Here is a 105377-nt window from a genome sequence, read left to right on the forward strand (position 1 = left end):
GTAAGGGGAGATAGATGTCGGATTCGATGAAGTACGGGTTCGGTGAGATGACCGCGCTCGCCGGGGAGATCCGCGGCGATGCGGGCAGGATCGGCCAGGCCCAGGACGACCTGCAGGGCTTCGTCAACGGGCTCGTCTCGACGTGGGAGAGCTCCGCGCAGCAGGCGTACCAGGCCGAGCAGGTCAAGTGGGACCAGGCCCAGCGTGACCTGATGACCACCCTCGAGCAGATCGCGAAGACGGTGGAGCAGGGCGCGAACGACATGCAGCAGACCGAAGCGCGCAACGCCGCGCAGTGGAACGGCTGACACACGCTCGATCGAACGGCGCGGTGGGAACGGAGACGTTCCCACCGCGCCGTTCGTGTTCGCAGCCCTCGACGTGCAGTTTTGCCGGTGGTTCCCCTCGCCGGGTAGCATGTTCGGTTGGCGCATCTCGCGTCGGCGATCGATCGTGCCCGGCAGGCCCGGGCCGATCCCGTCGACGATGTGCTTCCGGGTCCCAACTGGCCGCTGGAAGCCGCGGTGAGACCCGTTCCGAGTGCGCAGGCCAGCAGCAGAACAATCGACGAGGAAGTTCACGTGTCTACGTACAGCCCCAAGGCCGGTGACGTGACCCGCCAGTGGTACGTCATCGACGCCACCGACGTGGTGCTCGGTCGCCTCGCCGTCCAGGCAGCGAACCTGCTTCGCGGCAAGCACAAGCCCACCTTCGCACCGCACGTCGACGGCGGCGACTTCGTCGTCATCGTCAACGCGGACAAGATCGCTCTGAGCGGCAACAAGCGCGAGGACAAGTACATCTACAGCCACTCGGGTCACCCGGGCGGACTGAAGTCGAGGTCGGTCGGCGAGGTTCTCGAGAAGAACCCCGATCGTCTCGTGGAGAAGGCCGTGAAGGGCATGCTCCCCAAGAACAAGCTCGGCAACGCGATTGCCGGCAAGCTCAAGGTCTACGCAGGCCCGAATCATCCCCACGCCGCGCAGCAGCCGGTGCCGTTCGAGATCAAGCAGGTGGCCCAGTGACCGCGCCGGAGGAGCAGAACGTGAACCCCGAAGAGATCAACGAGGGTGTCGAGATCGCCGCTGACGAGTACGTCGCGGTCGAGGAGCCCGAGATCGCCGACGAGATCGAGGCCGCAGCCGCGGCCCCGCTGACCTTCGATCGCCCGGTTCAGGCCGTCGGCCGTCGTAAGGAAGCGATCGTTCGTGTCCGGCTCGTGCCGGGCTCGGGCAACTTCGTCCTCAACGGCCGGAGCCTTGAGAACTACTTCCCGAACAAGGTTCACCAGCAGATCGTCAAGGCTCCGCTGGTGACGGTCGAGCGGGAGAACTCGTTCGACATCGTCGGCCTCCTCGGTGGCGGCGGCCCGTCCGGCCAGGCCGGCGCCCTGCGTCTCGCCATCGCGCGTGCGCTGACCGAGATCACGCCCGAGGATCGTCCCGCGCTCAAGCGCGCCGGCTTCCTCACGCGTGACGCTCGCGCCGTCGAGCGCAAGAAGTACGGACTGAAGAAGGCGCGCAAGGCGTCGCAGTACTCGAAGCGCTGACGTTTCGGCGGCCGCCGTCCCGCCCGATCCCACCGTTGCACCGATACCGGCCCCGAGTGGCCGCTACCGTCTGAACCACGGGATCGTGCGGGGTGGCTCGGCCGTGCCGTACTGCACACGCAGACGCACTTCACGAGAGCAGGCGTTCACGATCGTCGAACGCCTGCTCTCGCCGTATCGTGTCGACGCACCTGTCGGGGGTGCGAAAGGGGTCTGACCCACTATGGATCGGTTGTTCGGTACCGACGGCGTTCGGGGCACGGCGAACTCCGTGCTCACGGTGGAACTCGCGATGCAGGTCGCGCAGGCAGCGGCCGTCGTGCTCGGCGGTGGTTCGCGATCGGGCACGACGACGACCGCCGTCGTGGGCCGGGATCCGCGCATCAGCGGTGAGGTCCTCGAGTCCGCGGTCGTCGCGGGGCTGACGTCCTTCGGCGTCGACGTCGTCCGCGTGGGTGTCCTTCCGACCCCGGCCGTCGCGCATCTGACGGCGAAACACGGCGCGGCGCTCGGCGTGATGATCTCCGCGTCGCACAATCCCATGCCGGACAACGGCATCAAGATCTTCGGGACCGGCGGACGCAAACTTCCCGACGCGGTCGAGGACGAGATCGAGGCACAGATGCCGCTCGTCGAACTCGCCGCACGCCCGAGCGGAGCACAGCTCGGCCGGATCCGCAGCGACGACACCGCGCTGGGCACCTACCTCGACCATCTCGCCGTCGCCGCGCCCACCCGGCTGGACGGCCTTCGCGTCGTCGTCGACTGCGCGAACGGCGCGGCGGCCGAGGCGGCCCCGCACGCGTACCGCGCCGCGGGCGCCCATGTGATCGCGATCAATGCGGAGCCCTCGGGCCTGAACATCAACGACGACTGCGGTTCGACGCATCTCGACGTCCTGCGCGCCGCCGTCACCGAGCACGGCGCCGACCTCGGTATCGCCCACGACGGTGACGCGGACCGCTGCCTCGCCGTCGACGCGGCCGGGAACGTCGTCGACGGGGACGCGATCATGGCGATCCTCGCGATCGCGATGCGCGACGCGGGCGAACTCACGGGCGACACCCTCGTCACGACCGTCATGAGCAATCTCGGACTGCACATCGCGATGCGCGACGCGGGAATCGAGACCGTCTCGACGTCGGTGGGCGACCGCTACGTCCTCGAGGCCCTCGCCGACGGCGGGTTCGCTCTCGGCGGCGAGCAGTCCGGTCACATCGTGCTCCCCGGCTTCGCGACGACGGGCGACGGCACGCTCACGGCGTTGCGGCTGATGGGGACCATGGCGACCACGGGGCGCTCGCTCACGGAGCTCGCGTCCGTCGTGACGGTGTTGCCGCAGGTGCTGCTCAACGTCGCAGTCGACGACAAGTCGACCGTCGCGTGCAATCCCGATGTCGTCGCCGCCGTCGCGGCGGCCGAAGCCGAACTCGGCGACACCGGCCGGGTGCTGTTGCGACCGTCCGGAACCGAGGAACTCGTGCGGGTCATGGTCGAGGCACCCGGCGTTCCCGCCGCCGAGCGCGTGGCGCGCGAACTCGCCGAGGTCGTCGCCGCTGCACGTCCCGTCGCCCGCGACGTCCGGTGATTCTCTAAGGTTCACGGGGAACCGTCCGCGCGGGCGGTGCGTCGAACGGGGTGACGCACCGCGGCCCGCGGCGCATCGAGCGGGAATCAGGGGTGGGGGAGTCATGGGTAGTGGGGGAGAGCCGGACGTCGAGATCGACGCGTCCGCGGTGATCGGAATCGCACGACGCTTCGCGTCGTCGGCGTCTGCGCTGGGCGAAGCCGCGGCCGCGACGCGCGACCTGCGGTTCGGTGCTGCGTCGCTCGGCCCGGATCACGCGAGCGAGGCGCGCGCCCTCGCGGTGGGTCTCGCACGAGTCGCGGACGTCCTCACCGAACGCGCCGGTGACGTCGACGTCGTCGCCGCGGCGACCGAAGCGACGGCGGCAGCGTACGTCTCGGCCGACGACGCCGCGTCGACGCGGTTCGGGAACCTCACGTGAACCCCGACGTCGAGCGACTCGTCCGTGACACCGCGCTCGACGCGGCCTTCCGGAGCAGGCTCACCGCCGCGAGCGAGAGCTCCGATCCGCGCCTCGGCGATCTGCTCGACGCGGCACACGCCGCAGTCGCCGCCCGGGAGCGCCGTGACGACCTCTTCGACCGTCGTGACCTCGCCGAACCCGTCTCCCGCGTCCTCGACGACGGCGCCGTCGGGCTCGACTTCTTCGCGCTGTTCCTGCCCAGCGCCCGTGCTCTCGGGTACGCGGGCGACGACGAGACCGTCGACGGATACCGGCGGCTCTACGACCGCGAGCACGCATTCGACCTCGACGCACTCGTCGACGACGTGCGGCGGCTCGAACACGGGCTGACCCGCGCGCGAGACGAACTGATCGTCCAACGCGACGAGACCGGTCGGCTCCGCTCGGCATGGCCCGATGCGCTCGGGACCGCCGTGAGCGTGCGTGCCGCCGCCGCCGCCACGGAGTTCGAGGATGCTGTGACGACTGCGGAGGACGCGCTCGCCATCGTCCACGATGCCGTCGCCACCGTCCGGAAGGCCGTCGCGCACAAGGCCTTCACGGTGTGCGCTCAGTTCACGCCGCTCGTGGGCGGCCGCACCGCTGCGGAGGTCGGTGACCTCACCGCACTGGCCGCCACCGAACAGGGCGGTTCGGCGGCTCGCGCAGCGCGTGTCTGGCTCGACACACACCTGCTTCCCGAGTACCGGGAGCGTCGCGACGCCGTCGTCGCAGCGTGCGAGAGGTGTGACGCGGACGTCCGTGAGGCGATGCGGATCGCCGCCGATGCGCTGACCGGGATCGAGCCCGCCCCGCGCTGGCGGCCGGACGGATTCGCCGTGCCGCAGCCTTCGGCTCCGGTGGAGTACGTCACGTTCGCGCACGGGGAATCGCCCGTGGGCGCGGCCGGAGTGTCGCGTGGCGACACGGCCGTGCCGCAGGCAGGTGCAGCGCCGCCGATGTCCGCAGCGTCGACGTCTGCAGCGTCTCCGATGGTCGCCGCACCGCAGGATGTGGCAGCGCCGCAGGCACCGCAGGCAGGTGCTCCGGTGCCTCCGGCCTTCTCGTCGACTCCGCTGACCTCGGACGCCGCACCGCCGCCGATCCTCGGTGCCCGGCCGGACGCGACCGCGCCGGGAGTGGGCGGCGACGGTCTGGCCCGGTTGATTCCGGTGCTCGGATCGGTCGCGGCAGAACTCGTGGGGCAGGTCGGCGCTGTCGTCGGAGGCGTGATCGAACGGGTCGCGGCGGAGCACCTGGACGGCGGGGACACAGACGGCGGGGACACAGACGACGGGGACACAGACGACGGGGACACAGACGACGGGGACGACAGGGCCGCAGTCGATGTGGCCGGTGACGATGCGGAGGTCGGTTCGGACAGCCCGACCGTGCGCATCGGCGACGAGGACTGGACTGTCGAGACCGGAGGCGACGATGGTGCGTTGACCCTCGGCCGCGACGGCGTCTCGGTCGAGTTCTCGCTGCACCTGGGCGACGACGGCATGCCCGAGATCGACCGCACCGACGGCGTGTCCGGCGACTCCGAGTCCTCGGAAACCACGTCCCACGACGCCGAATCCGCCGAACCCGAATCTCACGAGCCGGACCCAGGACAGCCCGAGCCCACGGCCGAGCCGGTGGTCGCGGGCCCGGGCCGTTCGACGACCCCGGCGCCCGCCCGGGGAGAGCCGCTACAGAGCGACGCCCCGCAACGAAGCGATGTGCCGGCAGGCGACGGCCATGGGCCGCGCGGTGCTCACCTCGCCGAAGCGGGTCCGTTGTGACGACGCAGGACGCGGCCGCACGCCTGTCCGCGATGCGCGAGCGCATGGACCGCGACGCCGAGCGGCTGCTCGCCGGGCTCGCGTCGGCGCGGGACCGGCACCCGGACGATCACACTCCTGATCGCCACACCGCGGCCGATCACACGGCCGCCGATCACACCGCTGTCGACAACGGTGCGGACGACGGCAGCGACGACGCGTACTACGTGCGGAGCAGCTGGCTCGTCTGACGCAGCGCGGTGGCGGGGGAGGTCTGCGGGTCGTCGGCCGGGTGGGTGAGTGTCCCCGGGATCTCGGCGTCGGGGTCGGTGAACGCGTCGTACGTCCCGTCGCCGGTGAGTGCGGACAGCAGGAAGCCGGTGAGCAGGGCGCGGGTGACGTGTTGCGTGCCGCGGTCGGATCCGGTGGCGCCGAGCGCCTTGTAGAGATAGCGGCCCTCGCCGAGGCCGTCGCGGTGGGCGTCCGGGACGATCCGCAGCAGGGCGGTGTCGCCGGCCGCCTCGTAGAGCGATCGCGCGTCGCTGTCGACCGATGTGGCGTCCTGCCCGTCGCCGACGACGAGGAGAGGCGCCGAGACGCGGCCCGCGACGGACTCGGCACGCGGCGAGGTGGGTGCCGGGTACAGCGCGGCGACGGCGGCGACGTCGCGGTTCGCGGCGGCGAGCACCGCGGCGCTCGCGCCCATGCCGTGCCCCGCGAACGCGAGTTTGTCGGGGTGGACGCTGATGTTGCCGGGTCCGAGGCGCACTCCGACGCAGATGTCGAGGGTCGCAGCGAGATCGACGGCGAAGCCGCGGTGCGACGGTACGGGGCCGCGGGCGGTGTCGGGGGCGGCCGCAACGATGCCCCAGGACGCGAGGTGCTCGAGCGTCTTGCGGTAGCCGGCCGATCCGGTCAGCCAGCCGTGACCGAAAGCGACGGCGGGAAGGCCGAACCCGGACTCGGGAGTGAACACCACACCGGGCTGGCCCGCGAGAGCGAGGTCACCGCGCAGGACGCGATGAGGTCCGCGTTTGGTGAGCGAGCGCACGAGCTTCTTCGGATTCTCCGCCACGTCCGAGACGTTAGTCGATACGGAGAGTGATGTACGGCGACCGGGCGCGGAGCGAGTCCGGCTCGCTCCCGTCGGTCGAACAAGTACGCTGGTGAACCATGTGCGGAATTGTGGGGTACGTCGGCCATCGGCAGGCGCTGCCCGTCGTCGTCGAGGCGCTGCGCCGTATGGAGTACCGCGGCTACGACTCGGCCGGTGTGGCAGTTCTCGACGGCTCCGGAGGAGTCGCGATCGAGAAGAAGGCCGGCCGCCTCGCGAACCTCGAGGCCGAGCTCGACGACACCGGTCGCGAGCGTTTCACCGGCGTCTCGGGAATCGGCCACACGCGGTGGGCGACCCACGGCCGCCCCACGGATCGCAACGCGCACCCGCACGTCGACGGAACCGGCAAGGTCTCGGTCGTCCACAACGGCATCATCGAGAACTTCGCGCCGCTGCGCAGCGAGCTCGAGCACGCCGGTGTCGAGTTCGCGAGCGACACGGACACCGAGGTCGCGGTGCATCTCGTCTCCCGTGAGTACGAGACGGGCGAGAACGCCGGACGGTTCGTGGAGAGTGCGCTCGCGGTGTTGCGACGCCTCGAGGGCGCGTTCACGCTCGTCTTCACCCACGCCGATCACCCGAACACGATCGTCGCCGCCCGCCGGTCCACGCCGCTCGTCGTCGGTGTCGGTGAGGGCGAGATGTTCCTCGGCTCCGACGTCGCCGCCTTCATCGAGCACACGCGGGACGCGGTCGAACTGGGCCAGGACCAGGTCGTCGTCATCACGCCCGAGAGCTACTCGATCCTGAACTTCGACGGCACCGAGGCGTCGGGCCGTCCGTTCCGCATCGACTGGGATCTCGCCGCCGCCGAGAAGGGCGGCCACGACTACTTCATGCTCAAGGAGATCGAGGAGCAGCCGGCCGCGGTCGGCGACACGCTCCTCGGGCACTTCCACGACGGCAAGATCGTGCTCGACGAGCAGCGGCTGTCGGATCAGGAACTGCGCGACGTCGACAAGGTCTTCGTCGTGGCGTGCGGCAGTGCCTACCACTCGGGCCTGCTCGCGAAGTATGCGATCGAGCACTGGACTCGCCTCCCCGTCGAGGTCGAGCTCGCGAGCGAGTTCCGCTACCGCGACCCGGTGCTCGACCGGTCGACACTGGTCGTCGCGATCTCGCAGTCGGGGGAGACCGCCGACACGCTCGAGGCAGTCCGGCACGCGAAGGACCAGAAGGCGCGCGTGCTCGCGGTCTGCAACACCAACGGCGCGCAGATCCCGCGTGAAGCGGACGCCGTCCTCTACACGCGCGCCGGTCCGGAGATCGGCGTCGCGTCGACGAAAGCGTTCCTCGCTCAGGTCACCGCGAACTACCTGGTCGGTCTCGCCCTCGCGCAGGCTCGCGGCACGAAGTACCCCGACGAGGTCGCCCGTGAGTACGACGAGCTCGAAGCGATGCCCAAGCTCGTCGCGCGGGTCCTCGAGACGGTCGAGCCCGTTCGCGCCCTCGCGCGTGAGCTGGCCGCTTCGCCGACGGTACTGTTCCTCGGTCGCCACGTCGGCTACCCGGTGGCGCTCGAAGGTGCGCTCAAGCTCAAGGAACTCGCGTACATGCACGCGGAGGGATTCGCGGCGGGCGAGCTCAAGCACGGCCCGATCGCGCTGATCGAGGACGGGCTGCCGGTCATCGTCGTCATGCCGTCGCCGAAGGGGCGCGCGGTGCTGCACTCGAAGCTGCTGAGCAACATCCGGGAGATCCAGGCACGCGGTGCGCGCACCGTCGTCATCGCGGAGGAGGGCGACGACGCCGTGCGGCCGTTCGCCGATCACCTCATCGAGATCCCGGCTGCTCCGACGCTGCTGCAGCCGCTGCTCTCGACGGTGCCGCTGCAGGTCTTCGCGGCCGAGGTCGCGCAGGCGCGCGGCTACGACGTCGACAAGCCCCGCAACCTCGCGAAGTCCGTCACCGTCGAGTAGTACACCGTCGAGTAGCCGTACCTGTATCGGCCGTCACTGCACGATCACCGTCCCGGTCATCTCGGGATGGATCGTGCAGTGATAGTCGTACGTTCCGGGTTCGGTGAACGTCACCTCGTACGTGCCGGTCGGCTGCAGCGGGCTGTTCAGCACATCCGCCGCGTCGCCGAGGCCCACGACGTCGTGCGGCGTGCCGCGGTCGTCGAACGTCCATGTGACGGTGTCGCCGACCGAGACGGTGATCGTCTGCGGCGTGTACGCCATGTCGCGCACGATCACTTCGAGCGGATCGGGCTGCCCGGAGGCGGCCGAGTCGTCGCCCCCTCCGCCGCATCCAGCGAGTGCGCCGGCCACGAGCAGGACCGCCGCCAGCGCGCCGCCGCGCCGGGTTCCGAGTGCGAATCGTGTCATGCCCCGACCGTACGGGGCGGTTCCGGCGACGTGCGGCCAACGTCCTCGCCGTGTGGCGCTCGTCGCGTAACGTCCGAAGCGGAGTCGAAGCTCGGCGAGAGGCGGGTGGATGCGCGGGTACTACACGGCGGCGGAGGTGCGCGACGCCGAGGCGCCGCAGCTCGCCGTGCTTCCCGAGGGGACGCTCATGCGCCGTGCGGCGTACGGCGTCGCGCGGGTCGTGGCCGACGAATTGCGCTCGCGCACGGGCGGAGTCGTGGGCAGGTCGGTGGGGCTGCTCGTCGGGACGGGGGACAACGGCGGTGACGCGTTGTGGGCCGGCGCGTTGCTGCGTCGCCGCGGCGTCGTCGTCACCGCCTGCCCCGTCGATCCGGAACGGATGCACGCGGCGGGAGCGGCGGCACTGCGCCGTGCGGGAGGGCGCATCGCCTCCGGCGCGCTGCCCGACGACGTCGACCTCGTGATCGACGGGATCCTCGGGATCTCGGGCAAGGGCGGGCTGCGCCGTCCCGCGGCGGCACTCGTCGAGCAGGTGAGCGCCCCGATCGTCGCGGTGGACCTGCCGAGTGGCGTCGACTGCGACACGGGCGCCGTCGACGGAGCCGCGGTCCGCGCGGACGTCACGGTCACCTTCGGGTTGCTGCGCCGCGTGCACGCGCTCGCCGCGGCGATGTGCGGGCGCGTCGAACTCGTCCCGATCGGCATCGAGAGCGGCGACGCCGGGCTCGTCCAGCTCGACGCGGCGGACGTCGGGCAGATGTGGCCTGTCCCGGGCGCGCACGACGACAAGTACACCCAGGGGGTCGTCGGTGTGGTCGCCGGCAGCCCCGGATATCCGGGCGCCGGGATCCTCTGCACGAGCGGTGCCGTCGCTGCAACGTCGGGCATGGTCCGGTACGCAGGGCCGGACACCGCGGCGATCGTCGGGCATCGCCCCGAGATCGTCGCGGCGCCCGACATCGCGTCGACCGGCCGCGTCCAGGCATGGGTGATCGGACCGGGAATCGGTACCGACGACGACGCACTGGAGCGGGTGCGCGCCGTCCTCGCGACCGATCTGCCCGTCGTCGTCGACGCCGACGGGCTGACGCTGCTGGCCCGCGAACCCGACCTCGTGCGAGCGCGGTCGGCGCCGACCCTGCTCACGCCGCACGATCGCGAGTTCGCGCGGCTCACCGGCGCCGAGCCGGGAGCCGATCGCGTCGGCGCCGTCGCCGGCCTCGCCCGTGCGTGGAGCGCGACCGTCCTGCTCAAGGGCCGCGCGACGATCGTCTCGGACGGTGTCGGCGCGGCCTTCGTCAACGACGCGGGCGGGTCGTGGCCGTCGACGGCGGGCTCCGGCGACGTGCTGTCGGGGATCGTCGGCGCGCTCGCGGCGTCCGGTCTGGCGTTGCCGTGGGCCGCCGCGCTCGCCGCCCGTGCGCACGCGCTCGCGGCGAATCTCGCGGCGCGGGGCGGCGCGGCCGGCGCGAGCGGCGGATTCGGCACCGCGCCGATCGGTGCGTCGATGCTGCTCGACGCGGTGTCCGACGCCGTACGCGTGCTGAGGGTGCGCTAGCGCACACCCACGCCCCTGCCGGGCACGCCGCGGTGGCACTATCGAGTCATGACGTCGACAGACCCGGTGAGCGCGCTCGGCACGAACGGTGCCGGGCCCGGCCCGTCGCGCGCGCAACTCGAGTACGTCGTCGATCTGGACGCGATCGCCCACAACACCGGTGTGCTCCGCGAGCACGCGGGGAGCGCGGGCATCATGGCCGTCGTCAAGGCCGACGCGTACAACCACGGTGCGGCGGCGGTGTCGCGTGCCGTGCTCGCGTCGGGGGCGAGCGAGCTCGGCGTGACGACGATCGGTGAGGCGCTCGCCCTGCGGAACGCGGGGATCACGGCGCCGATCCTGGCGTGGCTGCATCAGCTCGACGCCGACTACGACGCCGCGATCGTCGGTGACGTCGAGATCGGCGTCTCCTCGCCACGGCATCTCGCGCGCGTGGTCGCCGCGGCACGCCGGGTCGGACGGCCCGCGGCGGTGACGCTGAAGATCGACACGGGACTCAACCGCAACGGCGTCGCGCCGGACGAGTGGGAGGCGACCGTGATCGCCGCCGCACGCGCGTCGGCGGAGGGTGCGATCGAGGTCCGCGGCGCGTTCACTCATCTCTCGCATGCCGACGAACCGGGTCACCCGACGATCGACCTGCAGAAGACCGCCTTCGACGCCGCCCTCGACGGGCTGCGCCGCGCGGGACTGAAACCCGCTCGCGTCCACATGGCGAATTCGGCGGCCACGCTGACGCGTCCCGACCTGCGCTACGACATGGTCCGCCCCGGAATCTCGGTGTACGGGTTCTCGCCGGTCCCGCAGCTCGGCACGTTCGGGCTGCGTCCCGCGATGACCGTTCGTGCGCAGGTGATCCTCGTCAAGCGGGTTCGGGCCGGTGAGGGCGTCTCGTACGGCCATCTGTGGACGGCCGAGCGCGACACCACCGTCGCGTTGATCCCGATGGGCTACGCCGACGGGCTGCCGCGCACGCTCAGCGGACGGTTCGAGGTGCAACTCGGTGGTCGGCGGCGTCGCGCGATCGGGCGGGTGTGCATGGACCAGTTCGTCGTCGACCTCGGCGAGAACGAGGACGGCGTCGAGGAGGGCGACGACGCGTACGTGTTCGGCAACGGCGACCACGGCGAGCCGTCGGCGCAGGCATGGGCCGACGCCCTCGACACCATCACGTACGAGATCGTGTGCGGGATCAAGGGACGGACGACCCGGAGCATCGTCGGCGGTGGCACCGTCGCCGGCGCCCCGGGCGGAAACGGGAGGTGACGCCGTGGCGACGAAACGAAGTGTGCGCAGCGTGATGCGAGGTGCGTCCGGCGCACTCGCACTCGGCTCGCTCGTGGGTGTCGACGCCGTGCGCGCGGCGGTACTGCGCCGCGCCGATCCGCACGCGGGCGAGGACTTCGCGCTCATCGAGGGCGACCGCTCGCGGATCGTGCGCTCGGACGACGGCGTCGAGCTCGCCGTCCGCGAGGTCGGCCGCGCCGACGCGCCCGTCACGGCAGTCTTCGTGCACGGCTTCTGCATGGACATGACGGCCTGGCATTTCCAGCGCTACGAGCTCGCATCGCGGTGGGGCGACGACGTTCGCATGGTGTTCTACGACCAGCGCGGGCACGGCTCGTCGGGTTCGGGTCCGCGCCCCAGCTGCACGATCGCTCAGCTGGGCGACGACCTCATGGCGGTGATCGAGCAGACCGCGCCCACCGGTCCGGTGTTCGTCGTCGGCCACTCGATGGGCGGCATGACGGCACTCGCGTTCGCGGCGCGGCATCGGCGCGCCGTCCGCGAGCGGCTCGTCGGGCTCGCGCTGATGTCGACGACGGCCGCGGGCCTGAGCAGCACCGGCCTCGCCGCGAGCCTCGAGAACCCCGTGATCGACGCGTTCCGGCTCGCGGTTCGCACGTCGCCGGACACCGTCCAGCGCATGCGGGGGGCGGCGCGGCGCATCATCACCCCGATCCTGCGCGCGGCGTCGTACGGGACCGACGTCGGCAGATCGGTCCAGGCGTTCAGCAACGCGATGATCGACCGGACGTCCGTCGTCACGATCGTCGACTTCCTTCGGACCCTCGAACTGCACGACGAGTCGGCAGCACTGCCCGTGTTGCGAGACGTCCCGACCGTGATCCTCAGCGGCGACGCCGACATCGTCATCCCGTTCGCCGCGTCGCGTGCCCTCGCCGAGGGCCTGCCGGACGCGGAACTCGTGCGCGTCCGCCGTGCGGGCCATCTCGTACAGCTCGAGTTCCCGAATCTGGTGTCGGACGCGATCGATCGGACGCTCGTGCGCAGCCTTGCCGCCGCGGAGCGGAGCCACCGTGCGGGGTGACGGCCTCGCGGCGTCGGGGACGGTGGAGCTCGCGACGACCGCCGACACCGAGGACTTCGGGCGCACGCTCGGTGCATCGCTGAGCGCCGGTGATCTCGTCGTGCTCGACGGCCCGCTCGGCGCCGGCAAGACCGCGCTGACCCGCGGCATCGCGGTCGGTCTCGGAGCCGTCGGCCGCGTCACGTCGCCGACCTTCGTCATCGCGCGAGAGCATCGCGCGGGCACGCGCCCCGACGGATCCCCGGGAGTCGGCCTCGTCCACGTCGACGCGTACCGGCTCGGCGACGCGGGGCCCGCCGCGCTCGACGAACTCGACGCGCTCGATCTCGACACCGATCTCACGGCGGCCGTGGTCGTCGTCGAGTGGGGCGGCGGGCTCGTCGAGACGCTCACCGATCGCCACCTCGCGGTGAGGTTGCGCCGCGAGCCCGACTCGGACGTCCGGACGGTGTCGTGGGCGTGGTCCTCGCGCGGCGAGGCCTGATCGAGCACGGGTATTCTGGAATATCGTGCTCGTCCTCGCGCTCGATACCTCCACTCCCGTCGTCACCGCCGGTCTCGTCGACCTGACCGGTGAGAGCCCGCGCACGCTCGCCGAGAAGGTCGAGGTGAGCGTCCGCGGTCATGCCGAGGTGCTGACTCCCCGCGTCCTGGAGGTGCTCACGAGCGCCGGCCACACGCCCGCCGATCTCGGCGCCGTCGTCGTCGGCTGCGGTCCGGGACCGTTCACGGGGCTGCGCGTCGGGATGGCGACCGGCGCGGCCTTCGCCGACGCGCTCGGCGTTCCGGTGCACGGGGTGTGCAGCCTCGACGCGATCGCGGTGCGGGCCACGGCATCCGGCCACGACCGGCTGCTCGTGGTGACGGACGCACGCCGTCGCGAGATCTACTGGGCTCGGTACGAGGACGGGCGTCGCGTCGAGGGGCCCGCCGTCGCGGCACCGGCCGACGTCGCGGGCGCACCGTCGGAGGCGGTGGCGGGCTCACCCGCCCACGCCGAGGCCTTCGCGCTTCCCGTCGTCGACGTCGTCGCACCCGACGCGGCGTCGCTCGTCGCGGTCGCGGCAGGCGACCTCCGCTCGGGTACGGATCCGGCGCCGCTCGAGCCGCTCTACCTCCGCAGGCCCGACGCCGTGCCCCTCGCCGAGCGGGCCGGACGATGACGACACGACCCGACGATCACGTCGTCGCAGCGATGGCGCTGCGTGACCTCGCCCGGTGCGCGCGGCTCGAGATCGAACTCTTCACGGAGGACGGCCCGTGGTCCGAATCCGCGCTGCGCTCCGAACTCGCCGCACCGCACAACCGCTACGTCGTCGTGCACGGCGACGACGGCGAGGTCCTCGGCTACGCCGGCATCGGGCTGCTCGGCTCGGGCGAGGGCGCGGAGTCCGAGATCCACACGATCGGCGTCGCTCCCGCGGCCCAGCGCCGCGGCATCGGCGCCGCCCTTCTGCGCGAGCTGCTGCGCTACGCCGACGAGCACGGTGGGCCCGTGTTCCTCGAGGTGCGCACCGGCAACGACGCCGCGATCGAGCTGTATCGCCGCGCGGGCTTCGAGGTCGTCGGAACGAGAAAGAACTACTACCAGCCCAGCGGCGCGGACGCGTTCACGATGCGTCGCGCGGCGGCCGGAACGGAGACGACGGCATGATCGTCATGGGAATCGAGAGCTCGTGCGACGAGACCGGCGTCGGCATCGTGCGTCGGCGTGAGGACGGAACGTGCGAGCTCCTCGCCGACGAGGTCGCGTCGAGCGTCGACCAGCACGCGCGGTACGGCGGCGTCGTCCCCGAGGTCGCGTCCCGTGCCCATCTCGAGGCGATCGTCCCGACGATGCGCCGCGCACTGGCGGCCGCCGGCATCGAGCGACCGGACGCTCTCGCCGTCACGATCGGCCCCGGCCTCGCGGGCGCGCTGCTCGTCGGGGTCGCCGCGGCCAAGGCCTACGCCGCCGCGTGGGACGTCCCGTTCTACGCGCTCAACCACCTCGGCGGGCACGTCGCCGTCGACACCCTCGAACACGGTCCGATGCCGCCGAGCGTCGCGCTCCTCGTGTCCGGCGGGCACACCCACCTACTGCACGTCACGAGTCTCGAGCAGCCGATCGTGGAGCTCGGCAGCACCGTCGACGACGCCGCGGGCGAGGCCTTCGACAAGGTCGCCCGGCTGCTGGGCCTCGGCTATCCCGGCGGGCCCGCGCTCGACGCGATCGCCCGCGACGGCGATCCGTCGGCGATCGCGTTCCCGCGCGGGATGACCGGGCCGCGCGACGCCCGACACGACTTCTCGTTCTCCGGCCTGAAGACCGCCGTCGCGCGCTACGTCGAGAAGTGCGCACGGGAAGACCGCGCCGTCCCGATTCCGGACGTCGCGGCGTCGTTCCAGGAGGCGGTCGCCGACGTGCTCACGATGAAGGCACTGCGCGCGTGCGGTGATCTCGGCGTCGACACCCTCGTCCTGGGTGGCGGTGCCACGGCGAACTCGCGGATCCGGTCGCTCGCGGCGGAACGGTGCGAGGCCGCGGGAGTGACGCTGCGCGTGCCGAAGCCGCGCCTGTGCACGGACAACGGGGTGATGATCGCCGCACTCGGCGCGCACGTCGTCGCGGGCGGGGCTCGGCCCTCGCCGCTCACCGTCGCGACCGACCCGGGGCTGCCGGTGTCGACGGCGCAGGTGAGCAGCTGACCCGAACGGGCCGGACTCAGCCGGTGGGATGAACGGCCTCGGGAGCCGGTGTCTCGGTCGGCTGCACCGGTCCCGAAGTCTCCGGCGTTCCCGACGTCTCCGTCGCGGGTGAAGTCTCCACGGGCACCGGCTGTGTCGTGGCGGGCGCGGGCGGAGTCGCCGGAGCTCCGTTCGCGGGCTCGCCCGACTCCGGGCTGCCCTGATCGGGGCCGCCCGCCCCGGGCAGCCCGGGCGACGGCGTTCCCGCCGAGGACCCGCTGTCCGGCACGCCCTGACCCGGCCCCTCGCCCGGTGCGTCACCGGGAGGTGCGGGGACGGTCGGCCAGAACGTCGGGATGTCGGGCCACTCGAACACCGGCGGCTGGGGCTCCGTCGGGATCGACGGCATCGTCAGCTCGGGCGACCCCTCCTCCGGCGCCGTCGTCCCGGTCTCGGGAGCGGCCTCGGTGGTCGTCTCGGCAGGCGGGGAGGTCGGCGGCACCGTGGTGAGCGGCGGCGATGCGGGAACGTCCCACGGCGTCGTCGGATCGGCGGCCCACTCGTCGGGCGGCAGACCCGCGGTGGTCGGCGGCTCGCCGACCTCGGTGTAGCCGCCGGAATCGGGCGACGGGGTCGCGGTGACCGCACCGCCGACCTCGGACGCCGGCTGCTCCTCGCCAGGGGCCGTGTCGTGATGGGACGTCTGCTGCACGTCCGTCGCGGCGGGCGCGAAGCCGCGGCCGCCCGAGGGGAGCGCGCTCGTGCCGTAGCCGAACAGCGCTGCGGCTGCCGTCACGGCGACCGCGACGGTGCCGACCACCTTGAGCTTCGAGCCGAGCCCCTGGCGTGGCCCGCCCGTGGTGGGGTAGAGCGCGGCCTCGGGGCCAGCGGCGAGCAGCGCGGCGCCGGTGGCCGACGCCGACTCGGGCTCGGGGGTCGTGACGACGGCGGCGTCGGTGACGTCCGCGATCGCCGCGGCGAGGGCCGGGAGTCCCGATCCGCCACCCACGAGCACGACTGCGTCGACGGTGCGCGGCGACGCGGCGAGCCGTGTTCGCACGAACTCGGCGATGCGCGTGATCGCGGGTGCGACGACGGCGTCGAAGGCCGTGCGGTCGAGCACGACGGGGCGCGCGCCGTCGCCGACCGACTCGATCCGGACGGTCTCGCCGCCGCCGGCGGGGGAGTCGGGCTTGGAGAGCGTCTCCTTCGCCGAGCGGCACCGGGCGGCGATGATCGCGCTGTCGGCGGGCAGGCGCGGGCCCGTGCCCGACTGCTGTGTGACGTGGTCGACGAGTAGGGCGTCCACGGCGTCGCCGCCGATGCCGTTCTCACGTGCGGTGTCCAGGACTGTGCCGTCGACGCGATCGACGATCGAGACCCCGACTCCGGAGGCACCGACGTCGGCGACGGCGATCGTGTCGAAGCGCGCGACGCGTCCGGTGCTGCGCAGGAACTCGAGCGTCGCTGCCGTCTCGGGGACGAGGTGGGCGCGGCGGCCGGCGACGGCGCCGCGGAGCACGTGCTGCTGCTGCTGCGTCCGGTACGTGACGGCGATCGACTCGGGGCGATGCGGGCCCGACGGCAACTGCGTGCTCATGAGCCTGATCGCCGAGCGGACGAGTCCGGCGAGATCGTTGGCGGGCTGCTCCGCGGACAGATAGCGGAACATGACGTCGTGTACATCGGGTGCGCTGTCGGAACCCGTCCGTTCCGTGCGGACGAGTGCGGCACCGACTCCGGCGGAACCGGTCGAGATGCCGAGCGACGTGGCGGTCCGACCATCGAAAGATCCGGTCATGGTCGATACACCTCCTCGTGTCGGCTGACGGGGTCCCGGGATCCGGGGCCCCGGGATCGTTGGTCCCGGGTGCGGGCCCGACGGCGTCGTCGGTTCGGGGCGGTCCACCGACACGACCGCTCCGGCCCCTCTTCGACCGGTGAGCACGGCTGTTCGCCGACGCCCGACCAAGGTCGTTATCCGAACGTTACCGAATCTCTGCCGTGAATGCGTCGGGGTTTTCCCTGATTCCTCCACCATCGAGGGGTGATCACCCCTGCGGACCTGCATCGATCATCGTCGAGAAATTCTCGCCACATCGGCGGAGTTCGCCTTGCCCGATGATCACGACGGCGCATCTCGGCATCACGATCCGGTTGCGCACGACGCCGGTGCGAGGTCCGCGGTCCGCGCTGTCGCGGCGCGATCGTGCCTCACCGTGGTGGCGGCGACGGTCGTCTACTTCACGGCGCCGGTGCAGGACCTCTCCGGCGTCCCCGGCGTCCTGTGGCTCGTCGCGGGCATCGCGATCGTCGGCGTCCTGGCATGGCTGCAACTGCGCGCGATCACGCGTTCGCGCGTCCCCGCGCTCCGGTCGCTCGAGGGTGCCGCCGTCGTCCTGCCCGTCTATCTCCTGGGCTTCGCGACCGCCTACTACGTGCTCGCGGCGGCCGTGCCGGGATCGTTCGACGCCGTCGTCACCCGAATCGGATCGCTGTACTTCACCCTGTCGGTGTTCGCGACGGTGGGCTTCGGCGACATCGTCGCGGTCACCGACCGGGCGCGCGCGCTCGTCGTCGTCCAGATGATCGGCAATCTGCTGCTGCTGGGTCTCGGCGTCCGCGTCGTCGTCGCTCTCGTCCGGTGGTCACGCGACCACAGGCCGCCCACTTCTTGAGCGTTGGCACTCTCGCGTATAGAGTGCCAACTGGCGCCGAACGAAGCTCCGGCACCCGCGACGACGGGGCTCGCAGTGGCGTGCCGCATTCGACATCCGAGAAACAGTCCGAGGCGACGCCTCGGACGGATACCCCAAAGTGGAGGGCTCATCGTGGCGAGCGTCAACATCAAGCCGCTCGAGGACAAGATCCTCGTCCAGGCCAACGAGGCCGAGACGACGACTGCCTCCGGCCTGGTCATTCCCGACACGGCAAAGGAGAAGCCCCAGGAGGGCACCGTCGTCGCAGTCGGACCCGGCCGGTGGGACGAAGACGGCGACAAGCGGATCCCGCTCGACGTCAAGGAAGGCGACGTCGTCATCTACTCGAAGTACGGCGGAACCGAGATCAAGTACCAGGGCGAGGACTACCTGATCCTGTCGTCCCGCGACGTGCTCGCTGTCGTCGGCAAGTAAAGCCCACGTGATCCGCCCCGGTCGACGCCGACGAGTCCACTCGCCGGCGGCGCCGGGGCGGAGTGCGTTCCACACAGGAGCAGACACCCATGTCCAAGGAAATTGAGTTCAACGAATCCGCGCGCCGAGCACTCGAGCGCGGCGTCGATCAACTCGCCGACGCAGTGAAGGTCACGCTCGGACCGCGTGGACGTCACGTCGTGCTGGCCAAGGCGTTCGGCGGCCCCGTCGTCACCAACGACGGCGTCAGCATCGCCCGCGAGATCGACATCGAGGATCCCTTCGAGAACCTCGGCGCCCAGCTGGTCAAGTCCGTCGCGACGAAGACCAACGATGTCGCCGGCGACGGCACCACGACCGCGACGGTCCTGGCGCAGGCACTCGTCAAGGCCGGTCTGCGCAACATCGCCGCGGGCGCGAACCCGATGGCGCTCGGCGCCGGCATCGCCAAGGGTGCCGACAAGGTCGTCGAGGCGCTGCAGTCCGCTGCGACCCCCGTCGAGGGCGCGAAGTCGATCGCTCAGGTCGCGACGGTCTCGTCGCGCGACGCCGAGATCGGCGAGATGGTCGGCGAAGCGCTCACCCGCGTCGGCGCCGACGGCGTCGTCACGGTCGAAGAGTCCGGTGCACTCGACACCGAGCTCGTCATCACCGAGGGTGTGCAGTTCGACAAGGGCTACCTCTCGCCGTACTTCGTGACGGACACCGACGCGCAGAAGGCGATCTACGAGAGCCCGTACATCCTGCTCTACCGCGACAAGATCAGCTCGCTGCCCGACTTCCTGCCGCTGCTCGAGAAGGTCGCGGAATCGGGTAAGCCGCTGCTCGTCATCGCGGAGGACGTCGAGGGCGAGGTGCTGTCGACGCTCGTCGTCAACTCGATCCGCAAGACGCTCAAGGCCGTCGCCGTCAAGGCGCCGTACTTCGGCGACCGCCGCAAGGCGTTCCTCGAGGACCTCGCGGTCGTCACCGGGGGCACCGTGATCAACACGGACCTCGGCCTGAGCCTCAAGGAGGCCGGACTCGACCTGCTGGGATCGGCTCGTCGCATCGAGGTCACCAAGGACGAGACCACGATCGTCGACGGCGCGGGCGAGCAGTCCGACGTCGACGCCCGCGTCGCACAGCTGCGCCGCGAGATCGAGGCGACCGACTCCGACTGGGACCGCGAGAAGCTCGAAGAGCGCCTCGCGAAGCTCGCGGGCGGCGTCGCGGTCATTCGCGTCGGCGCCGCGACCGAGACCGATCTCAAGGAGCGCAAGTTCCGGGTCGAGGACGCGGTCAACTCCGCGAAGGCCGCCGTCGCCGAGGGCATCGTGCCCGGTGGCGGTTCGGCGCTCGTGCAGGCCGGTCGGGTGCTCGACGGCAACCTCGGTCTCACGGGTGACGAGGCGACCGGTGTCGCGGCCCTGCGCAGTGCGCTCAACGCGCCGCTGTACTGGATCGCGTCGAACGCCGGTGTCGACGGCTCGGTCGTCGTCAACCGCGTCTCGGAGCAGAAGAGCGGCGAGGGCTTCGACGCCGCGACGCTCGAGTACCGCGATCTGGTCGAGGCCGGCGTCATCGACCCGGTCAAGGTCACGCACTCGGCGCTCGTCAACGCCGCCTCGGTGGCGCGCATGATCCTGACGACGGAGAGCGCCGTCGTCGAGAAGCCCGAGGAAGAGGACCCGGCGGCTGCCGGCCACGGCCACAGCCACTGAGTCCGTCCCCGGCAGCGATCTCGCGCTGCCGGGCGGCCTCGGCCGCGTTACGAAGATGCCCCGCACGGATCCGTCCGTGCGGGGCATCTCTCGTCGCTGGGTGCGGGGCTCCGTGTGGCACGCCGCTCAGGGCACGGAGGCCGCGCCGTTGGGTTCCCCCTGTGAACCCCCGACGCGGGGTCAGACAGCGATGCGGCTGCGGCGCTGGCGCGCGTACATCTCACGTTCGGTCTCGGACATGCCGCCCCAGATTCCGTACGGCTCCGCGACGGCGAGGGCGTGCGTGCGGCACTGGGTGAGAACGGGGCACTGACGGCACATCTCCTTCGCGCGGCTCTCACGCTGCGCACGGGCGCGTCCGCGCTCGCCGTCGGGATGGAAGAACATCGCGGAGTCGACGCCGCGGCAGAGGCCGTGCATCTGCCAGTCCCAGACGTCGGCGTTGGGACCGGGCAAGGTGTGTGGTGCAGGCATGTGGACTCCTTCGACACGACCCGCTCGTTCGAGCGAGTTGACCTGGATCCGATCCCCCCGATTCCGAAACGCGGCACGCCGGGTGAGGCGTCCGCACGATTCGGCAGCGGTGGAAATCGGACCACCAACCGTTCACGCCGCTTACCGTAGGGTGCGTGCGGAAATCGAGTCAATAGTTGTTCACAGTGGTCGATTCAACGCCCTTCGCCGCAAGATTTAACCTGGCGATCATTTACATTCGGTAGCCCGCGTGTTGCGCCTTCGGGTTGAGAGACTCCGCCGCGCGGGTGACGATGTATCCGTGGCAGACCCAGCGGACCCGGCCGTGCGCGGTGACGTCGAGGCATCCGGTGAGATGCCGACGTTGACCGTGTCTGCGCTGGCCAAACGACTGGGCGTAGCTCCGGCGACGCTGCGGACGTGGGACCGGCGCTACGGCATCGGACCGTCGGCACACCGGCACGGACGCCACCGTCGGTACAGCACGGACGACGTCGCGCGGCTCGAATGCATGCTTCGGGCACTCGACGGCGGAGCGAGTTCTGCGGACGCTGCACGGTACGCACTTAACACAACGGCTACTTCGCTGTCAGAAATCGAACACCTTCCGTCCGGTTTCGGGGTACGTGACGATTTCGTTACGAGTGTGAAAACTCGGGTTTCGCCCCCGGTGCGTACGGATTCGCCGGCCCGCCCGAACGGCGCCGACATCGCGAGAATCGATGCCGCGATCGTCGCCCGCGATCTGGTGTCCGTCCACCGCACGCTCGAACGAATCGCGCTCGAGCGTGGCGTCGTCGCACTGTGGGACGAACTCGTGACGCCACTGGTGACGCGTGCACGCGGGCTCGATCCGGAGAGCGCCGCGTTGTTCGTGGAGTGCCTCACAGGAGTGTTCACGACGCTCACGGTGGACGCGCCGATCGGCACCGGGGTGCCCGTGCTCGCCTCGCCCATGCCGGGGTCGCCACCTCCGCTCGAGTTCCGGGCGCTCGCGGCCGCGCTCGCCCGGCTGCCGGTCAATCTTCGGGTCGCCGCACCGGTCTCGCGATCCGCGTTCGGGTCGTCCGTCGTCGGATCGGGCGCCGCCGTCGTGATGCTGTGGGCCGTGGACGAGCCGGCCGAGGACGTCCTCGCGCTCACGCGGTGGCTGCGGCGGCGGTGCCGGGGCGTCGCGGTCGCGGTCGGGCCGGGGGAGTACGCGGACCTGCCGCGCGCGGTGGCGCGGTTCGGCTCGCTCACCGGCGGCGTGCGGTGCGCGGCCGATCTCACGGTCTGACGAGGCCGTCGCTGCGGCGCGGCGCTGCGGTGCGATGCTTGCGCCCATGACAGTGCCGCCCGTACCCGACAGCGCAGCGCGGCGGTGGCAGGCCGCGGTCGAGTGGGGAGCCGCGGGATGGTTCGCGCGGGCCCGCACGATGCTCGACACGCTCGTCGCCGACGCCGGCGTCGCCCCGGTGTACCGCTCGCTCGCGCAGAGCACACGCGGGTCGCTCACGCGCCAGCTCGGCGGCCACCGCGACGCGGCGATCGACGACGGCGCGGCCTTCGTCCGTGTCGTGCGGGACGCCACGCCCCTCGGCGCGACGGCACGGACCGATGCCCTCGTGGGGCTCGCCGCCGACGCTCTCGGAACGCGGCGCCTGGTGCTCTCGCGCAGCCTGCTCGCGCGGGCACGTGCCGAAGCGGGCCCCGCGGCGCCACGCGCCCTGCTTCGCATCGACTGGGTGTCCGCCAAGCTCGCGCTCGCGGGCGGGGACGCCGCGGCGGCCCTCGGGCCCGCACGCGCGGCGCTCGTCGCGGCGCGCGAGCTGGCGTCGCCGCGGCACGTCCTCAAGTCGCGGCTGATCCTGGCTGCGGCCTCGTGTGCGACCGACCCCGTCTCGGCCGATGCCGAGGCGGCCGACATCGAGGAGAGATGTGCGGCGGCGGGCCTCGTCCCGCTGATGTGGGCGGCGGCGATGTTGCGTACGGGCATCGCTGCGGACGCCGACGGTCGCGCGCGAGCCCACGCACGGGCGCGTAGTTCCGCACGGGTGCTCGGTGAGCGCGGCGGCATGCCGGCCGGTATGTGACCGACGGGCGGTGACGAGCATCGCGCCGACGGCGATTGCGGCTTGGTACCGGACGTGAGCCGCCCGCGTACCGTGCGGTCCGCCACCGTTACGCTGTTGGGGTTCCGCCGGGCGGCGGAAGCACACCCGGTTGGGGGGACGTGTCACCGCAGAGCCAGGACGACCGACGAAGATGAGCGAGACGGCCGAGGAGTTGGACTCCCATGTCGCAGCCGCGGTACGCGGCGATCGTGGCGCTCTCGCTCGCGTTCTGGAGAACGTTCGCCCGCTCGTCGTCCGCTACTGCCGCGCCCGGGTCGGCGCAGGTGAACGCGGGCATGCGTCCGCCGACGACGTCGCGCAGGAAGTGTGTCTCGCGGTGATGACGGCACTCCCGCGCTACCAGGATCAGGGCCGCCCCTTCATGGCGTTCGTCTACGGCATCGCCGCGCACAAGGTCGCGGATGCGCATCGGAACACATCGCGTAACAAATCCGACCCGGTCGCCGAAGTACCGGATGTCGTGGCCGTCGACGGCGGCCCCGAGCAGCGGGCTCTGGATTCGGAGGCCAGCAGGGAGATGAACGCCCTGCTGGCGACCCTCCCGGAGAAGCACCGGGAGATCCTGATCCTGCGGTTGGTCGTCGGGTTGTCGGCCGAGGAGACCGCTGCGTCTGTCGGAAGCACGGCGGGAGCCGTGCGTGTGGCCCAGCACCGGGCCATCGCGAAGTTGAAGAAGGAAGTCATGAGGGCAGGTGAGAGCAGTGGCCGGGGACGACCGTGACGGCGGTGTCGACCCGGACGACGCCGGTGACGGCGCACCACTGGACGTCACTGCGGTCCGCCGTGACGACGCGCTGATCGATGCGATCGCCGGTAACGGTCCCGTGGCGACGGACAGCCCCGAACAGTACGAACTCGCACTGGCGCTGACCGCGTGGCGGTCGAGCATCGTCTCCGAACCGCTGCCTTCCGGTCCGACTCTCGACGAGGCGGCCGCGGCGCTCGGCGCCCGTCCGCAGCGGTCGCGTCCCCGCCGTCTGTCCATCGTGCGGCCGGCTGCCGCAGCGGCTGCCCTCGTCGTCGTGGCCCTCGGTGGCGGCACGCTCGTGTCGTGGAACGCGCAGCCCGGCGACCCGCTGTGGGGCGTCAAGTCGGTCGTGTTCAGCAATCAGGCCGATTCGACCATGGCGCGGGTCGACGCGAGCACCCAGCTCGACGACGCACGTGCGGCGCTCGAGTCCGGCGACCTCGGTTCCGCGCAGCGGCTGCTCGAGGCGGCGCGGGGGAGTGCCGACGGCGTGCGCGACGCAGCGCAGCGCGCCGAGCTCGACGCGCTGATCGCCCGTCTCGACGCGGAGTTGCGTGCCGCGGCGGTACCGCAGGAGGTTCCGCCTCCGGTCGTCGAGGCCCCCGATGTGGTGCCGCAGGCCCCCGTCGTGCCGCCCGCGCCCGAGCAGCCGGCCCCCCAGCCGCTGCCGCCGGTCCTGCCGCCGCCGCCCACGGATGTCCCGCTCCCGCCGCAGGACACCACCGCAGCGACGCTGCCGCCCACGTCGACGACGACGCCCGATCCCGGAATCATGATGGCGCCGGTGCAGCCGACGACGACGCCGCCGGGATCGTCGAACTCGCCGGGTGGCCTGCCCACCACGACGGCGGCGTCGCCCGCTCCGCCCAGCACGTCGGGGAACTGACCCCACGGCACGAGCGTCACAGAACACGAGAGAGGGCCGGCACCAGATGGTGCCGGCCCTCTCTCGTGTTCGTATGACGCGTGTCAGGCGTCGAAGTTCTCTTCGTGCATCGCGTCGTTCATCGCGGCGTCCGCGTATCCGCGGCAGTAGTCCCACGTGACGTAGGAGTCGGGATGGGGGTCGTACGCGGGCTCGTGCGGGCGGACCGTGCCGTCGACGAGGAGTTGCAGCAGGTTGGCCCTGAGCATGTCCCAGTCGTGGTAGTGATCCTGTTGACAGTCCTCGCAACACACCACGAGGCCGCGAACCCCGCGATGGGCCAGAAGTGCTTCGTACACCGCGAGATCGGCGAGATCCTCTTCGACCGCGAGGCGTTCGTGCGAGTCGAGCGGTTCGCCGGGTTCGATCGCATCGAGGGCAGCCGAGGGATCGGAAGGGTCCCCCGCGAAGGGATCCGGCGGCAGTCCGGGAGGCAGTTGATCGCGCACACGAACACGGTACGCAGTGCTGTGCCGTGTGCGCCAGCCGTTACGGCGTTTCCGCCGGTGGGACGGTACGGGCCGGTCACTCCCGTGGTGCCGATATCATGGTGTCGGGAGTCGAGTACACCGTGTCTCGTCCGCACCCCGTGGTCCGGACGGATCGTCGTGGTCCGGGCGGATCGTCGTCCGCGGACCACCGGACGCTTCGGGTGACCGGCCGGCTCCCTCCGGTACTCGCGTGAGTGTGCGTGGGGCCCACGATCTCGGCCACCGCCCGGTGGCAGTGCGTTTCGTAGAGGAGGACCCGACCCGCATGACCAGTTCCGCAGGACATGTCCACACCGGTGGTGACGACCCGAACAAGGTCGCCATGCTGGGGTTGACGTACGACGACGTTCTCCTGCTGCCTGCGGCGTCGAACGTCATTCCCAGTCAGGTCGACACGTCGAGTCTTCTCACGCGCGAGATCCGCCTCCGGGTCCCCCTCGTGAGTTCGGCGATGGACACCGTGACCGAGGCCCGGATGGCGATCGCGATGGCGCGAGCGGGCGGCATGGGTGTGCTGCACCGCAACGTGTCGATCGAGGCGCAGGCCGGCCAGGTCGAGACCGTCAAGCGCTCGGAGGCCGGCATGGTCACCGATCCCGTGACGTGCTCGCCGACCGACACGCTCGCCGAGGTCGACGCGAAGTGTGCGCGTTTCCGCATCTCCGGCCTCCCGGTCGTCGACGACGCCGGCCAGCTCGTCGGCATCATCACGAACCGCGACATGCGATTCGAGGTGGATCAGAACCGTCCCGTCGTCGAGGTGATGACGAAGGCGCCGCTCGTCACGGCGCAGGAAGGCGTCACGGCCGAGGTCGCGCTGGGGTTGCTGCGTCGTCACAAGATCGAGAAGCTTCCGATCGTCGACGGCAGCGGCAAGCTCACGGGTCTCATCACGGTCAAGGACTTCGTCAAGACCGAGCAGCATCCCGACGCCACGAAGGACCGCGACGGACGCCTGCTCGTCGGTGCGGCCGTCGGTGCGGGTGACGAGGCCTGGTCGCGGGCGTCGGCACTCGTGGACGCGGGTGTGGACGTGCTCGTCGTCGACAGCGCGCACGGGCATTCCGTCGGCGTGCTCGACATGATCGCGAAGCTTCGGAAGGAGGTCGGCGATCGCGTCCAGCTCATCGGTGGCAACGTGGCGACGCGGCAGGGCGCGGCGGCGCTCATCGACGCCGGTGTCGACGCCGTCAAGGTCGGTGTGGGACCGGGCTCGATCTGCACGACGCGTGTCGTCGCGGGCGTCGGTGCCCCGCAGGTGACGGCGATCCTCGAAGCGGCGTCCGTCGCGCGCCCCGCGGGCGTGCCGGTCATCGCCGACGGCGGACTCCAGTTCTCGGGCGACATCGCGAAGGCGCTGGCAGCCGGTGCGTCGACGGCGATGCTCGGGTCGCTTCTCGCGGGCACGGCGGAGTCGCCGGGCGAGCTGATCCTTCTCAACGGCAAGCAGTACAAGAGCTACCGCGGCATGGGGTCGCTCGGCGCGATGCAGACGCGTGGTTCCGGCAAGTCGTACTCGAAGGATCGTTACTTCCAGGACGACGTGCTCTCCGAGGACAAGCTCGTCCCGGAGGGCATCGAGGGCAGGGTCGCGTTCCGTGGCCCGCTCGCCCAGGTCACCCATCAGCTGACCGGTGGCCTGCGCGCGGCGATGGGCTACACGGGGGCGGCGACGATCGAGGAGCTGCAGGACGCGCAGTTCGTGCAGATCACCGCGGCCGGGCTCAAGGAGAGCCACCCGCACGACATCACGATGACGGTCGAGGCGCCCAACTACACCGCGCGCTGACCGCGGTCGCGGGCCGTGACGGCCCGCTCGACACGAGAAACCCGCCGGCCACGATCGGTTCGCCGGACACGAGAAAGGGAGGCGCGTGCGCGACCTCGTCGAGATTGGAATGGGCCGGCAGGCCCGGCGAAGCTACGAGCTGGACGACATCGACATCGTTCCGTCGCGGCGGACCAGGTCGTCGCAGGAGGTGTCCACGGCGTGGCAGCTCGATGCGTACCGCTTCGACATCCCGATCCTCGCGCATCCGACGGACGCCCTCGTGTCGCCGTCGTTCGCGATCGAGCTCGGCAGGCGGGGCGGCCTCGGCGTCGTCAACGGTGAGGGCCTGTGGGGCCGTCACGCCGACGTCGACGCCGAACTCGCGCGGCTGATCGAGATCGCGGAGTCCGACGCGGATCCCGACGCCGTGATCGAGCAGTTGCAGCGGCTGCACGCGGCGCCGTTGCAGCCCGGTCTGCTGGCGGCGGCGGTTGCGCAGGTGCGTGACGCGGGCGTGACGACGGCGGTGCGTGTGAGCCCGCAGAACGCACGGGCTCTCGCGCCGCAGTTGATCGAGGCGGGCGTCGATCTGCTGGTCGTGCACGGAACGATCATCTCGGCGGAGCACGTCGCGCAGGGCGATTCCGAACCGCTGAACCTCAAGACGTTCATCGGCGGGCTCGACGTCCCGGTCGTCGCGGGTGGCGTGAGCGATCACCGCACCGCGCTGCATCTCATGCGCACGGGTGCGGCCGGTGTGATCGTCGGCTACGGCTCGACGCCGGGCACGACGACGACGGGCGAGGTCCTCGGCATCGGGGTGCCGATGGCGACGGCGATCGCCGACGCCGCGGCCGCACGTCGCGACTATCTCGACGAGACCGGTGGCCGGTATGTGCACGTGATCGCGGACGGCGACATCGTCTCGTCGGGTGATCTCGCGAAGGCCATCGCGTGTGGTGCCGACGCCGCCGTGCTCGGTACGCCGCTGGCCGTGTCGGCGGAGGCCCCGGGCCGGGGCTGGTACTGGCCGTCGGCGGCGGCACACCCGTCGGTGCCGCGTGGTGCGCTGCTGCCGGTCGCGGTGGGGGAGCGGCCGACGCTCGAGCAGGTTCTGACGGGCCCGTCGAACGACCCGTTCGGTTCGCTCAATCTGGTCGGTGGACTGCGTCGTTCGATGGCGAAGTCGGGATATTCGAGTCTGAAGGAATTCCAGAAGGTGGGTCTCACGGTCCGCGGCTGAGGGGACTTTCGGTCGCATGGCAGAGTTGCTGCGACGCGGGGTTACACTCAGGAAGACCCTGTGGTTGGTGTCACAACCCACAGGTGCATACTGGCGAGTAACCACGCAGCAGCTTCTCCCGGAGGTCGAGACATGAACGAGCAGCAGCGGACCACCGACTACGACGTCCTCGTCGTCGGATCCGGATTCGGTGGCAGTGTCACCGCGTTGCGGCTTGTCGAAAAGGGCTACAAGGTCGGGATACTCGAGGCCGGCCGACGATTCGCCGACGAGGATTTCGCGAAGACCAGCTGGGATCTCAAGAAGTTCCTGTGGGCACCGGCGCTCGGCTTCTTCGGGATCCAGCGCGTCCACATGCTTCGCGACTGCCTCATCCTGGCCGGCGCGGGTGTCGGCGGCGGCTCGCTCAACTATGCGAACACGCTGTACAAGCCGCCCGCGTCGTTCTTCCAGGACCGCCAGTGGGCCGACATCACCGACTGGGAAGCCGAGCTCACGCCGTTCTACGACCAGGCTCGCCGCATGCTCGGCGTCGTGCAGAACCCGCACATGACGCCCGCCGACGAGGTGATCAAGTCGGTCGCCGACGACATGGGTGTCGGCGACACGTTCATCCAGACGCCGGTGGGCGTCTTCTTCGGGACGCCGGGCGAGACCGTGAAGGATCCGTTCTTCGGTGGCGTCGGCCCCGATCGGACGGGCTGCATCGAGTGCGGCGAGTGCATGACGGGCTGCCGTCACGGCGCGAAGAACACGCTGCTCAAGAACTACCTGGGTCTCGCGGAGTCTGCGGGCGCCGAGATCGTGCCGATGACGACGGTGAGCGGCCTGCGGGAGCATTCCGACGGCACGTGGGACGTGTTCACCCACCGCACCGGTCCGCTGAAGAACCGCAGCCGCAAGACCTACACGGCCGCGCACGTCGTGCTCGCGGCCGGCACGTGGGGTACCCAGCATCTGCTGTTCGAGCAGCGCGACACCGGTGCGCTGCCGCGCCTCTCGTCGCAGCTCGGTGTGCTCACCCGCACGAACTCCGAATCGATCCTCGGCGCGGCGCGGGTGACGGTCGACCCGGCGATGGACCTCACGCGCGGCGTCGCGATCACCTCGTCGTTCCATCCGAAGCCGGACACCCATGTCGAGCCCGTCCGGTACGGCAAGGGCTCGAACTCGATGGCGCTGCTCCAGACCCTCATGACCGACGGCGGCGGCCGGAGGTGGGTCAAGCTGATCAAGGAGTTCGCCAAGGAACTGAAGACGCCGAAGACGTTGCTGGCGCTGACGCCGTATCGCTGGAGCGAGCGCACGATCATCGCCCTCGTGATGCAGAATCTCGACAACTCGATCACGACATACACCAAGAAGGGCCTGTTCGGGCGCCGCAAGGTGACGAGCAAGCAGGGCCACGGCGAGCCGAATCCGAGCTGGATCCCGGCGGGCAACGAGGCGACGCGGCGCATCGCCGCGAAGATCGACGGCAAGGCCGGCGGCACGTGGGGCGAGATCTTCGACATCCCGCTCACGGCGCACTTCCTCGGCGGCTGTGCGATCGGTGCCGATTCGTCGCAGGGCGTCATCGATCCGTACCACCGCGTGTGGGGTCATCCGACGCTCAGCGTCGTCGACGGCTCGGCGGTGTCGGCGAATCTCGGCGTCAACCCGTCGCTGACGATCTCGGCTCAGGCCGAGCGCGCGGCGTCGTTGTGGCCGAACAAGGGTGAGGAGGATCCGCGGCCGAGCCAGGGCCAGGGTTATCTGCGGCTGTCGCCGGTCGCGCCGAAGAACCCCGTCGTTCCGGCGGATGCACCGGCGGCGCTGACGCTCCCGATCGTCGAGGTCACCTCGGGTCGGCCGACCGTTCCGGAACCCGGCACCGGCGTCGCATGACGGCGACGGGCGCCGGAGCGGCGCCCGTTAGACTGGCGGGGTGTCGGACACCCCAGAACAGCAGCAGAACACCGGTGACGAGCAGCAGGCCGTGGCCGAGCAGCAGCGGCCGGTTCTCGTCGTGGATTTCGGTGCGCAGTACGCGCAGTTGATCGCGCGGCGCGTGCGCGAGGCGAACGTCTACTCGGAGGTCGTGCCGCACACGGCGTCGGTCGACGAGATCGCCGCGAAGAATCCGCGCGCGGTGGTGCTCTCGGGTGGGCCGTCGAGCGTCTACGTCGACGGCGCCCCGGGGCTCGATCCCGCGCTGTTCGATCTCGACGTCCCGGTGTTCGGCATCTGCTACGGCTTCCAGGCGATGGCGAACGCGTTGGGCGGCACGGTCGCCGAGACGGGGACGCGCGAGTACGGCCGGACGGATCTCGCGGTGAGCGGCGGCGTCCTCCACGAGGGGACGCCCGCGACGCAGCCGGTGTGGATGAGCCACGGCGACGCCGTCACCGAGGCGCCCGAGGGCTTCGAGGTCACGGCCTCGTCGGCGGGTGCGCCGGTCGCGGCCTTCGAGAATCGGGCACGGCGCCTCGCGGGTGTCCAGTACCACCCCGAGGTGATGCACTCGCCGCACGGCCAGCAGGTGCTGAGCCGGTTCCTGCACGAGATCGCCGGCATCCCGGGCGACTGGACGGCGGCGAACATCGCCGATGCGCTCGTCGCGCAGGTGAAGCAGCAGATCGGCGACGGGCGCGCGATCTGCGGTCTGTCGGGAGGTGTCGACTCGGCCGTCGCCGCCGCGATCGTGCAGCGCGCGATCGGTGATCGCCTCACGTGCGTGTTCGTCGATCACGGCCTCATGCGCGCCGGCGAGCGGGTGCAGGTCGAGAAGGACTTCGTCTCGGCGACCGGGGCGAATCTCGTCGTCGTCGACGCGTCCGAGAAGTTCCTCGCCGAACTGGACGGTGTCTCCGATCCGGAGACCAAGCGCAAGATCATCGGCCGCGAGTTCATCCGCTCCTTCGAAGGTGCGGTGTCCGAGGTGCTCGGCGAGAGCGCCGCGCACGGCGAGACGGTCGACTTCCTCGTGCAGGGAACGCTGTATCCGGACGTCGTGGAGTCCGGCGGCGGGTCCGGGACCGCGAACATCAAGAGCCACCACAACGTCGGCGGCCTTCCCGAGGACCTGCAGTTCGAGCTGGTCGAGCCGTTGCGCCTGCTGTTCAAGGACGAGGTGCGCGCCGTCGGCCGCGAGTTGGGGCTGCCCGAGGAGATCGTGGGCCGTCAGCCGTTCCCCGGTCCCGGACTCGGTATCCGGATCATCGGCGCCGTCACGCGCGAGCGGCTCGACATCCTGCGTCACGCCGATGCGATCGCTCGCGAGGAGCTCACGGCAGCGGGTCTCGACGGGCAGATCTGGCAGTGCCCCGTCGTGCTGCTGGCGGACGTCCGCAGCGTCGGCGTCCAGGGTGACGGCCGCACGTACGGCCATCCGATCGTGCTGCGTCCGGTCTCGAGCGAGGACGCGATGACCGCCGACTGGACGCGTCTGCCGTACGAGGTGCTCGAACGGATCTCCACGCGCATCACCAACGAGGTTCCCGACGTCAATCGCGTCGTGCTGGACGTCACGAGCAAGCCGCCGGGAACCATCGAGTGGGAGTGACCGCCCGCCCGGTCTGATCGCCCAGCCGGGCCGCCTCTCAGCTGCGGCCGCGGCGTCCGGGGAGCGCGACGAGCGCGATGCCGACGAGGGCGGCGACGCCGGCGACGGTCCATCCAAGGACACCGGTGTCGAGTCCGGTGAGGTCGAGCGGGCCGATCAGTGCCCATCCGCTCACGAGCAGCGCCGCGATGCCGAACGCCAGCAGGACGAGGGAGGGGCGGCGCCCGCTGTCGCGGGTGTCGTGTCGTGTGTTCGTGTCGTCAGCCACGGAGGACCTCCACGTGTCCGAAGGAGTTGTCGATCTCGAGTGTCAGCAGCGGACCGTCGGCCGTGGGACCGTCGGGGAGACAGTCGTTCTCGCCGAAGATCGCGGTGCAGTCGTTGGTGACGTTCATGCCGGGCGGCACGAGGACCGCGGTGTGCCCGAACATCGTGTCGACGGTGACGGTGCGATCGGCGGTGAGGTCGAGTTGCCGTAGGTCGAGCACGCTCGATCCGGCTCCGATGGAGTAGGTGCTCTGTAGTTCGGTCATCGACGTCGGGGTCCACGCGAAGTCGCCGCCGTAGTTGCGGTTGCCGTCGAGCGGCCCGACGAGCGAGGCGAGGATCGTGAATCCCGCGAGCGGGGCGGCGACGACGAGCAGTCCGTGGCCGCGGCGGGTGAGGGCGCCGATCACGAGGCCGATGCCGACGACGGCGAGCGACATGGCGGCGATGCGTCCGGGGGTGAACCAGGCGATTCCGGTGGTGCCTGCCGTGACCGCTCCCGCGACGGCGGTGAGTGTCGCGAGTCCGATGACGACGGGCGTCAGCCGGGAACGCGGTGCTCGTGGTTGTTCGGCGACCTCGCGGGTGCCGGCGGGTTCGGGCAGGTCCCACGCGAACGGCGCGACGCCGAGCGGATCCCACTGCGGTGGCGTGGGGGTCGCCGGTGGGGTGGGCCGCTCGCCGGACTCCTTCGCGGGTTCGGGCGACTGCCCGGTGCGCGGCGGGTCGGGAACGTAGTGGTCCGGCAGCCGCGTGTAGGGGCTGTACTGGTTCTGGTAGGGGCCGGGTGGTGTGGCCGAGTCGGCGGCGTACGGGGTGTGCAGTCCGACGGCGCGCGTGTAGGTGTCGAGCGGCACGGGACAGGTGCCGGGAACCCCGGGGAAGCCTTGCGGGAGCGGCGGTGGCTGTGGGGTACGGCGGTGGAGGAACCACCAGGCCAGCGCGAGCAGTGCGAGGACGAGCACGCTGGAGCCGCCCATCCCGAACGCGCCCGGGCCTGCAGAGGCGGTGACGAAGACGAGGAACGCGACGACGAGGACGGCGATCTTTCCGCCGGACATCGAGCTGTGGCCGCGGCCGAGGGCGGATTCCGCGGCCGACGCCGCGTCGCCGTACTTGGGGAGGAGCAGCCACGCCGCGAGGTAGGCGACGATGCCGCCGCCCCCGAAGAGTGCCGCGACGACGAACACGACGCGGACGAGAACGGGATCGATCCCGTAGCGGTAACCGATGCCGGCGCTGACGCCCGACACCGGCCCGCGCAGCCGCACGGGGCGCGTGCGCCACATGTCGGCCAGCTGGTCCTGGAAGCTCGACTCGGTCATGTCTCCATCGTGGGTGGTGGGGGTGTGCTCGCGCATCGGGATGTTCCCTGATTTGCCGTGACGTCCAGGGATTCGGGCATATCAGGGACGACCCCGATGCCCGGGGCGGCTCTCCCGTGACACGATCGAAGGCGTGTCGTCTGCTCCTGCCCGTCCGCCCGCGCCCGGTGAGATCCTGCCGGTGCCGCGGTTCGAGCGGCGTGCCGGCGGCCGCATCGTCGGTGGTGTCGCGGGTGGTGTCGCCGATCAGCTCGGTGTGGACGCGACGCGGGTGCGCACGGTGTTCGCGGCGCTCGGCGTGGTCGGCGGTGCGGGTTTCGCGTTGTACGGCCTGCTGTGGGTGTTCACGCCGCAGGGCTCCGACACGGCGCGGCCGTCGCGAGACGAACGGACGAAGGCCTACGGGCTCATCGTGCTCGCGATCGTCGCGGGCATGGTGCTGTCGGCGGCGTTCAGCGGCGCGACCGGTACGATCGTCGGTCCGGCCGTCGTCATCGCGGTCGGTGCCGCGCTGGTGTGGCGCGAGTTCGATTCGGGTGGCCCGAAGTCGATGCTCGGCCTGCCGCAGCGTCCCACCGTTCTCACCTGGGCGCGGGTGGTGGGCGGTGTGTCGCTCATCGTCGTGGGGCTCGCCGTCGTCGTGCTCGCTCAGGTCGAGTTCGACGCATTGCGTTCGTCGCTCGCGGCGGTCGTCGTGACGCTCGTGGGTGCGGCGCTGCTGACGGTGCCGTTGTGGCTGCGGCTGTGGCGCTCGCTCGAGGCCGAGCGGGCCGCGCGGATCAGGACGGACGAGCGTGACGAGATCGCGTCGCATCTGCACGACTCGGTGTTGCAGACGCTCGCGCTCATCCAGAAGCAGTCGGGCGACGCCGCCGAGGTCGCGCGGCTCGCGCGAAGCCAGGAGCGGGAGTTGCGGCGGTATCTGTTCGGGGGCGGCGAGAACGCGCATTCGTCGCTGGCCGAGGCGCTCGCGACGATCGCGGGCGAGGTCGAGGATCAGTACTCGATCACCGTCCGGCCCGTGACGGTCGGCGACGTCGCGCTCGGCGACGGCGCAGAGCAGCTGTCGCAGGAGGCATTCACGGCGGTCGTCGGGGCGACGCGCGAGGCGCTGGTCAACGCCGCGAAGCATTCGGGAGAGTCCGAGGTCAACCTGTACATGGAGGCCGAGCCCGATCAGGTGAGCGTCTTCGTGCGCGACCGCGGGAAGGGTTTCGACGCCGAGGCCGTCCCGGCGGACCGGCAGGGTCTCGCTCGGTCGATTCGTGGACGGATCGAGCGCCGCGGTGGCCGGGTCGACGTGCGGACGTCGGCGGGGCGCGGAACCGAGGTGCGGATCCACCTGCCCCGCGGCGTCGTCCACGGTCAGGGCGAGGGCGGGGACGACGACGGCGACACGGCGCGCAGCGGTGGGGAACGGCGGAACGGCCGATCCACTCGCCTACAGTGGGGGCGTCGATCCGCCCGTCTGCAGGAAGAACAGGCTCAGTGACCACGCAGTACTCCGCTTCGGACCCGTCCGCACCGTCTCGCACGTACCGCGTCTTCCTCGTCGACGATCACGCCGTGTTCCGTTCCGGTGTGCGCGCGGAGCTCGGCCGCGAGCCGGACATGACCGTCGTCGGTGAGGCGGGGTCCGTCGCGGAGGCGGTGCGGGGCATCGATGCGGCGAAGCCCGACGTCGTGCTGCTCGACGTGCACATGCCCGACGGCGGTGGCATCGCGGTCCTGCGGGACATCGCGAGTGGTCCGGTGTGCCTCGCGCTGAGTGTGTCCGACGCCGCGGAGGATGTCATCGCGGTGATCCGTGCGGGTGCGCGCGGGTACGTCACCAAGACGATCTCGGGGCACGAGCTGGCGGACGCGATTCGCCGGGTCGCGGGCGGCGACGCCGTGTTCGGCCCGCGGCTGGCGGGTTTCGTGCTCGATTCGTTCACCGGGCGTTCGGCAGTTCCGGAGCCGCCGCTCGATCCCGAACTGGATTCGCTCACGCCGCGTGAGCTCGAGGTGCTGCGGCTGCTCGCGCGCGGGTACACCTACCGGGAGATCGCGGAAGAGCTGTTCATCTCGATCAAGACGGTCGAGACGCACGCGTCGAACGTGCTGCGCAAGACGCAGCAGTCGAATCGCAACGCCCTCACTCGCTGGGCGCACCGCCGCCGGATCGAGTGACCGGGCCCGGCCCTTACTCGTCGCCGGTGGCGGCGGGCCGGTCGGTGTGCGACCACTGCGACCACGAGCCGGGGAACAGCGCCGCGTCGATGCCGGCGACGGCGAGTGCCGCGATCTGGTGTGCGGCGGTGACGCCGGATCCGCAGTAGACGCCGACGGGGGTTCCCGGTGCGACGCCGAGTGCCGCGAATCGGTCGGCGAGTTCGGTGGCGGAGCGGAAACGTCCGTCGCCGCGCAGGTTCTCGGATGTCGGTGCGCTCACGGCGCCGGGGATGTGCCCGGCCCTCGGGTCGACGGGTTCGGTGGCGCCGGTGTAGCGCTCGGTCGCGCGGGCGTCGAGGAGGACGCCGGGAAACTCCGCGGCGTCGTCGATGCCGATCGTGGGCAGGGCGCCGGGGGTGATCTCGACGTCTCCCGGGGCGGCCGCGTACTCGTCGCCCGCCGCGGTGGGCAGGCCGGCGGCCCGCCACGCGGGGAGTCCGCCGTCGAGCAGCCGGACGTTCTCGACTCCGCCCCATCCGAGCAGCCACCACGCGCGTGCGGCGGCCGTACCGCCCGTCGCGTCGTAGACGACGACGGGCTGTCCCTGCCGGATTCCCCAGCGGCGCGCGGCGGCCTGCAGTGCGGCGGGGTCGGGCAGCGGATGACGGCCGGCGTCCGGGGACGCGGGTGCGGCGAGTTCGGTCTCGAGATCGACGAAGACCGCGCCCGGGACGTGTGCGTCGCGGTAGTGCGCGTGGCCGTGGGGATCGCCGAGCGCCCACCGGACGTCGAGCAGGACAGGCGGATTCGGGCCCGCGAGCTCGCGGGCGAGGTCGGTGGCGCCGACGAGGACCGTCACGGCTGGATCACCAGCACGATCGCCGCGACGACGGCCGCGAGCACGAGGATCGAGACCATGACGCTCATCGCGATCGGGGCAGAGTCGACGATCTTGTCGCGGAGCGTGCGCGGTTCGGCCCGGGTGGGCCACACGAGCGGCTGCACGGGTCTGCGGGCGTCGTCGAGCGAGCCTGCGGGGCGTGCGGGCGGGAGTCCACTCATCGTCGATCCGATGGAACGACGCGAATCCTGCAGTGGCGTACCGTGGCTCGCCCACGCCGGGACGGTGCCGGTCGCGGAGTAGATCGGCTGGCCCATGATCTGCTCGACGCCTCCGCTCGGGCCGAGAGCGGCGGCGGCGAGCTCGTCGCGGGCCTGCGCCATGGTCGGTCTGCGGGCGGGATCGGGTTCGAGCATGTGCAGCAGCGGTTCGGTGAGCGGCCCGGTCTGCGTCGGCGGCCGGATCTCGCCCTTCGCGACGCGGTGCAGCAGCGCGATCGAGTCGGTGTCGATCCCGAACGGCGGCTGCCCCTCGACGACGGTGTAGAGGGTCGCGCCGAGCGAGAACACGTCGCTCTTCTCGGTGGGATCCTTGCCGCGGGCGACCTCGGGGGCGAAGTAGGCGGGGGTGCCGGTGATGACGCTGTCGGCGGCGTCGGCGGCGTCGCCCTTCGCGCGGGCGATGCCGAAGTCGCTGATCTTGACGGTGCCGAGGCCGCGGCCGCGATCGGCGACGAGGATGTTGCCGGGCTTGATGTCGCGGTGGACGATGCCCGCGTGGTGCGCGGCGGCGAGTGCGTCCGCGACCTGGGCGCCGACCTGCGCGACCTCGATGGGCGGGAGGGTCTCGGCGATGTTCATCGCCTGCGCGAGCGACCGCGACGGGACGTACTCCATCACGAGCCACGGTTCGCCGGATTCGAGTGCGACGTCGTACATCGCGATCGAGTGGGGATGGGTCAGTTTCGCGGCGTTGCGGCCCTCGCGCATCGTCCGTTCGCGGACGGCGCGCGCCTCGTCGGGGTCGAGTCCGACGGTCGTCGTGACCTGTTTCACGGCGACGTCGCGCTGCAGCAGCGTGTCGCGCGCGAGCCACACGGCACCCATGCCGCCGCCGCCGAGCTTGTGGCGCAGGCGGTAGCGCCCTGCCACGAGGTACTCGGGTCCGATTCCTCGGATCGCCTGGCCGCTGTCGGTCACGCGCTCAGGTTAACCGACACGGGTGTGAGGCTTGGTTCACATGCATTCACCAGGCGTTTCTCCGTGCGCTTGACGTGATGCGCGAGGAGGGGATTTACTGAAAACGGATCGAAAACGTGTTCGATGTGGTCTGTGCCTTCCCCGCAGTCCGGTCGTGTCACCGAGTCGTGCCCTGCGCGCGGTCCGGTGACGAGCTGAGACGAGGGTGGAGATGAACGACGCTGCGCGTCGGGAGCGGATCGAGCAGCTTCGGCGGCAGATCGCGGCGGTCCCCGCGAAGGGGGAGTCGGTCGCTGCCGCGCAGCCGATCGCTGCCGCGGAACCGGGGGCCTCGGTCGCCGATCCCGCGCTCCGAGGCGGTGTCTCCCCGGCGTCCGTGCTTCCGGTCCCCGGCGGGCTCGCCGATCTCCTGCCGCGCGGTGGGCTGGTGCGGGGCTCGGTCGCCACGGTGTCGGGTGCCGCGTCGCTGCTCGTGGGGCTCGTCGCGGCGGTCACCGCGGACGGCGGGCACGTCGCCGTCGTCGGCCGCCCGGACATGAGCCTGCTCGCCGCGGTGGAGATGGGGGCGCGGCTCGACCGGCTCGCCGTCGTCCCGGATCCGGGGCCCGATCCGGTGGAGATCGCGGCGGTGCTGCTCGACGGGATGGACCTGGTCGTCCTCGGGCTGGGTGGGGCCGCAGTGCCGCCGACGCGGGCGCGCGCCGTCGTCGCGCGGGCACGGAGCAAGCGGTCGACGCTGGTGGTGACGGACGGCCGGTGGGACGGCGCCGAGGTGGCGCTCGACGCACGTGTCGACGGCTATCACGGCCTCGGCGACAGCACGGGCCGCGGCCGGGTGTGCGGGGTGCGGCTGTCGGTGAACGCCCGGGGCAGGGCTTTTCCGGTGCGCAGCACGCGGCTCGGGGTGCAGTCGCGGCGCGGCAGGGTCGAGTGGGAGTGCGCCGACACCGAAGCGGCCGCCGTCGTGGCGGAACGGGCGGTGGGGTCGTGACGGCGCGCCGGGTGCTCGCGGTGTGGTGTCCCGACTGGCCCGCGGTCGCTGCCGCGGCGGACGCCGACGTCTCGCCCGCTCGTCCGGTCGCGGTGCTGACGGGCAGCCGCGTCACGGCGTGTTCGGCTCCCGCACGTGCCGAGGGAGTTCGGCGGGGACTGCGCAAACGGGAGGCGCAGGCACGGTGCCCGCAGCTCTACGTCGCCGGTGTCGATCCCGACCGGGACGCGCGGTTGTTCGAGCCCGTCGCGGCGGCCGTCGATGCCGCCGTTCCCGGTGCGGAGATTCTGCGTCCGGGGTTGATCGTGCTGTCGGCGCGGGGGGCCGGCAGGTTCTTCGGGTCCGAGGAGGCGGCTGCCGAGCGGCTCGTCGACGAGGTCGCCTCGATCGGGGTCGAATGCCAGATCGGTGTCGCCGATCAGCTCACGACGGCGGTGATCGCGGCGCGTCACGGTGTTCTCGTTCCCGCGGGGGAGGGTGCGCGTTTCCTCGCGCCGTTGTCGATGCGGGAGCTCGCCGCGGAACCGGCGCTCGCGGCACCCGAACGCGACGATCTCGTCGATCTGCTGCGGCGGCTCGGGATTCGCACGATCGGCGAGTTCGCGGCGTTGCCGGCCACCGACGTCGCGTCCCGGTTCGGCACCGACGCGGTGCTCGCGCATCGCGCCGCGCGCGGCGAACCCGAGCGTCCGCCGTCGCCGCGTGCGCTGCCACCGGATCTCGTCGCCGAGATGCACTGCGATCCGCTGATCGAGCGGGTCGACGCCGCGGCCTTCGCGGGACGCGCGCTCGCGACCCGGCTCCACGGTGTGCTCACGGCGGCGGGTGTCGCATGCACCCGGCTGACGATCACCGTCGTCACCGATCACGGTGAAACCCACACGCGCACATGGCGATGCGCGGAGCCGCTCACGCCGGAGGCGACAGCCGACCGGGTCCGCTGGCAGATCGACGGCTGGCTGACGGGGCGTGGACGGCGAGGTAGCGACACACCGAGGCCCAGCGCGGGGATCGCGGTGCTGCGGCTCGACCCGGTCGAGGTGGTCTCGGCGGGTGCGTTGCAGCCGGGATTGTGGGGTGGTGTCGGTGAGGAGGACGAGCGTGCCCGCCGCGCCCTCACCCGGGTCCAGGGCCTGCTGGGTGGCGACGCGGTGCGGGTCGGGGTGCTCAGCGGTGGGCGAGGTCCGGCCGAACGCATCACGCTGCTGCCGTGGGGGGAGGAGCACACGCCCGAGCGCGACCCGGATCAGCCGTGGCCGGGCCGGCTGCCCGAGCCCTCACCGACGACCCTGTTCCCGGCGCGGCCCCGCATCCGGGTGACGGGGACGGGCGGCGGCGACGTCGTCGTCACCGATCGGGGCATGTTCTCGGACGTGCCTGTTCACGTGGCGTGGGGGAGCAGGTCGTGGCGGGTCGAGGCCTGCGCCGGACCGTGGCCGGTGGACGAGTGGTGGTGGGATCCGCGGCACGTCACCACGATCTCGCGTGCGCAGATCCTGCTGGAGGACTCGCGGGCGTTGCTCGTGGTGTGCGATGCGGAGGGGTGGGCGGTGGAGGGGATCTACGAATAGCGGTCTTCCGGTGGATGGGACCGGGCGTTGTGGGCGGGTGCCCCGGAGGGTCCGATGGAGCAGGACGAGTTCGGCGGAGCTGACGGAGGTACCCCATGACGACGACGATGACGGTGCGCGAGAACGTTCCGGTCCTCGCGATGGTGGGTCAGGACTCGCCCGGGACGGATGTGCGGTTCGTGCGTGTCGATGCCGCCGACCTGCGGGAGGCGTCCGCGATCACGCGCAGGTTGCGCGCCGACGCGGGGGACGCGTCGGTCCTGCTCGACGTGCATGTGCATCTCGCGGACGATGCGCGGACAGCGCGGCGCGAAGTGGCGGAGTCGCAGCGTGATGCGGGTGCTGCCGTCCACTACATCGGAACGCCCGCGGGATTCGCGGGACTCGTCGCCGATATCCGCTCGGCGGGCGTCGCCGACGGCATCGTCGCCATCCCGATCACCGACGACCCGGGGACGCGGCGCGCGCTGCGCGACGTCGTCGCCCCGATGCTCCACTGTGGAGACGTCGTCGACGTCGCGTGAAACACTCGTGCTCGTTCAGCCGCTCAGCACGGCTGCAACGATCGCGACGACGACCGCGAAGCCGGTGCCACCCAGGATCGTCACGCGGGAGGTGGTGCCTCGAGTCTTCTCGAGCGCGAACGTGACGAGGCCGGTCGCGAGACCGCCCACGACGAGAGCGTCGGCAGTGACGGTGGTGAACGAGACGGCGATCGCCACGTAGAGCAGCGCGAACATCACGATGGCCTGCGACCAGCCAGGAGGGTCGCCGAGGACGTTCTTTCTCTCGGGTGGTGGGGTCATGCGGTCGTTCTCCGATTTCCGTGGGCAGGTCTCGGGGGCGAACGTCGACGTCGATCGAGCACGGACCGTGTGCAGGGGCCGACGTCGCACCGTGGATGCACCGTAGCAACGGGTGGCGACGCAGAGCCGCCCCACGGCGAACGTATCGTGAACAGTCCTAGGTCCGAAACACGAGGCGGTCCTGATGAATTCGCTGCCGCGAGCGTCATCCGCTGCGGCGCGTCGTCTCACTTCGAGCAGAGCGGGGATCAGACTTCGGCGATGAAGAGTTCCATCATCTTCGCGGATCTGTCCCCGGCGTCCTGCTCGGCGAATATGCGGTCGAGCAGCGCTTCGACCGGGAGCGGCTTCGGTATGGTCTCGAACCTGTTCGTGACGATGCCGAGTTCCAGATTCCCACTCGAATCGATGCACGAGAGCACCGATTCCACGACGTCTCGTGCGGCGACGAACGACGTGGTCCCCATGGTCTTCAGCACATCCGCGATGGATACCCAGTCGTTGAAGTAATGGAGCTCGGCGACTATTCGTGCATTGATCTCTTCGGCGACATGGCTTTCCGGTTCTGTGGGGCGACCGCGATCGTAGGATCTCGCGTACCGCCATCATTGCTCGTCGGCCCGAGCGCGCGCGACCCGTTTTCGTCCGCCCACGGCGTCGTTCTGGACGGTCGGACGCGACTCCCGCGAATGTCGGACGCCGTTGTTACGGTGATGGGGTGACGTCGAGGACACATCGAGCCAGGGATGCGGTGGAGATGCCGCAGCCCCTGTTCGTCCTCATCCGGGGGTAGCGGGCAGGGGCTCCGAGATCCCCTGGAGGCACCTCGTGTCCCGTACCGATGCACACACTCCGTTCTTCGTCAGGCTCCACTTCGGTGAGTTCGCCACGTCTCCGTATCACGCGTCGTGCCATCCCGAATGCGATCTTCCGGAGCGTCCGCCTCTGCGCCGCGATTACCGAACGAACTGCACCTGGCTCTTTCAGTACACCGGCATCGGTGCCTGTTCGTGCTGGATGTGCCATGAAGGTCCGCAGGCTCGCCGGGCCAACCGTCGCGAACGTCAGCGCGATCGTCGCGTGCTCGCGGACGCTCTGAAGGCGTGGCGGGCCGGAGAGGACGACGCCTTCGAGGACATCCGCCCCACCTTGTCGCGCCTGCGTTACATGTAGGCCTCCCGCTGGCCGTTATGCCGAGAGTGCATGCCGATGCCGTGAAGCGGTATTTGTGGGGAGCAGCCCCGCACCGCGAGAGTGAACGGCATGACGCAGCAGGAAACGCGGTGGATCCGCAACTTCGTGGACGGACGGTTCGTCGATCCCGTCGATGCCGAGGGATTCGACGACATCGATCCCGCCACCGGCCGCGTCGTGGCACGGGTCCACGAGGCGGACCGGGCGATCGTCGATCGCGCCGTGACGTCGGCACGGCGTGCACTCGCGGACTGGGCGGAGACCCCGGTGCGGGAACGGACGGCGCTGCTCCGCCGCGCCGCCGACCGCATCGAGGAGCGGTTCGACGAGTTCGTCGCCGCCGAGATCGCGGACACCGGCAAGCCGCTGGTGCAGGCTCGTGACCTCGACGTTCCGCGGGCGATGGCGAACTTCCGCACGTTCGCGGACATCGTCGCGGCCGCCGGTCAGGAGTCGTTCGTCACCGAGATGGGTGGCGGCCGGCGGGCGCTGAACTACGCCGTCCGCAAGCCGCTCGGCGTCGTCGCGGTCATCGTGCCGTGGAACCTGCCGCTGCTGCTGCTCACGTGGAAGGTCGCGCCGGCCCTCGCGTGCGGTAACGCAGTCGTCGTCAAGCCCAGCGAGGAGACTCCCGCGACCGCGACGCTGCTGGCCGAGGTACTCGCCGAGGTCGGGCTCCCGGACGGCATCTACAACGTCGTCCACGGCTTCGGTGCGAACTCCGCGGGGGAGTTTCTGACGACGCACGACGGCATCGACGGCGTGACGTTCACGGGCTCGTCCGCGACGGGCTCGCACGTCATGAAGACGGTCGCGCCACGCGTGCGGCCCGTCTCGTTCGAGCTCGGTGGCAAGAACGCCGCGGTCGTCTTCGACGACGTCGATCCCACCGAGGCGATGGACGGACTCGCGCGGGCGATCTTCACCAACACCGGCCAGGTCTGCCTGTGCACCGAGCGGGTCTACGTGCAGCGCAGCATCTTCGACGACATCGCCGCGGGACTCGTCGAGCGTGCCCAGGCGCTGCGGCTCGGCGATCCGCTCGACGAGACGACGACGACCGGACCGCTGATCTCGCGGGGACACCGGGAGAAGGTGCGGTCGTATCTCGCGCTCGCGGAGCAGGAGGGCGCGAAGGTCCTCACCGGCGGCGCGACTCCCGACCTCGGTGCCGATCTCGAAGGCGGCGCGTGGATCGAGCCGACGCTGTGGACCGGGCTGACGAACTCGAATCGCGTGGTTCGAGAGGAGATCTTCGGGCCCGTCGCGGCGCTGATCCCGTTCGAGACCGAAGCCGAGGCGATCGCCCTCGCGAATGACACCGAGTATGGGCTCGCCGCGTCGGTGTGGACGAACGACATTCGGCGGGGCCACCGCGTCGCGCAGAGCATGAACGTCGGAATGTCGTGGGTCAACACGTGGTTCCTGCGTGACCTGCGGTCGCCGTTCGGCGGCATGGGCCTGTCGGGCATCGGGCGGGAGGGCGGCGAGTCGTCGCTGCACTTCTACACCGAGCCGACCAACGTGTGCGTCCAGTTGTGAGCACCGCGAACCCGAGTGAGCATCGAATGACGGAGAGGACCGCATGACCAGCGAACAGCCCGATCGCCGCGCACTGCGCGACGAGCTCGCAGACGTGCTCGACGCCGCGCAGACCGGCGTGCGCGACGTCGAGAGCCTGTCGGACACGTCGGCCTTCGACCTGGACGACGCCTACGCGATCCAGGAGGCACTCACCGCGCGCCGGCTCGCGCGGGGCGAGCGACTCGTGGGAGTGAAGATGGGCTTCACGAGCCGCGCGAAAATGGCGCAGATGGGCGTCGCGGAGGTCATCGTCGGCCGGCTGACGGATGCGATGCACATCGGCGACGGCGGCGAGGTCGACCTCTCACGCTTCATCCACCCCCGCATCGAGCCCGAGGTCGCGTACCGCGTGGGCCCCGGATTCGATCTGTCCGATCCGGACAGCGACCTCGCCGAGCACGTCGACGCGATCGCTCCCGCGATGGAGATCATCGACTCGCGGTACCGCGACTTCCGGTTCACCCACGAGGACGTCGTCGCCGACAACACGTCGGCTGCCGCGTTCGTCGTCGGGCCGTGGCAGCCGGTGGTGGACGCCGCCGAGGCGGCCGTCCGCATCAGCGTGGGGGAGCAGGAGTCGACGGGTAGCACGGCCGCGATCCTCGACGACCCGATGAACGCGGTGCGCGAGGCACAGCGGATGTGCCGCAAGCGAGGCCTCGCGCTGGTGCCCGGCGACGTGGTGCTCGCCGGTGCCGCGACCGCGGCGCTGCCGCTCGGGCCCGTGCACGCCGAGTGCGAGATCGAGGGGCTCGGCACGGTCTCGGTGTCGGGTGTGCGCGGCCTGGAGGTGCAGTCGTGAGCGGCGGGCATCTCATCGAGGGACGCGCGAGACCGCGCGGACGGTTCCCGCACGTGAAGGTCGTCGGCGATCTCGTGTTCGTGTCGGGCACGTCGTCGCGCCGGCCCGACAACACCTTCGTCGGAGTCGAGGTCGACGAGCTGGGGACGACGAATCTCGACATCCGCGAGCAGACGCGCGCGGTGATCGAGAACATCGAGGGGATCCTCGGCGAGGTCGGCTGCGGACTGCAGGACGTCGCGCAGGTGACGACCTTCCTCGTGAACATGAACGACTTCGGTGGCTACAACGCGGTGTATGCGGAGTACTTCGACGAGACCGGGCCCGCCCGGACGACCGTCGCCGTGCACCAGCTGCCGCACCCGCATCTGCTCATCGAGATCCAGGCGATCGTGCATCTGCCCGCGAAGACGCAGGGCGACACCACACTTCGGACGACAGGAGACCAGTGATGACCGGACTGACGAAGCCGATCGACTTCGGCACGTGGATCGGCGAGAACGAGCATCTGCTCAAGCCGCCCGTGAACAACAAGACGATGCAGCTCGGCGACGACTTCATCGTCCAGGTGATCGGTGGCCCCAACCAGCGCACCGACTACCACGTCGACCCGTACGAGGAGTGGTTCCATCAGGTGCGGGGCGACATCGTCGTGCGCGTCATGACGGACGACGGGCCGCAGGACGTCCACATCCGCGAAGGCGAGACGTGGCTGCTGCCCCGGGACCTTCCGCATTCGCCGCAGCGTCCGGCGGAAGGATCGATCGGCATCGTCATCGAGCGGGTGCGCGAGGAGGGCACGCTGGAGAAGTTCCAGTGGTACTGCCTCGAGTGCAACGACAAGCTCCACGAGGTCGAACTGCAGGTACGCGACATCGTCGTCGATCTTCCCGTCGTGTTCGAGAAGTTCTACGCCGACACCGACGCGCGCACGTGCGACGCGTGCGGTGCTCTGCATCCCGGAAAGGGCTGACGTGGGCGCGGTCGACCGTGGTGGAACCGGCGTCGAGGGCACGGGCGTCGAGAGCGCCGATGCTTCGGGCACGGAGGTCACGAACATGATCGACGTTCACACCCACTACGTCCCGAAGGGCTGGCCCGACCTCACCGCGGACGCCGGTACGGACGCGCCGTGGCTGAAGGTCGAGTCCGAGCGCGACGCCGTCATCATGATGGGCACCAACGAGTTCCGGCGAATTTCGTCGGACGCGTGGTCCGCGGAGGTGCGTCTCGCGGACATGGATGCCGACGGCGTCGATGTGCAGGTGGTGTCGCCGACTCCGGCGTTCTTCAACTACGGCCGCAGCCCCGAGCAGGGTGCGCGGATCTCACGGATCTTCAACGATCTCGCTCTCGAGATCACGGCGCCCGCGCAGGATCGGCTCATCCCGTTCTGCCAGGTCCCGTTGCAGGACCCCGACGAGGCGTGCCGCGAACTCGACCGGTGCCTCGAGAACGGTCATCGGGGCGTGGAGATCGGAAACCACGTCGGCGACGCCGATCTCGACAGCGAAGGAATCGTGACGTTCCTGCAGCACTGCGCATCTCGCGGTGTTCCGGTGTTCGTCCATCCGTGGGACATGGACTCCTCGCCGCGCCTGAATCGCTGGATGGCGCAGTGGCTCACGGCGATGCCCGCCGAGACCCACCTGTCGATCCTCTCGCTCGTGCTCGGTGGCGTCTTCGATCGCATCGACGAGAGCTTGAAGATCGGATTCGCCCACGGTGGAGGATCTTTCGCGTTCTGGCTCGGCCGCATGGAGAACGCATGGCACGGCCGCAACGACGTGATCGGCACGTCCGAGTACCCGCCGTCGCACTACATGGGCCGGTTCTACGTGGATTCGGTCGTCTTCGACGAGCGTGCGTTGCGACTGCTCGTCGACACCGTCGGGGCCGAGCGCGTCATGGTCGGCAGCGACTATCCGTATCCGCTCGGTGAGCGACGGGTGGGGGACGTGGTGCGCAAGAGCGCCTTCCTCGATGCCTCGGCCCGCGAACTCGTCACACGGACCAACGCCGAGCGGTTTCTGGGGATCTGACGGTTCCCCGGAGAAACCCGGTCGACCGTCCCGGGATTCCGTCTGGGCAGCTCAGCTATTCCCATGGAGCATACGACCCCGATGATATCGCATTTGTCCGTATTGCCGGAACCGCGCATGCTGTGTGCCACGAGGATCAGCGTGGTCACGATCGACGTCGTGCAGACAGCGCGCCGACCCAACGAGATGTGAGAGTACCGAATGGCAACAACGCTCGAGTCGAACACCGCGGCGATCACCGTCCGGGATCTGTCGATCACCTACACGCGTCCGACCGGAGGAACCGTCCACGCCGTCGACAACATCTCGTTCGACGTACGGCCGGGCGAGTTCCTCACGTTGATCGGACCGTCCGGTTGCGGAAAGAGTTCTGTCCTCCGCACTCTCGGCGGATTGCAGACGCCGTCGGCGGGCGACATCCGGTTGGGCGACGTCACGATCGACCGCCCCGTTCCGGACCGCATCTCGTACGTCTTCCAGGACTTCGCTCTGTTCCCGTGGCGGACGGCCCTGGCGAACGTCGAGACCCCGCTCGAGATCCAGGGCGTACCCAAGAAGGAACGTCGCGAGCGCGCGATGAAGGTGCTCGAACAGGTCGGTCTCGAACGGTTCGCGGCGCAGTATCCCCACGAGCTGTCGGGCGGCATGAAACAACGCGTCGCCATCGCGAGAGCGCTCGTGACCGACTGTGACATTCTTCTCATGGACGAGCCGTTCGGTGCGCTCGACGAGCAGACCCGGCTCATGATCGGCGTCCAGCTCGTCGAGCTCCTCGAGAAGCTCAACAAGACCATCGTCTTCGTCACCCACAATCTGCAGGAAGCGGTCAATCTCTCCGACCGTGTGCTGGTGTTCTCGAAGCCGCCGTCGGTCGTTCGTGACGTGGTCGAGGTCGATCTTCGGCGGCCGCGGCGATTCGAGGACATGAACTCCGAAGAGTTCATGAGCATCCAGCGGTCGCTCTTCTCGCTCCTCTACGAGACGGAGTCCGCGGAGCGTGCGGTATGAGGTCGTTCGTACGCTCCACGGGTGGCCTGATCGTCGTTCTGGCACTGCTGATTCTCGGCGTGTGGACGGCGATCACCGCGAGCGGCATGGTCAGCCCGTTCAATCTTCCGGGCCCCGCGGTGGTCGGATCCGAGTTCGTCGCCGTGATGGGCGAATCCAGCACGTACAGCAACGTTCTCGTGACGCTGTTCGAGTTGTTCGTGGCCTTCGGCGCAGCTGCGCTCGCCGGTGTCGCGACGGGGCTCGCGGTCGGCGCGTCGCGACTGCTGCGCGAGGCCTACGAGCCGCTGCTGAGCAATCTCAACTCGATTCCCTTCATCGTGCTGTACCCCGTCATCACCCTGACGCTCGGAATCGGCGTCGAATCGAAGATGGTCTTCGCCTTCCTCTGTGCCTACTTCCCGATCGCGATCGGTGCGACGACGGCAGTCGCAGGCGTCGACCCGACCCTGGTCGCCGCCGGCCGCGCGATGGGCGCGCGAGGACTGACCCTCGCTCGCAAGGTGCGGTTTCCCGCGGTCAAGGAGAAGCTCGTCGGATCGCTCCGCATGGGTCTGACGATCGCCCTCATCGCCGTGATCGGCGCCGAATACATCGCGGGCAGTCAGGGACTCGGCTACATGATCGCGAGCTCGGGGCAGATGTTCGACATGCCCCGCGTGATCGCGTACGTGCTGGTGACTCTCGTCGTCGCCTTCGTTCTGGACTGGGCCGGGCGTCTCGCAGGTGGAAAGAAGGTCGTCTCGAATGTCTAGCACCGTCACGACGTCCGCGGCACCCGCCTCGACGCCCCGCGCCGGCGGCTCCCGTCCACGGAAGGGCCTGCACCGGTCCAGCACTCCACTGCTCATCAGGTACGGCACTCTCGCTGCAGTCGTGGTGTTGTGGGAACTGCTGGTCCGGATGGGCGACAGTTCCGGTGGCCTGCTCGTCGCGGCACCGACCGAGGTCCTCACCGCCCTTCCGGGGGTGATCGAGGACAGCGCGGTGATGTCCGCCCTCGGAACCGGGCTCGTCCAGTACCTCGCAGCGATGGCGGTGATCATCGTTCTCGGCGTCGCGGTCGGCATGCTCTTCGGCCAGCTCGGGGCGATGTTCGAGCCGGTCCGCAACGTTCTGCAGCTGGCGTTCGCCGTTCCGCAGGTCGCGATCTCCCCGCTTTTCATCGTCTGGCTCGGAGTCGGCTTCGCGTCCAAGTTCACGTACGGCATCACGCAGGGCATCATTCCGGTCCTGATCGGCATGATGACCGCCGCGAAACTGGTCGATCGCTCGGTGCTCGACAGCGCGCGTTCGATGGGCGCGAGCTCGTCGTGGCGGCTGCGCAACGTCGTGCTCCCCGCGGTCGTTCCCGATGCCGTCTCGAACATCCGCATCGCCTCGAAGCTCTGTCTGCTCGGAATCCTCCAGGCAGAGCTGATGGTCTCGACCGCGGGCATCGGATCCGTGATCCGGCAGCTGTCGACGACCTTCCAACCCGATCGGCTCTACGCCACGGTGCTGCTGGTCTGCGTGGCCGCGGTCCTCATCAACTCCGCGCTGGGTTGGTGTGAGACGCGAGCGTCGAAGTGGCGCGGCCACCAGTGACCGAGACGCCGCCAGTGACCGAGACGCCACCAGGGACCGACCGACCGCCGGTGACCAAGAAACTAGGAGAACCCATGAAGAGCACACTCTCTCGGACGCTGGCGGTGACGACGTCGGCACTCGCCGTCACCCTCGTCGCGGCGGCCTGCGGCAACGGTGGCGAGTCGGGCGACGGCTCGTCGATCCGGCTGGGCATGAACGTCGATCAGGCCTTCGACATCGCGGTGACGCCGAAGATCGCAGAGGAGGTCGGATGCTTCGAGGCCGAAGGCCTCGACGTCTCGCTGGTCTCGTTCAACGGCGGCTCCGAAGCCGTCCAGGCGCTCTCGTCCGGCGCAGTGGACGTGAACTCCGGCAACGGATTCGACGTCCCCTCGGCGGTGGCGAAGGGTCTGGACATCAAGGCGTTCAGCGGCATCGCGCAGGAGAGCTCGTTCGTGATCATCGCGAGTCCCGACGGCGACGTGCAGTCCCTCGAGGATCTTGCCGGAACGAGCGTGGGAATCAGCCGATTCGGGTCCACACCCGACTACGTCGTGCGGCAGGCGTCCGCGGCGATCGGTGGAGCCGACATCGAGGCGGTGCCGCTCGGTGGTCTCGCCGAGAACCAGGCGGCACTGAGCCGTGGTGACGTCGACGCCTTCGTCTGGACGGTCGAGGTCGGCACCAACCTCAAGGAGCAGGGAGCGGGGCGTGTCATCGCGTCCGCGAGCGACTTCATCGAGAACGATCAGCACGCGGCCCTGATCGCGACGCAGTCGTGGCTCGACGGCAATCCCGAGGCAGCCGAGTCGCTGGCGTCCGCGTACGGGTGCGCGATCGACTGGATGCAGGACCCCGAGAACCGGGACCGTGCCGTCGAACTCACGACCGGCTACCTGGGGCTCGATCCCGCTGTGGCCGAGCGTGTCTACGATCTGCGCACCCCCGCCCTGACGCCCGACGGCAGCATCGATGCGGCGGGTCTCGAGACACTGTCGAACGCCCTGCCGGAGCTCGGCCTAGCGGATACGTCACCTGCGGTCGACGATCTCTACGTGAGCAACGAGAATTGACGACGCCCGCACGGGGTCGGGTACCGAGGAGAGACGATGACGAGTCTTCGTCCGGAGGACGTCCGGATCGATCAGATCGTGGAGTCGAGCTGTACGTGTTTCGGCGTCGACGAGTTCTTTCCCGGCCTCGACCCCGCTGCGGTCGCCGGCGACATGTCGGCGACCGGGCCCGAGGGGGAGACCGCTCACCTCGAGTACGCGTTCCGTTCTCACCTCGTCCGTGACGGGCAGCGAACGATTCTCGTGGACGGTTGTGTCGGCAACGGCAAACATCGCATGCGACCTGCCTTCGACGATCTGGCCACGCCGTGGCTCGATCGGTTGCACGCGACAGGCGTTCGCCCCGAGGACGTCGACTACGTCGTCATCACGCATCTGCACGCCGATCACGTCGGCTGGGCGACCACGCTCGTCGACGGGCGTTGGGTGCCGACCTTCCCGAACGCGCGGTACCTCTTGCATCGGGACGAACTCGAGTACTGGTATTCGGACGTGGGCGCGGCGGCGCTGCTTCGGACCGGGGACTACCTCGCCGACAGCGTCACGCCGCTGCTCGACCACGGGCTGGTGGACAGGTTCGATTCCGAGTTCACACTCGGTGACGCGGTCCGGATCATCCCGATGATCGGTCATACACCGGGTCACACCTGTGTCGAGGTGACGGCAGGCGACGAGCGACTGTTCCTCGCCGGCGACGCATTCCATCATCCGATTCAGATCCGGCGTCCGGAGCTCGGTACGCGCTACTGCGTCGACCCTGCGCAAGCTGCCGAGTCGCGCCGTCGAATCCTCGCGTACGTGAGCGAGACCGGGGCACTGCTGGCGCCCGCGCACTTCGTCGGGACGGGAACGGGTCGCGTGCACGCGGTCGGTGACGGCTACCGATTCACTCCCGTGACGACGGCTCCGGCCGCGCCGGGCCGGGTGTGATCGGGCGGATGCGAGCCGCAGTTCAGGGCATCGTGAGCCGCAGTGGCCGCTCCGAACGACGGGACCGATCGGCGTCGATGGTCGCTGCTGTGTCGCGGAGCGCGTCGAGCATCACCGCGACCGACGGGCTCGTGGTGTCCGTGCTCGACCGTGTCACCCCGATGCTGTGGCCGATCGCATCGAGTGGGGTGTCGAGCGACGTGATCTCGGTGTCGGCACGCGCGATGAGCCCCGGCATCGCGGCGAGGGCGTCCGTCTCCATCAGGAGCTGACGGACGGTCAGGAACGACGTCGCCTCGATCCGGTTGGCGGGCAACGGGAGTCCGTGGCGGGCGAAGAACTCCTCCAGTTCCTTGCGGAGGCTGGTCTCGGGACCGGGTAGCACCCACGGATAGTCGGTGAGCTTCGCCGTGGGCACGCCGTGCTGCACCGACAGCGGATGGCCGAGGCGAGCCACGATGTCGATCGCCTCGTCGTACAGACGCTCGTGGAGGAGGTCGTCCCCGGGTGGTGCCGTCGACCTGCCGACGATCATGTCGATCCGGCCGGCCTGGAGTTCGATGAGCAACGACTGCGGTGACCCCTCACGGACCTTCACGGTGACATTGGGTCGTGTCTGCTTCAGCGCGAGGATCGCACGGGGGAGCAGCAGGTTCGAGCCGGCCAGATGGACGCCGACGACGACGGTCCCGCGCTCGGCCTCGGCGAGTTCGACGATGTGCCTGCTCGCGTGAGAGAGCTGCGCGAGGACGCTGCGTGCGTGGGCGGTCAGGGCTTCACCGAAGATCGTCGCCGTCACGCCGCGGGGCCCGCGGTCGAAGAGCGACACTCCGACGATCTCTTCGAGTTCTTGGAGGCTTCTCGTCGCGACTGGCTGCGTCACGTGGAGCGACGCAGCCGCCGCGACGACCGAACCGTGTTTCGCGAGTGCATCCAGCAGCGTCAGATGCCGAAGCTTGAGACGGCCGTCGAGGAGTTTCGGTGTCTTGATCGAGGGCAACGGTGCCTCCTACGAACTCGGCTCGAGCGTGTCGCGATGCTGCTCGGTCGCTATGTCTGATCGGTCGGTGTATCCGCCGTCACGATGCGGATACAACATTGCACCATCGGTACGTTTCGGCAACATTTCCGACCGGTCGATTCGAGATTGCGACGATTTGAGATTGCGCGATCGAGAGTGCGCGATCGAGAGTGCGACGTCAGTGCCCGAATGCCTCCACGAGCCACCACGACCCTTCGTTCGAGACCGTCTTCGCGTCGACGACGAGCGGACGTGCCGGTTCCGCGTCGAGCCAGGTCTTGACGGCGGCGAGGTCCTCGCGGCGACGCACCGTCAGCGAGTCGCACCCGAAGCCCTTCGCGATCGCCGCGATGTCGGTGTCGGGGAAGGTGACGGTCGTGAGGTCCTCGTCGCCCGTGAAGTGATGCACCTCGGCGCCGTACTGCGAGTCGTTGTAGACGATCACGAGCAGCGGCAGTCCGAGCCGCACCGCCGTGTCGAGTTCGGAGATTCCCATGAGGAAGCCGCCGTCGCTGCACCCCGCGACCGGAAGCCGAGTCGGTTGCGCGAGGGCCGCCCCGATGGCCGTCGCCAAGCCGAGCCCGACGGACTGGAAGGCCTGTGTGAAGCAGAAGCCGTACTCGTCGGGAACGTCGAGGAACATGCTGGGGAAGCCGAGAAAGTTGCCCGAGTCCACCGACACGACGCGTTCGGCCGGCAGCATGGTGTCGATCTCGGAGGTCAGGATGCGCGGGTCGATCTCGGTCTCGGTACTCGCGTCGGTGTACGGAACGTCGTTCCAGCGCAGTCCGGTTCGGATGCGCTCGGCGATCTCGGACGTCCGGTAGCCGGTGCGGGAGATGTGCCCGAGTGCCGTCGTCGCGGCGTGCGCGGTCTCGGCGATGCCGCCCCACAGGCCGAGATCGATCGGGCGCGTCCGGCCCAGCGCGGCAGGATCGAGGTCGACCTGGACGACGCGGGCGTCGTCGCCGATCAGTTTGCCGTGACGCATCGTCCACATGTTCAGCGCGCAACCCCAGCCGACGATCAGGTCGGCGTCCGAGATGAGCTCGGCGGCGAGCGGCGTCGAGAAGCCGCCGGAGACGTCGATGCTCCAGTCGTGTTCGCGGAACATGCCTTTGGAGACCGCCGAGGTGGCCAGCAGGGCGCCGGTGCGGTCGGCGAGTGCCGCGAGCGCTTCCTTCGCGCCGGCCGACCGCGCGCCGCGGCCTGCGACGAAGACCGGCCGCTCGGCTGTCGTGAGGAGTTCGACGAGTTGCGCGAGTTCGCCGTCGGACGGGCGCGGAAGCGCGACGTCGACGACGCGAGGCGCGACCTGGTCGTCGGGCAGCAGTTCGTCCTGCACGTCGATCGGAACGTTGAGCACGACGGTCCGGCCCTGTGCGGCGAGCCGGTACGCTTCGGTGACGTCCGCGACGGCGGAGGCTGCCGAGCGCACTCGCACCGTACGGGCGCCGAGGCCCTCGGCGATGGCGGCCTGGTCGATGAAGAAATTCGACATCGGCGTCGTCGCCTCGGCCGTGACGACGAGCAACGGGGTGTTGCTCTTCGCTGCCTCGGCGACGCCCGTGAGCGAGTTGGTGTACCCGCATCCCTGGTGCAGCGACAGGACGGTGACCTCGCCGCTCATCCGTGCGTAGCCGTCGGCCATGCTCGCGGCGCCGCCTTCGTGGCGAGCGGCGACGAAACGGCCACCGGCGGCGGTGAAAGCGTTGGTGTAGTGGAAGTTTCCGCTGCCGACCACACCGAAGGCGGTCCGGACACCCAGTTCGTGCAGTGTCCTGCCGATGGCGTCGCGTACGTACATCAGTTCTGTTCTCCGTTCGTGTCGTCAGCGGCGTCGACCAGTGCGAGGACGCGGGCCGGGCTGCCGGTGCCGCCGACGATCTTCAGCGGCGCCACGATCAGCACGGCACCGGTCGCGGGCAGCTCTGCGAGGTTCTGCAGCTGTGTGGCGCCGTAGCGGCCGCTGCCGAGCAGGAAGGAATGGGCCGGGAACGGCGGATCGAACCGGAACGCCTGGCCGGCGTCGGTGCCGACCGTCTCGACGCCGAGGCCGACCATGCCCGTCTCCTCGGCCAGATATCGGGCGCAATCGACCGAGATGCCGGGTGTGTGCGGCCCGTTCTCGTCGGCGTTGATGAAGGCGGTCTGGTCGTGCGAGCGCTCGTTCCATCCGGTTCGGTACAGCAGCCATCCACCGGCGGGCAGCGGCCCGTGCGTCTCCTGCCATGCGAGCAGATCGTCACGGGTGAGTAGATAGTCCGGATTCGCGGTGCACTCCGCGACCCGGTCGATCACGACCGCGGGTGCCACGAGCTTCTCCGGAGCGATGCTCGCGACGTCCTCGAGATCGCGGCCCGAATGCCAGTGAATCGGGGCATCGACGTGGGTACCGGTGTGTTCGCCGGTGTGGATCCCGTGCTGCATCGAGATCTCGCCCTCGTCGTCGTAGTACGCGAGCGGCTCGAGAGCGAATCGGGGGATCGGCGCCATCTCGGGCGGCAGCGGTAACACGGGAGTCGCGTGCGACAGCGATGCGGTCAGGTCGACCACCCGGACGGTTCCGGCGGTCAGAGCGGCAGCGAGGTCAGCAGATCCGATACTCGAGGTGGGAAGCATGGATACATAGTCGGGCCGACTCGCGCGAAGCGCTAATGCTGGGTTTCGGGGTCGCTATGCGCCGATCGACATACCGGGCGAGAACCGGTGTCCCGTGGCCTATGCCGAGAATGCGATACCGGCCCGTGGAATGGGCATTAGCCAGCACCTGCGCTGCGGATCACGATTGCAGTCACCAAAACCGGCGCTCCGACGACGCTGCGAACGGTTTCGTTTCCACAGTGTAAACGAGGGAGTTTTCATGAGCGAAACAATCCCCGCGAAAGTGACCGATTCCACTGGAGGCAGATCGCTGCGGTCCGTCATCGAGGATCACGCACTCGCCCCGGTACCCGAGTCCAGCCGGCGCAGCGGATGGGGCCTCGCGTTCAACACCGCCGGCGTCGGGACGACCCTGATCATCCTCGCGATCGGCAGCGGGGTCACCTACGTCGCCGGCACCAAGTGGGGCATCGCGATGGGAGTCGTCGCCGCGGTCTTCGGGACGCTCCTGGGATGGGGGATCGGCCACGTCTGCCAGGTCGCGGGGACCTCTTCCACCGTGACCAGTCGCTTCTACGGACTCGGTGCGCGCGGCTCCGCGCTCGCGTCGGTCATCTTCGCGTTCATGTGCCTCGGCTTCCTGGCGCTCGAGAACGCCCTGCTCTACTACGGCACGCTGTTCATGTTCGGCTGGGCGCCGACGACGCTCAACGCGATCGTCATCTACGGGATCCTCACGATCGCCTGGATTCTGCTCACCACCTTCGGGCTCTCCCTCGTCCAGCGGACGTCGACGATCCTCACGATCGCGTCGGTGGTTCTCATCGGCGCCGTGACAGTGATCGCGTTGAGCCGCAGCGACATCGGGGTCGCCGAGATCTGGGCGTACTCGCCGCCGAATCTGTCGATGGGCGACATCACGGCAGGGCTGGCGGCGATCGCCGGCATCGCCGGCGCGCTCGCGCTGACGGGCGCGGACTTCGGCCGCTTCGCCCGGACGTCGAAGGACGTCGGCATCATGTCCGTCGTCGGCTCGATCATCGTCAACGTTCTCGTCGTCATCGTGGGAACGCTGATCTTCCAGGCCGGCAACTCGGTCGTGACGGGATTTCTGCAGGACCCGGCGAACGCCGACGTCGCGGCGACCCAGGCGGGCGCCACCACCGCCGAGAAGCTCGACTTCATGGCGCACTCGAACGCCGGCGCGTACTTCATCGTGCTGGCCGGCGCCGTCGGCTTCCTCGTCATGTACGCCGCGCAGGCGAAGGCGCAGGTGATCAACACCTACTCGAGTTCGCTTGCACTCAGCAATCTCTCGGATGCTGTGGTCCGGCGGAGCCCGGGAAGATTCTGGATGGTGATCGCGGGCAACGTGATCGGCCTCCTCGCGATCATGGGAGACATCCTCGGGCTCATCAACAGCTGGCTCGGCATTCTCGGCATCCTCACGACCTCGCTGTGCACTCTGGTCATCGTCGACTATTTCGTCGTGCGTCGCCGGACGCCGGCGGCAGCGGATCGCGTCGAGAACGTCAACATTCCGGGCGTCGTCGCGCTGGTGGTCTCCTCGCTCGTCGCCTACATCGCGACCCAGACGGGGGTGACCCCTCTCGGGTTCGCCGTCGCACTCGTCCTCACCGCCGTTCTCTATGTCGGACTGCGACGTGTCGTCCCCGAAGGTCGCTGGGGCGGCTTCGCCGACGCCCGCGAGGCGCTGCGGGACGAGGAGTAGAACGTACAGACCGATTCGATCGACAGGCGATAGCACCCGGACCGGGTGCGGCTCGAAAGGAAACAACCATGGCACGCGCGATCACGGCCGACACCGGCTTCAAACTGGGAACCTTCTCGTCGAACTGTTCGAGCGGTATGGCGATCACCAAGGCGCCGAACCGCTGGTCGGCCAGCTGGGCGGACAACCTCCGGCTCGCGAAGACGGCCGATGCCGTCGGGCTCGACTTCATGCTGCCGATCGCGCGGTTCATCGGATACGGCGGCGACACCAACTTCCACGAGTCGGTGCTCGATCCGGTCGCGTGGGCGGCGGGACTGCTCTCGGCCACAGAGAACATCACGGTGTTCTCCACCGTCCATTCCGCGTTCAACCATCCCCTCGTCGTGGCCAAGCAGCTCGCGACCGTCGATCACATCGGCAACGGCCGTGCCGGCATCAACATCGTCGCCGGCTGGAACAAGCCGGAGTACGACGCGATGGGATCGGATCTTCCTGCGGGGCACGACGATCGCTATGCCCAGGCGCAGGAGTGGTGGGACATCATCCGCAGGGTGTGGACGCAGCCCGGGACCTTCGACCACGATGGCCGCTTCTATCGACTGAAGGGAGCCGAAGGGCTGCCCAAGCCGGTCGACGGTGTCCTGCCCGTGCTCAACGCCGGATCGTCCGCGCAGGGAAGGGGATTCGCCGCGCGCAACGCGGACTACGGGTTCACCGTGGCCGACGGGCCGGAGGACGGCGCGAAGATCGTCGAGTCGATGCAGTCGCAGGCGCTCGCCGAGTTCGAGCGGCAGCTCGGCGTGTTCACCATGGCGCACATCGTCGTTCGAGAGACGGAGAAGGAGGCGCGCGACTTCTACCGGTGGTACGCCGACGACAACGCCGACTGGGACGCCGTCGACAACATCATGTATCTCATGGGTGCGCACGCACAGTCGTTCACGCCGGACATGTTGCAGACCTATCGTTCGCGCTTCGCGGCGGGACACGGGTCGATCCCGATGGTCGGCACCCCCGACCAGGTCGCCGAACTGATCGCGGGAATCGCGAACGCCGGCTTCGCGGGGATGACGCTCGCGTTCTTCGATTACGCTGAGGAACTGCCGTACTTCGGGGAGACCGTGTTGCCGCGTCTCGAGGAGATGGGTGTGCGGGCACCCCGTGAGCGGGCGACACGCCTGGCCGGCGCAGGCGTCTGACCGAGGGAACGGCGCAGCACGTGATGGATGTCGATGTCGCTGTGGTGGGTTCGGGAATCAACGGCCTGGTTGCCGCCGCCGAACTCGCCCGTGCCGGGCTGGCCGTCGCGGTGATCGAGCGCGGCAGCGAGCTCGGCGGCTTCATCGCCTCCGGCGAATCGACCGTGCCCGGCTTCGTGCACGACACCTTCTCGTCGTGGCATCCGATGTTCGTATCGGGGCCCGCGTACGCGAGCCTGGGTGATGCGCTGCACGACGCAGGCCTCGACTACGCGAACTCGCCGGACCTGGTGTGCGCGACAGTCGGCGACGACGACCGGACGGTACTGGCATATCGCGACGTCGAGCGGACGGTCGAGGGGTTCGCCGCGTCGCGGGGCCGGGACGCGTACCGCCGGATGCTCGACGTCGCGGCAGCGCGCAGTGGCGTCGTGCTCGGTGCGCTCGGCTCCGAACTCGACGGGCGTTCATCGGCACTGCTCGCGGCCCGCGCGGTGCGTAGCCTCGGTATGCGGGGTGTCCGTGATCTGGCCCGCGATGCCGTGTCGTCGGGGCACGCTCTGCTGCGTCGCAGCTTCGACGGGTGGGAGCCCGATCTGTTGTGGTCGCCGTGGCTGCTGCATGCGGGGCTCGCGCCCAGCGTGGCGTCGGGCGGCGTGATGCTGCCGGTGATGGCCGCGACGATGCACGAGTTCGGTCTTCCCGTCGTCCGCGGGGAGCGGGGCGTTTCGTCGCCGCGTTCGAGGCCGTGCTCGCCGATCACAGCGCTGTCGTGCTGCGGGGACGGACCGCGGAGCGGATCGAGGTGGGCGCGGGGCGTGTGCGCCGCGTCCACCTCGACGACGGCACGGTGGTGTCGGTGCGACGGGCCGTCGTGGCCGGGGTGTCCCCGCGGGCGCTGTACGACGGTCTTCTCGCGCCGGGCGTTGCCGATCGTGTCGTCTCGCGCGATGCGGTGCGCCGACATCGGCCGGGTCGCGCGGCGATGCAGATCCACCTCGCGCTCGATGCGCCGATCCCGTGGCGCGACGAGCGCCTCGGCGACTGTCCGCTCGTCCATCTTTCCGACGGTGCAGTAGCGACGGCGCTCGCGTGCGCCGAAGCCGAGGCGGGCTGCTGCCGCGGCGGGCGACGGTCGTCGTCGGCCAGCAGCACGTGATCGATCCGTCGCGCGTTCCCGAGGGCCGAGGCTCGGCGTGGATTCAGTTGCAGGAAGTTCCTTTTCGTCCCCGGGGCGATGCAGCAGGCGAACTGGACACGTCGGTCGGCTGGACACCGGGGCTCACCGCTGCCTACACCGATCGGATCGTGGCGCGTATCGAGCAGTACGCGCCTGGATTGTCGGCGAGCGTCATCGGTGTCCATGCGATCTCGCCGGCGGAACTCGAACGGCGCAATCCGAACGCCGAGTACGGCGATCCGTACGGCGGCTCGGCGGAATTGGACCAGAATCTCGTGTTCCGTCCGTTCCCGGGTGCGCATCGGCATCGGACGGCGGTTCCCGGCCTCTGGCATGTCGGCGCGTCCACACACCCGGGCCCCGGGCTCGGGGGCGGATCGGGTCACCTCGCCTCGAGCGACATCCTGCGATGCCACCGGCGGGAGCGTTAGACGCGTAGCCGAGTCACCTTCCCCACCAACACCGCCCGTACTCGTGTGTTCGTCGCCAGTTCCGCTGCGCGCTCCAGCTCCACCCGTGCTTCGTCGGTTCGTCCCAGCCGTGCGAGCAGTTCACCGCGGACACTCGGCAGCAGGTGGGAGCCCTTCAGCTGCGCGTCGTCGATCCCGTCGACGACGCGCAGTGCGTCGCCGGGTCCGCTCGACATCGATACTGCGACAGCGCGATTGAGCGTGACGACGGGATTGCGCGTGATCGATTCGAGGGCGGTGTAGAGAGTGACGATCTCGTCCCAGTCGGTGTCGTCCGCGCTTCGCGCACGGGCGTGGCAGGCCGCGATCGCCGCCTGCAGCGCGTACGGCCCGCGGCTGCGGCGCCGGGCTCGGGCGAGCTCGTCCGCACGTGAGAGTGCGGCGAGCCCGCGCGCGATCTGTCCGCGATCCCAGCGGCGCCGATCCTGGTCCTCGAGCAGAACCGCATTGCCGTCGGCGTCGACCCGGGCTGCGAAACGCGACTTCTGCAGTTCCATGAGTGCGAGCAGCGCATGTGCTTCGGCTTCGCGTGGCAACAGCGTCGCGGTGATGCGCCCGAGACGGATCGCGTTGTCCGACAGCTCACCTCGAATGAGCGCATCGCCGGTCGTCGCCGCGTATCCCTCCGTGAACACCAGGTAGATCACGGCCAGCACACCACGGAGGCGAGGTTCCCACTCGGCGGGCTCGGGAACCTCGAACGGGACGCGGGCGGCCGTCAGGGCCCGCTTGGCACGAGTGATGCGTGCCTGCATCGTCGGGACGGGCACGAGGAACAGTCGCGCGATCTCCTCGCTCGTCAGTCCCGTCACGACGCGGAGTGTCAGCGCGACCTGTGCCTCCCGCGCGAGCGCTGGATGGCATGCCGCGAAGACCAGTTTCAGCAGATCGTCCTCGATGGGTTCCCACTCGTCCTCGGCGGTGGTCTCGAGATCACGCGCGATGGCGCGGTAGCGATCGTCCTGCAGCTCGCGCCGCCGCCACCCGTCGATCGCCTTTCGCTTGGCGACGGCGGTCAGCCATGCCGCCGGAGTGCGGGGTACTCCCGCCCGCGGCCACTGCTCGAGTGCGTCGCCGAGCGCATCCTGCGTGAGTTCCTCGGCGAGGCCGACGTCGCCGACCACGCGGGCGATCGCTGCGGTCACGCGCGGCCCGTCGATCCGCCACACCGCCTCGACGGTGCGGCGGATCGACGTCTCGTCGGCCGCCGTCATCGCCGTCGTCAGTTCGTCCCGAGCTGCTCGCGCCAGCCCTCTTCCTTCTTGACGAACTCGTTGTCGGCGTAGTCGGCGAAGTCGCTCTCGTCGGTGACGCGCCGAACCTCGAGCTTCGCACCGGCCCCGAGTGGCGCCCGCTTGGCCCACTCGGCTGCCTCTTCCTTGCTCGAGACCTGGATGATCCAGAACCCGTTGAACAGTTCGTGGATCTCGCCGTAGGGCCCGTCGGTCACGATCGGCTCGTCCTCGGCGAAGTCGACGACGAAACCCTCCTCGGCCCCGCTCAGGCCCTCGCCGGCGACCATGACGCCGGCTTCCATCATCGATTCGTTGTAGCGGCCCATCGCGTTGATGATCTCCTCGAAATCGGCTTCGGCGAACGCTGCGGCGGCGGCTTCGTCGGCGCGCATGATGAGCATGTACTTCATGATCGATCCCTTCGTCGGCGGCACCGCGATTCGGTGCCTTCATCCTCTACGTCGAACGGGCCGGAGCGGAATCGACACGAGGAACGAGAAGATTTCAGGAATCCGATCGTCGCCGTGCATCGTCGTGCGCGCGGCGCAGCAGATCCTCCGCGATCGGGAGAGTTCGCGGCCCCGGATCGACGATCGCGATCCACCCCTGGCTCCGGTACAGCGGATGGGGCAGCACGGTGTCGGCGCGCGAGTGGTCGGTGTGAGTACCGGTGTCCAGGGGGTGCTCTCCGACGATCTCGACGAACGCCGAGGCTCCGATGTGGATGTTCAGTCGCCAGCGGCCGGGGTGGTCGAGGCCGCTGGATGTGTCGCCCGGGTAGTTCTTGGTGACGATGGTGGCGTAGGGCTGACGACGTGCGGGAACCGTGCCGTCGGGCGCGTAGTAGAAGAAGTGATCCCCCCATGAGACCTCGGGGAAAGCGCTGCCGGGGAGTGGAGCGAGTTCGAGCACCCCGTCGAACGATCGCACGGTCTCGAGAAGCCGTTGCATACTCATGGTTGAAGTGTGCGGTTGAAGTGCTAGCGGAGGGTCGGTGGTCGTGGTGAGTACACGTGACGCCGCGACAACGTTGACGACGGCGGACGTGGCGAGTGCCGCGGGGTGTTCGGCCCAGCAGGTACGGGACCTCGAAGCGCTCGGGGTCCTGCCGTCGGCACCTCGGATGCCGAACGGGTACCGCCGATTCACCACCGACCACGTGACGGCTCTTCGCGCGTATCGCGCCCTCGCACAGGCCGTGGGGCCGGTCGCCGCGCGCGAGGCGATACGGCAAATTCGCGCTGCGCCCCACGACGAGGCCGCGGCGACGATCTCCGGGTTCCACGTGATGCTTCTCGACGAGCGCCGCCGGGCACTTGCGGCGCGGCGGGCACTCGACTCCATCGGGCACGAGACGGCGACGGAAGCCGAGACACTCGATGCGGACACGATGTCGATCACCGAGCTGTCGCAGGCGGTGGGTGTGCGGCCCTCGACGCTGCGGTTCTGGGAGCGCGAAGGGCTCGTCGCACCGCAACGCACCGTGACCCGCTCGGGCACCGCGAGACGCTACGGCGCTACGGCCGTGCGCGACGTCCGGATCGTCGCGGCGTTGCGGTCGGGCGGCTACCGCATCCCCGAGGCCCGCAGCGCGCTCGACGCACTGCGACGGTTCGGCGACGCGGGACGGTCGCTCGATGCGCTGGATGCGCGACTGGCAGAGATCGCGGAGCGAATGATCGCCCTCCTGCGTGCCGGGGCGATCCTCGCGGAAATCTCCCTCGGTGCGCCCGAGTGAGCGCACACCCGCCGGACTCCCGCTGGAGTCGTCACGAGACGAGACGACGCGGTCACTCCTCGGCGTGCGCACTCCCGAGGACCCGGTCGGCAGCGGTGGCGAGAGCCGCGGCGTACCGCGGCTCGAACCGAGGCGTGAGACCGGCGGACTCCCAGTAGTGCGGGGTGGTGTGGGCCGATCCGATGAGCGCCCCGGCGATGCAGGCGATCGAGTCGGAGTCGCCGTTGCTGGTCGATGCCCATGCGAGAGCGGCAGGTCCGTCGAGGGGGGCGGTGGTCCCGGTCGCGAGATCGGCGACGAGGAGCCCGAGTGCGGTGGCGCTCGCGGATTCCCAGCCTTCACCGACGCCCGTGCAGGGGTCACCGAACTGCGACGGGTCGAGGCCGCGAAGCCGGGCGCGGCTCGTGACTGCAGCACCGAGCAGGGCGTCGACGTCGTCGTCCAGCCCATCGATCAGGAGGGACGGCACGTCGCTGCGGTAGGGGGCGAGGACGGCGGTGAGGTACGAGTCGGACAGCCACCTGCTGCTGCCGGCGCGGATCCGGTCGGATTCGGCACGGGCCTCGTCCAGAAGCCGGCCACCACGATCGGGGGCGTGCCGCACGGCGTCGGCGAGCAGCAATGCGGGCACGATCGCGCGGGGATGCCGGTGGGTGATCACGGCCTGCAGGGCGGTCAGGCCGAGCCAGTACGGCTCGGGCGCGAACGCGGTGGGCACGAGCCGCATCACGGCACCGCAGCCGGCGGACTCGCGGGCACCGTTCGCGTCGTACCAGCGGGCGCCGGAGCGGAGCGCCGACAGGGACGCCATGCAGGTCGTGCCCGGTGCCCGATCGTTGTCGGGGTCGGTCTGCCACTCCAGGAAACGGGAGGTGATCGCGCGGGTGACGGCATCGATGTCCGTGAGATCGTCGACGTCGGTCAGTGCGTCGTGCAGGGCGAGCGTCATCTGGGTGTCGTCCGAGACGATCCACTCGCCCGCCGGTGCGGGGACGGGGTACGCGGGCATGTTCGCGTAACTGCGGAACTCGACCTGGTATCCCCACGCGTCGCCGGCGGCGAGTCCGATCAGCGCGTTGCCGTATCGCGCGAGCAGAGCACTGTCCGCGAGCCGGTCGGGATTCGAGTCGGTCATCTGTCTCCTGGTGTGTAGGGGAGGCGGTCCCGGCGGAGGCCTGCGGGTTTCGGCGATCATGCCTCGGCCCACCGACACGAACCGATTCGCGGCGCGAGGTACGTGCGCCGGCCCTTCGCTACCGTGGAGTGTCGTGATGCTCTCGAGTGCGAGTCTGCCGTTGGGTGGGATCGACCTGTCCTACCGCGATTCGGGTCCTGCCGTACACCCGGTTCCCGTGATCCTCGTCCACGGCATGGGTGGCGACGGCCGAACGTGGGATCCGTTCGTGCGTGCTCTGCGGTCCCGAGGCCGGCGAGTCGTGACGGTCGATCTGCGCGGTCACGGACGGAGCGGACGCGCGCCGTCGTACCTCTTCGAGGAGTTCGCATCCGATCTCGTGGAACTGTGCGACGAACTCGGGTTCTCCCAGGTCGATCTCGTCGGGCATTCGCTCGGCGGGCACGCCACGACGATCGTCGCCCAGGAGCGGCCGGCACTGGTCCGTCGCCTCGTCGTCGAGGAGGCGCCGCTCCCGCTGCGGACGGGGGACGACGAGCAGACGCTCGCGCGGCGGCTGCCGTCGCCGGTGGAACTGTGGCATGCGCTGACGAGTCTCGTCCGCAGCCCCCGGGCGGTGATCGCGTTCGATCGTTCGATGACCGCTCCGGCACTGGATCAGTTCCGGAGTCCGGACGAGCGCTGGTGGTCGCGCGTCGAACTCATCGAGGCGCCGGTGCTGGTGCTGCGTGGGGGCCCGACCGGAATGGTCGATCCGCAGCGCCTCGACGCGATGACGGCGATGCTGAGCGACGTTGTGGTGCACGAGTTCTCGTGTGGGCACAGCATCCACCGCGACCGCTACCGGGAGTTCGAGGCGGTCGTGCTGCCGTTCCTGCTGGGCGCGTGAGGCGCGGCGTCACGCGCTGTGCGACTCGAGGACCTCGACCTTCGCCTCGGGTGCGTGCTTCTTGACGGAGTCGATGCCGTTCTGGGCCGAGGACTTCGATTCGTAGCCCTGGCTGACGGCGATGATCTCGCCGTTGCCGGCCTTGAGATGGAAGCGGAACTTGCCCGCCTTGTCCTCGTAGATCTCGAACTTTCCGGACATGTCCGTGGCCTTCCTGTCGAGAACGCGACGCGCTCGCGCCGACAATACGATCGTAATGACGGTGGGGGTGCGGAGGGTGTGAATCGCGGGCCTGGTCTGTGCGGCACCCGTCGGCCAGGATGGGGCGATGCCCTTCACCTCACTCGACCGCCGCCTCGTCGGATGGTCCGCGCTGTTCGTCGTCTCGCAGTCCCTCATCGGGGCGGTGCTGGGCCCGGCGGCGCCCCGGGTGCTGCAGGGGCAGACGGCGATGTCGGCGCGCGCCTACCGCGAAGTTCTGGAGAGCATGGACGACGCCGAGACCGCGCGCTACCGCAGGCACTTCTACCTCGACTTCGTGCATCCGCTCGTCTTCGCGATCGCGTTGCGCACCGGCGTGAAGCGGCTCTCGGAACTCACCTCGATATCGCCCCGGACGCGGTCGGCGCTGCTCGCCGCGGCCTCGGTCTCGGCGGCGGCGGACTACGCCGAGAACGTCGTCGGCCTCTACCTGCTCGATCACCGTGAAGCGATATCCGATCCCGTCGTGCGCGCGACGTCGACGGTGAGCATCACGAAATGGGTACTGGCACTGGGAACCTTCGGTTGCCTGGCTCAGGGATTCGTTCGGTTCTGGGGATCGAACCTGCGGAACTCCTGACCTTCCGGCCTGTCACGCACCGTCAACCCGAGTTCGCCGAGCCGGTCGTCCGCCGCCTCGATCGCGGCGAGGTCCTTCTGTTCGACGGCCCGGCGACGCGCGCGCAGCGCCTGGTTCTCGCCGTCGCTGGTCCCGACGCCGTCAGTCCAGGGGGCGAACTCCGCGTCGTCCGGATCGGCCTCGTGCCACGGGTATCCGTGCGCCGAGAACGCTGCGGCCACGGCATCGCCGTCGAGGTCCCGCGCGTCGAACCGCGCGAGTTGCCTACCCCGGGGATCGCGGACGACGACGTCGTGGCCGTCGCGGAACACGGCTGCCACGAGCGCGCGGGGAACGGTCCTGGTTCGCTTCTTCTGCGTGAACACGACCCTGTCGGCACCGACTGTCGCCGTGAGCGCGTCCTCCTCCGCCTGACCGGCGAGGGCGAGGCCGACGATCCCGCCCAGCACGGTGAGTACCGGCACCTGCCATGCGAGGGGCAGTGTCATCGCGAGACGAACCGGCCCCGGCGCGTCGCCGACCGTGCTCAGCACCCAGTTGCCGATCGGGTCGAGAACGAAGCCCACGCCGCAGCCGACCGCGAGGCCGAGTGCCACGAGTCCCACCGAGATCCACCGGGGCGGCCGAAAGACGACGTCGTCACGCTGCGTGGTCATGACTCTCCTGAGGGGTTCGAGGTTCGAGTAGCCGGGTGACCGTCGTGCGAGCGATGGGACGGACGTCGTGCGGTGCATCGGCATCCGTGTTGAGGAAGGCGGCGTCGACGATCGCGGCGATCCACCGCGCGGTCTCCGCGGGATCGAGATCGGGGTCGACGCTCCCATCGCGCTGCCCACGTGCGAGCAGAGTGGCGAGCGTGTCGATCGTGAGGGCCGCGTCTTCGAGGCAGAGGCGTGTGAGTTCCTCGTCGTGGCCGACGCGCCGGAACATCTCGAGCGCGAGTCCAGGGGCGAGCGGATCGAGCGCCTCGGCGACGTGGAGGTCGACGAACTCGAGGACCGCGGGGAGCGCGTCCTCGCGAGCGACGAAGTCCGCGACGAGTTCCCGGCGCTCGGGGAGCGCATCGCCGACGAGACCGCGAAAGACGGCGGCCTTGTCGGGAAAGTAGTGGAAGACGTTGCCGGAGCTCATTCCTGCGTCCCGGGCGATCGCGGCGACGGTCGTCCCGTCGTAGCCGTCGGCGGCGAATCGGGCAGCGGCGGCGGCGAGGATCGCCGCGCGTCGTCGTGCGGTGTTCTCGGGATCGGGAGTGCGGGCCACTCGTGCAGCTTAATCATTGATCGACCAGTCGGTCAATCAATTCTGAGTTCCCTCGCATGCCCGGACCGGCGCGTCCGCATACCCGGACCGACGCGTCCGCGACGGGTAGCGTCGAGGCCATGACCCGGCTCAGTGAAGCAGCGCGTCCCGTGCGGGCGCCCCTGCCACCTGCACGCGGACCCGTCGGCGAGGCGGTGTTCGGCGCCCTCGTGGGGCCCGTCGGGACGATCCCCACCGTCGACGTCGACGACATCACCCCCGACGACCTGCACGCCACGCTGTACGGCGCGTACGAGCTGCACTATCGCGGTTTCGACGGCGTCGACGACGCGTGGGAGTGGGATCCGTCGCTGCTGGACCTGCGTCGTCGGCTCGAGGCGCTGTTCCTCGACGACCTGCGCCGCAACGTCCCCGGCGGCAGCGATGCGACCGAGGCGCTCGATGCGCTCACCGTGGCATCGCCCGAGCCCGGTGGTCTCGGGCGGCACCTGCTGCGTGACGGCACGTGGGAGCAGATGCGAGAGCTCTTCGCGCACCGCTCGATCTATCACCTCAAGGAGGCCGACCCGCACCTGTGGGTAGTGCCGCGCCTCACCGGCCAGGCCAAGGCGTCGATGGTCGCGATCGAGTTCGACGAGTTCGGTGGCGGCCGCGGCGAGCGGATGCATTCGCGCCTGTTCGCCGACCTGATGGCCGCGGCCGGGCTCGACACGAACTATCTCGCCTACCTGCCCGCGGTCCCGGCGGAGACGCTCGCGATCGTCAACTTCATGTCGCTGTGCGGTCTGCACCGCTCGTTGCGTGGTGCGCTCGTCGGCCATTTCGCGCAGGTCGAGACGACGTCGTCACCCGGCTCGCGGACGATGGTCGACGCGCTCCGCGCGATGGACGCGCCCGAACCGTGCGTGCACTTCTATGCCGAGCACATCGAGGCGGATGCGGTGCACGAGCAGGTCGTGCGGCACGACGTCGTCGGGGATCTGCTGGACCGCGAACCCGAACTCGCAGCGGACGTGGTGTTCGGGATCGAGGCGACCGACCTGCTCGAGGATCGGTTCGCCGAATGTCTCCTCGGCAGGTGGCGAGCGGGGAAGAACTCGCTCGCGTCGGCCGCCTCCCCGGCCTGACGCGTCACCCGCTGCGGGGCCGCCGACGCCGATGGCTCGTGTCGCAGAGCGGATAGAGCGCGCTGCGCTTGCACCGGCACAGCGCCACGGTGAACCGGTCGGACCGCACGGTCTCGCCCGATTCGGTCACGATCTCGACCGGTCCGTCGATCAGCGCGGGACCGCCCGCGACGAGACGGATACGTGGGCAGTCGCCCTGTCCGGAATCCGACGCGCCGGGCTCGCTCACGACGGCTTCACCCCGCGGATCACGACGATGTCCTCCGTTCGCTGCGCGGCGTCGAGCAGCCCGCGGCCGACCAGCATTCGCTGCCGCGATCGCAACACGGGGCCGAGCGGAATCGAACGGCGAGCGTGCACGTCCGAGGGGACACCCGACTCTGCGAGCATCGCGAGGGTCTTCTCGACCCCGCTCAGCGCGGACTGCACCAGCAGCAAGGTGCCGCCAGGCGCGAGTAGCTGCGGCGCCGCCCGGCAGATGCGGTCCAGGACGGACCGGCCGTCGCCGCCCGCGTCCCAGGCTCGGGCCGCCCCGTGTGGCGGCGGAGCCGCGGGATCGGTCGGCACGTACGGGGGATTGGAAAGGACGAGATCGAACTCCCGGCCCGCAACGGGGGCCGCGAGATCGCCCCGCCTGACCTCCACGTCGGCGCGGGCGAGCCGCGCGTTCACCAGCGCTGTCGCTGCGGCGCGCCGGGAGACGTCCACCGCCGTCACCCGCGCGGCTCCGCACCGCGCGGCGTGGATCGCGACCGCACCCGTCCCGGTACAGAGATCGATCGCCCTCGTTCCGAGGCGCATCGCATGATCGGAGATCGCGTCGCTGAGCAGGTGGGTGTCGCTCTGCGGACGATAGACACCCGGTACCCGCAGCAGCATGTCGCACTCCTTTCTCGGCCCGAACCACGCCTTACCCGAACCGAGGCTGCGCCAAACGGCCGCGCGGCGTGCGGCACACTGGAGGCGATGACGACCTCGGTATCCGGCTCCTGTGCAGCGCTGTCCCACGACGTCCCGCTGGCGGGCACCGCGGCACGAATCGACGGCTGGTTGTGCGTCGAGATTCCGGGCGCGTGGGGGCGCGACGTCTCCGACGGCACCGCCCTCGGACAGGAGTTCGCGGACGCCTTCGCCCGGCTCGCTGCCGCAGCCGACATGCGCCCGATGTTCATCCGCCGCAGTGGACGCGCTGCGCGGCGAGGGCACGCCATCCTGCTCGCGCGCTCGCATCCGACGCAGACGTGGTGCGAACGGCTCGACGTCACGAACCCGCGCGACGTTCTCGACCTCGACCCCGGTCTGTTGCGGTCGTCGGCGCCCGGTCTCGGTTCGCGTACCGACGCCGTGCTCGTGTGTGCGCACGGCAAGCGGGACCGGTGCTGCGCGGTCCTCGGCCGCCCCGTCGCGGCCCACCTCGCCGCCGAGTTCGGTGACATCGTCTGGGAGTGCTCCCACACGGGAGGGCACCGGTTCGCGCCGTCGATGATCGTGCTCCCCACCGGCTATACGTACGGACGGCTCGACGGCGCGGACAGCACCGAGGTCGTGCGCGCCGCACGGCGTGGTGACGTCGTGCTGCCGGGTCTGCGCGGGCGCAGTTGCTGGGATCCGGAGGGGCAGGTCGCCGAGATCGCTGTCCGTGAGACCGTCACGGCCGGCGCGGACGAGCTGACCGTCGAGGGCACCACGGTTTCGCATCGCGACGGACGGAGCTGGACCGTCCCCGTCGAGTCGTACGATCTGGCGCCCCGGGCCGCGAGCTGCGGCGCCGATCCCAAGCCCGTTCGCGCGTTGCGCGCCCACATCTGAGTCGGGCTCTCCCGCCGCTGCGTCGCGACCGGATGCGCCGCATTATCCACAGCCCTTCGGTTGTCCCCAGCTGCGGCAATAGGTCTTGTGGCGAACGGGTGTTCGATCTAGATTTTGACGCATGGGGTCGGGGGATTCACACACAGCAGACGGGGAGTCGTGGCAGCTCGGTGACGGCGAGCTGCGTGCCGAGGTGCTGGGTGTCTATGCGGAGATCGCCCGTCTGCAGGCGCGGGGTATCGCGCTCATGGGGGACGTAGTCGACCGCGGCATCTTCGGCGAAGACGGGTACGGGGATGCGGGGTCGTGGCTGGCAGCGCGGAGCATGCTCGAGGTTCATGAGGCGCGGCGGGTCGTCAATCTCGCGGTGAGCCTGCGGTCGCAGCCCGAGATCGCTGCTGCTGTTGCCGAGCAACGGGTCTCGCCGACACACGCCCAGATGATCTGCGACTTCTTCGAGACGCCGCCGTCGCTGCTTGCAGCGCTGGCCGAGGCCGACACCGACGAGTACGAGACGGTCGCGGCGTTCTGCCGCGATGCACTGTTGGCGGCGGCGGTTCCCGGGCCGGGGACGACGACGGGGTCGGTGCGGCGCGCGAAGGAGCGGCTCGAGATCCGGTTGGACGCCGAATCCGATGGTCCGCCGACGCGGGAACGCGACAACCTCAACCACCTGTCCGTGTCGCATACCCTGCATGGCCGGGTGGTGGTGCACGGGAACTTCGATGCCCTCTCGGGTGAGGTGCTGTTGACGGCGTTGTCAAAGCTGTCGGCACCGCAGCCTGCCGAGGACGGAACACCCGACCGCAGGTCGCCGCGGAAACGGCGGGCGGATGCGTTGGTCGAGGTGTGCCGCAGGTTCCTCGATTCCGGTGCCGCCGGCATGGAGGCGGGTGAGAAGCCGCACGTGACTGTGTTGGTGAATCAGCGTGACCTCGAACGTCGCGCGGATACTGCCGCCGAGCGAAGGAGCGTGTCGATCACGGCGTTGCTCGATGGCGTCGGTCTGCCGTGGACGCCGTGGGGCGCCACGCTCACTCCGGAGACGGCGCGTGCGGTGGCGTGCGATGCGCAGGTCACGCCGATCGTCGTCGACGACAACGGTGTTCCGCTGAGCATGGGCCGCACCACACGGCTCGTGACTCCGGCGCAGCGTCGGGCTCTGGTGGTCCGCGACCGTGGTTGTGCGTTTCCGAACTGCCCGGCTCCGTCGTCGTGGTGCGAGGCGCACCACGTCACGCATTGGGCGGACGGCGGGTCGACGGATCTCGACAACATGGTGCTGCTCTGCGGCAGCCACCATCGCCATGTCCATCACAGCGAGTGGACGATCACCTCGACACCGAGGGGCAGGCCGACCTTCACACCACCTGGCGTCGACCCACCGGGCTTCACGCCACCGGGCGCGGGTCGGCCGTCCGTCGTGTGACGCGAGGGTGGTCCTGCGCGTACGCCATCGTGCGCAGGGCGTCGCTAGACCGGAGCCGGGACGTCGCGATCGGCGGCCTCCGCGGCGACGGAGTGCTGCCGTGGGCGCGCCCATCGCGGTGCCCACCAGTTGACGGGGCCCATGAGTTTCACGAGCGACGGCACCAGCAGCATGCGGATCACGGTCGCGTCGACGACGAGGGCGACGATCATGCCGATCCCGAGGAAGCGCATGATCGACAGTCCCGAGATCGTGAACGCACCCGTCACGACGATGAGCAGCAGCGCTGCGGCAGTGACGATCCGGCCCGTGCGCTGGGTGCCGAATCGCACGGCATCCTCGGTGGTCGCGCCGTTCGCGCGCGCCTCGACCATGCGCGACATGAGGAAGACCTCGTAGTCGGTCGAGAGCCCGAACACGACGGCGAGGATCAGCACGACGAAGGTCGGTTCGAGCGGGTTCGGGGTGACGCCGAGCCACTGCGCGCCGTGGCCGAGCTGGAAGATCCACGTCAGGACGCCGAACGTCGTCGCGAGACTCAGCCCAGCCATGAGCACGGCCTTGATCGGCAGCACCACCGACCGGAACGCCGCGAAGAGCAGCACGAGGGTGGCTCCGACCATGATCGCGATCATGTACGGAAGGCCCTGCAGCACTGCGGCGTTGCCGTCGTCGACGCTCGCCTGGCCGCCGCCGACGAGCACCTCGGTGTCGTCGGGTGGAGTGATCGCGCGCAGTGCTTGCACGGCGTCGCTCTGCTGACCCGCATCGCCGCCGTCCGCCCACAGCGCGTTGACGGCTGCGTAGCGGCCGTCGGACCCGACGACGGTCGCGGCCGCGACGCCGGGCACGTCGCGTGCAGCAGCTGCGACGGCGGCCGCGTCGGTGAGGTCGGGTGGCGCGTCGCCCGTTCCGCGCAGGATCAGCGTCGCTCCGTTGCCCGTGGACGGGAAGTCGTGGACGAGGACGTCGGTCGCGACGCGCGCGGGATCGTCGGCGGGCAGTGCCGTGTAGGTGATCTCGCCGAGTTTCGTCTGCAGCAGCGGCGAGGCGAGGATCAGCAGGACCGCGATGATGCCGACCGCGACGAGGCCCGGCGCCTTCATGACGCGATCGACGACGGCACCCCAGAACCTGCGGGCTCGTTCTTCGCTCCGGTCGGCGGCGCCCTTGCGCCACGTGAGTGCGTCGATGCGGTGACCGAGGAGGGTGAGCATCGCGGGGATCGCGGTGAGTGACAGGACCGCCGCGCACGCGACGGCCGCCATCGCGCCGTAGCCGAGCGACTTGATGACGCCCTGCGGGAACACGAGCATGCCGGCGAACGCGCACACCAGCAGCAGCCCCGAGAACGAGACGGTGCGTCCCGCGGTGCGGACTGTGCGGACGACGGCGTCGTGCACGCTCGCGCCCGTTCGCAGTTCCTCGCGGTACCTGCCGACGACGAACAGCCCGTAGTCGATCGCGAGGCCGAGGCCGAGCAGGGATGCGACGTTGACCGCGAACGACGACACCTCGGTCACGAGCGTGAGCAAGCGCAGCACGCCGAGCGAACACGCGACGGCCATCGCCCCGACGACGACGGGCACTGCCGCGGCGACGAGGCCGCCGAAGATGAAGAAGAGCAGGACGAGCGTGACGGGGATCGCGATCGCCTCGGCGACGAGGAGATCGTGTTGCAGGCGCTCGCTGAAGGCGACACCGACGACGGAGTTGCCGCCGATCTGTGTCTCGACGCCGTCGACCTCGAGCTTCGGCAGCAGCTCCTGGAGTTGCGGCATCGCCGCGCCGGACTCGTGATCGAGCGTGATGGCAGCCGATGCCCGCGTCCCGTCGATCGACCGCAGCAGCGATTGCGGCTGGCCGGTCGCCGTCCAGTAGGACGTCACGGCGGCGCCGTCGGTTTCCGCCGCGAACGCGTCGAGGTTGGCCGTGACGGCGGGGCCGATGTCGTCGAGCGACTGCCCCTCGGGCGGCGTGTAGACGACGACGATGTCGGGGGGACTGGTGTCCGACCGTCGCCGCGACGATCCGGGAGACCTCCGACGACTCGCTACCGGGATCGTCGAACCCGCCCTGCGACATGTGCGCGAACACACCTGCGCCGAAGGCCCCGCCCACGACGGCGATCAGGGCGACGATCGGTAGTACCCATCGTGCTCGGCGAGCGACGAACGAGGCCCAGCGCGTCATGAAGTTCTCTCCTGCTCATGCAAACGGTGCCCCGACAGTAGTGCTTCCGCACCACCCTCGGGGCACCGCCCTTTTCGCGTCAGGCGTCGACTGTGCTCCCGCGCACAGCGCGCGCCGCCTCGACCATATTCCGCAGCGACGCTTCGACTTCCACGATTCCACGCGTCTTGAGACCGCAGTCGGGGTTGACCCACAGTCGCGACGCGGGCACGGCGTCGAGTGCCGCGGCGAGTGCCTCGGTCATCTCGTCCACCGACGGCACGCGCGGGGAGTGGATGTCGTACACGCCCGGGCCGACACCGAGGTCGAAGCCGACGGCGTCGAGGTCGCCGAGGACCTCCATCTTCGAGCGCGCTGCTTCGATCGACGTGACGTCCGCGTCCAGACCGGCGATCGCGTCGATGACCTCACCGAACTCCGAGTAGCAGAGGTGGGTGTGGACCTGCGTCGTGTTCTCGACGCCCGACGTCGCGAGCCGGAAGGATCCGACCGACCAGTCGAGGTACGCAGGCTGATCGGCCTTGCGCAGCGGGAGCAGCTCGCGCAGTGCAGGCTCGTCGACCTGGATGATGCGCGCACCGGCGCGTTCGAGGTCGACGGTCTCGTCGCGGATCGCGAGGGCGACCTGGTTCGCGGAGTCCGCGAGCGGCTGATCGTCACGGACGAACGACCACGCGAGGATCGTGACGGGGCCGGTGAGCATGCCCTTGACCGGCTTCGCGGTCAGCGACTGCGCGTACTCGAACCACGAGACCGTCATCGGCTCGGGACGCACGACGTCGCCGAAGAGGATCGGCGGGCGCACGCACCGGCTGCCGTACGACTGCACCCAGCCGTTCTCGGTCGCGAAGAAGCCGTCGAGCTGCTCGGCGAAGTACTGCACCATGTCGTTGCGCTCGGGCTCGCCGTGGACGAGCACGTCGAGTCCGATCTTCTCCTGCAGCGCGATGACGTCGGCGATCTCGCCCTGCATCCGGCGCACGTACTCGGCGTCGTCGATCTCGCCGCGGCGCAGTGCAGCGCGCGCGACGCGGATCTCGGTGGTCTGCGGGTACGAGCCGATCGTCGTGGTCGGCAGGTCCGGCAGGCCCAGCAGTTCGTTCTGCGCGGTGCGGCGCTCGGCGGCGTCGGCACGCGAGATGCCCTCGGCGAGCGTGCTCGCGAGGCGGTCGCGCAGGGCGTCGTCGTGCAGGCGCGGATCCGATTCGCGGCTCGTGCGTCCGGCGCGCGATGCATCGAATTGCGCGTTGACGGCCGAGCGATCACCGGTCAGCGCGGTCGCGAGTGCGGCGACCTCGCCGATCTTCTCGGAACCGAACGCGAGCCACGAGCGCAGTGCGTCGTCGAGACCCGTCTCGGGTTCGAGGCTGTACGGCACGTGCAGCAGCGAGCACGACGTCGACACCGCGAGCGAGCCGGCGGCGGCGCGTGCGGACTCGAGTGCGGACAGTGCGGCGTCGAGATCGGTGCGCCACACGTTGCGGCCGTCGACGACGCCGGCGACGACGTGCTTGCCGGCGAGGGCGGGCACGGACGCGAGGTCGTCGGTTCCGGCGACGAGGTCGATGCCGATCGCGTCGACCGGGGTCGAGGCGATCACGGGCAGTGCGTCGCCGAGGCTGCCGAAGTACGACGCGACGAACAGCTTCGGCCGCGACGACAGTGCGGCGAGCCGCTCGTACACCTCACGGGTGCGGGCGAGTTCGGCCTCGGTGCGATCGGCGACGAGTGCGGGCTCGTCGATCTGCACCCACTCGGCGCCGGCGCCCGCGAGCTGCGCGAGCAGGTCCTCGTAGACGGGCAGCAGATCGTCGAGCCGCTCCAGCAGCTCGCCGGAACCGTCGACGGGCTTGCTCAGCAGCAGGAACGTCACGGGCCCGATCACGACGGGACGTGCGGGGACGCCCTGCTCGCGCGCCTCGCGGAGCTCGCCCAGGACCTTCGACGCGTCGAGCGCGAAGGCCGTGCCGGGAGCGATCTCGGGAACGAGGTAGTGGTAGTTGGTGTCGAACCACTTGGTCATCTCGAGCGGTGCGATCTCGGCGTTGCCGCGTGCGGCGGCGAAGTAGCGGTCGATCGGGTCGGCGAGGCCCGCGACCCGGTCCGGAAGTGCGCCGACCATCGCGGCGGTGTCGAGCATCTGGTCGTAGTACGAGAACGTGTTCACCGGGACGGAGTCCATCCCGGCATCGACGAGCTCGGCCCACGTCTGCGTGCGCAGTTCGCGCCCCACGGCAGCGAGTGCGTCGGCGTCGATGCGGCCGGCCCAGTACGACTCGACGGCGCGCTTGAGCTCGCGGTGCGGCCCGATGCGCGGCGAGCCCAGAACCGTCGCGGTGAAGAAGGTGTCGGTCACGTGTGTCTCCAGTTCGGCATGCGTTGCAGCCACCGTCGAGCGAGCGCCGTGCCCCGGACACACACCTCAACCTCGCGCGCGAGGGTGCGACAGCAGGCCAGCGCGCCCATTCCACGAGGCGGTGGACCGTCGAGCGCGGCGCGCTCGACACAGTGGCAGGTCTTCGGACTCACGGGCAGGCGGGTCGTCCGCACCTACTGGCCGTCGCTTCCCGGGGCGTACCCCAGTGCTTCGTGACGGCTGTCGTTCCCGTACACCGCTGCGGGACAGTCCCGGATTCCCACCGGGTTCCCTCTCGCACTCCCACCGCGGACGGCGGGTGTGCTTCGACGCTCGGACTCGGTCTTCGGGGCTCCTCACGACCGAACCGGGCGAACCAGCTGCCCGGCCAGCATAGCGACCTCGCTCACGGCCTTCACGTGGCGGCCGTCCGTCTCGGGACTTCGAGTGTGGCCTGCATCTCAATGTGAGTGTACGGTTGTACACCGAAAGGTCGGCGACGCGGACACGACGGCACGGGGAGGACGACATGGGACTGTTGCGATGGAGCCGCCGCCCGGCGGAGGACGTCGAGGCGAGACACCCGGCGGCCACCGTCGTGCGCGGGGTCCTCGCCCGCGCCACGACGCCGCTCCTGCCCGACGACTATCTGCAGTTCGTGCACCCGCTCTGGTCGGCCCGCGAACTGCGTGGCCGCATCGTCGACGTCCGCAAGGAGACCGACGACTGCGCGACGGTCGTCATCCGTCCCGGGTGGGGATTCCCGCGCGAGTACCGGCCGGGGCAGTACGTCGGTATCGGGCTCGACGTGGACGGCAAGTGGCACTGGCGTTCGTATTCGCTGACCTCCCTGGGTGATTCGCCGGATCGCACGATCTCGATCACCGTCAAGGCCAATCCCGACGGCTTCCTGTCGTCCCATCTCGTCGACGTCGCGACTCCCGGGACCGTCATCCGGCTCGCCTCGTCGAAGGGCGATTTCGTCCTCCCCGAGCCGCCGCCCGAGCAGGTCCTGTTCCTCACCGCCGGCAGCGGCATCACCCCCGTCATGGCGATGCTGCGGACGATGCGGACCCGCGGGACGCTCCGCGACGTCGTGCACGTCCACTCGGCGCCCGAACGCGGCGACGTGATCTTCGCGGAGGAACTCGACGCGCTCGCGCGCGACGAACCCGGGTACCGGCTGCATCTGCAACTGACCCGCAGCGACGGGAAGGTCGATCTCGACGAACTCGGACGCCTCGTCCCGGACTGGACCGCGCGGGAGTGCTGGACGTGCGGCCCGTCGGCGCTTCTCGACGACGCCGAGCGGGTCTGGCGGGGCGCCGGACGCGAGAAGGCGCTGCACACCGAACGATTCACGCTCGCTCGTGGCGATCACGGCGGCGAGGGCGGCACCGTGGTGTTCTCCCGTTCCGGGAAGTCCGCCGAGATCGACGGCGCCACCACGCTCCTCGAAGCGGGCGAGAATCTCGGTATCACGATGCCGTACGGCTGCCGGATGGGAATCTGCCAGACGTGCGTCGTCCCACTCGCGGAAGGGTACGTGCGCGACCTCCGGTCGGGCGACGAGCACCGCGAAGGCGAACGCATCCAGACGTGCATCAGTTCCGTCTCGGGGGAGTGCACGCTCGACTTGTGACATCCGCCCGGGACGCCATCAGCCCGGCACGACCCGAATCCGACACGCGAGAAAGGGTTCTCATGGCCATCACCGACATCGAGGCGTACGCACACCTCACCGACGACGACGTTCGCGAGCTCGGCGAGAAGCTCGATGCGATCCGCCACGACATCGAGAGTTCGCGCGGCGAGAGCGACCGGCGGTACATCCGCCGCGCGATCGGGGTGCACCGGGCGCTCGCGGTGGCGGGTCGTGCGGCTCTGTTCGCGAGCGACCGCAAACCCGCCTGGCTCGCGGGCACCGCGCTGCTCTCGGTCGCCAAGATCGTCGAGAACATGGAACTCGGCCACAACGTCATGCACGGGCAGTGGGACTGGATGAACGATCCGGAGATCCACTCGTCGAACTGGGAGTGGGACACGACCTGCCCGAGCGTGCAGTGGAAGCACTCGCACAACTACATCCATCACAAGTACACCAACGTCGTCGGGATGGACGACGACGTCGGATACGGGATCCTGCGCGTCACGCGCGACCAGCGGTGGGAATGGTGGAACGTCGGCAATCCGGTCTACAACGCACTGCTCGCGCTGTTCTTCGAGTGGGGCGTCGCGCTGCACCACGTCGAGGTCGAGAAGGTCCGGGCACGGACGAAGCCGCTCGCGGCCGTCGCGAAGGATCTGCGGATCATCGCGCGCAAGGTGGGCAAGCAGGCGGCGAAGGACTATCTGATCTTCCCGGCGCTCACGGGGCGGCGGTGGCGCACGACGCTCACGGCGAACGCCACCGCGAACATCGTGCGCAACCTGTGGGCGTACGGCGTGATCTTCTGCGGGCACTTCCCGGACGGTGCCGAGAAGTTCACCGAGAGCGAGTTCGAGAACGAGGACCGCGCGGGCTGGTACCTGCGGCAGATGCTCGGCTCGGCGAACTTCCACGCGGGTCCGCTCATGAGGTTCATGAGCGGCAATCTGAGCCATCAGATCGAGCACCATCTGTTCCCGGATCTTCCGAGCAACCGCTACGAGGAGATCGCGGTGCGGGTGCGCGCCCTGTGCGACGAGTACGACCTGCCGTACACGACCGGCTCCCTGCCGCGGCAGTATCTGCTGACGCTGCGGACGATCGTCAAGCTCTCGGTGCCGAACGCGATGCTCACCGCGACTGCCGACGACGCGCCCGAGACGGCGTCCGAACTGCGGTTCGCAGTCCGCGAGGGTGTGCGCGAGAGCTTCGGCCCCGATCCGCGCACGGGCGAGCGGCGCGGGCTGCGCACGGCGCTGCGGGCGTTGCGCGGTGACGACGTCCGTCAGGTGGCTGCCGCGCGCTGAGCGCGGCCGGGCCGACGGCGGTGCGTGACTCTGCCGAGGAGGCCGTGCCGCGGCGCGAACAGATAGCTGACCGCGAACACCCCGCCGAGGACGAGGACGATCGTCGCGCCCGACGCGGTGTCGGCGAAGTAGCTGATGTACACGCCCACGGCGGCGGACAGTGCCGACACGGTGGGTGCGACGATCATCATCCGGCCGAAGCGGTCCGTCCAGAGATGGGCTGTGGCACCGGGGATCACGAGCATCGCGACGACGAGCACGACGCCGACGCTCTGCAGTGCCGCGACCGCGGTGACGGCGAGTGATGCGAGCAGGACGGCGCTGATCACGCGCGGGCGCATCCCGATGGCGTGCGCGTGGGCGGGATCGAACGCGAACAGCGTGAACGCGCGGCGACCGGCGACGAGCACGACGAACACGATCGCGGACAGCACGAGTACCTGCACGAGGTCCGACGTCGATACGCCGAGCACGTTGCCGAAGACGATGTGTCCGAGGTCGATCTGGCTCGGGGTCACCGACACGAGCACGAGGCCGAGCGCGAACAGCGTCGTGAACACGATGCCGATTGCGGCGTCCTCCTTGATGCGGGAGGTGTCGCGGACCGCGCCGATGAGTGCGACGGCGACGATCCCGAACACGAGGGCGCCGAGTGCGAACGGTGCGCCCGCGATGTAGGCGAGGACGACTCCCGGGAGCACGGCGTGCGACACGGCGTCGCCGAGCAGCGACCACCCGACGAGGACGAGCCAGCAACTGAGCAGTCCGCACACGATCGCCGTCACCACCGCGACGGTGAAGGCGCGCACCATGAATCCGTACCGGAAGGGCTCGAGGAGCAGTGCCGGGTCCATGGTCACGACGTCCAGGTTCACGACGCCTCGTCCAATCCGAAGGTGCGCGCGAGGATCTCGGGTCGCACGACGTCCGCCGTGGGGCCGGCGGCGATGATGCGGCCGTCGACGACGATCGCGCGGTCGGCGAGCGACGGGAGCGAATGCAGATCGTGCGTCGCGACGAGGATCGTGGCGCCGCCGGTGGCGAGATCGCGCAGCAGGGCGACGATCCCGGCCTCCGATCCCTTGTCGACGCCGGCGAACGGCTCGTCGAGCAGCAGGATGGACGCCTGCTGTGCGAGCGCCCGCGCAACGAACACGCGCTTGCGTTGCCCGCCCGACAGCTGCCCGATCTGGCGGTCGGCGAGATCACGGAGCCCGGCGAGATCCAGCGCCTCGGCCACGGCGTCGCGATCGGCGCGCCGCAACCCGCGAAACCACCGCGCGTGTCCGTAGCGTCCGGTCGCGACGACGTCGCGGACCGACAGCGGGAAGTCCCAGTCGATCCGCTCGCTCTGCGGTACGTACGCGACGACGCCGCGGCGGCGCGCGGCCGTCGTCGACCCGCCCGCGACCATGACGGTGCCGGTGGTGGGCGTCAGGACGCCGGTGATGACCTTCATGAGCGTCGACTTCCCGGCGCCGTTCGCGCCGATGAGGCCCGTGACGGTGCCGGGGGGCAGCCGCAGCGAGACGTCGCTCAGGGCGCGCACCTCGCCGTAGTCGACGGTGACGGACTCGAGTACGACGGAGTCGGGGGCGGTGGAGTCGGGGGCGGCCGTCACGACTGCGTCCCTCCCGTCAGGCCCGAGACGATCGTGTCGACGTCGTAACGAAGGAGATCGAGGTAGGTCGGGACGGGGCCGTCGGGCTCCGACAGCGAATCGACGTAGAGCGTTCCGCCGAAGCGAGCGTCGGTGGCGTCGACGACCTGCTGCATCGCGGCGTCGGACACCGTCGACTCGCAGAACACAGCGGGCACGGAGTTGTCGCGGACGACCTCGATCGCGGAGGCGACCGATGCCGGCGTCGCCTGCTGCTCGGCATTCACGGGCCACAGATAGTGCTCGGTGAGTCCGGCGTCGCGTGCGAGATACGAGAACGCGCCTTCGCACGTGACGAGGACTCGCTGTTCGGGCGGAAGCACGGCGAGCGCGTCGGTCATCTCGGTCCGGATCGTTTCGAGTTCGGCGGAGTACCGCTCGCCGCGTTCGCGATAGTCCGCTGCATTGTCGGGATCGAGTTCGGAGAAGGCCTCGACGATGTTCGCGACGTACACCTGCGTCTCGTGCGGCGACATCCACGCGTGTGGGTTCGGCTTGCCGGCAGACGTGCTCGTGCTCCCGTCGCGATCGGCGATGTCGATCGGGGTGATGCCTTCGCTCGCCACGATGCGAGGTGCGTCGACGTCGGTGAGGAACTGCTCGAACCACGCCTCGAGGCCGAGTCCGTTGTCGACGATCACGGCGGCGTCCTGGGCGCGCGCGACATCACGGGGAGTCGGATCGTAGCCGTGGACCTCGGCGCCGACGCTCGTGATCGACTCGACGCGGATGTCGTCGCCACCGACGGCCGCGGCGATGTCGGCGAGCACGGTGAACGTCGTGAGTGCAACGGGGCGGTCGTCGCGGTCCGGTGACGCGCACGCCGTCGCGACGAGCGCAGCCCCCAGAACGGCTACAAGTTTCGGATGGCCGAATTTGCTGATTCGCATGGTCGAAATGTTAGGCCGCGCGGTCGCGTGGGCACAACAAGAAGGGGTTGGATCACACTGTGGCCGGGCGTACCGTGAGTGGGTCGGCAACCAGTTCGAGTCGAATCCGAGGAGGTCTCGTGTCGGACGACGCCACCACCACGATGCTCGCGCGAGAGCACCGCGAGTTCGCGCGCATGCAGCGACGGGTCCTCGGCGAGTTCACGCTCACGCGGCGCCATCGGCTGATGCTCGCCGCGGCCGTCGCTGTCGCCGTTCTCGGATTCGTGCTCCCCGTCGTGCACACCGTCGCCGGCTGGCAGGCCTTGGTGAGCAGCGACCACGTCTCGGCGCTCGCACGGGTCTTCCTCGGATTCGGTGCGGTGTGCGGCATCGCGCTCTCGACCGCCGCGCTGGTGAGCCGACGTTGGCGCCTCGCCTGGTTCTCCGGCGCGGGATGCGCGCTCGGCTCCGTGTTCGGGATGCTCGCCTACTGGTCGCATCACAGTGCGCCGCAGTCGAGCGCGGTGCCGGACGTCAGCGCGGGCATGCTCGTCGAGTGGCTCGCGCTCATCGCGCTGACACTGTTCTGGATGCCGGTGTTGCTCCGGCGTCCTTCGTTGCTCGAACGCCACGGTCTCTGACACTCTCCCGTCACGGCAAGGGGCCCGTCACGACGAGGGCCCCCGCCCGGCGATGTGCCGAGCAGGGGCCCTTGTGTGTGTGAGGCCGTCAGGACACGACGACGAGCAGATCTCCGCCTTCGACCTGTCGGGTCCCGTCGAGTGCGACGCGCCGGACGGTGCCCGCGACGGGCGCCGTGATCGACGCTTCCATCTTCATCGCCTCGATGGTCGCGACGGCGTCGCCCGCGGCGACCTCGTCACCCTCGGCGACGGTGATCGTCACGGCACCCGCGAACGGGGCCGCGACGTGGCCGGCGTTCGAGCGGTCGGCCTTCTCCGCGACGGGAACGTCGCTCGCGATCGAGCGGTCGCGGATCGACAGCGGCCGGAGCTGACCGTTGAGGATGCACATGACGGTCCGGAAGCCGCGCTCGTCGGGCTCGCTGATCGCTTCGAGGCCGATGAGCAGCTCGACGCCCGTCTCGAGACGGACGCGATGCTCCTCGCCCTGGCGCAGGCCGTAGAAGAACTGGTTCGCCGAGAGCAGCGAGGTGTTGCCGTAGCGCTCGCGATGCGTCTCGAACTCGCGTGCCGGGGCGGGGAACAGCAGCCGGTTGAGCGTCGTGCGACGCTCGGCCGACGTGCCGGCCAGCGCCTTCTCGTCCTCGTCCGAGAGCGGTGTCTCGGGCGTCGCGTCGGCACGGCCTTCGAGGGCACGCGTCCGGAACGGCTCGGGCCAGCCGCCCGCGGGCGTCCCGAGGTCGCCGCGCAGAAAGCCGACGACCGAGTCGGGGATGTCGAACCGGCCGGGATTCTTCTCGAACTCCTCGGGCGCGACACCCGCCCCGACCAGGGCGAGCGCGAGATCGCCGACGACCTTCGACGAGGGTGTCACCTTGATGAGCCGGCCGAGCATGCGGTCGGCTGCGGCATACGAGTACTCGACCTCCTCGAAGCGATCGCCGAGACCGAGCGCGATTGCCTGCTGCCGCAGGTTCGAGAGTTGACCACCCGGGATCTCGTGCGTGTAGACGCGGCCCGTCGGGGCCGGGATGCCCGACTCGAAGGGGGAATAGACCGTCCGCAGCGCCTCCCAGTACGGCTCGAGCGCGCAGACCGCGCCCAGGTCGATTCCGGAATCGTGGTCCGTGTGGGCCGCGGCCGCGACGATCGCCGAGAGAGCAGGCTGGCTCGTCGTTCCCGCCAGCGGTGCGGCGGCTCCGTCGACAGCGTCCGCCCCCGCGTTCCACGCCGCGAGATAGGTTGCGAGCTGACCACCCGGGGTGTCGTGCGTGTGCACGTGCACGGGCAGATCGAAGTTGCTCTTGAGCGCGGTGACGAGCTTCGTCGCCGCGGCCGGGCGCAGCAGGCCCGCCATGTCCTTGATCGCGAGGACGTGCGCACCGGCATCGACGATCCGCTCGGCGAGCCGCAGGTAGTAGTCGAGGGTGTAGAGCTCCTCGGCCGGGTTCGCGAGATCACCGGTGTACGAGAGCGCGACCTCGGCGATCGTCGTGCCCGTCGCGCGCACGGCGTCGATCGCGGGACGCATCTGGTCGACGTTGTTGAGCGCGTCGAAGATGCGGAAGATGTCGATGCCCGTCGCGGCGGCCTCCGCGACGAAGGCGTCCGTCACCTGTTCGGGATACGGCGTGTAGCCCACCGTGTTCCGGCCGCGCAGCAGCATCTGGAGGCAGATGTTGGGGACGGCCTCGCGCAGCGACGCGAGCCGCTCCCACGGGTCCTCCTTGAGGAACCGCAGCGCGACGTCGTACGTTGCGCCGCCCCAGCATTCGAGCGAGAGCAGCTCGGGGGTGGTGCGTGCGACGTGACCGGCGACGGCGAGCAGACCCGACGTGCGTACACGCGTCGCGAGCAGCGACTGGTGTGCGTCGCGGAACGTCGTGTCGGTGACGGCGAGCGCCGACTGATCGCGCAGTGCCGCCGCGAATCCCTCGGGGCCGAGGGTGAGCAGACGCTGCCGCGAGCCGTCCGGCGGCGCGGCCGTGAGGTCGACGGCAGGAAGCTTGTCGTGCGGGTAGACACGCGACGGCCGGTCGCCGTGCGGCTTGTTCACGGTGACGTCGGCCAGGTATTCGAGGATCTTGGTGCCGCGATCCGCAGAGGTGCGGGCCGTGACGAGCTGCGGGCGGTCCTCGATGAACGCCGTCGTCGCCTCGCCCGCGCGGAAGTCGGGATCGTCGAGCACGGCCTGCAGGAAGCCGATGTTCGTCGAGACGCCACGGATCCGGAACTCGGTGACGGCGCGCCGCGCGCGGGCGACCGCCGTCGCGAAGTCGCGGCCACGGGCCGTGAGCTTGACGAGCATCGAGTCGAAGTGGGGCGACACCTCGGCGCCGACGCTCGACCCGCCGTCGAGACGGATACCCGCGCCACCCGGCGTCCGGTAGGCGGTGATGCGGCCGGTGTCGGGACGGAACCCGTTGCCGGGATCCTCCGTCGTGATGCGGCACTGCAGTGCGGCGCCGCGGATCGCGACCGAATCCTGGGAGAGACCGAGATCGTCGAGCGACGCCCCCGACGCGATGCGCAGCTGCGACTGCACGAGATCGACGTCGGTGATCTCCTCGGTGACGGTGTGCTCCACCTGGATTCGCGGGTTCATCTCGATGAAGACGTGGTTGCCGTCCTCGTCGAGCAGGAACTCGACGGTGCCGGCGCACGAGTAGCCGATCTGCCGTGCGAATGCGACGGCGTCGGCGCAGATCTTCTCGCTCAGTGCGGGATCGAGATTCGGGGCGGGCGCGAGTTCGATGACCTTCTGATGGCGACGCTGCACCGAGCAGTCGCGCTCGAACAGATGCATGACGTTGCCGTGGGTGTCGGCGAGGATCTGTACCTCGATGTGCCGAGGCCGGACGACCGCCTGCTCCAGGAACACCGTGGGGTCGCCGAACGCCGACTCGGCCTCACGCGACGCGGCTTCGATCGCCTCGCGCAGCTTGCCGAGTTCGGCGACCCGGCGCATGCCGCGTCCGCCGCCGCCGGCGACGGCCTTGACGAACACGGGGAACCGCATCGCCTCACCCGCCGCGACGAGTTCGTCGACGTCCGCCGACGGCGCCGAGGACTCGAGCACCGGAAGGCCCGCCTCGCGCGCCGCCGCGACGGCATGGGCCTTGTTTCCGGCGAGCTCGAGCACCTCGGCCGGCGGTCCGACGAAGGTGATGCCGGCGCGGGCGCACGCCGCCGCGAGCTCCGGATTCTCCGAGAGGAACCCGTAACCCGGGTAGATTGCGTCCGCGCCGGCCTCGACCGCGACGCGTACGACCTCGTCGACGTCGAGATACGCGCGCACCGGATGTCCCTCGACACCGATCTGGTACGCCTCGTCCGCCTTGAGCCGGTGCAGCGAGTTGCGGTCCTCGAACGGGTACACCGCCACGGTTCGCGCCCCTAGCTCGTAGGCGGCGCGGAACGCGCGAATCGCGATTTCGCCGCGATTCGCGACGAGAACTTTCTCGAACATGGGCGGTGTACCTCGCTTGGGACGGGCCTGCGGGGGGACGGGGTGACTCAGGTTACGTGACCGGTGAGCGTGTCAGGGCTTGACGGAACGCTGCGGCACGCCCACGTACTCGCTGAGCGGACGGATGAGTGCGTTCGACTCCGTCTGCTCGACGATGTGCGCGGTCCACCCGGTGATCCGGCTCATGACGAAGATGGGCGTGAAGACCTCGATGTCGAAGCCCAGCAGGTAGTACGCGGGGCCCGTGGGGAAATCGAGGTTCGGCTTGATGCCGGTCGACTTGTCCATCGTCTCTTCGAGGATCTCGTACATCTGGACCCACTTGTCGCCGTCGGTGAGAGCGGCGACGTCGAGGAACGCCTGCTTCATCGTCGGGACGCGCGAGTCGCCGCGCTTGTAGACGCGGTGACCGAAGCCCATCACCTTGTCCTTGCGGGACAGCTTGCCGAGCATCCACTCCTCCGCGCGGGCGGGATCACCGATCTCGAGCATGTCGTGCATGACGGCCTCGTTGGCACCGCCGTGCAGCGGGCCCTTGAGCGCGCCGATCGCGGCCGTGACCGCGCTGTAGATGTCCGACATCGTCGACGTCACGACGCGTGCCGCGAACGTCGAGGCGTTGAAGCTGTGCTCCGCGTAGAGGATCAGCGAGACCTCGAATGCCTTCACGAGCGCGGGCTCGGGAACCTCGCCGAAGCACATGTTGAGGAAGTTCTCGGCGAACCCGAGGTGCGAGTGCGGCGCGATGGGATCGAGGCCGCGGCGGCGGCGCACGTCGGCGGCGACGATCGTCGGCAGAATCGCCATCATGCGAAGCGATTTCGCGCGGAGCGCCGGCGTCGAGCGGTCGTCCTCCTCCGGGTCCTCGGCGCCGAGGTAGCTGATCGCGGTCCGCACGACGTCCATCGGATGACAGTTCTCGGGCAGCTTCGCGACGAGCGTGAGCAGCGAACGATCCGCGCGGCGCTGTGCGCGCTCACGCTGCTGGAACAGTTCGAGCTGGGCGTCGGTGGGGAGTTCGCCGTGCCAGAGCAGGTACGCGACCTGCTCGAAGCTGCAGTTCTCGGCGAGATCCTGCACCGCGTATCCGCGATACGTCAGCGAGTTGGTCTCCGGGACCACCTTGGAGACCGCGGTGGTGTCCACCACGACTCCCGCGAGGCCCTTGTGGATGACGGGCGCTTCCTGTGCTGCGGTCATGACTGCCGTCCTTCGATCGTGAAATTGAAGATTCCGGAATCGAATTCGTTGTACTTCTCGTAGTCGATGAGTTCGTAGAGCCGGCTGCGGTGCTGCATCTTGTCGAGCAGACCCGCCTGCGTCCCGGTCTCCGCGATCTCACGCAGGCCCGCTTCGGCGGCGAACATCGCCAGCCGCAGCGTGCTCACGGGGTAGATGACGGCGTTGAAGCCGATCGACTCGAGGGTCTGCGCCGGGATGAGCTTCGACTTGCCGAACTCGGTCATGTTCGCGAGCAGCGGAATGTCCACTGCGGCACGGAACTTCTCGAAATCGGCCTCGGTGTGCAGCGCCTCGGTGAAGATGAGGTCGGCGCCCGCGTCGGCGTAGGCCTTCGCCCGCTCGATCGCGGCGTCGATCCCCTCGATGCCCGCGGCGTCGGTGCGAGCGCACACGACGAAGTCGGGATCGCGGCGCGCCGAGACCGCCGCGTGCAGCCGGCGCACCATCTCGTCGGTGGGCACGACGGCCTTGCCGTCGAGGTGACCGCACCGCTTCGGATTGATCTGGTCCTCGAGGTGCAGTGCCGCGAGGCCCGCATCCTCCATGACCGTCACGGTGCGTGCGGCGTTCATCGGCTCGCCGAAGCCCGTGTCGGCGTCGACGAGGACGGGCAGATCGGTGACACGTGCGATCTGCTGCGCGCGTCCCGCCACCTCGGTGAGGGTCGTCAGGCCGATGTCGGGCAGTGCCAGATCGGCGGAGACGACGGCACCCGAGACGTAGACGCCCTCGAAGCCGATCTCCTGGATCAGCTTGGCCGTCAACGGATTGAACGCACCCGGCATCCGCTGGATGGTGCCGGACGTCAGGCCCGCGCGGAGTGCGCGACGCTTGTCGGAGGCGGACGTCGTCGCCGCGATGAGCCCGCTCACCGGAACAGTCCGGGGTTGGTCTTCGGGGCGCGAGCGAGAACCTCGTCGGTGACCGTGAAGGTCAGCTGGTCGAGTTCGCCTGCCTTCAGCTCGGTGGTGCGCTGCGCGGCGTCGAGGAAGCGATCCTGCTCGGCGGGCTCGATGACGCCCTCGGCGAGGATGCGGAACTTGTCGACGTACTGCTCACGCGCGAACGGGCGCGCGCCCAGCGGGTGAGCGTCGGCGACGGCGAGTTCGTCCACGATGACCTCGCCGTTCTTCAGCGTGATCTCGGCGCGAGCGCCGAACGCCTTCTCGTTCGGGTCGGTCGAGTGGTAGCGACGCGTCCACTCGGGATCCTCTTCGGTCGAGATCTTGCCCCAGAGCTCGACGGTGTCGGGACGCTGCGCACGCTCGGGGGCGTACGAGCGCTCGTGGTGCCATTCGCCGTCCTGCAGCGCGACCGCGAAGATGTACATCACGGAGTGGTCGAGCGTCTCGCGCGAGGCCTTGGGGTCGAACTTCTGCGGGTCGTTCGAGCCGGTCCCGATGACGTAGTGCGTGTGGTGGCTCGTGTGGAGGACGATCTTCTCGATCTGGTCGAGATCGCCGACGCGCTCACGCATCCGGCGCGCGAGGTCGATCGGGGCCTGGCTCTGGTACTCGGCCGAGTGCTCCTTGGTGTACGAGTCGAGGATCGCGCGCTTGGGTTCGCCCGCGCCCGGCAGCGGCACGGCGTACTCGGCCTTCGGTCCACCGAGCAGCCATGCGATGACGCCGTCCTCGCCCTCCCAGATCGGGGACGGTGCGCCTTCGCCGCGCATCGCGCGGTCGACGGCCTCGACGGCCATCTTGCCCGCGAACGCGGGGGCGTAGGCCTTCCAGCTGGAGATCTCGCCCTTGCGCGACTGACGGGTTGCCGTCGTCGTGTGCAGGGCCTGGCCGATGGCCTGGTACACGGTCTCGATGTCGAGGCCGAGCAGCGTGCCGATGCCGGCGGCGGCCGACGGGCCGAGGTGAGCGACGTGGTCGATCTTGTGCTCGTGCAGCGAGATCGCGCGCACGAGGTCGATCTGGATCTCGTAACCCGTTGCGAGACCGCGGATCAGGTCGGCGCCGCTGCGGCCGGTGTGCTGCGCGACGGCGAGGATCGGCGGGATGTTGTCGCCGGGGTGCGAGTACTCCGCGGCGAGGAAGGTGTCGTGGAAGTCGAGTTCACGCACTGCAACGCCGTTGGCCCATGCGGCCCACTCGGGGGAGAACGTGCCGCCGACACCGACGACGGTCGCGCCGGGCGAGTAGGGATGCGCGAGGGCCTGGGCGCGGGCGTTGGTGACCGGGCGGCGCGTCAGCGACGCGGCCGAGACGGCGGCGTTGTCGATGATGCGGTTGACGATCATCTCGGCGGTGTCGTCGGGAACGGCGACGGCGTCGGTCGCCACCTCGGCGACGCGCCACGCGAGGTGTTCCTCGCGCGGGAAGTTCTCGGCGGAGCGGCGGGTGCGGACGAGATGTGACTTCAACGCGGTGTCCTTCGTGTCTCGAACGGGTGTGACTCGAACTGGTCGTGCTGACCGTCCCGAAACGGGGGTTTCGGGACCTGTGATTCGCAGCCTATGCAGAATCGCGCCGAATGTGAATCCACTGGATGTGCGAAGTTCTGCGGCGTGGGACCCGGCATTTTTGCAATGTTTGCGAATGATGCAGGTCACCACTACCGTGAAGCCGTGCAGAAGATCTTCGGGGGCGCGAGACTCCGCCGACTGCGCGACGAGCGCGGTCTCACGCAGCTCGCGCTCGCGCGCCGGCTCGACCTCTCGGCGAGCTACGTCAATCAACTCGAGAACGATCAACGGCCGCTGACGTTGCCCGTGCTGCTCAAGCTCAACTCGGCGTTCGATCTCGACGCCAACTACTTCGCGGGCGACGAGGACGCGCGCCTGCTCGCCGATCTCGCCGAGGTGTTCGCGGACGAGCCGGGCGCGCCTCACGTCGGTGCGGGGGAACTCGAGGATCTCGTCGTGCGGGCGCCGACCGCCGCGCACACGCTCGTCGCGATGCACCGGCGGGTGCGGGCGATGGCCGAGCAGCTCGACCGTTTCCAGGAGGGCGAGGACGGGTACGAGGGGGAGGAGCGCGAGGACGCGGGCGCGCCGTACGAGGACGTCCGCGACTTCTTCTACGACCGCCGCAATCACATCCTCGATCTCGATCTCGCCGCCGAAGCGATGTTCGACGCCGCGGGATTCGAGATCGGTGGACTCGACCGTCAACTCGCGGAGCACCTGCGTTCGCGGTACGGCGTCACGGTCGCGATGGGCGAGGGACCCGCCAAGCGGCATTTCGACGGGCCGGCCCGGGTCCTGACGCTCGCGCGCAGATTGTCACCGGGGCAGCGTGCCTTTCAGCTCGCGACGCAACTGGCGTTCTTCACGCAGGAGGACCTGATCGAGGCGCAACTCGTCGACACCGACCTCGCGCCGCAGTCGCGAGCGCTCGCGCGGATCGGACTCGCGAACTACTTCGCGGGCGCGCTCATCCTGCCCTACGGCGAGTTCCTCTCTGCTGCGGAACAAACGAGATACGACATCGAGGTCCTCGCGTCCCGTTTCGAGGTCGGATTCGAGACGGTGGCTCATCGGCTCTCGACGTTGCAGCGCCCGGGACGGCGCGGCGTGCCGCTGTTCTTCGTACGTATCGACCGGGCGGGGAACATCTCGAAGCGCCAGTCCGCCACCGGTTTTCACTTCTCCCGGGTGGGCGGAAGCTGTCCGCTGTGGGTGGTGCACGAGGCGTTCGACTCGCCTGGTCGTATCCGGACGCAGATCTCCGCAATGCCCGACGGCCGCAGCTACTTCTGGCTCGCACGGACCACCGACGAGAGCTCGCCCGGATATCTCGCTCCGCGAAGAGATTTCGCGATCGGTCTCGGCTGCGACCTCGCGCACGCGCACCGGCTCGTGTACTCGCACGGGGTCGCGCTCGACGACCCCGACACCGCCGTCCCCATCGGTGCGGGCTGCAAGGTGTGCAGCCGCGCCGATTGTGCGCAACGCGCCTTCCCGCAACTGGGCAGATCGCTGCGGATCGACGAGAACGAGGCGTCGCGCGTGCCCTACACCCCGGCGGGGTGAGCGGAGCCGTCGCTGGTGGGCCGTGCGGCCCGGTCGTCTACCCTTGTCGCACCATCGGTGGTCGGGACAGAGGGGGTGACGGCCGGTGTACGGTCTGCAGGGAGCCGACTTCCCACGCCCCGACGCCTGGCCGCAGCGCGGTTGGCGGACGCGACGCGAGTCGATCAAGGTCGGTTTCGGGTTCGTGTTCTTCGCATTCGCAACGCTGCTCTGCCTCGCTATCGCCCTGGAGGCACTCTCGGCGGAGCCTGCAATGGCGAAGTACGCCTTCGCATTCGCAGCGATGTTCGCTTCGATAGGCGTTTTCCCGTTCTTCATGCGACCTCGGTTCACCGGAGAACTGCGGACCGAGATGTGTGAGGTGGAGGGGCTCCCGGCGACCCGTATTCGATACTCCGTCCGACCTGTGGTCGGTGTCTGTGCACTGTGTGGATCGTTCGCGCTGATGTTCGGAATGGCCACGGCGGATGCGGTGGAGGACTCCGGGTTCCCCGGCGGAATCCCGTTTCTGATCGGTCTGCTTTTCTTCGGAAGCGCGCCGTTGCTGTTCGCAGTCGGGCGTCTGCAGGTGGGGTGGATCGCGTTCAGCGATCGCGGGATTCATCAGCGAGGATGGTCGTTCGAGTCGTTCGTTCCGTGGACGTCGGTACTCGGGGCAGATGCGGTGTTCCCGGGCTACCCGGCCACGTCGGTCACAGTCCTGTTCAGGGACGACTCGGAATGGCGGCGTCGCAACACGGCCGGGTTCCTGAAGATCGACCCGCTACCGCCCGGACCCGGGATCCGGATCGATCATCGCAAGATGCGCGACGACCCGGTTCTGGTGAACGAATTCGTCGTCCGTGAGGTCGAACGACGCCGGCAGTTCCGCTTCGGCCCAGCGGGCACCGTGCCGAGTGCCGCAGCAATTCCCGTATCGCCCGCCACGTGGCCCGACACTGGACGGCCCGCCGAATGGCCGCGGCGTGGGTGGCGTACGACCCGCGACTACGTCAAGGTGACTCTCTCCATGCTGATGTTCGCTGCAGTCGCCGGAGTCTGTGTCGCCGGGGCAGTCGTCGATCTTCGAGACGGGGGCACGGCGTCGGTGAAGTACTTCGTCGCCGCGGCGGCCGTGTGCGTATCGATCTGCAGTTTCCCGTTCGTCCTGCGCCCGTGGTCCAACGGTGAACTGACCACCGAATCGTGCGAACTGGATGGACAACCTGCGACCCGCATCCGCTACTCTGCCAGGCCGCCGATCGCGCTCTGTCTCCTGTTCGGGACCTTCGTGCTGATATTCGGGATGGCTGCCATCGACTCGGCCGAGGATTCGGGGCTTCCGGGCGCGCTGCCTTTTGCGACGGCTGCGCTATTCTTCGCGAGTCTGCCGCTGTCGTTCCTGGTCGGGCGCTTGCAGGTGGGGTGGATTGCGTTCAGCGACCGGGGGATTCATCAGCGGGGATGGTCGTTCGAGTCGTTCGTTCCGTGGACCGACGTCGTGAACGCTCACGCGCTGTTCCCGGGTTACCCGATGACGATGATCACCGTGCTGGAACGGGACGGCACGGGCTGGCAACGGCGAAACACAGCGTGGTTCTGGAAGATCGACCGGTTGCCGCCGACGGCGATGATCGAGATCGACCACCGGAAAATGCGTGACGACCCCGTTCTGGTGCACGATTTCATCGTCCGGGAGGTCGAGGCGAAGCAGCAGTCCCGCCGGTGGCGCCGATAGCCACGGCGGCGAGGCGACCCGCACCGAACCACGCGGAGTGTGACAGTCCTGTCGGTTGTCTCCGGCTCGGGTTTCCACGAAGCTCACTGTGTGCACTCTGCTCAGGTGTCGAATTCCCAGCCACCCGTCCCGCCCGCGCTGCAGCGGCGGACCCTCGCTGTCCTGTCTGCGGCGCAGATCCTCGTCGGCCTCGGATCGGGGAGTGCGCTCGCACTCGGCGCCGTCGTCGGCGAGCGACTCGCGGGCACGGCGTCGGCTGCGGGCCTGCCGACGACCCTGACGACCCTCGGTGCCGCGGTCGCGGGCATCCCGCTCGCCGCGCTCGCACAGCGCCGGGGACGTCGCCCCGCACTCGGGACGGGAGCACTCGTCGCGGCCCTCGGCAGCCTGATCGTGCTGGGCGCGGTCCAGCTCGGATCGTTCGCCGTGATGCTCGTCGGAATGCTGCTGCTCGGCGCATCGACGGCCGTCGCGCTGCAGGCGCGGTTCGCCGCCGTAGACCTGTCGTCTTCCGCCCGGCGCGGTCGCGACCTGTCGCTGCTCGTGTGGACGACGCTGATCGGCAGCGTCGTGGGGCCCGCTCTGGTCGAGCCCGGCGGCGTGCTCGCCGAGCGAATCGGCCTCGAGCCGCTGGCCGGGCCCTTCGTCATCGCTGCGGTCGCGCAGCTGCTGGCTGCGGCCGTCTTGTTCGCGGCGTTGCGTCCCGATCCGCTGCTCATGGCCCGTGCAGCAGCGGGACGGACCGACGCCGGGCGTGGTGGCACCATCCGCGGCGCCGCCCGCGAACTCGCGCACCGGCCGGTCGCACTCGCGTCGGTCGTTGCGGTGGTGAGCGCCCACGCCGTGATGGTCGCCGTCATGGCGCTGACCCCCGTACACATGACGCACGCCGGCCTCTCGCTCGGTGTCGTCGGGCTCTCGATCAGTGCGCATGTCGCCGGAATGTATGCGCTGGCACCCGTTTTCGGTCTGCTGACCGACCGGCTGGGCGCGCTGCCGATCATCGTGGCGGGGCAGCTCGTGCTCACCGCGAGCTGCATCGTCGGATTCGTCGCCGCCGACTCGCACGCGGCGCTCGTGACGGCGCTGGTGTTGCTCGGCCTCGGGTGGTCGATGTCGACCGTCGCGGGTGCCGCGATGCTCACCGAACACACGTCGGACGAACTCCGCGCGGACGTCCAGGGACTCTCGGATTCGGCGATGTCGCTCGCGGGTGCGGTCGGTGGGCTGGCCGCGGGTGTCGTCGTCGGCGCGTTCGGCTATGCGACGCTCGTGCTGTCGGGTGCCGTCGTCGCGCTCGCGACGGTCGGCTGTGTGGTGCCGCTCGTGCGTCGTGGCAGCGACGCGGACGGCGGACGCGCCCGCGTCGCCTGACCGGTCAGCCCTCCTCGGCGAGGATTCGATCCAGATCGTCGAGCACGGCAGCTCCGCCGATCGGCCCGACTCCGCTGATCCAGTATGCCGCGTCGACGAGGTGCAGGTTCGGGAAGAACTGCTCGTTGCTCGTGATGGCGGCCGGCATCGTCGAGGGATCGTCGGGCGTGTTGCTCGTGACGACGACGAGGTCGGCCTGCGCCTCGCCTGCGAGTTCGGGGGAGAGGTCGACCGAGATCGAGTCCTCCCAGTCGCGCGGCGGAATCGTGAATCCCGCGCACTCGAGCGTGTTGCCCGCGAAGGAGACCGGACCGTACAGCGTGAGCATGTCGTCGCGAGGCCGCACGAGTTGTGCGGTGCGGTCGGACGTCTCGTGGGTCGCCTCGATCTCGGCACACCGCTCGTCGTACTCGGCGAGCACCGTGGATCCGGCATCCGGCTGGCCGAGTGCCCGAGCGACGAAGTCGACGTTGTCACGCCAGGGATCGGCCTGCGAGTCCATGAACGCCGTCGGGGCGATGGCGGCCAGGCTGTCGTACAGCTCGGCGTGCCGCGACTCGGTGCCGAGGATGAGATCGGGTGCGAGCGCGGCGATCTGCTCGAGATTCGGTTGCGGCACGGTTCCGATCACCTCGACCGCCTCGCCTTCCTCACCCAGGTACGGCGGAACGCCGACGGCTTCGCTCGCGACCGCGGCACCCACCGGAACGACGCCCAGTGCGATGGAAGTGTCCAACTGCACCGGTTCGAGGACGACGACCCGCTCCGGCGCGGCGGGAACGTCGAGCGTTCCGCGTGCGTGCTCGACCGAGTACGACGCCGCGGCGGCGGTGGTGTCCGGTTCGGCGTCCGACGAGCATGCCGTCGTGGCTGCGAGGGCGGCGGCGATCGCCGCCCCCGTGAGCGCGCGCACCGCTGCCCGCGTACGTGTCTGCATGAGGTTGGGCTCCTCGTGTCGGTGTCGATTCGACGAGCCAACCTACGTCATATGTCCGGTTCGTTGGGATGCCTCCTGCCGTTCTGCACCCCGAACGGCGTTCTGCACCCCTATCGGGCATCCGAAAGGGGTGCAGAACGCGAAAAGGGGTGCAGAACCGCCTGCAGTGACGGCGAGCGCTCAGGAGAGGTAGTGGGGCTGGGGTTCGGACTTGTGTGTCCAGTCCCAACCCACCTCCTTCTGGTGGCCGCCGAGGTGCGTGTCGCGGACCGTCCCCGCCGGCTCGAAGCGCACGACGATCGACTTCGACGTCGGGCAGTTGCTCTTGCGCGCCGTCGAATCCAGAGGCACGAGAGGATTCGTCTCGGGATAGTAGGCGGCCGCGGTGCCGCGCGGGACGTCGTACTCGACGAGCCTGAAATCCGTTGCGTACCGGACGGTGTCGTCGTCGTCCCACTTGCTGACGATGTCCACGTGCGAGCCGTTGTCGTACCCCAGCGCCGCGATGTCGTCGCGGTGCATGAAGACGACGCGACGACCACCCTCGATGCCGCGATACCGGTCCGACAGTCCGTAGATCGTGGTGTTGAACTGATCGTGACTGCGCAACGTCTGCAGCACGACGTGTCCCTCGGGAACATCGAGCATCTCGATCGGCGACACCTCGAAATTGGCGAGGCCCGTGTCGGTTTCGAACGTGCGCGAGTCACGCGGCGGATGCGGCAGGATGAAGCCGCCCGGCCTGCGGACGTTCACCTCGTACCCCTCGCACCCCGGCACGACCTTCGAGATGTGGTGGCGCACCTTCGTGTAGTCGTCACGCATTCCGATCCAGTCGATCCCGTAGCGGTCGCCGAGCGTCGCGTGGGCGATCTGCGTGACGATCGCGGTCTCGGACTCCAGATGCGGGCTCGCCGGCTCGAGCGGACCGCGTGACGCGTGGACGGCGCACTCGGTGTCCTCGACCGTGATGAACTGCTCGCCACTCGCCTGGACGTCCTTCTCGGTGCGGCCCCTCGTCGGCAGGATGAGTGCCGTCTCGCCCGTGACCAGATGCGAGCGATTGAGTTTCGTCGAGACCTGCACCGACAGTCTGGTCTTCTGCATCGCCGCCGCCGTGATGCGCGAATCCGGTGTCGCGTCGACGAAGTTGCCGCCGAGCCCCATGAAGAAGTGGGCCTTGCCGTCGCGCATCGCGCGGATCGAGTCGACGGTGTCGTGACCGTGCTCGCGGGGCGGTTCGAAGCCGAACTCGTCCCGGATCGAGTCGAGGAAGGCCTGTGGCGGCCGCTCCCAGATCCCCATCGTGCGGTCGCCCTGCACGTTCGAGTGCCCGCGCAGCGGCAGCAGTCCGGCGCCGGGCTTGCCGATGTTGCCCTGCGCGAACGCGACGTTGCAGATCTCCTTGATGATCGCGACCGAATTGCGGTGCTGCGTCAGCCCCATCGCCCAGCAGAAGACCGTCGCCTTCGAGGCGCGGAACATCTCTGCGGCACGGGTGATCTCGGCGCGCGTGAGCCCGGTCGACTCCTCGACGACGGCCCAGTCCACCTGCGTGACGTGATCGCGCCACTCGTCGAAGCCCTGCGTGTAGGTGCCGATGAAGTCGTGATCGAGCGCGTCCCACTCGACGAGCAGCGACCCGATCGCCTGCATGAGAGCGAGATCGCCACGCGGCTTGATCTGCAGATGGAAATCGGTGATGTCGGTGCCGCGGCCCAGGACGCCGGCGGGCGTCTGTGGGTTCTGGAAGTGCAGCAGGCCCGCCTCGCGCAGCGGATTGATCGACAGGATCTTCGCGCCCGCCTTCTTGGCGTCCTCGAGGTGGGTGAGCATCCGTGGGTGATTGGTGCCGGGATTGTGGCCCTGCAGGACGATGAGCTCGGCCTTGTGGACGTCGTCGAGGACGACGCTGGCCTTGCCGATGCCGATCGATTCGGCGAGTGCGACCGACGTCGACTCGTGGCACATGTTGGAGCAGTCCGGCAGGTTGTTGGTGCCGAAGGCCCGCGCGAACAACTGATACGCGAACGCGGCCTCGTTGGACGCACGTCCCGACGTGTAGAAGATCGCCTCGTCCGGCGAATCGAGCGAGTTCAGCTCGACGGCGATCAGCGCGTAGGCCTCTTGCCAGCCGATCGGCTCGTAGTGCGACGAGCCCGCGCGCTTGATCATCGGATGGGTGATGCGACCCTGCTGATTGAGCCACAGGTCGCTGTGCCCGGCGAGCTCCTCGACCGAGTGCTGCGCGAAGAACTCCGGCGTCACGCGATCGCGGGTCGCCTCGTCCGCGACGGCCTTGGCGCCGTTCTCGCAGAACTCGGCGGGGTGCCGCTCGCCGGGGTCGGGGTCGGGCCACGCGCAGCTCATGCAGTCGTAGCCGTGCACCTTGTTCAGTTCGAGCAGCGTCTCTCCGGTGCGCTTCAGGCCCATCCGCTCGATGCCCCGCTTCATCGAGACGGCGACGGCCGTGACGCCGGCGGCCTTGGTCTTGGGCGGCTTCACCTCGAGGTCGGCCTCGTCGTACTCGGGTTGCTCGCTCGGCTTCATCATCTCGCTGCAGCCTCTCGGCTCGGGGACGTCGCGTACTTCGAGAGTAGGCACAATCGCCGGGCTGCGTGGGACAACGAGGCCGGGCGTGCTCAGCCCGCGGGTTCGCTCTCGAGCTCCGCGGCGACGGGGCGGTAATAGACCGCCAGCGGGCCGTGCGGGCTGTCGATGCACGTCACGGGGGTGTCGAACACCCGCGTGAGGACCTCGTCGACGACGATCTCCTCGGGCGTCCCGAACTCGACGACCTTGCCGTCCTTCACCGCGCAGATCCGGTCCGCGTACTGGGCTGCGAAGTTGATGTCGTGCAGGACGATGACGATCGTCCTGCCGAGTTCGTCGGCGGCCCTGCGCAGATGCTGCATCATCTGCACCGAGTGCAACATGTCGAGATTGTTCAGCGGCTCGTCGAGCAGGACGTAGTCGGTCTGCTGGCACAGCACCATCGCGACGTACGCGCGCTGGCGCTGCCCGCCCGACAGCTGATCGAGATAGCGGTGCTGCAGGTCGGAGAGCCCGAAGAACTCGATCGCCTCGGTGACGATCGCCTCGTCGGCGCGCGTGATCCGGCCCTTGGAGTACGGGAACCGGCCGAACCCGACGAGCTGACGCACCGTCAGGCGCGTGACGAAGTGGTTCTCCTGCCGCAGGATCGAGACGATTCGGGCGAGGTCCTTCGACGGCGTGCGCGTGACGTCGTGACCGGCGATCTCGATCGTGCCCGCGTCGGCACCCATGAGCCGGCCGATCATCGTCAGCAGCGTCGACTTGCCCGCGCCGTTCGGTCCGACGAGGGCGGTGATTCCGCCCGCGGGGATCTGCAGGTTCACCGGGCCGATCGCGACGTCGGTGCTGTAGTCCTTGCGTACGCCGTCGAGTTCGATCACAGTCTGCCCTTTCGCAGGATGACGTAGAGGAACACCGAGCCGCCGACGGCCTCGACGATGATCGACACCGCACCCTCGGCGTAGAAGACGTGCTCGAGCACGAAGTACGCGCCGGCGAGCACGACGAACCCGGTCAACGCCGCGACGGGGAAGACGAATCGGTGATCGTGGGTGCCCGCGAACTGGTACGCGAGCGTCGCGACGAGGAAGCCGAGGAAGGTCATCGGACCGATGAGCGCAGTCGACGTCGCCATGAGGATCGACACGAGGAACAGCACGATCATGACCTCGGCGCGGTGGTGCAGGCCGAGGTTCGTCGCGGCGTCCTTGCCGAGTGCGACGACGTCGAGCCGGCGGGCCCGAATCCACAGCAGCGCCGACGCGACGATGCACAGCGGGATGGCGATCGGCAGGTAGTCGACGTGGGCGTTGGAGATCGATCCGAACAGCCACGCCGTGAGGACGTCGAAGTCGCTCGGCGTGAGCAGCCGCTGCATGAAGGTCGACACCGACCCGAGACCGCCGCCGATGACGATGCCGACGAGCAGCATCACCTGCATGTTGCCGTAGCGCCCCGACAGCAACCAGCCGTAGAGGGCGAGCGCGAGCCCGACCATGAGAACGACCTGCAGCAAGAACTGTGGAACACCCTGCAGCGCGACCACTCCGGCGGCACCGAGGAAGTAGACCGAGCCCGTCGAGATCGCGACGTACAGCGCCTCGAACCCCATGATCGACGGCGTGATGATGCGGTTGTTCGTGACGGTCTGGAACGCGACCGTCGCGAGCGCCTGGCACGTGACGACGACGGCGATGACGACGATGCTCGTCGCACGCAACTCGACGATCCGCCAGAAACCCGTGGTGCCGAACGGAAGTGGGTTGTCCCAGGTGAGCAATCCGACGGCGAGTGCGGCGGAGACGACACCGAGGACGGTGAGCAGGATCCAGTAGCGACGCCGCGACCGGTCGTCCCGGAAGGCGCCCGACTGCGGGGCCGGGGCGGTATCGGTGCCGGTGCGGTTCGTGTCAGCGAGCATGACGGCGGCTCCGCAGGAGAAGCGCGACGAACACGATCGCGCCGACGACGCCGAGGATGAGCGAGACCGGCACCTCGAACGGCGCGATGATGGTGCGCCCCACCAGATCGCAGACCGTCACGATCGCGATGCCCAGCAGGCACACCCACGGCAGGTTGCTGCGCAGATCGTCACCACGGAAGAGCGAGACGATGTTCGGCACGATCAGGCCGAGGAACGGAAGATTGCCCACGACGACGGTGACGACGCCCGTCGCGATCGCGACGAGGCCCGTGCCGAGCAGGATGAGCCGGTTGTAGTTCAGCCCGACGTTCGTCGCGACGTCCTCGCCGAGGCCGGCGACCGTCAACCGGTCGGCCACGACGAACACGACGACGGCGACGATCGCGACGATCCACAGGACCTCGTACTGCCCGCGCAGCACCGACGTGAAGCTGCCGGCGAACCGCACTCCGAGGCTCTGAAGCGTGTCGGTGGACAGCGCGATGTAGGTCGTGATCGAGCCGACGACGGCGCCGAGCATGATGCCGACGATCGGGACGATCAGCGACGAGGACAGCGTGACCCGGCGCAGGAACAGAAAGAAGATCATCGTGCCGACGAAGGCGGCGACGATCGCACCGACCATGCGGGGCATCAGGCCCGCACCGGGAATGAGCACCATCGTCGCGATGAGACCGAGGCCGGCCCATTCCGTCGTGCCGGCGGTCGTCGGTTCGACGAAGCGGTTCTGCGTCAGCAACTGCATGACGAGCCCGCACATCGCCATCGCGGCGCCGGCGAGCACGAGAGCGACGGTGCGCGGAATCCGGGTGATGGAGAACATCTCTCGGCCCTGGTCGCCGCCGAAGATGTCGTAGACCCCGGTGAACAGGGAGAGGACGAGAAGAACGCCCACGCCGAGGACACCGAGCAGCAGTGGCCAGGTGAACAGTCGTGCGCGTGGGCGGGTCGTCGTGGCTGTCATTCTCGTGCTTTCACGTGGAGCCGGATGCCGCCGTGCGTTCTGCCACACAGGACGAACGCACGGCGGCGACGTGTCAGGACTTCTTGCTCTCCAGCAGGTCGGCGAGCGAGTCGAAGAACTCCGTGTACGTCTGGATGCTCTCGTTGGTGTAGGTGTCGGCGGGCAGGTAGATCACGTTGCCCTCACGCACGGCACCGACACCCTGGAGTGCCTCCGAGCCGGCGATGACGTCGGCCGCGGGGACGAAGCCGTCGGCGCGGCCCGTCGCGGTTCCGGCGTCACGGTCCATCGCGATGATGAGATCGGGGTTCGACGCGGCGATCGCCTCGACCGAGATGTCGTCGCCCTGATGGTTGTTCGAGCCGTCGGTGACCTCGAGTGCGGGGGTCAGACCGAAGATGTCGAACATCGGGCCGATCGTGCGGCCGGTGGACGGCGTGACGTAGCCGATCTCGCCGCCCGAGGTGATGAGGCCCATGACCGACATCTCGGGGTCGTACGCGGCCTTCACGCGCTCGATCGATGCTTCGAACGCGGCGTTGAGTTCCGCTGCCTCGGCCTGCTTGCCGAAGATCTCGCCGAGGACGGTCGTGCCGCGCTCGAGCTCGGACACGAGCGGCTGATCGTCGCGCGGCGAGACGTCGACGATGGCGGCGTCGGGGACGAGCCGCTCGAAGTCGCCGTGGTACTGCGCGAACCGGCCGCCGTTGATCACGAGATCGGGATCGGCCGCGACGATGGCCTCGAGGTTCGGTTCGCGGTGGTTACCGAGATCGACGATCGCGTCGTTGCTCTCGTAGGAGATCGTGTCGGGCATCAGCGAGACCGCGGCGGCGGAGAGTTCGACGCCCCACGAGTCGAGTGTCTCGAACGTGCTGTTGTCGGTCGCGACGACCGAACGCGGCGGGACGGCGACCGTCTGCTCACCGAAGTTGTCGGTGACGGTCACGGTCTCGGTGCCGGTCGCCTCGGTCTCGGTGGACGCGTTCGAGCAGGCTGCGAGCAGGGCGACGGCGATCGCGCCGACCGCGACGCCACGAGTGGTGCGGAGGAGTGTCATCGGATCCTTTTCTGCTACCGGGAGGCCCTGGCGTCGTGTACATGTCCGGGGCTATCAGAGCGGAGCCTAACCTAAGCTCAGTAGGACGTATTAGGCGGTATGTCCCGTGATGTCCGTTATTCGGATCGGTGCATGTGAGATATCACGACGCGGTCGCCTCGGGTGCGCGCTCGAGTTTGCTCTCGGGGTCGCACTCGAGTCACACTCGAACGCGAGTTCGATTCGACTGCTGGTGTTCAACTGCTGGTGAGAGTGTGGCCATGGGATTCGGCATCGGACCGCCGACGTGGGCGGAAATGGAGCGGGTGCTCTCGGGCCGCCCGAACCGGCGCGACGAGGAGGCGCCCGGCGACGGCGGTGACAGCCCCGCGTGGTCGCGCACCCGCGCCGGGTACGACGCCGACGTCCCCCGCGGGACCTCGGCCGTCCCGTACGCCGAACTCCACGCGCACTCGGCGTTCAGTTTCCTGGACGGCGCCTCGCCGCCCGAGGACCTCGTCGAGGAAGCCGCACGGCTGGGCCTCGAAGCGCTCGCCCTCACCGATCACGACGGCCTCTACGGCGTCGTCCGGTTCGCGGAAGCCGCCCGCGCGCTCGGCGTCCCCACGGTGTTCGGCTCCGAACTGACCCTCGACGACGAGCATCTGCTCGTTCTCGCGCGGGGGCAGGAGGGATACCGCCGGCTGTCGCGGCAGCTCGCGGCGGGCCACCTCGCGGGCGGCGAGAAGGGGGTGCTGCGCTACGACCTCGACACCCTCGCCGACGCCGCGGACGGGCACTGGCAGATCCTCACCGGATGCCGCAAGGGCAGCGTGCGCCGTGCCCTGGACCGCGGCGGGGAGTCCGCCGCGGAGGCGGCGCTGCGCGCGTTGATCGACAGGTTCGGGCGCGCGCGGGTCACCGTCGAACTCACGCATCACGGCGTCGCCGAGGACGCCGAGCGAAACGCCGCGCTCGCCGCGCTCGCGGACCGGCTCGGCATCGGCGTCATCGCCTCCACCGCAGCACATTTCGCTCGTCCCGAACGCGGCCGGCTCGCGATGGCGATGGCGGCCGTCGGCGCCAGGTCGAGTCTCGACGACGCCGCGGGCGCGCTCGCCCCCACGGGCGGCGCGCATCTGCGCTCGGGCGACGAGATGGCGCGGCTGTTCGCGGCCCGCCCCGACGCCGTGACGGCGGCGGCCGAACTCGGCCGCGAGTGTGCGTTCGACCTGCAGCTGATCGCGCCGAAGCTCCCGCCGTTCGACGTTCCGTCCGGGCACACCGAGGCGAGCTGGCTGCGCCACGTCACGGCGGCCGGCGCCCACGATCGCTACGGGCCGCCGCGCGGCAATCCCGAGGCCTACGCTCAGATCGAGCACGAGCTGGGCATCATCGAGCGGCTCGAGTTCCCGGGCTACTTCCTCGTCGTCCACGACATCGTCCGGTTCTGCAAGGACAACGACATCCTCTGTCAGGGAAGGGGTTCCGCAGCGAACTCGGCGGTCTGCTACGCGATCGGGATCACCAACGTCGATCCCGTGCGGAGCAAGCTGCTCTTCGAGCGGTTCCTCGCACCCGAGCGCGACGGCCCACCTGACATCGACATCGACATCGAGTCGGACCGCCGCGAGGAGGCGATCCAGTACGTCTATCGCCGATACGGGCGCGACCACGCCGCGCAGGTCGCCAACGTCGTGACGTACCGCGGCAAGTCGTCCGTCCGCGACATGGCACGCGCACTCGGATACTCGCAGGGGCAGCAGGACGCCTGGAGCAAGCAGGTGAGCCGGTGGACGGGGATCGGGGAGGAGACCGGCACCGACATTCCCCCACCAGTCCTCGAGCTCGCCGCCCAGATCGAGGGTCTGCCACGGCATCTCGGTATCCACTCGGGTGGAATGGTCATCTGCGACCGGCCCATCGCCGACGTGTGCCCCGTCGAATGGGCGCGGATGGAGGGCCGCAGCGTCCTGCAGTGGGACAAGGACGACTGTGCGGTCGTCGGGCTCGTGAAGTTCGATCTGCTCGGCCTCGGCATGCTCTCCGCGCTGCACTACATGATCGATCTCGCCGCCGAACACAAGGACCTGACGGTCGATCTCGCCCGGCTCGATCTCGCCGAAGCGGGCGTCTACGAGATGCTCCAGCGCGGCGATTCGGTCGGGGTCTTCCAGGTCGAGTCCCGCGCGCAGATGGCGACCCTCCCGCGCTTGAAGCCCCGCACATTCTACGACCTCGTGGTCGAGGTCGCGCTCATCCGCCCCGGCCCGATCCAGGGTGGCTCGGTGCACCCGTACATCCGGCGGCGCAACGGTGCCGAGGCCGTCACCTACGACCATCCGGCGCTGGCGCCCGCGCTCGAACGCACACTCGGCATCCCGCTGTTCCAGGAACAGCTCATGCAGATCGCGGTCGACGTCGCGGGATTCACGGCGTCCGAGGCCGACCAGTTGCGGCGCGCGATGGGCTCCAAGCGCAGCGCCGAGAAGATGGCTCGGCTGCGCGCCCGGTTCTACCGGGGGATGTCCGAGCTGCACGGGATCGAGGGCGAGGTCGCCGACCGGATCTACGAGAAGATGGCCGCGTTCGCGAACTTCGGCTTCCCCGAGAGTCATTCGCAGTCGTTCGCCTCGCTCGTGTTCTATTCGTCGTGGTTCAAGCTGCACCACCCCGCGATCTTCTGCGCAGGTCTGTTGCGCGCGCAGCCGATGGGGTTCTATTCGCCGCAGTCGCTCGTCGCCGACGCGCGCCGTCACGGCGTCACGGTCCACGGCGTGGACGTCAATCGTTCGCTCGTGGCCGCGACCGTCGAGAACCACGGCCTCGAGGTGCGGCTCGGGCTGGGCGAGGTGCGCAGCATCGGCGAACGGCTCGCCCAGCGGATCGTCGACGCCCGTGAGCGCGGCGGACCGTACACGTCCTTTCCCGATCTCACGGGCCGCGTCGAACTGACCGTGCCGCAGGCCGAAGCCCTCGCGACGGCGGGAGCGTTCGCCTCGCTCGGGCTCACGCGCCGCGACGCCCTGTGGGCGGCGGGCGCGGCAGCAGGGGAGCGGGCCGGCAGGCTTCCCGGGCTCGGCGCGAGGACGCAGGCGCCCGCGCTGCCGGGGATGAGCGATCTCGAGATGGCGGCCGCCGACGTGTGGGCGACCGGCGTCTCGCCCGACAGCTATCCCACCGAGTTCCTCCGCGAACAGCTGACCGAACTCGGCGTCGTCCCGGCGAACCGGCTGCTCGCGCTCGAGGACGGCACGAGAGTGCTCGTGGGCGGCGCCGTCACCCACCGGCAGCGTCCGGCGACGGCCGCGGGTGTGACGTTCGTCAATCTCGAGGACGAGACGGGCATGGTCAACGTGGTCTGTTCGGTGGGGTTGTGGGCGAAATACCGCAGGATCGCGAACAGTGCACCGGCCCTCCTGGTACGAGGAAAGGTGCAGAACGCCGAGGGTGCGGTCACCGTCGTCGCGGATCGGCTGCAGGTGATGGATCTGCGAATGCGCAGCTCGTCGCGCAATTTTCGCTGATCCGAACGCCGAAGCCCCTCGTCTCGGAGGACGGAAATCTCGAGCAGTGACCACAGTCTTTCCGAATCCACGGAACAGGGGTGGTGCGCGGATGAACAAAGGCGTACCGTCGCTCGGGTTGTCAGGTGAACAGCCTGTGAAATTCGACCCCGAGAGACCACAGGTACGAGGTGCGTTGTGCGTATCGCGAAACCGAAAACCATGAAGACCGAGTGCGACCTGAAGAACCTGGAGGCAGCCCTGACCTCAGGGGCCCCGGTCGTCGACGTTCGGGAGACCGACGAGTACTGCCAGGTCAGGATCCCCGGCGTGACGTCGATCCCGCTCAGTGAGTTCGTCACTCGTGTCCACGAGATCCCCGAGGCGGAGACGGTGTACGTCGTCTGCGGTGTCGGTGGGCGCAGCAGCCAGGCTGCCCGCTATCTCGAAGCGCAGGGTATCCATGCCGTATCCGTCTGCGGCGGAACGACGGCATGGATCCAGTCCGGCCGTCCGGTCGAGACCGGCGCGACGAGCACCGCGATGGCCTGACCGGGCCGGACGCACCGCGGCCGCCCCGGCTCGCACCGTCGTTGCCAGGACGGCTCGCACCGTCGCTGCGGCGACGGTGGCCCACGCGGCGCAGAGCGCGATCCACACTCCCGTCCCCACGACGTGCAGCCAGCTCCAGCCGGTTGCGGTCGCGGCGGCGTGCGCACCCACCGCGCACGTCCCCAGCGGGAACGTGAAACTCCACCACGCGGCGGAGTAGGGCAGCCCGCGGTAGGCCGTCGCCACCGTGATCGCGGCCAGGCTCGCGACGGCCCCCGCCGCGACGGTGCCCGCCACGATCGTGAACCCTGCCGCCACACCACGGGGCGCGAGATGGCTCACCGCGGCGATCGACTGGCCCACCACGCCCAGTGGAATCCACAACGCCGGACGGGCGATCGGCGCCGGCAGCCCGTCCGACAGCAGCCTCCCGAGCACGCCGCGCCCCACCGTCGCCACGCCCGCGGCCGCGGCGATCGCGAATCCCGCGCACACGACGCTCGCCGCATCCCGCAGCGTTCCCGGGGCGAGGCCCTGTGCCATCGCCCCGCCGGTCGCGGCGGACACCATCGGCGGCACGACGGCGAGCAGTGCGGCAGGGGAGTCGCACGTACGCTGCGCGATCGACTGCCGGATCAGGGCGACGCTCCACGTCACGACGCCCAGCATCGTTCCCGCGCACCACAGCGCATCCGCAACCCAGGCGCCGCCGAGGCCCGTCGCGTGCAGGGCCGCGCTCACGGCGGTCGTTCCCATCGCGACGGTTCCGACGAATGCGAACGTCGCGGGATCGCGCAGTTCGGCGGCGATACCGCGCGGGTCGGCGGCGCACCGATACGCGAGGGCGCCGGTGAGCGCCACGAGCAGCGTCGCGGCGCCGGCGGCGGCGCCGGCCGCGACGGCCC

97 protein-coding genes, 3 pseudogenes and 1 riboswitch are annotated in these 105377 nt (G+C 69.6%); of the genes and pseudogenes, 61 read left to right on the top strand and 39 right to left on the bottom strand.

Going from position 1 to position 105377, the window contains the following annotated elements; genetic code table 11:
• Positions 1-14 precede the first annotated feature (14 nt).
• From RR1_RS04030 to RR1_RS04060, 7 genes are all read left to right on the top strand, one after another.
• Positions 15-308, top strand: a complete 294-nt coding sequence (locus tag RR1_RS04030) for a WXG100 family type VII secretion target (protein WP_010836639.1) — start codon at positions 15-17, stop codon at positions 306-308.
• Positions 309-581: 273 nt separating this feature from the next.
• Positions 582-1025 carry a 50S ribosomal protein L13 gene (rplM, locus tag RR1_RS04035; RefSeq protein WP_040772180.1) on the top strand — a complete coding sequence of 148 codons (444 nt, stop codon included), beginning with the start codon at positions 582-584 and terminating at the stop codon, positions 1023-1025.
• A complete protein-coding gene (gene rpsI, locus RR1_RS04040; protein WP_010836637.1) occupies positions 1022-1549 on the top strand; it encodes a 30S ribosomal protein S9 in 528 nt (175 codons plus the stop codon). The genes rplM and rpsI overlap by 4 nt, the downstream gene beginning before the upstream one ends.
• Before the next feature lie 223 nt (positions 1550-1772).
• Complete coding sequence (gene glmM / locus RR1_RS04045) at positions 1773-3137, top strand: phosphoglucosamine mutase (RefSeq protein ID WP_010836635.1); 1365 nt, start codon at positions 1773-1775, stop codon at positions 3135-3137.
• Positions 3138-3240: 103 nt separating this feature from the next.
• A complete protein-coding gene (locus RR1_RS04050; RefSeq protein ID WP_010836634.1) occupies positions 3241-3558 on the top strand; it encodes a hypothetical protein in 318 nt (105 codons plus the stop codon).
• Positions 3555-5366, top strand: coding sequence for an ICP22 family protein (locus RR1_RS04055; RefSeq protein ID WP_010836633.1), 1812 nt, complete (start codon positions 3555-3557; stop codon positions 5364-5366). The genes RR1_RS04050 and RR1_RS04055 overlap by 4 nt, the downstream gene beginning before the upstream one ends.
• Positions 5363-5596, top strand: a complete 234-nt coding sequence (locus tag RR1_RS04060) for a hypothetical protein (protein WP_010836632.1) — start codon at positions 5363-5365, stop codon at positions 5594-5596. Before RR1_RS04055 ends, RR1_RS04060 begins: the two co-directional genes overlap by 4 nt.
• Here RR1_RS04060 and RR1_RS04065 read toward each other — a convergent pair.
• Complete coding sequence (locus RR1_RS04065; RefSeq protein ID WP_010836631.1) at positions 5569-6420, bottom strand: dienelactone hydrolase family protein; 852 nt, start codon at positions 6418-6420, stop codon at positions 5569-5571. The genes RR1_RS04060 and RR1_RS04065 overlap by 28 nt on opposite strands.
• A gap of 98 nt (positions 6421-6518) precedes the next feature.
• On the opposite strand from RR1_RS04065, the gene glmS reads away from it, so the two are divergent.
• Complete coding sequence (gene glmS, locus RR1_RS04070; RefSeq protein ID WP_040772179.1) at positions 6519-8381, top strand: glutamine--fructose-6-phosphate transaminase (isomerizing); 1863 nt, start codon at positions 6519-6521, stop codon at positions 8379-8381.
• A 33-nt stretch (positions 8382-8414) separates the two neighbouring features.
• Here glmS and RR1_RS04075 read toward each other — a convergent pair whose 3' ends face one another.
• Positions 8415-8792: a cupredoxin domain-containing protein gene (locus RR1_RS04075; RefSeq protein WP_040772178.1), complete on the bottom strand. Its 378-nt coding sequence runs from the start codon at positions 8790-8792 to the stop codon at positions 8415-8417.
• Positions 8793-8901: 109 nt separating this feature from the next.
• On the opposite strand from RR1_RS04075, the gene RR1_RS04080 reads away from it, so the two are divergent.
• Genes RR1_RS04080 through tsaD form a run of 7 tightly spaced genes read left to right on the top strand, consistent with a single transcriptional unit; the run spans position 8902 to position 15370 of the window.
• Positions 8902-10350: a bifunctional ADP-dependent NAD(P)H-hydrate dehydratase/NAD(P)H-hydrate epimerase gene (locus tag RR1_RS04080; protein WP_072713600.1), complete on the top strand. Its 1449-nt coding sequence runs from the start codon at positions 8902-8904 to the stop codon at positions 10348-10350.
• 48 nt (positions 10351-10398) lie between these two features.
• Positions 10399-11616, top strand: a complete 1218-nt coding sequence (gene alr / locus RR1_RS04085) for an alanine racemase (protein ID WP_010836094.1) — start codon at positions 10399-10401, stop codon at positions 11614-11616.
• A gap of 34 nt (positions 11617-11650) precedes the next feature.
• Positions 11651-12682 carry an alpha/beta fold hydrolase gene (locus RR1_RS04090; RefSeq protein WP_040771962.1) on the top strand — a complete coding sequence of 344 codons (1032 nt, stop codon included), beginning with the start codon at positions 11651-11653 and terminating at the stop codon, positions 12680-12682.
• The gene (tsaE, locus tag RR1_RS04095) at positions 12672-13166 is read left to right on the top strand and encodes a tRNA (adenosine(37)-N6)-threonylcarbamoyltransferase complex ATPase subunit type 1 TsaE (RefSeq protein ID WP_010836092.1); all 495 of its coding nucleotides are present in this window, start codon (positions 12672-12674) and stop codon (positions 13164-13166) included. Before RR1_RS04090 ends, tsaE begins: the two co-directional genes overlap by 11 nt.
• Positions 13167-13191: 25 nt before the next feature.
• The gene (tsaB, locus tag RR1_RS04100) at positions 13192-13845 is read left to right on the top strand and encodes a tRNA (adenosine(37)-N6)-threonylcarbamoyltransferase complex dimerization subunit type 1 TsaB (RefSeq protein WP_010836091.1); all 654 of its coding nucleotides are present in this window, start codon (positions 13192-13194) and stop codon (positions 13843-13845) included.
• Positions 13842-14336, top strand: coding sequence for a ribosomal protein S18-alanine N-acetyltransferase (gene rimI, locus RR1_RS04105; protein WP_010836090.1), 495 nt, complete (start codon positions 13842-13844; stop codon positions 14334-14336). The genes tsaB and rimI overlap by 4 nt, the downstream gene beginning before the upstream one ends.
• On the top strand, positions 14333-15370 hold the full coding sequence (tsaD, locus tag RR1_RS04110; protein ID WP_010836089.1) for a tRNA (adenosine(37)-N6)-threonylcarbamoyltransferase complex transferase subunit TsaD: 1038 nt from the start codon (positions 14333-14335) through the stop codon (positions 15368-15370). The genes rimI and tsaD overlap by 4 nt, the downstream gene beginning before the upstream one ends.
• 16 nt (positions 15371-15386) lie before the next feature.
• Here the strand turns inward: tsaD and RR1_RS04115 are convergent, their stop codons facing one another.
• Positions 15387-17150: an Hsp70 family protein gene (locus RR1_RS04115; RefSeq protein WP_010836088.1), complete on the bottom strand. Its 1764-nt coding sequence runs from the start codon at positions 17148-17150 to the stop codon at positions 15387-15389.
• Positions 17151-17463: 313 nt separating this feature from the next.
• On the opposite strand from RR1_RS04115, the gene RR1_RS04120 reads away from it, so the two are divergent.
• The 3 genes from RR1_RS04120 (at position 17464) to groL (ending at position 20186) form a co-directional block, all read left to right on the top strand.
• Positions 17464-18027: a potassium channel family protein gene (locus RR1_RS04120; RefSeq protein ID WP_010836087.1), complete on the top strand. Its 564-nt coding sequence runs from the start codon at positions 17464-17466 to the stop codon at positions 18025-18027.
• A gap of 153 nt (positions 18028-18180) precedes the next feature.
• Entirely contained in the window at positions 18181-18483 is a 303-nt protein-coding gene (groES, locus tag RR1_RS04125; RefSeq protein WP_010836086.1) for a co-chaperone GroES, read from the top strand.
• Positions 18484-18572: 89 nt separating this feature from the next.
• Entirely contained in the window at positions 18573-20186 is a 1614-nt protein-coding gene (groL, locus tag RR1_RS04130) for a chaperonin GroEL (RefSeq protein WP_010836085.1), read from the top strand.
• Between the two features lie 180 nt (positions 20187-20366).
• On the opposite strand, the gene RR1_RS04135 is transcribed toward groL, so the two are convergent.
• Positions 20367-20660 (bottom strand): WhiB family transcriptional regulator, encoded by a 294-nt coding sequence (locus RR1_RS04135; protein ID WP_040771957.1) that lies wholly within the window; start codon positions 20658-20660, stop codon positions 20367-20369.
• Positions 20661-21015: 355 nt separating this feature from the next.
• Here RR1_RS04135 and RR1_RS23075 point away from each other — a divergent pair.
• The 5 genes and pseudogenes from RR1_RS23075 to RR1_RS04155 all read left to right on the top strand — a co-directional run.
• Positions 21016-21210: pseudogene (locus RR1_RS23075) on the top strand (MerR family transcriptional regulator); the annotation flags it as partial.
• A gap of 120 nt (positions 21211-21330) precedes the next feature.
• The gene (locus RR1_RS22775) at positions 21331-21939 is read left to right on the top strand and encodes a hypothetical protein (RefSeq protein WP_051110972.1); all 609 of its coding nucleotides are present in this window, start codon (positions 21331-21333) and stop codon (positions 21937-21939) included.
• 46 nt (positions 21940-21985) lie between these two features.
• A complete protein-coding gene (locus RR1_RS04145; RefSeq protein ID WP_072713601.1) occupies positions 21986-22735 on the top strand; it encodes a hypothetical protein in 750 nt (249 codons plus the stop codon).
• Positions 22736-22907: 172 nt separating this feature from the next.
• On the top strand, positions 22908-23498 hold the full coding sequence (locus RR1_RS04150) for a sigma-70 family RNA polymerase sigma factor (RefSeq protein WP_010839377.1): 591 nt from the start codon (positions 22908-22910) through the stop codon (positions 23496-23498).
• Positions 23479-24411: an anti-sigma-D factor RsdA gene (locus RR1_RS04155; RefSeq protein WP_010839376.1), complete on the top strand. Its 933-nt coding sequence runs from the start codon at positions 23479-23481 to the stop codon at positions 24409-24411. Before RR1_RS04150 ends, RR1_RS04155 begins: the two co-directional genes overlap by 20 nt.
• A gap of 83 nt (positions 24412-24494) precedes the next feature.
• Here the strand turns inward: RR1_RS04155 and RR1_RS04160 are convergent, their stop codons facing one another.
• On the bottom strand, positions 24495-24899 hold the full coding sequence (locus RR1_RS04160) for a DUF5319 domain-containing protein (protein ID WP_010839375.1): 405 nt from the start codon (positions 24897-24899) through the stop codon (positions 24495-24497).
• Between the two features lie 307 nt (positions 24900-25206).
• Between RR1_RS04160 and guaB the strand changes: the two genes are divergently transcribed.
• The 4 genes from guaB to guaA all read left to right on the top strand — a co-directional run bounded on the left by guaB (position 25207) and on the right by guaA (position 31499).
• Positions 25207-26730, top strand: coding sequence for an IMP dehydrogenase (gene guaB, locus RR1_RS04165; RefSeq protein ID WP_010839373.1), 1524 nt, complete (start codon positions 25207-25209; stop codon positions 26728-26730).
• Between the two features lie 85 nt (positions 26731-26815).
• Positions 26816-27955, top strand: a complete 1140-nt coding sequence (locus RR1_RS04170; RefSeq protein ID WP_010839372.1) for a GuaB3 family IMP dehydrogenase-related protein — start codon at positions 26816-26818, stop codon at positions 27953-27955.
• Positions 27956-28087: 132 nt separating this feature from the next.
• Entirely contained in the window at positions 28088-29842 is a 1755-nt protein-coding gene (locus tag RR1_RS04175) for a GMC oxidoreductase (protein WP_010839371.1), read from the top strand.
• Between the two features lie 91 nt (positions 29843-29933).
• A complete protein-coding gene (gene guaA, locus RR1_RS04180; RefSeq protein WP_040774467.1) occupies positions 29934-31499 on the top strand; it encodes a glutamine-hydrolyzing GMP synthase in 1566 nt (521 codons plus the stop codon).
• 37 nt (positions 31500-31536) lie between these two features.
• On the opposite strand, the gene RR1_RS04185 is transcribed toward guaA, so the two are convergent.
• Complete coding sequence (locus tag RR1_RS04185) at positions 31537-31767, bottom strand: hypothetical protein (RefSeq protein ID WP_010839369.1); 231 nt, start codon at positions 31765-31767, stop codon at positions 31537-31539.
• Positions 31760-33091 (bottom strand): PspC domain-containing protein, encoded by a 1332-nt coding sequence (locus RR1_RS04190; protein ID WP_040774343.1) that lies wholly within the window; start codon positions 33089-33091, stop codon positions 31760-31762. The genes RR1_RS04185 and RR1_RS04190 overlap by 8 nt, the downstream gene beginning before the upstream one ends.
• Before the next feature lie 133 nt (positions 33092-33224).
• On the opposite strand from RR1_RS04190, the gene RR1_RS04195 reads away from it, so the two are divergent.
• Both RR1_RS04195 and RR1_RS04200 read left to right on the top strand, forming a co-directional pair.
• A complete protein-coding gene (locus RR1_RS04195) occupies positions 33225-34583 on the top strand; it encodes an ATP-binding protein (RefSeq protein WP_010839367.1) in 1359 nt (452 codons plus the stop codon).
• A complete protein-coding gene (locus RR1_RS04200; RefSeq protein ID WP_010839366.1) occupies positions 34580-35263 on the top strand; it encodes a response regulator in 684 nt (227 codons plus the stop codon). Before RR1_RS04195 ends, RR1_RS04200 begins: the two co-directional genes overlap by 4 nt.
• A 13-nt stretch (positions 35264-35276) precedes the next feature.
• Here RR1_RS04200 and RR1_RS04205 read toward each other — a convergent pair whose 3' ends face one another.
• Complete coding sequence (locus tag RR1_RS04205) at positions 35277-36104, bottom strand: sulfurtransferase (RefSeq protein WP_010839365.1); 828 nt, start codon at positions 36102-36104, stop codon at positions 35277-35279.
• On the bottom strand, positions 36101-37285 hold the full coding sequence (locus tag RR1_RS04210) for a serine/threonine-protein kinase (RefSeq protein ID WP_010839364.1): 1185 nt from the start codon (positions 37283-37285) through the stop codon (positions 36101-36103). Before RR1_RS04210 ends, RR1_RS04205 begins: the two co-directional genes overlap by 4 nt.
• A gap of 211 nt (positions 37286-37496) precedes the next feature.
• On the opposite strand from RR1_RS04210, the gene imuA' reads away from it, so the two are divergent.
• The 3 genes from imuA' to RR1_RS04225 all read left to right on the top strand — a co-directional run bounded on the left by imuA' (position 37497) and on the right by RR1_RS04225 (position 40371).
• Entirely contained in the window at positions 37497-38276 is a 780-nt protein-coding gene (gene imuA' / locus RR1_RS04215; protein ID WP_051111263.1) for a DnaE2-dependent mutagenesis accessory factor ImuA', read from the top strand.
• Positions 38273-39847 (top strand): DNA polymerase Y family protein, encoded by a 1575-nt coding sequence (locus RR1_RS04220; protein ID WP_040774337.1) that lies wholly within the window; start codon positions 38273-38275, stop codon positions 39845-39847. Before imuA' ends, RR1_RS04220 begins: the two co-directional genes overlap by 4 nt.
• Positions 39848-39942: 95 nt before the next feature.
• Positions 39943-40371: a hypothetical protein gene (locus RR1_RS04225; protein ID WP_010839361.1), complete on the top strand. Its 429-nt coding sequence runs from the start codon at positions 39943-39945 to the stop codon at positions 40369-40371.
• A gap of 15 nt (positions 40372-40386) precedes the next feature.
• Here the strand turns inward: RR1_RS04225 and RR1_RS04230 are convergent, their stop codons facing one another.
• Both RR1_RS04230 and RR1_RS04235 read right to left on the bottom strand, forming a co-directional pair.
• Entirely contained in the window at positions 40387-40653 is a 267-nt protein-coding gene (locus RR1_RS04230; protein WP_040774333.1) for a hypothetical protein, read from the bottom strand.
• 248 nt (positions 40654-40901) lie between these two features.
• Entirely contained in the window at positions 40902-41120 is a 219-nt protein-coding gene (locus RR1_RS04235; RefSeq protein WP_143153700.1) for a hypothetical protein, read from the bottom strand.
• Between the two features lie 361 nt (positions 41121-41481).
• On the opposite strand from RR1_RS04235, the gene RR1_RS04240 reads away from it, so the two are divergent.
• The 11 genes from RR1_RS04240 to RR1_RS04290 all read left to right on the top strand — a co-directional run bounded on the left by RR1_RS04240 (position 41482) and on the right by RR1_RS04290 (position 50855).
• Positions 41482-41826, top strand: coding sequence for a hypothetical protein (locus RR1_RS04240; protein ID WP_010839358.1), 345 nt, complete (start codon positions 41482-41484; stop codon positions 41824-41826).
• A 90-nt stretch (positions 41827-41916) separates the two neighbouring features.
• Positions 41917-43389, top strand: a complete 1473-nt coding sequence (locus RR1_RS04245; protein ID WP_040774457.1) for a 2-hydroxymuconic semialdehyde dehydrogenase — start codon at positions 41917-41919, stop codon at positions 43387-43389.
• Between the two features lie 43 nt (positions 43390-43432).
• On the top strand, positions 43433-44233 hold the full coding sequence (locus tag RR1_RS04250; protein WP_010839356.1) for a 2-keto-4-pentenoate hydratase: 801 nt from the start codon (positions 43433-43435) through the stop codon (positions 44231-44233).
• Positions 44230-44685, top strand: coding sequence for a RidA family protein (locus tag RR1_RS04255; RefSeq protein ID WP_040774330.1), 456 nt, complete (start codon positions 44230-44232; stop codon positions 44683-44685). The genes RR1_RS04250 and RR1_RS04255 overlap by 4 nt, the downstream gene beginning before the upstream one ends.
• Positions 44685-45206: a 3-hydroxyanthranilate 3,4-dioxygenase gene (locus RR1_RS04260; protein WP_010839354.1), complete on the top strand. Its 522-nt coding sequence runs from the start codon at positions 44685-44687 to the stop codon at positions 45204-45206. Before RR1_RS04255 ends, RR1_RS04260 begins: the two co-directional genes overlap by 1 nt.
• An 85-nt stretch (positions 45207-45291) precedes the next feature.
• Positions 45292-46275: an amidohydrolase family protein gene (locus tag RR1_RS04265; protein WP_040774455.1), complete on the top strand. Its 984-nt coding sequence runs from the start codon at positions 45292-45294 to the stop codon at positions 46273-46275.
• Positions 46276-46476: 201 nt separating this feature from the next.
• Positions 46477-47283, top strand: coding sequence for an ABC transporter ATP-binding protein (locus tag RR1_RS04270; RefSeq protein WP_010839352.1), 807 nt, complete (start codon positions 46477-46479; stop codon positions 47281-47283).
• Positions 47280-48038 carry an ABC transporter permease gene (locus tag RR1_RS04275; RefSeq protein WP_010839351.1) on the top strand — a complete coding sequence of 253 codons (759 nt, stop codon included), beginning with the start codon at positions 47280-47282 and terminating at the stop codon, positions 48036-48038. The genes RR1_RS04270 and RR1_RS04275 overlap by 4 nt, the downstream gene beginning before the upstream one ends.
• Positions 48031-48870 (top strand): ABC transporter permease, encoded by an 840-nt coding sequence (locus tag RR1_RS04280; protein ID WP_081634212.1) that lies wholly within the window; start codon positions 48031-48033, stop codon positions 48868-48870. The genes RR1_RS04275 and RR1_RS04280 overlap by 8 nt, the downstream gene beginning before the upstream one ends.
• Positions 48871-48944: 74 nt before the next feature.
• Positions 48945-49925, top strand: coding sequence for an ABC transporter substrate-binding protein (locus RR1_RS04285; RefSeq protein ID WP_010839349.1), 981 nt, complete (start codon positions 48945-48947; stop codon positions 49923-49925).
• Positions 49926-49961: 36 nt separating this feature from the next.
• Positions 49962-50855, top strand: coding sequence for an MBL fold metallo-hydrolase (locus RR1_RS04290; protein WP_010839348.1), 894 nt, complete (start codon positions 49962-49964; stop codon positions 50853-50855).
• Between the two features lie 22 nt (positions 50856-50877).
• Here RR1_RS04290 and RR1_RS04295 read toward each other — a convergent pair whose 3' ends face one another.
• The 3 genes from RR1_RS04295 to RR1_RS04305 all read right to left on the bottom strand — a co-directional run bounded on the left by RR1_RS04295 (position 50878) and on the right by RR1_RS04305 (position 54498).
• A complete protein-coding gene (locus tag RR1_RS04295) occupies positions 50878-51846 on the bottom strand; it encodes a LysR substrate-binding domain-containing protein (protein WP_051111262.1) in 969 nt (322 codons plus the stop codon).
• Between the two features lie 208 nt (positions 51847-52054).
• The gene (locus RR1_RS04300; RefSeq protein WP_010839345.1) at positions 52055-53683 is read right to left on the bottom strand and encodes a thiamine pyrophosphate-binding protein; all 1629 of its coding nucleotides are present in this window, start codon (positions 53681-53683) and stop codon (positions 52055-52057) included.
• Positions 53683-54498: a cyclase family protein gene (locus RR1_RS04305; RefSeq protein ID WP_010839344.1), complete on the bottom strand. Its 816-nt coding sequence runs from the start codon at positions 54496-54498 to the stop codon at positions 53683-53685. Before RR1_RS04305 ends, RR1_RS04300 begins: the two co-directional genes overlap by 1 nt.
• A 241-nt stretch (positions 54499-54739) precedes the next feature.
• Between RR1_RS04305 and RR1_RS04310 the strand changes: the two genes are divergently transcribed.
• From RR1_RS04310 to RR1_RS22780, 4 genes are all read left to right on the top strand, one after another.
• The gene (locus tag RR1_RS04310; protein WP_010839343.1) at positions 54740-56212 is read left to right on the top strand and encodes a cytosine permease; all 1473 of its coding nucleotides are present in this window, start codon (positions 54740-54742) and stop codon (positions 56210-56212) included.
• A 68-nt stretch (positions 56213-56280) separates the two neighbouring features.
• Positions 56281-57414 (top strand): LLM class flavin-dependent oxidoreductase, encoded by a 1134-nt coding sequence (locus RR1_RS04315; protein WP_010839342.1) that lies wholly within the window; start codon positions 56281-56283, stop codon positions 57412-57414.
• A 23-nt stretch (positions 57415-57437) separates the two neighbouring features.
• Complete coding sequence (locus RR1_RS04320; protein ID WP_010839341.1) at positions 57438-58493, top strand: phytoene desaturase family protein; 1056 nt, start codon at positions 57438-57440, stop codon at positions 58491-58493.
• Positions 58494-58506: 13 nt separating this feature from the next.
• On the top strand, positions 58507-59025 hold the full coding sequence (locus RR1_RS22780) for a phytoene desaturase family protein (protein ID WP_010839340.1): 519 nt from the start codon (positions 58507-58509) through the stop codon (positions 59023-59025).
• On the opposite strand, the gene RR1_RS04325 is transcribed toward RR1_RS22780, so the two are convergent.
• The 3 genes from RR1_RS04325 to RR1_RS04335 all read right to left on the bottom strand — a co-directional run bounded on the left by RR1_RS04325 (position 59022) and on the right by RR1_RS04335 (position 61256).
• Positions 59022-60278, bottom strand: coding sequence for an RNA polymerase sigma factor (locus tag RR1_RS04325; RefSeq protein ID WP_010839339.1), 1257 nt, complete (start codon positions 60276-60278; stop codon positions 59022-59024). The two genes, RR1_RS22780 and RR1_RS04325, sit on opposite strands and share 4 nt — an antisense overlap.
• Before the next feature lie 8 nt (positions 60279-60286).
• Complete coding sequence (locus tag RR1_RS04330; protein WP_040774448.1) at positions 60287-60709, bottom strand: YciI family protein; 423 nt, start codon at positions 60707-60709, stop codon at positions 60287-60289.
• A gap of 94 nt (positions 60710-60803) precedes the next feature.
• The gene (locus tag RR1_RS04335; protein ID WP_040774327.1) at positions 60804-61256 is read right to left on the bottom strand and encodes a DUF6194 family protein; all 453 of its coding nucleotides are present in this window, start codon (positions 61254-61256) and stop codon (positions 60804-60806) included.
• A gap of 46 nt (positions 61257-61302) precedes the next feature.
• Here RR1_RS04335 and RR1_RS04340 point away from each other — a divergent pair, with 46 nt between their 5' ends.
• A complete protein-coding gene (locus tag RR1_RS04340) occupies positions 61303-62037 on the top strand; it encodes a MerR family transcriptional regulator (RefSeq protein ID WP_051111256.1) in 735 nt (244 codons plus the stop codon).
• 52 nt (positions 62038-62089) lie between these two features.
• Here the strand turns inward: RR1_RS04340 and RR1_RS04345 are convergent, their stop codons facing one another.
• Positions 62090-63172 (bottom strand): ADP-ribosylglycohydrolase family protein, encoded by a 1083-nt coding sequence (locus RR1_RS04345; protein WP_010839335.1) that lies wholly within the window; start codon positions 63170-63172, stop codon positions 62090-62092.
• Positions 63173-63308: 136 nt separating this feature from the next.
• On the opposite strand from RR1_RS04345, the gene RR1_RS04350 reads away from it, so the two are divergent.
• Positions 63309-64061 (top strand): alpha/beta fold hydrolase, encoded by a 753-nt coding sequence (locus RR1_RS04350; protein ID WP_040774447.1) that lies wholly within the window; start codon positions 63309-63311, stop codon positions 64059-64061.
• A gap of 9 nt (positions 64062-64070) precedes the next feature.
• Here the strand turns inward: RR1_RS04350 and RR1_RS04355 are convergent, their stop codons facing one another.
• Positions 64071-64262 carry a YegP family protein gene (locus tag RR1_RS04355; RefSeq protein WP_010839333.1) on the bottom strand — a complete coding sequence of 64 codons (192 nt, stop codon included), beginning with the start codon at positions 64260-64262 and terminating at the stop codon, positions 64071-64073.
• A gap of 127 nt (positions 64263-64389) precedes the next feature.
• Between RR1_RS04355 and RR1_RS04360 the strand changes: the two genes are divergently transcribed.
• The gene (locus tag RR1_RS04360) at positions 64390-64902 is read left to right on the top strand and encodes a hypothetical protein (protein WP_010839332.1); all 513 of its coding nucleotides are present in this window, start codon (positions 64390-64392) and stop codon (positions 64900-64902) included.
• Here RR1_RS04360 and RR1_RS04365 read toward each other — a convergent pair.
• A complete protein-coding gene (locus RR1_RS04365; protein ID WP_010839331.1) occupies positions 64857-65558 on the bottom strand; it encodes a YqeB family protein in 702 nt (233 codons plus the stop codon). The two genes, RR1_RS04360 and RR1_RS04365, sit on opposite strands and share 46 nt — an antisense overlap.
• Complete coding sequence (locus RR1_RS04370; protein ID WP_010839330.1) at positions 65542-66162, bottom strand: TetR/AcrR family transcriptional regulator; 621 nt, start codon at positions 66160-66162, stop codon at positions 65542-65544. The genes RR1_RS04365 and RR1_RS04370 overlap by 17 nt, the downstream gene beginning before the upstream one ends.
• Before the next feature lie 119 nt (positions 66163-66281).
• Between RR1_RS04370 and RR1_RS04375 the strand changes: the two genes are divergently transcribed.
• Entirely contained in the window at positions 66282-67289 is a 1008-nt protein-coding gene (locus tag RR1_RS04375) for an iron-containing redox enzyme family protein (RefSeq protein ID WP_010839329.1), read from the top strand.
• A gap of 4 nt (positions 67290-67293) precedes the next feature.
• On the opposite strand, the gene RR1_RS04380 is transcribed toward RR1_RS04375, so the two are convergent.
• Complete coding sequence (locus tag RR1_RS04380; protein ID WP_010839328.1) at positions 67294-67518, bottom strand: CDGSH iron-sulfur domain-containing protein; 225 nt, start codon at positions 67516-67518, stop codon at positions 67294-67296.
• Positions 67515-68168, bottom strand: a complete 654-nt coding sequence (locus tag RR1_RS04385) for a HemK2/MTQ2 family protein methyltransferase (RefSeq protein WP_010839327.1) — start codon at positions 68166-68168, stop codon at positions 67515-67517. The genes RR1_RS04380 and RR1_RS04385 overlap by 4 nt, the downstream gene beginning before the upstream one ends.
• An 87-nt stretch (positions 68169-68255) precedes the next feature.
• Here RR1_RS04385 and RR1_RS04390 point away from each other — a divergent pair, with 87 nt between their 5' ends.
• Both RR1_RS04390 and RR1_RS04395 read left to right on the top strand, forming a co-directional pair.
• Positions 68256-69098 carry a ferredoxin family protein gene (locus RR1_RS04390; protein ID WP_010839326.1) on the top strand — a complete coding sequence of 281 codons (843 nt, stop codon included), beginning with the start codon at positions 68256-68258 and terminating at the stop codon, positions 69096-69098.
• A 121-nt stretch (positions 69099-69219) separates the two neighbouring features.
• A complete protein-coding gene (locus tag RR1_RS04395; RefSeq protein ID WP_010839325.1) occupies positions 69220-70527 on the top strand; it encodes an HNH endonuclease signature motif containing protein in 1308 nt (435 codons plus the stop codon).
• Between the two features lie 44 nt (positions 70528-70571).
• Here the strand turns inward: RR1_RS04395 and RR1_RS04400 are convergent.
• Both RR1_RS04400 and metE read right to left on the bottom strand, forming a co-directional pair.
• Positions 70572-72720: pseudogene (locus RR1_RS04400) on the bottom strand (MMPL family transporter).
• Positions 72721-72799: 79 nt separating this feature from the next.
• On the bottom strand, positions 72800-75076 hold the full coding sequence (metE, locus tag RR1_RS04405) for a 5-methyltetrahydropteroyltriglutamate--homocysteine S-methyltransferase (protein ID WP_051111255.1): 2277 nt from the start codon (positions 75074-75076) through the stop codon (positions 72800-72802).
• 157 nt (positions 75077-75233) lie between these two features.
• Positions 75234-75370: riboswitch (cobalamin riboswitch) on the bottom strand.
• 235 nt (positions 75371-75605) lie between these two features.
• Between metE and RR1_RS04410 the strand changes: the two genes are divergently transcribed.
• Together RR1_RS04410 and RR1_RS04415 are read left to right on the top strand one after the other, a co-directional pair.
• A complete protein-coding gene (locus tag RR1_RS04410) occupies positions 75606-76718 on the top strand; it encodes a ferredoxin reductase (protein WP_010839321.1) in 1113 nt (370 codons plus the stop codon).
• A gap of 62 nt (positions 76719-76780) precedes the next feature.
• A complete protein-coding gene (locus tag RR1_RS04415; RefSeq protein ID WP_010839320.1) occupies positions 76781-78031 on the top strand; it encodes a fatty acid desaturase family protein in 1251 nt (416 codons plus the stop codon).
• On the opposite strand, the gene RR1_RS04420 is transcribed toward RR1_RS04415, so the two are convergent.
• The 3 genes from RR1_RS04420 to RR1_RS04430 are packed head-to-tail and all read right to left on the bottom strand — an operon-like array spanning position 78010 to position 80581.
• Positions 78010-78885 carry a metal ABC transporter permease gene (locus tag RR1_RS04420; RefSeq protein WP_040774444.1) on the bottom strand — a complete coding sequence of 292 codons (876 nt, stop codon included), beginning with the start codon at positions 78883-78885 and terminating at the stop codon, positions 78010-78012. The genes RR1_RS04415 and RR1_RS04420 overlap by 22 nt on opposite strands.
• A 17-nt stretch (positions 78886-78902) precedes the next feature.
• A complete protein-coding gene (locus RR1_RS04425) occupies positions 78903-79652 on the bottom strand; it encodes a metal ABC transporter ATP-binding protein (RefSeq protein WP_010839318.1) in 750 nt (249 codons plus the stop codon).
• Complete coding sequence (locus RR1_RS04430) at positions 79649-80581, bottom strand: metal ABC transporter substrate-binding protein (RefSeq protein ID WP_010839317.1); 933 nt, start codon at positions 80579-80581, stop codon at positions 79649-79651. The genes RR1_RS04425 and RR1_RS04430 overlap by 4 nt, the downstream gene beginning before the upstream one ends.
• A 119-nt stretch (positions 80582-80700) precedes the next feature.
• Here RR1_RS04430 and RR1_RS04435 point away from each other — a divergent pair, with 119 nt between their 5' ends.
• Positions 80701-81204: an Rv2732c family membrane protein gene (locus RR1_RS04435; protein WP_010839316.1), complete on the top strand. Its 504-nt coding sequence runs from the start codon at positions 80701-80703 to the stop codon at positions 81202-81204.
• An 88-nt stretch (positions 81205-81292) separates the two neighbouring features.
• Here the strand turns inward: RR1_RS04435 and RR1_RS04440 are convergent, their stop codons facing one another.
• The 4 genes from RR1_RS04440 to prpD all read right to left on the bottom strand — a co-directional run bounded on the left by RR1_RS04440 (position 81293) and on the right by prpD (position 88292).
• On the bottom strand, positions 81293-84676 hold the full coding sequence (locus tag RR1_RS04440) for a pyruvate carboxylase (protein WP_010839315.1): 3384 nt from the start codon (positions 84674-84676) through the stop codon (positions 81293-81295).
• Positions 84677-84748: 72 nt separating this feature from the next.
• Positions 84749-85876, bottom strand: a complete 1128-nt coding sequence (locus tag RR1_RS04445; protein ID WP_010839314.1) for a bifunctional 2-methylcitrate synthase/citrate synthase — start codon at positions 85874-85876, stop codon at positions 84749-84751.
• Positions 85873-86790 (bottom strand): methylisocitrate lyase, encoded by a 918-nt coding sequence (gene prpB / locus RR1_RS04450; protein ID WP_010839313.1) that lies wholly within the window; start codon positions 86788-86790, stop codon positions 85873-85875. The genes RR1_RS04445 and prpB overlap by 4 nt, the downstream gene beginning before the upstream one ends.
• Entirely contained in the window at positions 86787-88292 is a 1506-nt protein-coding gene (prpD, locus tag RR1_RS04455; RefSeq protein WP_010839312.1) for a 2-methylcitrate dehydratase PrpD, read from the bottom strand. The genes prpB and prpD overlap by 4 nt, the downstream gene beginning before the upstream one ends.
• A gap of 165 nt (positions 88293-88457) precedes the next feature.
• On the opposite strand from prpD, the gene RR1_RS04460 reads away from it, so the two are divergent.
• The 3 genes from RR1_RS04460 (at position 88458) to RR1_RS04470 (ending at position 92994) form a co-directional block, all read left to right on the top strand.
• The gene (locus RR1_RS04460) at positions 88458-89903 is read left to right on the top strand and encodes a short-chain fatty acyl-CoA regulator family protein (RefSeq protein ID WP_010839311.1); all 1446 of its coding nucleotides are present in this window, start codon (positions 88458-88460) and stop codon (positions 89901-89903) included.
• Between the two features lie 802 nt (positions 89904-90705).
• Positions 90706-91620, top strand: coding sequence for a hypothetical protein (locus RR1_RS21835; RefSeq protein ID WP_169847024.1), 915 nt, complete (start codon positions 90706-90708; stop codon positions 91618-91620).
• 105 nt (positions 91621-91725) lie between these two features.
• Positions 91726-92994, top strand: coding sequence for an MFS transporter (locus tag RR1_RS04470; RefSeq protein WP_010839309.1), 1269 nt, complete (start codon positions 91726-91728; stop codon positions 92992-92994).
• 4 nt (positions 92995-92998) lie between these two features.
• Here RR1_RS04470 and RR1_RS04475 read toward each other — a convergent pair whose 3' ends face one another.
• From RR1_RS04475 to RR1_RS04500, 6 genes are all read right to left on the bottom strand, one after another.
• Positions 92999-93931 (bottom strand): ABC transporter substrate-binding protein, encoded by a 933-nt coding sequence (locus RR1_RS04475; RefSeq protein WP_040774320.1) that lies wholly within the window; start codon positions 93929-93931, stop codon positions 92999-93001.
• A gap of 180 nt (positions 93932-94111) precedes the next feature.
• Complete coding sequence (locus RR1_RS04480) at positions 94112-96484, bottom strand: FdhF/YdeP family oxidoreductase (protein ID WP_010839306.1); 2373 nt, start codon at positions 96482-96484, stop codon at positions 94112-94114.
• An 89-nt stretch (positions 96485-96573) separates the two neighbouring features.
• Positions 96574-97368, bottom strand: coding sequence for an iron ABC transporter ATP-binding protein (locus RR1_RS04485; protein ID WP_010839305.1), 795 nt, complete (start codon positions 97366-97368; stop codon positions 96574-96576).
• Positions 97365-98408: an iron chelate uptake ABC transporter family permease subunit gene (locus RR1_RS04490; protein WP_010839304.1), complete on the bottom strand. Its 1044-nt coding sequence runs from the start codon at positions 98406-98408 to the stop codon at positions 97365-97367. The genes RR1_RS04485 and RR1_RS04490 overlap by 4 nt, the downstream gene beginning before the upstream one ends.
• Positions 98398-99375 carry an ABC transporter permease gene (locus RR1_RS04495; RefSeq protein ID WP_010839303.1) on the bottom strand — a complete coding sequence of 326 codons (978 nt, stop codon included), beginning with the start codon at positions 99373-99375 and terminating at the stop codon, positions 98398-98400. Before RR1_RS04495 ends, RR1_RS04490 begins: the two co-directional genes overlap by 11 nt.
• 73 nt (positions 99376-99448) lie before the next feature.
• The gene (locus RR1_RS04500; protein WP_010839302.1) at positions 99449-100435 is read right to left on the bottom strand and encodes a siderophore ABC transporter substrate-binding protein; all 987 of its coding nucleotides are present in this window, start codon (positions 100433-100435) and stop codon (positions 99449-99451) included.
• 260 nt (positions 100436-100695) lie between these two features.
• Here RR1_RS04500 and RR1_RS04505 point away from each other — a divergent pair, with 260 nt between their 5' ends.
• The gene (locus RR1_RS04505; RefSeq protein WP_010839300.1) at positions 100696-103941 is read left to right on the top strand and encodes an error-prone DNA polymerase; all 3246 of its coding nucleotides are present in this window, start codon (positions 100696-100698) and stop codon (positions 103939-103941) included.
• Between the two features lie 201 nt (positions 103942-104142).
• Entirely contained in the window at positions 104143-104472 is a 330-nt protein-coding gene (locus tag RR1_RS22785; protein ID WP_071990768.1) for a rhodanese-like domain-containing protein, read from the top strand.
• Positions 104473-104589: 117 nt separating this feature from the next.
• Here the strand turns inward: RR1_RS22785 and RR1_RS22790 are convergent.
• Positions 104590-105333, bottom strand: a pseudogene (locus RR1_RS22790) (SLAC1 family transporter); the annotation flags it as partial.
• Between the last annotated feature and the right edge of the window lie 44 nt (positions 105334-105377).

The organism is Rhodococcus rhodnii NBRC 100604 (genome assembly GCF_001894925.1).
In the GTDB taxonomy this organism is placed as follows: Bacteria; Actinomycetota; Actinomycetes; order Mycobacteriales; family Mycobacteriaceae; genus Rhodococcus_F; species Rhodococcus_F rhodnii.

Excerpts from the sequence above, each read along its gene's own strand:
- imuA' (WP_051111263.1), top strand. The coding sequence starts at position 37,497 with ATGAACGACGCTGCGCGTCGGGAGCGGATCGAGCAGCTTCGGCGGCAG.
- RR1_RS04260 (WP_010839354.1), top strand. The coding sequence starts at position 44,685 with ATGACCGGACTGACGAAGCCGATCGACTTCGGCACGTGGATCGGCGAG.
- groL (WP_010836085.1), top strand. The coding sequence starts at position 18,573 with ATGTCCAAGGAAATTGAGTTCAACGAATCCGCGCGCCGAGCACTCGAG.
- RR1_RS04350 (WP_040774447.1), top strand. The coding sequence starts at position 63,309 with ATGCTCTCGAGTGCGAGTCTGCCGTTGGGTGGGATCGACCTGTCCTAC.
- RR1_RS04440 (WP_010839315.1), bottom strand. The coding sequence starts at position 84,676 with ATGTTCGAGAAAGTTCTCGTCGCGAATCGCGGCGAAATCGCGATTCGC.
- RR1_RS04415 (WP_010839320.1), top strand. The coding sequence starts at position 76,781 with ATGGCCATCACCGACATCGAGGCGTACGCACACCTCACCGACGACGAC.
- RR1_RS04145 (WP_072713601.1), top strand. The coding sequence starts at position 21,986 with ATGACAGTGCCGCCCGTACCCGACAGCGCAGCGCGGCGGTGGCAGGCC.
- RR1_RS04245 (WP_040774457.1), top strand. The coding sequence starts at position 41,917 with ATGACGCAGCAGGAAACGCGGTGGATCCGCAACTTCGTGGACGGACGG.
- RR1_RS04080 (WP_072713600.1), top strand. The coding sequence starts at position 8,902 with ATGCGCGGGTACTACACGGCGGCGGAGGTGCGCGACGCCGAGGCGCCG.
- RR1_RS04475 (WP_040774320.1), bottom strand. The coding sequence starts at position 93,931 with ATGCAGACACGTACGCGGGCAGCGGTGCGCGCGCTCACGGGGGCGGCG.
- alr (WP_010836094.1), top strand. The coding sequence starts at position 10,399 with ATGACGTCGACAGACCCGGTGAGCGCGCTCGGCACGAACGGTGCCGGG.
- tsaD (WP_010836089.1), top strand. The coding sequence starts at position 14,333 with ATGATCGTCATGGGAATCGAGAGCTCGTGCGACGAGACCGGCGTCGGC.
- RR1_RS04300 (WP_010839345.1), bottom strand. The coding sequence starts at position 53,683 with ATGTACGTACGCGACGCCATCGGCAGGACACTGCACGAACTGGGTGTC.
- guaB (WP_010839373.1), top strand. The coding sequence starts at position 25,207 with ATGACCAGTTCCGCAGGACATGTCCACACCGGTGGTGACGACCCGAAC.
- RR1_RS04365 (WP_010839331.1), bottom strand. The coding sequence starts at position 65,558 with ATGACCACGCAGCGTGACGACGTCGTCTTTCGGCCGCCCCGGTGGATC.
- RR1_RS04420 (WP_040774444.1), bottom strand. The coding sequence starts at position 78,885 with ATGGACCCGGCACTGCTCCTCGAGCCCTTCCGGTACGGATTCATGGTG.
- RR1_RS04310 (WP_010839343.1), top strand. The coding sequence starts at position 54,740 with ATGAGCGAAACAATCCCCGCGAAAGTGACCGATTCCACTGGAGGCAGA.
- RR1_RS04460 (WP_010839311.1), top strand. The coding sequence starts at position 88,458 with ATGTTTGCGAATGATGCAGGTCACCACTACCGTGAAGCCGTGCAGAAG.
- RR1_RS04135 (WP_040771957.1), bottom strand. The coding sequence starts at position 20,660 with ATGCCTGCACCACACACCTTGCCCGGTCCCAACGCCGACGTCTGGGAC.
- RR1_RS04235 (WP_143153700.1), bottom strand. The coding sequence starts at position 41,120 with ATGGGGACCACGTCGTTCGTCGCCGCACGAGACGTCGTGGAATCGGTG.
- RR1_RS04320 (WP_010839341.1), top strand. The coding sequence starts at position 57,438 with ATGGATGTCGATGTCGCTGTGGTGGGTTCGGGAATCAACGGCCTGGTT.
- RR1_RS04030 (WP_010836639.1), top strand. The coding sequence starts at position 15 with ATGTCGGATTCGATGAAGTACGGGTTCGGTGAGATGACCGCGCTCGCC.
- RR1_RS04285 (WP_010839349.1), top strand. The coding sequence starts at position 48,945 with ATGAAGAGCACACTCTCTCGGACGCTGGCGGTGACGACGTCGGCACTC.
- RR1_RS04270 (WP_010839352.1), top strand. The coding sequence starts at position 46,477 with ATGGCAACAACGCTCGAGTCGAACACCGCGGCGATCACCGTCCGGGAT.
- RR1_RS04490 (WP_010839304.1), bottom strand. The coding sequence starts at position 98,408 with ATGCTCGCTGACACGAACCGCACCGGCACCGATACCGCCCCGGCCCCG.
- RR1_RS04275 (WP_010839351.1), top strand. The coding sequence starts at position 47,280 with ATGAGGTCGTTCGTACGCTCCACGGGTGGCCTGATCGTCGTTCTGGCA.
- glmS (WP_040772179.1), top strand. The coding sequence starts at position 6,519 with ATGTGCGGAATTGTGGGGTACGTCGGCCATCGGCAGGCGCTGCCCGTC.
- RR1_RS04250 (WP_010839356.1), top strand. The coding sequence starts at position 43,433 with ATGACCAGCGAACAGCCCGATCGCCGCGCACTGCGCGACGAGCTCGCA.
- RR1_RS04430 (WP_010839317.1), bottom strand. The coding sequence starts at position 80,581 with ATGCGAATCAGCAAATTCGGCCATCCGAAACTTGTAGCCGTTCTGGGG.
- RR1_RS04495 (WP_010839303.1), bottom strand. The coding sequence starts at position 99,375 with ATGACAGCCACGACGACCCGCCCACGCGCACGACTGTTCACCTGGCCA.
- RR1_RS04075 (WP_040772178.1), bottom strand. The coding sequence starts at position 8,792 with ATGACACGATTCGCACTCGGAACCCGGCGCGGCGGCGCGCTGGCGGCG.
- RR1_RS04225 (WP_010839361.1), top strand. The coding sequence starts at position 39,943 with ATGACGACGACGATGACGGTGCGCGAGAACGTTCCGGTCCTCGCGATG.
- RR1_RS04230 (WP_040774333.1), bottom strand. The coding sequence starts at position 40,653 with ATGACCCCACCACCCGAGAGAAAGAACGTCCTCGGCGACCCTCCTGGC.
- RR1_RS04290 (WP_010839348.1), top strand. The coding sequence starts at position 49,962 with ATGACGAGTCTTCGTCCGGAGGACGTCCGGATCGATCAGATCGTGGAG.
- RR1_RS04360 (WP_010839332.1), top strand. The coding sequence starts at position 64,390 with ATGCCCTTCACCTCACTCGACCGCCGCCTCGTCGGATGGTCCGCGCTG.
- RR1_RS04150 (WP_010839377.1), top strand. The coding sequence starts at position 22,908 with ATGAGCGAGACGGCCGAGGAGTTGGACTCCCATGTCGCAGCCGCGGTA.
- RR1_RS04090 (WP_040771962.1), top strand. The coding sequence starts at position 11,651 with ATGCGAGGTGCGTCCGGCGCACTCGCACTCGGCTCGCTCGTGGGTGTC.
- RR1_RS04315 (WP_010839342.1), top strand. The coding sequence starts at position 56,281 with ATGGCACGCGCGATCACGGCCGACACCGGCTTCAAACTGGGAACCTTC.
- RR1_RS04385 (WP_010839327.1), bottom strand. The coding sequence starts at position 68,168 with ATGCTGCTGCGGGTACCGGGTGTCTATCGTCCGCAGAGCGACACCCAC.
- RR1_RS04330 (WP_040774448.1), bottom strand. The coding sequence starts at position 60,709 with ATGAAGTACATGCTCATCATGCGCGCCGACGAAGCCGCCGCCGCAGCG.
- RR1_RS04480 (WP_010839306.1), bottom strand. The coding sequence starts at position 96,484 with ATGATGAAGCCGAGCGAGCAACCCGAGTACGACGAGGCCGACCTCGAG.
- RR1_RS04355 (WP_010839333.1), bottom strand. The coding sequence starts at position 64,262 with ATGTCCGGAAAGTTCGAGATCTACGAGGACAAGGCGGGCAAGTTCCGC.
- RR1_RS04325 (WP_010839339.1), bottom strand. The coding sequence starts at position 60,278 with ATGACGGCGGCCGACGAGACGTCGATCCGCCGCACCGTCGAGGCGGTG.
- RR1_RS04115 (WP_010836088.1), bottom strand. The coding sequence starts at position 17,150 with ATGACCGGATCTTTCGATGGTCGGACCGCCACGTCGCTCGGCATCTCG.
- glmM (WP_010836635.1), top strand. The coding sequence starts at position 1,773 with ATGGATCGGTTGTTCGGTACCGACGGCGTTCGGGGCACGGCGAACTCC.
- RR1_RS04305 (WP_010839344.1), bottom strand. The coding sequence starts at position 54,498 with ATGCTTCCCACCTCGAGTATCGGATCTGCTGACCTCGCTGCCGCTCTG.
- RR1_RS22785 (WP_071990768.1), top strand. The coding sequence starts at position 104,143 with ATGAAGACCGAGTGCGACCTGAAGAACCTGGAGGCAGCCCTGACCTCA.
- RR1_RS04190 (WP_040774343.1), bottom strand. The coding sequence starts at position 33,091 with ATGACCGAGTCGAGCTTCCAGGACCAGCTGGCCGACATGTGGCGCACG.
- RR1_RS04505 (WP_010839300.1), top strand. The coding sequence starts at position 100,696 with ATGGGATTCGGCATCGGACCGCCGACGTGGGCGGAAATGGAGCGGGTG.
- RR1_RS04375 (WP_010839329.1), top strand. The coding sequence starts at position 66,282 with ATGACCCGGCTCAGTGAAGCAGCGCGTCCCGTGCGGGCGCCCCTGCCA.
- RR1_RS04050 (WP_010836634.1), top strand. The coding sequence starts at position 3,241 with ATGGGTAGTGGGGGAGAGCCGGACGTCGAGATCGACGCGTCCGCGGTG.
- RR1_RS04265 (WP_040774455.1), top strand. The coding sequence starts at position 45,292 with ATGATCGACGTTCACACCCACTACGTCCCGAAGGGCTGGCCCGACCTC.
- RR1_RS04395 (WP_010839325.1), top strand. The coding sequence starts at position 69,220 with ATGGGGTCGGGGGATTCACACACAGCAGACGGGGAGTCGTGGCAGCTC.
- RR1_RS04175 (WP_010839371.1), top strand. The coding sequence starts at position 28,088 with ATGAACGAGCAGCAGCGGACCACCGACTACGACGTCCTCGTCGTCGGA.
- RR1_RS04280 (WP_081634212.1), top strand. The coding sequence starts at position 48,031 with ATGTCTAGCACCGTCACGACGTCCGCGGCACCCGCCTCGACGCCCCGC.
- RR1_RS04410 (WP_010839321.1), top strand. The coding sequence starts at position 75,606 with ATGGGACTGTTGCGATGGAGCCGCCGCCCGGCGGAGGACGTCGAGGCG.
- RR1_RS04335 (WP_040774327.1), bottom strand. The coding sequence starts at position 61,256 with ATGAGTATGCAACGGCTTCTCGAGACCGTGCGATCGTTCGACGGGGTG.
- RR1_RS04390 (WP_010839326.1), top strand. The coding sequence starts at position 68,256 with ATGACGACCTCGGTATCCGGCTCCTGTGCAGCGCTGTCCCACGACGTC.
- RR1_RS04345 (WP_010839335.1), bottom strand. The coding sequence starts at position 63,172 with ATGACCGACTCGAATCCCGACCGGCTCGCGGACAGTGCTCTGCTCGCG.
- RR1_RS04445 (WP_010839314.1), bottom strand. The coding sequence starts at position 85,876 with ATGACCGCAGCACAGGAAGCGCCCGTCATCCACAAGGGCCTCGCGGGA.
- RR1_RS04500 (WP_010839302.1), bottom strand. The coding sequence starts at position 100,435 with ATGACACTCCTCCGCACCACTCGTGGCGTCGCGGTCGGCGCGATCGCC.
- rimI (WP_010836090.1), top strand. The coding sequence starts at position 13,842 with ATGACGACACGACCCGACGATCACGTCGTCGCAGCGATGGCGCTGCGT.
- RR1_RS21835 (WP_169847024.1), top strand. The coding sequence starts at position 90,706 with ATGCGCGACGACCCGGTTCTGGTGAACGAATTCGTCGTCCGTGAGGTC.